Raw genomic sequence first — 114210 nt, forward strand, 5'->3', positions numbered from 1 at the left:
CCCTGCTGATGCGCGACACCGCGCCATGGCAGGCGGCGATCCGCTATCTCTATTACAATCCGGCGAGCGTCACTGCCGGGAAAGGCAATACAGTTTCGCCGTTAGCCAGTACCACGCGGGTTAATTTCAGCAGCTGGCCTGATTTACAGCTGCGCTGCGCCGAGTGCTGGCTGTGGGGGCAGAAGTACGGTCGTATCGATGGCGATTTCACCATTAAGGGCAACACCCTTACCCTGGCGGGCGGACTGATTGATACCGGCTTTGGTCGCCTGACCGCCAACGGCGAGTGGGTGAACGGTGCCGGGGAGCAGCGCACCTCGCTGAAAGGGCAAATCAAAGGCAACAAGCTGGATGCGGCATCAAATTATTTCGGTATCACCACGCCGATTCGAGGTTCGTCGTTTGATCTCGACTACGATCTGCACTGGCGCGACCAGCCGTGGAAGCCTGACGAAGCCACGCTGAACGGCATTCTGAAGACCCGGTTAGGCAAAGGTGAAATAGCGGATCTGAGCACCGGCCATGCGGGGCAGCTGCTGCGTCTGCTCAGCTTCGACGCTCTGCTGCGCAAGCTGCGCTTTGACTTCAGCGATACCTTTAATGAAGGATTCTACTTTGACTCTATCCGCAGCACCGCGTGGATTAAGGATGGGGTTCTGCACACGGATGATACGCTGGTCGACGGGCTGGAGGCGGATATTGCCATGAAAGGCTCCGTCAATCTGGTGCGTCGAGAACTGGATATGGAAGCGGTGGTGGCACCGGAAATCTCCGCCACCGTTGGCGTGGCAGCAGCCTTCGCCGTTAACCCGATTGTCGGCGCGGCGGTGTTTGCCGCCAGTAAAGTGCTGGGGCCGCTGTGGAGCAAAGTCTCTATTCTGCGCTACCACATCACCGGCCCGGTCGATAAACCGCAGATTAATGAAGTGCTGCGTCAGCCACGCAAAGATGCACAGCAATGATTTGACGCGGGCAATTAATTGCCTCACTCTCAATAGATAAGATCTTAGATACGTCCTGTGGACGGCAACGAACGAGTAGCAAAACGATGAGTCTGAACCTGGTAAGTGAACATCTGCTGGCAGCGAACGGCCTGAGCCATCAGGACCTGTTTTCCATTCTTGGTCAACTGACCGAACGCCGTCTCGACTACGGCGATCTCTACTTTCAGTCGAGCTATCACGAATCCTGGGTTTTAGAAGACAGCATCATCAAAGATGGCTCTTATAACATCGACCAGGGCGTTGGTGTCCGCGCCGTTAGCGGTGAGAAAACCGGTTTTGCCTATGCGGACCAGATTAGCCTGACTGCTCTGCAGCAGAGCGCGCAGGCAGCACGTACCATCGTGCGCGACAGCGGTGATGGTCGGGTGAAAACCCTGGGCGAAGTGCAGCACTCTGCGCTCTACACCAGCGTCGATCCGCTGCAAAGCATGAGCCGCGAAGAGAAGCTGGATATTCTGCGTCGGGTAGACAAAGTCGCCCGTGCGGAAGATAAGCGCGTGCAGGAAGTCTCTGCCAGCCTGAGTGGCGTATATGAGTTGATTCTGGTGGCGGCAACCGACGGCACCCTGGCCGCCGACGTGCGTCCGCTGGTCCGTCTCTCCGTCAGCGTGCTGGTGGAAGAGGACGGCAAACGCGAGCGTGGCTCCAGCGGCGGCGGCGGTCGTTTCGGTTACGAGTGGTTCCTGAACCCGGTTGAGGGCGAAGTGCGCGCCGACGCCTGGGCGAAAGAGGCGGTGCGAATGGCGCTGGTCAATCTCTCTGCCGTCGCGGCACCTGCGGGTACTCTGCCGGTGGTTCTGGGCGCAGGCTGGCCTGGCGTGCTGCTGCACGAAGCGGTGGGTCACGGGCTGGAAGGCGACTTCAACCGTCGCGGCACCTCGGTCTTCAGCGGCCATATGGGCGAGCTGGTGGCCTCTGAGCTTTGCACCGTGGTGGATGATGGCACCATGACCGATCGTCGTGGCTCGATCTCCATCGATGATGAAGGAACGCCGGGTCAGTACAACGTCCTGATCGAGAACGGTATCCTGAAGGGCTACATGCAGGACAAACTGAATGCGCGCCTGATGGGTGTGGCGCCAACCGGTAACGGCCGTCGCGAATCTTACGCGCACCTGCCGATGCCGCGTATGACCAACACCTATATGCTGGCGGGTAAATCCACGCCGCAGGAGATCATCGAGTCGGTTGAATATGGCATCTACGCGCCAAACTTCGGTGGCGGCCAGGTGGATATCACCTCCGGTAAATTTGTCTTTTCAACCTCAGAAGCCTATCTGATTGAGAAGGGCAAAGTGACCAAAGCGGTGAAAGGGGCGACCCTGATTGGCTCCGGCATCGAAGCGATGCAGCAGATCTCGATGGTCGGTAACGATCTGAAGCTGGATAACGGCGTCGGCGTCTGCGGTAAAGAGGGCCAGAGCCTGCCGGTGGGCGTCGGTCAGCCGACCCTGAAGGTGGATAACCTCACCGTCGGCGGTACCGCATAATTCCCCTTCCGAAATACCCTCTCCCTGTGGGAGAGGGTTATTCCTTCCTTCCCCGCATCTCCTGAAACAGCGCCGCCACCTGCACGAAATAATCCGTCAGATAGTTAATGCACACCTGCACCTTCAGCGGCAGTTTGTCCTTTTCGGTATAGACCGCATAAACCGGGCGCGGGTCCGACTGATAGCGCGGGAAGAGGATCTCCAGCTCGCCGCTGTTGATCTCGTTGATCACCCACATCAGCGGGACGTAAGCGATCCCGGCCCCGGCCACCAGCCAGCGGGAGATCGTCATCGGATCGTTGGTAACAAAGCGCCCCTGCGGCAGCAGTTTTGTCGAGAGCCCTTCCGGCGCGACCAGCTCAAATTCATTATCCGGGCGCACGCTATACTCCAGCCAGGCGTGATTACTGAGATCCGCCGGCTTCTCCGGGCTCCCCGCTCTGGCGAGATACTTTTTCGCCGCGCATACCACCATCGGCATACTGCCCAGGCGGCGGGAAAAGAGGCTGGAGTCCTGCAACGCCCCGACCCGGATCACCACATCCAGCCCGTCGGCAATCAGATCCGGGGCGGGAATACCAGTGACCAGATTGACCGTCAGCCCCGGGTACTCCTGCAACATGTCAGCGGTCATTCCGGCCAGCACATTTTGTGCCATAGTTGAAGAGCACCCGATACGCAGCGTACCGATGGGAGTGTTGTTGAAGGCGTAAAGTTGCTCATGCACCGATTGGGCCTCATACAACATCCGCCGACAGCCCTGATAATAGATTTTGCCGGCTTCGGTTAGACCAAGGCTGCGGGTGCTGCGGTTGAGGAGTTTCACCTGGAGGTCATCTTCCAGTTTGGCGACGGTCTGACTGATTGACGAGACGCTCATTTGTAGTTGCCTGGCCGCGGCTGTGAAGGAGCCCAGCTCAACGACTTTGGCAAAAACTGACATCCGTTTTAGACGTTCCATTATTCACTCTGGCTTAAAAGTGATTTAGATCACATATGATAGATAACAGCATAACAGTTACGCTAATATATTATTAATACATTATAGCTACGCCACTCTCGCCCGGCTTTTCTTGCCCCTTCTGCGGTGCCGTATGCTGAATAATTCTTTCGCCTGCTCGCTCTAATCAAGGTCAACATGAGTCTGTTTCCCGTTATCGTGGTGTTCGGATTATCGTTCCCCCCGATATTCTTCGAACTTCTTTTATCACTGGCGATTTTTTGGCTGGTGCGAAAGGTGCTGGCTCCTACCGGGATCTATGATTTCGTCTGGCACCCTGCATTGTTCAATTCCGCGCTGTATTGCTGCCTGTTCTATCTGGTATCGCGCCTGTTTGTTTGAGGTAGATGTGAAAACGCTAACAAGAAAAATCTCCCGTACCGCCATTACCCTGGCTCTGGTTATCCTCGCGTTCATCGCTATTTTTCGCGCGTGGGTTTATTACACCGAGTCGCCCTGGACGCGCGATGCGCGCTTTAGCGCCGACATCGTCGCCATTGCTCCGGACGTGGCGGGCCTGATCACTGCCGTCAATGTGCATGACAACCAGCTGGTAAAAAAGGATCTGGTGCTGTTCACCGTCGATCAGCCTCGCTATCAGAAATCGCTGGAAGAAGCGGAGGCGGATGTCGCCTACTACCAGGCGCTGGCTGCGGAGAAACGCCGTGAGGCGGGGCGCCGTAATCAGCTGGGGGTGCAGGCGATGTCCCGCGAGGAGATCGATCAATCCAACAACGTGCTGCAAACCGTGCTGCATCAGCTGGCGAAGGCCGAAGCCACGCGCGATCTGGCGAAGCTCGATCTTGAGCGTACCGTGATCCGCGCGCCGTCCGACGGCTGGGTGACCAACCTCAATGTCTATACCGGGGAATTTATTACCCGCGGCTCCACCGCCGTGGCGCTGGTCAAACAGCACTCCTTCTATGTGCTCGCCTATATGGAAGAGACCAAGCTGGAGAACGTCCGTCCGGGCTATCGGGCGGAAATCACCCCGCTGGGCAGCAACCGTGTCCTGAAAGGGACGGTCGACAGCGTGGCGGCAGGGGTGACCAACTCCAGCGCCACCCGCGACAGCAAAGGGATGGCGACCGTCGACTCCAATCTTGAGTGGGTGCGTCTGGCGCAGCGCGTGCCGGTGCGTATTCGACTGGATGAACAGCAGGGCAACCTGTGGCCTGCGGGCACCACCGCCACGGTGGTGATCACCGGTGAGAAAGATCGGGACGCCAGCCATGACTCGCTGTTCCGCAAAATTGCCCACCGCCTGCGTGAGTTTGGTTAATCGCCATGGGCATCTTCTCCATCGCCAATCAGCACCTGCGCTTTGCGATTAAGCTGGCCTTCGCCATCGTGCTGGCGCTGTTCGTTGGCTTTCACTTTCAGCTGGAAACGCCCCGCTGGGCAGTACTGACCGCGGCGATTGTCGCCGCAGGCCCGGCCTTTGCGGCGGGCGGGGAACCTTACTCCGGCGCAATACGCTATCGCGGGATGCTGCGTATTGTCGGCACCTTTATTGGCTGTATCGCCGCGCTGACCATCGTCATTCTGATGATCCGCACCCCGCTGCTGATGCTGATGGTGTGCTGTATCTGGGCCGGTTTTTGCACCTGGATCTCCTCCCTTGTACGTGTGGAAAACTCTTACGCCTGGGGCCTTTCCGGCTATACCGCGCTGATCATTATCATCACCATTCAGACCAACCCGCTGCTGGCGCCGCAGTTTGCCGTGGAGCGCTGCAGTGAGATCGTGATGGGGATTGTCTGTGCGATCGTGGCGGATCTGCTGTTCTCCCCCCGCTCCATTAAGCAGGAGGTGGATCGCGAGCTGGATGCGCTGATCGTCGCCCAGTATCAGCTGATGCAGCTGTGCATTAAGCATGGCGACAGTGAAGAGGTCGATAACGCCTGGAGTGCGCTGGTGCGACGTACCACCGCGCTGGAAGGGATGCGCAGCAACCTCAATATGGAGTCGTCGCGCTGGTCGCGAGCCAACCGCCGCCTGAAGGCGCTCAATACCGTCTCCTTAACGCTGATCACCCAGGCCTGCGAAACCTATCTGATCCAGAATACCCGCCCCGAAGCGATCACTGATACCTTCCGGGAGCAGTTTGCCACCCCCGTTGCCACCGTGCAGGATGTGCATAAACAGCTCAAAAGGATGCGGCGAGTCATCGCCTGGACCGGCGAGCGTGATACTCCGGTCACCATCTATACCTGGGTTGGGGCGGCGACGCGCTACCTGCTCCTCAAGCGTGGCGTTATCGGCAATACCAAAATCAGCGCCACCGAAGAGGAAGTCCTGCAGGGCGAGGTAGTGGTCAAAGCCGAGTCGGCGGAACGTCACCATGCGATGGTCAACTTCTGGCGCACCACGCTCGCCTGTATGCTCGGGACGCTGTTCTGGCTATGGACCGGCTGGACCTCCGGCAGCGGTGCGATGGTGATGATCGCCGTGGTCACTTCGCTGGCGATGCGTCTTCCCAATCCGCGGATGGTGGCGCTCGATTTTCTCTACGGCACCCTGGCAGCACTGCCGCTTGGGGCCTTCTATTTCCTGGTGGTTCTGCCCTCGACCCAGCAAAGCATGCTATTGCTCTGTATCAGTCTTGCCGTAATGGCCTTCTTTATTGGTATAGAGGTACAGAAGCGACGCCTGGGCTCGCTCGGGGCGCTGGCCAGCACCATCAATATTCTGGTGCTGGATAATCCGATGACGTTCCACTTCAGCCAGTTTCTCGACAGCGCGCTGGGGCAGATTGTCGGCTGTTTCCTCGCGATGATGGTCATTCTGCTGGTGCGTGATAACTCGCAGGCCCGCACCGGACGCGTGCTGCTGAACCAGTTTGTTTCTGCCGCCGTCTCTGCGATGACCACCAACACCGCCCGGCGCAAAGAGAACCATCTGCCCGCGCTCTATCAGCAGCTGTTTTTACTGCTGACCAAATTCCCGGGCGACATCGCCAAATTCCGTCTGGCCCTGACCCTGATCATCGCCCACCAGCGTCTGCGCAATGCGCCGGTGCCGGTTAATGACGATCTCTCGGCGTTCCACCGCCAGCTGCGGCGCACTGCCGATCATGTCATTTCGGCCACCAGTGACGATAAGCGGCGCCGCTATTTTGCTCAGCTGCTTGAGGAGCTGGACATCTACCAGGAAAAACTGCGCATCTGGGAGGCACCGCGACAGGTGACCGAACCGGTGCAGCGGCTGGTGGGGATGCTGCATCGCTACCAGAATGCACTCACCGACAGCTGATCCTCCTGAAAACCGACGCCGTAAGCGTCGGTTTTTTTGTGACTATACTTATTCGGGCAAGTACTTAAACCCGGAATGGGAGGATACATGACTACCCAGGCTCTTCAGGACAGTGCGCTATTTCAGACAGGATATCTGGTTGATGGCGTATGGAAAACGCTCGACACCACATTCGATGTACTTAACCCGGCCACCGGCGAGGCGATCGCTAAAGTGGCAAAAGCGGGCACCAAAGAGACCGAAGAAGCTATCGCCGCCGCAAGCCGTGCTTTTCCGGCCTGGCGGGCCAGAACCGCAAAAGAGCGCTCGACCATTCTCTATCGCTGGTATGAATTAATCATTGAAAACAAGCAGTGGCTTGGACAACTGATGACCACCGAGCAGGGCAAACCGCTGAAAGAGGCGGAAGGCGAGGTTGAGTATGCGGCCAGCTTTATTCAGTGGTTCGCCGAGCAGGCCAAACGCGCCAACGGCGAAATCATTCCCCCGGTTAAACCCGGCTCCCGCATTCTGGCCACCCGCGAACCGGTTGGCGTGGTGGCGGCCATCACGCCGTGGAACTTCCCGATGGCGATGCTGACCCGCAAGCTGGGTCCGGCGCTGGCAGCAGGCTGCACCGGGGTGATCAAACCAGCTAACAATACGCCGCTCAGCGCTTTTGCACTGCTGACCCTTGCCAAAAAAGCGGGCGTCCCGGACGGTGTACTCAATGCGGTGGCGGGCAACACCTCTGAGATAAGCGATGCGATCATGGCCAGCCATGAAGTGCGCAAAATCTCCTTTACCGGCTCGACGGCGGTCGGCAAAACGCTGGTGCGCAATGCCGCCGAGACAATGAAAAAAGTCTCGATGGAGCTGGGCGGGAATGCGCCTTATATCGTCTTCGACGATGCCGATATTGATGCTGCGGTAAAAGGAGCCATCGCCAACAAATTCCGCAATGCGGGCCAGGTCTGCGTCAGCGTTAACCGTTTCTATATTCAGGAGTCAGTGTATGACGCCTTCGTCAGCCAGCTCGCCGCCGCCGTCAACGACTTAAAAGTGGGTAACGGCCTGGAGGAGGGCACCGTTGTCGGTCCGCTGATTGAACCTGCCGCAGTGAAAAAAGTGCGCGAGCATGTCGAGGACGCGGTCGCCAAAGGGGCGACGGTACTGGCAGGGGGCAAGGCGCACGATCTGGGCGGCAATTTCTGGCAGCCGACGGTATTGGGCGATTGCCATGAAGGGATGGCGCTGGCCAGCGAAGAGACCTTTGGGCCCGTGGCGGCCTGCTTCCGTTTCACCTCGGAAGAGGAAGTGATTCAGCGCGCCAATAATACGCCCTTTGGTCTGGCCGCCTATTTCTATACCCAGAATCTGCAGCGGGTGTTCCGCGTTTCGCAGGCCATTGAGAGCGGGATGATCGGGATTAACGAATGCGCGGTCTCCACCGAGCTGGGGCCGTTTGGTGGGGTAAAAGAGTCAGGGCTGGGTCGTGAGGGCTCTGTACTGGGACTGGAGGAGTTCCTTGAAGTGAAAACCCTGCATATCGGGGGATTATAATCGGCAGGGCGGCATCAGCCGCCCGCCTGGACGGGGTGGCGGGAAATGAATATTTATACCTTTGATTTTGATGAAATCGACAGTCAGGAAGACTTTTACCGTGAGTTTTCACGTACCTTTGGCATCGCGCGCGAGAGTGTGACCAACCTGGATTCTTTATGGGAGATCGTCACCGGCAATCAGCTGCCGCTGCCGCTTGAAATCGAGTTTACCCATTTGCCGGAGAAGCTGCGCAGACGCTTCGGCGCGCTGATCCTGCTGTTTGATGAGGCGGAAGAGGAGCTGGAAGGCCAGATCCGCTTTAACGTTCGCCCGTAAAAAGGCAAAAAAAAGCCCCTGCGAAGCAGGGGCAAGTCGTAGTTCAATACGACGAGGGTTTATTTGTACAGCTCAGCGGTTGCATGCCAGTGGTCACCGGTATTCAGCTCGGTAACGCGATAGCTGCTGGCACCCGCTTTTTCAGCTTTTGCTGCCAGGGCCTGACGGATATCCATCGGGGAACCGGCAACTTCGGTAACGCCTACGCTACCCATTGATTGCAGGCCTTGTGCTTGTTCCGCAGTAACCTGATGCACAGCTGCGCTGGCACCGAATGAGAGAACGGAAGCTAAACCAAGGGTGGCGATAATTAATTTAGTGTTCATAGTCTTTACTCCTTACAGGGCACATTCAACGACCAGAAGGGTTGTGCTGCTATTTTTATACCTGGTGTCGTTGAACTGAGATAACGGGTATATCGGATATTGCTCGGTACGGCTTATTTGTACAGCTCAGCAGTAGCATGCCAGTGGTCACCGGTACGCGCTTCGATAACGCGATAGGAGGAGGCACCCTGTTCCTGCGCTTTCTTGTTCAGCATCTGATTCATGTCCATCGGAGAAGTACCGACTGCACCAACAGAAACGGTACCAATTGACTCACGGGACTGAGCCTGATCGGCGTTAATCGCATCGGCGGCAAAAGCACCGAAAGACAGAACAGAGAGAATGCTTAATGTGGCTACGGTAGTTTTGATTTTCATGATTTTCTTCCTCGTCATATTCTTTACTGGGGTCTTCGTTTCGTGACCCTCATCACAAAATCAAGTATACACTAATAACGGCAAAAATTAATACCATGCTAATTGTTTCTCGTGAAATTACGTATTAAGAAGATAGATTTTTATAACTGATAGGAATAAAAAAGGCTTGGTTAAACGCGTGGTATCGATTTATTTCCATTAAAATCATGGGGATGAGGTGATTTGATTATTTGTGCGGTCGCGCAGCGGATCATCCACTGTATGAATGAATTGAACCAGAAAAACGCACTATTTGTTAAATCACAGATAACAGAATGTAAGGGGAAACGAGGCGGGAGCCGAAGATTCCCCGCTGCGCGACCGCAGCAGGGCAGGGGGATCAGAGTTCCTGTTCGAACAACACCAGAATGGCTTCGTAGAGATCTTTCACCGAGAAACCATTGGCCGGGGTAGTGAAGATGGTATCGTCCCCGGCGATAGTGCCGAGAATACCTTCTGCTTTGCCGAGCGAGTCGAGCAGACGTGCAATCAGCTGGGCTGCGCCCGGGCTGGTGTGGATCACCACCACGGCATCGTTATAGTCGATATCCAGCACCAGATTCTTCAGCGGGCTTGAAGTTGTCGGTACGCCCAGCTCAGCAGGCAGACAGTAAACCATCTCCATTTTGGCGTTGCGGGTACGCACCGCGCCAAATTTGGTTAACATGCGGGAGACTTTCGACTGGTTGATATTTTCGAAGCCTTCTTCCTGTAAGGCCTGGACGATCTCACCCTGAGAACTAAACTTTTCTTCTTTAAGCAGCGCTTTAAACGCCTTAACCAATTCTTCTTGTTTAGAAGAGATTCGCATAAATCACCCGAAATATAGCGGTAGAAGCAACATTATTATGCACATGGATGAATTTTTATGCAAACTATCTGCCCAATCTTAGGCTGAAATAATGTTATGAAAGGGAGTGATTTTATCAAATTTCGTTATCAAGGAACATGCCTGCGTCACGCCTCGCAAATAAGGTTAAAAGTAAATTAAATGTTATCAAATTGATGTTGTTTTGGTGGCTGGCGAGGGTGTATTGTAATCCCCTCTTAATTCGTTGCTTAGTTATCGCATAACGCCCGATAGTCTTCCGGCAGAGGCGAAAAGCGCGTGACCGCTAATTCTCACATTATGAAGATTGTAATTATTGATCTGCTGAATTAAGGTCGCCGCGACGGAGTAACAGAAAGTTAGCTCACCATAATAAGGAGTTTAGGATGAAAGTCGCAGTCCTCGGCGCTGCTGGCGGTATCGGCCAGGCGCTTGCCCTACTACTGAAAACTCAGCTGCCTGCAGGCTCAGAACTCTCTCTGTACGACATCGCCCCGGTAACCCCTGGTGTGGCGGTTGACCTGAGCCACATCCCGACGGCTGTCAAAATCAAAGGCTTCTCCGGTGAAGATGCGCGCCCGGCGCTCGAAGGCGCAGACGTTGTGCTGATCTCCGCAGGCGTGGCGCGTAAGCCTGGTATGGATCGTTCCGACCTGTTCAACGTGAATGCGGGTATCGTTAAGAACCTGATTCAGCAGGTAGCAACAACTTGCCCGAAAGCCTGCATCGGTATCATCACTAACCCGGTTAACACCACCGTGGCTATCGCAGCAGAAGTGCTGAAAAAAGCGGGCGTGTATGACAAGAACAAACTGTTTGGCGTGACCACGCTGGACATCATCCGCTCCAACACCTTTGTGGCGGAACTGAAAGGCAAGCAGCCAACCGAGCTCGAAGTGCCGGTTATCGGCGGCCACTCTGGCGTGACCATTCTGCCACTGCTGTCCCAGATCCCAGGCGTCAGCTTCACCGAGCAGGAAGTGGCTGACCTGACCAAACGCATCCAGAACGCTGGCACCGAAGTGGTGGAAGCGAAGGCGGGTGGCGGCTCTGCAACCCTCTCTATGGGTCAGGCTGCAGCACGTTTCGGTCTGTCTCTGGTGCGCGCCCTGCAGGGCGAGCAAGGCGTGGTGGAATGTGCGTACGTTGAAGGCGACGGCGAGCACGCGCGCTTCTTCTCTCAGCCGCTGCTGCTGGGTAAAAACGGTATCGAAGAGCGTAAATCTATCGGCACCCTGAGCGCGTTCGAGCAGCAGGCGATGGCCGGTATGCTGGACACGCTGAAGAACGATATCGTCCTGGGCGAAGAGTTCGTTAACAAGTAAGCGACTCGCTTCCCGTCAGGGCAATAAAAAACCGGAGCCAATGCTCCGGTTTTTTTATGTCTGCTGACTCAGTTGGTGGCCGGGTATTCCTGAATGGTCACCTGCAGCGTCAGTTTCTTATCATCCCGCATCACTTCCACCGGAATGATGGAGCCAGGCCTGATTTCAGCCACCTGATCCATGGTCTCGAGAGCCGATATCGCCGGTTTACCGTTCACCGAGACGATAACGTCGTTGACCTTGATGCCCGCTTCCGCCGCCGGACCGCCAGAGGTGACTTCGTTCACTACAATCCCCTGAATCTGGTCGATGCCGCCACCCTGGGTATGCAGCGGAGCAATCTCACGCCCGCCAATGCCAATGTAGCCACGGATAACCCGTCCATCGCGAATGAGCTTATCCATAATCTTGTTGGCCAGCTGGAACGGGATGGCGAAGCCGATGCCTTCGGGGGTTTCCCCATCGTTGCTCTTATCAAACGAGAGGGTATTGATGCCCATCAGTTCGCCCAGCGAGTTCACCAGCGCGCCGCCGGAGTTACCGTGGTTGATGGAGGCATCCGTCTGCAGGAAGTTCTGCCGCCCGGAGGGGTTCAGGCCAATACGCCCCGTCGCGCTAATAATCCCCTGGGTGATGGTCTGCCCGAGGTTATAGGGGTTACCGATCGCCAGCACCACGTCGCCAATATGCGGGGTACGTTTACGGTTGATGGGGATGACGGGCAGGCCGCCCGTGGCGGTGATTTTGAGGACCGCCAGATCCGTCAGGCTGTCGGAGCCGACCAGCAGGGCTTCAAAGACGCGGCCATCCTGCAGCGCAACGATGATCTGATCGGCATCGTTGATCACATGTTTGTTAGTAATGATGTAGCCGCGTTCATCCATAATTACCCCGGAGCCCAGAGTGCGGATCTCCAGCTGATTATGGCTGGTGCTGTTCAGCCCACGGTTATAGACGTTAACCACCGCAGGGGCGGCGCGGCGTACTGCCTGATTGTAACTGGCAGGCGTTTCATCTGCGCTGTCAAACTGCGGCGCAGCCAGCTGATTAAACTGACGTAAAGAGGGCATCGCGGCCAGTAACAGGCCACCTACAACCAGGCCGATGGCGACCGAACGAATGAGCTTTAAAACCATGATACGGGCGTCGTTAAGGGAAGATCGCAAGCAGCATAGCATGACTTATCCGGACATCACACGGGGTGATGTCCGGACGCGTACAGGCTTAACGCAGCAGAATATAGAGTGTGTCGTTGCCGCGCACGATCTGCAGGGCAATAACGGTAGGTTTACTTTCCAGCACTTTGCGCATTTCGGCGATGGACTGCACGCGAACGCGGTTCACCCCGACGATCACATCATTCTCATGCAGACCGGCCTGCGCGGCAGGGCTGCTTTTCTCGACGCTGTCGAGAGTGATGCCTTTGGTACCGTCTTTTAACTGCCCGTCGCTTAAGGTCGCCCCCTGCAGTGCCGGGGCAATCATCTCTGCGCTGGCCGAAGATGAGGTGCTTTTATCCAGCGTGACCTGTAGATCCAGCGGTTTGCCGTCACGCAAAATGCCGAGCTTAACCGTGGCACCCGGCTCCGTGGTGGCAATACGCGAGCGCAGTTCGGCAAAACTGCTTAACGGTTTATCATTCAGGCTAACGATCACGTCCCCGGATTTGACCCCCGCTTTTGCCGAGCCGGAATTCGGTATCACTTCGCTGACGAAAGCGCCGCGCTGAACGTTCAGGTTGAACGCTTTGGCAATATCTGCGCTCATTTCCGTGCCTTTAATGCCCAGCAGCCCGCGCTTCACTTCACCAAACTCAATCAGCTGCTGTGCCAGGGTGCGGGCCATGTTGCTGGGAATCGCAAAACCAATCCCCACGCTGCCGCCGCCAGGCGCCAGAATGGCGGTGTTAATGCCGATCAGCTCCCCGTTCAGGTTCAGCAGCGCGCCGCCGGAGTTGCCGCGGTTAATGGAGGCGTCGGTCTGGATAAAGTTTTCCAGACCCTCAAGGTTTAGGCCACTGCGGCCCAGCGCAGAGACGATGCCGGAGGTAGCCGTCTGGCCCAGACCGAAAGGATTACCGACCGCGACGGCGAAATCCCCAACGCGCAGCTTATCGGAATCGGCGATGGCGATTTGCGTCAGGCCGGTTGGGTTCTGTAACTGCAGCAGGGCGATATCGCTCTGATCGTCCCCGCCAATCAGTTTGGCGTCAAACTCCCGCCCATCGTTCATCTGGACGCTAATTTTATCGGCATGACTGATAACGTGGTTATTGGTCAGCACGTAGCCTTTCGCGGCATCGATCACCACGCCGGAGCCTAGCCCTTCAAAAGGCTGCGCCTGGTCGGGGGCATCGTCGCCAAAATACTTTTTCAACTCTTCCGGGATGCGCTGGCTTTGCACGGCGGTGCCTTCGACCTGCACGCTGACCACCGCGGGCAGGACTTTTTCCAGCATCGGCGCAAGGCTCGGAAGCGCGGCCTGGCCCGGAACCTGTGAAGGGATGGCTGCCGCCGCTGGATACGATGCCGACAGCGATAATCCGATACTCAATGCTAACGCGCTCAACAGCTGATTTTTTTTGTTCATTTATGCTGGCTCTCGCAACCTGGAATGGAGGAATAACGGCCCTGAAACAGTCTGATGTTATTGAATTTTAAAACGCTGAACAATGAGGTGTTTGACTAAATAATAGCTGGGGTCGGGAAGAAAGGACGGGCGCAATAGCTGCGCCCGTAAAATTTATTTGCGATGTGCGATTAATCGCGCTTTGCGCCACCGCGCAGCAGGCCGGATGCGCCTTCGGAGTAGTCACGTGGCATCTGCACTGGCGCCTGATCGTTACCGGCTTCGGACTCTGCCAGACGGTTGCGGAACGGGTTGTTCTCTGCGCTCATCTCCGGCAGCAGGCTGCTGGAGCTTTTCGCCATGTGCTGGTAAAGCTTGCGGTAATCATGAGCCATGTTGTCCAGCAGCTCGGCGCTCTGGGCAAAGTGGTTTACCAGCTCTTCACGATACTCATCCAGTTCAGCTTTGTTCTTTTCCAGTTCGTACTGCAACGCCTGTTGCTGGCGCAATTTGCGATTTCCAAAACGCATGGCCACGGCACCGATAGCGATGCCGACGACTAAACCAATTAGCGCATATTCCCAGGTCATGAACTTCTCCCGTTGTCTTGTGGTTCCGTAGGGTATTGGCTCGGCTTCATGCCTGTGCCTGATTATGCCACTATAACCGCTATTTCCTTAGAAGTGGAATCCCACCGCATCATCGCGTACTGTAGAACGGCCTTTTTTTCGCCAACTGAACAGGCTGGCGGGTATTAATTGAAGGAATAACAATAAGATTATGCAAAGCCTTTCCCCAACATCGCGTTACCAACAGGCCCTGAACGAGGGCTCCCACCAGCCAGATGATGTACAGCATGAAGCGGTAAGGCGTCTGGACAGCATCTGGCAGGCGCTGACCACCCAGCCGGCCGAAGCCGCGCCTGCTGGGGGACTCAAAGCCGCGTTTGGGCGGTTATTGGGGAAGAAAGCGCCGCAGAGCGTCACGCCGGTACGCGGCTTATATATGTGGGGAGGGGTCGGACGCGGCAAAACCTGGCTGATGGATCTGTTCTATCAGAGCCTGCCGGGAACGCGTAAGCAGCGCCTGCATTTTCACCGCTTTATGCTGCGGGTACATGAAGAGCTGACGGCCCTGCAGGGACAGAGCGATCCGCTGGATATCGTTGCCGAGCGTTTCAAAGCCGAAACCGACGTGCTGTGCTTCGATGAGTTTTTTGTCTCTGACATTACCGACGCCATGCTGCTGGGCGGGCTGATGAAAGCGCTGTTTGCTCGCGGCATTACGCTGGTAGCAACCTCCAACATCCCACCGGATGAGCTGTACCGTAACGGTCTGCAACGCGCCCGCTTCCTGCCCGCGATCGATGCGATAAAAGCGCATTGCGACATTATGAATGTGGATGCCGGCGTCGATTATCGCCTGCGCACCCTGACCCAGGCCCATCTGTGGATTTCACCGTTAAACGATGACACGCAACAGCAGATGAACAAACTGTGGCTGGCGCTGGCCGGGGCCGAGCGTGATAACGCCGCCGTGCTGGAGGTGAACCATCGCCCACTGCAAACCCTGGGCGTTGTCAATCAAACCCTCGCGGTGTCGTTTGCCACCCTGTGTGTCGATGCCCGCAGCCAGCACGACTATATTGCGCTCTCGCGCCTGTTCCATACGGTGATGTTGTTCGATGTGCCAGTGATGACCACGCTGATGGAGAGCGAAGCCCGACGCTTTATCGCGCTGGTTGATGAGTTTTACGAACGCCACGTCAAGCTGGTGGTGAGCGCCGCCGTCCCTTTATATGAGATCTATCAGGGGGAGCGACTAAAGTTTGAGTTCCAGCGCTGCCTGTCGCGCCTGCAGGAGATGCAAAGCGAAGAGTACCTGAAGCGCGAACACATGCCATAAATGCCATCCTCGAAACACCCATTAGCCGGGTAGGACGCAGCCGCCACCCGGCTTTTCGACCTGCCCGGAAAAACCCGCGTCAAATCACAATTAGGGGTCGACCTTTACCCCCGACTTCTCTATAATCTTGCGACCCCACGTTACAAGAAGGTTTTTTTCCCAAAACTTTCTCTGCGCCGGCATAGGCTATTCGAAGGGGTAGGTTTGCTGGACAATGTCGTGTGAACCTCAACTACTAAACGTTTGGGTGTTCACCAACGTGTAACTTATTTATTTGGGTAAGCTTTTAATGAAAACTTTTACAGCTAAACCAGAAACCGTAAAACGCGACTGGTATGTTGTTGACGCGACCGGTAAAACTCTGGGCCGTCTGGCTACCGAACTGGCTCGTCGCCTGCGCGGTAAGCACAAAGCGGAATACACTCCGCACGTAGATACCGGTGATTACATCATCGTTCTGAACGCTGACAAAGTTGCTGTAACCGGCAACAAGCGTACTGACAAAGTGTACTATCACCACACCGGCCACATCGGCGGTATCAAACAAGCGACCTTTGAAGAGATGATTGCCCGCCGTCCTGAGCGTGTGATTGAAATCGCGGTTAAAGGCATGCTGCCAAAAGGCCCGCTGGGTCGTGCTATGTACCGTAAACTGAAAGTTTACGCAGGTAACGAGCACAACCACGCGGCACAGCAACCGCAAGTTCTTGACATCTAATCGGGATTATAGGCAATGGCTGAAAATCAATACTACGGCACTGGTCGCCGCAAAAGCTCCGCCGCTCGCGTGTTCATCAAACCGGGCAGTGGTAAAATCGTTATCAACCAACGTTCTCTGGAACAGTACTTCGGTCGTGAAACTGCCCGCATGGTAGTTCGTCAGCCGCTGGAACTGGTCGACATGGTTGAGAAACTGGATCTGTACATCACTGTTAAAGGTGGTGGTATCTCTGGTCAGGCTGGTGCGATCCGTCACGGTATCACCCGCGCTCTGATGGAGTACGACGAGTCCCTGCGTGGCGAACTGCGTAAAGCTGGCTTCGTTACTCGTGACGCGCGTCAGGTTGAACGTAAGAAAGTCGGCCTGCGTAAAGCACGTCGTCGTCCACAGTTCTCCAAGCGTTAATTGGTTTCTGCTTCGGCAGACAACAATTGGCGAAAAACCCGCTTCGGCGGGTTTTTTTATGGGTAACGTTCAGGTTATCCACATGCAGACATCCTTTGTGACCTCTTTTTCCGCATTTCCAGAATCCCCTCACCACAAAGGCCGCAAAATCTGGTAAACTATCATCCACTTTTCTGTCCAAATAACGGTGAATGCTCGATTTTTGTTCTCTTTTTGAACAAGAGGAGAAATTCTCAGGGATGGACAACAAAACATCTGGCTGGCCTGTGTGGCTGGTAGCAGTAAAAATTCTGAATATACCTGGAGGTTTTCATGGCTGTCGCTGCCAACAAACGTTCGGTAATGACGCTGTTTTCTGGTCCTACTGACATTTATAGCCATCAGGTTCGTATCGTGCTGGCCGAGAAGGGTGTCAGTTTTGAGATCGAGCATGTGGAAAAGGATAACCCGCCTCAGGATCTTATCGATCTCAATCCAAGCCAGAGCGTGCCAACGCTGGTGGATCGTGAGCTGACCCTGTGGGAATCCCGTATCATTATGGAATACCTGGATGAGCGTTTCCCGCATCCGCCGCTGATGCCGGTCTACCCGGTTGCGCGTGGTGAAAGCCGCCTGTACATGCAGCGTATTGAGAAAGACTGGTATACGCTGATGAACGTCATTGTGAATGGCTCCTCCGCAGAAGCTGATGCAGCGCGTAAACAGCTGCGTGAAGAGCTGCTGGCGATTGCACCGGTGTTCGGTCAGCGTCCGTTCTTCCTGAGCGACGAGTTCAGCCTGGTCGATTGCTACCTGGCGCCATTGCTGTGGCGTCTGCCGATTCTGGGCGTCGAGTTTAGCGGCCCGGGTGCGAAAGAGCTTAAAGGCTATATGACCCGTGTCTTCGAACGCGATTCTTTCCTTGCTTCTCTGACTGAAGCTGAACGTGAAATGCGTCTCGGCCGGGGTTAATGATTGTGGAAATGTCACAGCTGTCTCCGCGCCGTCCGTATCTGCTGCGTGCCTTCTATGAATGGCTGCTGGATAACCAGCTCACGCCGCACCTGGTAGTGGATGTGACGTTACCGGGCGTGCAGGTTCCTATGGAATATGCACGTGACGGACAAATCGTACTGAACATCGCGCCGCGTGCGGTGGGTGGTCTTGAGCTGGCGAACGATGAAGTACGCTTCAATGCCCGCTTCGGTGGCGTACCGCGTCAGGTTTCTGTACCGCTGGCTGCCGTACTGGCTATCTACGCCCGTGAGAACGGTGCAGGCACCATGTTTGAGCCTGAAGCGGCTTATGATGAAGATGTTGCCAGCCTGAATGATGAAAATGGCGTGGCCGGGAGCGAAAGCGAAACGGTGATGTCGATCATTGATGGTGATAAGCCGGATCATGATGACGATCCTGACGATACTCCGCCTCCGCGCGGCGGCCGTCCGGCTTTACGTGTCGTAAAATAAAATAAAAGGACCTTAGGGTCCTTTTTTATTATCAATGATTTAATCTCTGAATGTATTATCAAGTAAATATCTTTGATTTTTAAAATGGCATGCATAATTTATAAATATGAAGGGTTCATTTCTTATTTTTTGAGGTTGTATTCATTCAATATATTTCAGACAAATATGTTTTAAGTCAAAGTTGATAAAATATGTAGATATCTTAAATGTCCTTCGTAAGAATGTCCTGTAATCTTGCTGACACTATTTATTACAAATAGTCTATGAATGATGTATTTCATAGTAAACCGTATGCAGTTGTAGAAATGTGGCCAACCGGGAAAGTTGTTGGTTGATAAAATTAAGGAAAGAACAAAATGACTCTATTTAAGAAGAATGCCGCGGTGCTGGCAATGGGTGCTGCGCTGCTGGTGGCAGCTCAGGCGAATGCCGCAGGAGATGTAACGCTGAAAGTATCTGGCAACATCATTCCGGCTGCATGCACCCCAGCATTAAGCAACAGCGGTGAAGTCGCTTTTGGTTCCATTGCTGCCGCATCAATTCGTAATGCTGCTTCTGACAATACTCTGGTGCAACTGGGTTCTAAAGAAGTTACCCTGACCGTCAAATGTGATGCAGCAACGGCCATTGGCTTCAAAATCCTCGATAACCGCTCTGCTTCAGCTGTAGCGCTCTCTTCAACCGCATTTATTAATGCTCCGATCGAAGGCGGCGCGAGCGCAACACAAAGCTATTTCGGCTTTGGTCTGGGTTTAGCTAACAATGAGGCGAAAGTCGGCGCGTATACTGTTGCCGTAGACAGCGCAACCTTAACCGCAGATGGTGCACCGGCAAGCCTGCTTGTTTCTGATGATGAAGGCGAGAACTGGCAGACCGGTGGTGCTGCTTATCAGCTTAATGACAACTCGCGCATTATCACTGCCGGTAACACGGGTTCCACAGAACCGAAGATGTTCAGCGAACTGTCTGCGCCTCTGAAAATTTCAGCAGCCGTGCAGACAAGTTCTGTTTTGGGTTCTGATGAAATTACTCTGGATGGTAATGCCACTCTGAGCCTCGTTTATCTGTAAGCCGTTATAATAATATGTGCGGCGATTTAATAATAAAAACACGCCGCATTGCATTTAACTTTAAATAAATTATTTACTGTAAATATTTTTAATTTCAGGGTTCATAATAAATTCCCTCTGGGAATTAACACTCACTTTCTTTATTAGCATTTGATGGGAATATTATGAAGCATAGCATTATTCTCTCTCTTTTATTTATTTCTGTGCGAATTTACGCTTCCGGTATGGTACCAGAAACATCGGTCTTATTAATTGACGCCGAAAAAGGGGAAGCCAGTATGAACGTGACGAATACGGATTCCAGACCTGCGTTGCTTTATACCAATATTGTGGATTTACCGGAAAGCGATGAATCTGTACGCCTGATTGTTTCTCAGCCTGTTGTCAGAGTGGAGGCGGGAGCGGTGCAACGTATGCGTTTTATATTGCAGACGCAAAAGCCGCTTATGCAGGAAGAGCTCAAGAGAGTGACCTTCGAAGGTATTCCGCCGAAAGAAAAAGGTAAGGAACGTCTCGCGGTCACCATTCGCCAGGATCTACCGGTAATTATTCACCCTGCGGGTCTTGCGCAAGATCTTGCCCCCTGGAAGCATCTTAAATGGCACAAACAGGGAAGCTCTCTGGTTGTCACAAATCCATCGAGCTATGTCGTTCGTATGGCGACAGGGTTTAGGTCATTACCCTCCGGTAAACAAGGGGCGTTGAAAACTACCTATTTATTGCCACAGTCCAGTATGACCCTGGCATTGCCGAATAAAGCGGATACAAAAGTGGAATTTTATCCCGCCAGTCGTTACGGGTACAAAGGTGACAGCTATATAGCGCCATTACAGTAAGTCGTTCAGGGAAAACATGGATGTTTAAAAGAACGCTGCTCATGTGCGCAGTCAGCTTGATCTGTGCGCGACAAGGGAAAGCCGCAGAAATCGAAGCCGGCGCCCTCGAATTTGATAATGAAACGTTAAAATCGCTGGGTATCAACCCCGCGGTTTCGGCATATTTTGCAACGAAATCACGCTTTATGCCCGGGCAGGCGACCGTGACCCTGAAAGTGAACGGACAGGAAAGAGGGCGCATGGTTGCGCGTTTTCAGCCGCAGGGCGAACTCTGTTTCGATAAGTCATTAATGGAATATGCGCATATACGCATCCCCGACGACTATCAGGAAGGGTGTTACGATTATCTGAGTTTTCGCCCGGAAACCGTTGTAACTGCCGATCCCGGGCAAGAGTTGATTGAATTAATTGTATCCCCCGATGAAATCAACCGTCAGGGCATGCCCGTAACGGACTTTGCTATGGAGGGGTCGGGGGGCGTCCTGAACTATTCGGTCATGTCGTCCCGCAGTGAATACAGCGGCGGCAGCTCCACCTGGTCTCAGGCCCAGCTTGATGGTGGGGTGAATGTTGCGGGCTGGCTACTGCGTACCAATCAGCTATTAAGCCAGTCGCAAGGTCAATTTAACAGCGAAAACAGCCAGACCTATATGCAGCGTACCTTCGTCAATTTGCGCACTACTGCAAAAATGGGTGAAGTCACTATGAATAACGCGTTGCTGGAGGGCGCTGGCTTATATGGTGTGTCGTTATCGCCGGAACATGGCCTTGATGCACAGGAGAACATGGTCAGAGTAAGCGGGATCGCCAATACGCCGCAGGCACGAGTGGAGGTACGCCAACAGGGTACATTGGTCTATTCGACGCTGGTTCCCGTGGGGCCTTTTACGCTCACCGATTTTTCTCTGCGCAACTATACCAGTGACCTCAACGTGACGGTGGTCGAGACCGATGGCACGCAGCATAGCTATGTGATCCCCGCCTCCCTTTGATCTTGACCCGCCATCTCCGGACAGCTTTTGTATCTTAAGTTAACGATGTCCGCTGCCGCCGATATTCCCTCGGGGAGTGATATCCCAGCGCGCTGTGCGGGTGGTTTTCATTGTAATGTGTGAACGCTGCTGCAAGGTTTCGCAGGGCTGTTCTCACATCTGGTTTTGCCATGAACGCGATATAGTCTTCCTTCATCGTCTTCACGAACCGTTCGGCCATGCCATTGCTCTGCGGGCTGCTCACCGCTGTTGTACACGGCTCCAGATTCAGCTCTCTGGCGAACCTCCGCGTTTCATGCGCGGTATATGCTGAACCGTTATCCGTCAGCCATTGAACCGGTGTGGTCGGCAGCCCGTCGCCGAAGCGCTTTTCCACCGACCTCAGCATCACATCCTGCACCGTCGAACTGTCGTAGCCTCCTGTGCTCGCTGCCCAGTCTATGGCTTCTCTGTCGCAGCAGTCCAGCGCGAACGTGACCCGCAGCTTCTCACCGTTGTCGCAGCCGAACTCGAAGCCATCTGAACACCAGCGCATATCGCTTTCTGCCACCGCGATTTTGCCCTTATGTTCACGCTTCGACCGCTCTGGTTTGTCATGCAGTAACAGCAGATTATGCTCGCTCATAAGCCGGTAAAGCCGTTTGGCGTTCACGGGGGCAGTCCCTCTGTACGACGTTGCGTACGCAGGATGCCCCACACACGGCGATAGCCGTAACTGGGCATATCGCTGATGATATCGAGGATCTCTGACAGTATTTCAGCGTCTGCTTCGTCATCACGCCGGTTACAGCGCCTGTCCTGCCAGTCGGCAGAACGGTTAATTCGCAGTGACAGCTGCGCACGCGACACGCCCATGGTGCGGCTGACCAGGGCTATTCCCCGTCCTTTGGCAACAAGGGCGCGTGCGCTATCCATTTTCGCGACTGAGCGTACTCCACGGCTTCTTTCAGGATCTCAACTTCCATCGTCTTCTTGCCCAGCAGGCGCTGAAGCTCCCGGACCTGCTTCAGAGCAGCAGTAAGCTCAGAAGCTGGAACAACTTCTTCTCCGGCCGCAACGGCGGTGAGGCTGCCTTCCTGATATTGCTTCTTCCACTTAAACAGCAGGCTGGGCTGGATGCCATGCAGGCGGGCGACATGGGAGACATTCATGCCCGGCTCCATCGTCTGCTGGATAATGGCGATCTTCTCCTGAGGAGTTTTACGTTTACGGACTTCTTGTCCTAACAGGATCCCGGTCATCTCAAAATTGGCGTTAGTGTTAGACATATATTCAAGCCTATCTCTTATCTGGAGATACAGCTACTGTCTGGTGTTTCAGGGGGCTACATCAGATCCCCGCCTCCCTTTATCTTCAGCGTCTGGGGAAACCGGCAGGCCTGTTCCTGGCCTTTGGGCAAGTGAGTGATGATTACAACAAAAAACCGCTGGTGCTGAGCGCGTCGGGCGGCTGGCGGCTTCTGCCCGGCAGTAACATTAACCTGGGGATGATCTTGGCCCAGGATTTCCAGACTGCTGGCGTCAGTATTAACACCGCCCCCTCTGCTTCAACCCTGCTGAGCCTTAAGATCAATCAGTCCTATGATCATGAAAATGCGCGGCAGGAACAAAGCTATCGTATGGAAGCCAGTCTTACATCGGCGCTGGGCGTAAGCGTGACCGCGTCGACGGGCTACTATTCGCCAGGCTATCGGGAGTTCTCGCAGTTTATTGATAGTGGTTTAACAACGGTAAAACAGCATGAATATGCCGTTGGATTGCAATGGCAAACCCGTAAGGCAGGAACGTTCAGTGCCAGCCTCTATGAAACGAAAAACCGCAACCAGTCAGGTAAAACGCGTTATATCAATGCAGGGTGGGGCAGTAACCTGTTTTCGGCCTATGTTTCTGCTAACTGGCAGCATCAGTTAGGTGATGGAAAGGGGAAGAAGGACGATCTGTTCTATTTCAATATCAGCTTCCCGCTGGGCAAAAACAGTATGAACACCTACGCACGCCGTGAGGGCGGTGCGACCCGCTATGGATCCACACTCATGGGGAATCTCTCTGACGATAACGCTTATTCGTTAGGGACCGAGTATGACCATAAAGAGAAGGATAGCAGCATCAGTGCGGGGCTAAGCAGCAATCTGCACTATTCCCAGCTGATGCTAAATGCCAGCGTGGCCAGTGAAAACCGCCGTAGCTATTCTGGCTCTCTGCAGGGGGAGATCGTGGCACATGACGAGGGTGTGACGTTTTCACCCTTGCCAGTACGTGACACCTTCGGTGTTGCCTCGTTGGATCAACCCGTCGCGGGCGTTAAAATCGACACGCCACAAGGACCGGTGTGGACGGATGAACGCGGCTATGCGGTGCTGCCTTCGCTGAATGCGTGGCAAAAATCTCGCGTGGAGGTGAGTACCGAAACCTTGCCTAAGAATATGGATATCGGTAACGGTACACGTTTCCTCAGCCAGGGGCGGGGCTCGGTAGGTAAGGTTCAGTTTGCGGCAGTGACCCAGCGTCGCGTCTTGCTCGAAGTCACTATGAAGGATGGCAAAAAACTGCCAAAAAACAGAGCCATTACGGATACACAGGGTAATTATCTCACCACCTCGGTTGATGATGGCGTGGTATTCCTGAACAACGTCAGCACCCGGCAAGTTCTGGTGGCACAAGACGACTCCGGCAGTTGCCGCATCCCGCTGACCCTGCCAGAAAAAGCGCAGACGGGGGTATTTTATGAAACGGCAAAAGGAGTGTGCCAATGAAACGTTATTTGCTGATGGCGGTAATAGGGTTAGTACCTTGCCAGAGCTGGGCGGCGTGTGAGCTTATCGCCAGCCAGCAAAAGATCGTTTACAGCCGCCTGACGCCAGCAGAACGGCAGCAGGGCAACATGCCATGGATAACGCTACCGGAAAAACAGATTCAGGTACAAGTTAACTGTAGCGAACCGCAGCGTATCCGCCTGTTCCTCGGCAGTGACCTGCCGCGTAATGGTACCTTTTCATTGGGTAGCGAAGGGGAAATGCGCATTACCGCTTCACATGCATATGTTGACGATCGCCCTGTGCGTATCGCACCAGTACACAGAACAGATACCGTGCTCCGTTCCGGTGGCAGCGAAGCGCTACAGGTATCGCTGAATGAGGGTTTGGGGTTCAGCAACGGTAAGGAGGTATACGGGAAAAACGCCTCGGTTTCACTGTTGGTGGCAGCCCGGATAAAACCCGGTCCAGTGACAGAACTCACCACCTGGCGCGGAAACCTGAATATAAACCTGGAGGTGCAATGATGCGTGGTATTTGCCTGCTTCTTGCGGCCTTCATTGCTGTGCCTGTGGTCGCGAAGGACAGCGTTAGTATCGATTTTGAGCTGACCGCGGATGCTGCGGCCTGTATTCCCGTTCTGAGCAATAACGGCGTCGTGGATTTCAACTCCCGCAGCGCCGGGAGCTTATCCCGCAATGCCTTTACGCAACTTGGGACACGCGATCTGGTCTTAAGCCTCACCTGTGAGTCGTCCACGGCGGTCGCTATTACCGCGCGGGATACACGGGCCGCTTCGGTCACCTGGGGCAAAGATGAAAAAGGCCAGCAAGGTCCACGCTTCCAGATTAATGGTGGTCAGTATGTCAATGAGGGATCACGACTGTTTGGCCTGGGCATGACGGCGGAAAACAAGCCTGTCGGCAGCTATGCCGTACAGATTGATGCCACGAACGTAATGGCGGCAGATGGCGATCGCAGCGTGGCGGTAGAGGTGGCCGGCTCGGCAAACCTGCAAGGACCCTGGGTAAAAACCGAATTGCTACCGTTACCTGCGAGACAGGATTATTTCTATACGTTTGTGCAGAAGGGGACGCTGAATCCGCAACCCGTTAGCGCCGCCACGATACCGTTACAGGTAAGTGCTACGGTGGCAAACGCGTTGGGCAGTAGCCAGACAATCAAGCTGGATGGTGAAGCGGTAATCAGCATCGTCTATCTGTAATGGCGGATCGACGAGCCTGGCTCGTCGATCCGGGAGGATCACACTTCGAGGAAGTTCATGATGCCGTCTGCCGCTTTACGACCTTCGGCAATGGCGGTCACTACCAGGTCAGAACCGCGAACGATATCGCCACCGGCGAAAATTTTCGGATTGCTGGTCTGGAACGCGTTATCGCTGCCTTCCGGGGCGATAATGCGGCCCTGAGAGTCCAGCTCGACGCTGTGCTTCGCCAGCCACTCCATGCTGTGAGGACGGAAACCAAACGCCATTACTACCGCATCTGCCGGGATCACATACTCTGAACCGGCAACGATCTCCGCGCGACGACGGCCTTTCGCATCCGGTGCGCCCATTTCAGTGCGCGCCACTTTTACGCCGCTCACTTTGCCGTTGGCATTCACTTCAATACCCAGAGGCTGGATGTTGAACTGGAACTCCACACCCTCTTCACGCGCGTTCTTCACTTCGCGTTTAGAACCCGGCATGTTCTCTTCGTCACGACGATAGGCGCAGATAACGTGCGCTGCATTCTGACGAATGGAGGTACGTACGCAGTCCATCGCGGTATCACCGCCACCGAGAACTACAACGCGCTTACCTTCCATGCTGACGTATGGCTCAGCGGCGGTTTCGCCGTAACCCATCATCTGCTTGGTGTTGGCAATCAGGAACGGCAGGGCATCGAATACGCCTGTGGCATCTTCGTTTTCCAGCCCGCCACGCATCGACTGATAGGTGCCGACGCCCAGGAACACGGCGTCGTAATCCTTCAGCAGATCGTCGAGCTGCACGTCGCGGCCCACTTCCAAGTTCAGTTTGAACTCAATGCCCATGCCGGTGAAGATCTCACGGCGACGGGTCATGACCTCTTTTTCCAGCTTGAAGGCCGGGATACCGAAGGTCAGCAAACCGCCGATTTCCGGGTGACGGTCAAATACCACCGCCTTCACGCCGTTACGGGTCAGCACGTCGGCGCAGGCCAGGCCTGCCGGGCCTGCACCGATGATCGCCACGCGTTTGTCGGTCTGACGTACGCCGGTCATGTCCGGGCGCCAGCCCATCTCGAACGCTTTATCGTTGATATAGCGTTCGATGTTGCCAATGGTCACTGCACCGAACTCGTCATTCAGGGTACAGGAACCTTCACACAGACGATCCTGAGGACACACGCGGCCGCATACTTCCGGCAGGGTGTTGGTCTGGTGAGACAACTCAGCGGCCTCGAAAATACGCCCTTCGTTGGCCAGCTTCAGCCAGTTCGGGATGTAGTTATGGACCGGACACTTCCACTCGCAGTACGGGTTGCCGCAGGACAGGCAGCGGTCTGCCTGTGCTTTGGCCTGGCCTTCGGAAAACGGCTCGTAGATTTCAACAAATTCAATTTTACGGATCTTCAGCGGCTTCTTCGGCGGATCCACACGCTGCAGATCGATAAACTGGTAAACATTCTGGCTCATCTGAATTCCTTACTGCGCCTGCACACGCAGCTCTGCTGCGCTACGACTACGGTGACCCAACAGGGCTTTAACATCGCTGGACTTCGGTTTAACCAGCGCGAATTTCGCAGAGAACGCCGGCCAGTTGGCCAGGATCTCTTCGCCGCGCACGGAACCGGTATGATGTACATGCTCGGTGATCAAACCACGCAGGTGCTCCTCGTGGATCGCCAGGCTTTCAACATCCAGTACTTCCACCAATTCCGGGTTCACGCGTTTGCGGAAGTCACCGCTTTCGTCCAGGACATAGGCGAAACCACCGGTCATACCTGCGCCGAAGTTAACGCCGGTTTTGCCCAGCACGCAGACAATCCCACCGGTCATGTATTCACAGCCGTTATCGCCGATACCTTCCACCACGGTGATGGCGCCGGAGTTACGCACCGCGAAACGTTCACCTGCACGCCCTGCGGCAAACAGACGACCACCGGTGGCACCGTACAGACAGGTGTTGCCGATGATGCTGGCATCACAGCTGCGGAAGGCGGAGCCGACCGGCGGACGCACCGCCAGCAGACCGCCCGCCATGCCTTTACCGACGTAGTCGTTGGCATCGCCGGTCAGATACAGCTCAACGCCACCCGCATTCCACACGCCGAAGCTCTGGCCTGCGGTACCGCTGAAGTGCGCCGTAATCGGGTCGGCAGCCAGGCCTTGGTCGCCGTGCGTCTGTGCAATGTAGCCCGAGAGCGTTGCGCCTACTGAACGGTCGGTGTTGCGAATATCAAACCAGAAGGTTTTGCTCTGCTTGTCATCCACAAACGGCTTCGCCTGCTGCAACAGCTGCGCGTTCAGCACGCCATTGTCGAACGGCGGGTTGTTCTCGGTGCAGTACACCGCTTTGCCCGGATGTGGTTCAGCCGTTTCCAGCAGACGGGACAGCTTCAGGTTCTGCTGCTTAGCCGTGAACCCTTCCAGCTCTTTCAGCAGGTCGGTACGGCCAATCAGATCCACCAGACGCGTTACGCCCAGCTGCGCCATCAGCTCGCGGGTTTCGCGGGCGATGAAGTCAAAGTAGTTGGTCACTTTGAACGGCAGGCCATGGTAGTGGTTCTTACGCAGCTTCTCGTCCTGGGTTGCAACACCGGTTGCGCAGTTGTTCAGGTGACAAATACGCAGGTATTTACAGCCCAGTGCCACCATCGGGCCGGTACCGAAGCCAAAGCTCTCTGCGCCGAGGATTGCCGCTTTGATGATGTCGAGGCCAGTTTTCAGACCGCCATCCACCTGCAGACGGATCTTGTGACGCAGACCGTTAGCCACCAGCGCCTGCTGGGTTTCCACCAGGCCCAGCTCCCACGGACAGCCCGCGTATTTCACGGAGGAGAGCGGGCTCGCGCCGGTACCGCCGTCATAACCGGCGATGGTGATCAGATCCGCATAGGCTTTCGCCACGCCGGTAGCGATAGTGCCCACGCCCGGCTCGGAAACCAGCTTCACGGAGATCATCGCTTTCGGGTTGACCTGTTTCAGGTCGAAAATCAGCTGCGCCAGATCCTCGATAGAGTAGATATCGTGGTGCGGCGGCGGGGAGATCAGCGTCACGCCCGGCACCGAGTAGCGCAGTTTGGCGATGTACGGGGTCACTTTATCACCCGGTAACTGACCGCCTTCGCCCGGTTTCGCACCCTGAGCGACTTTAATCTGAATCACGTCGGCATTAACCAGGTACGCCGGGGTCACACCGAAGCGACCGGAAGCGACCTGCTTGATGCGCGACACTTTGTTGGTGCCGTAACGCGCCGGATCTTCACCGCCTTCGCCGGAGTTGGAGTTCCCGCCGATGCTGTTCATCGCTTCTGCCAGCGCCTCGTGGGCTTCCGGGCTCAGCGCGCCGATAGACATCGCCGCAGTATCAAAGCGTTTGAACAGTTCAGTCGCCGGTTCAACATCATTGATGCTGACGGCGGTATCGCCCGGGTTCACTGCCAGCAGATCGCGCAGCGTGGCCGCCGGACGGTTGTTCACCAGCTCAGCATACTGCTGATAATCGCTGTACTCGCCGCTCTGGACGGCCTGTTGCAGGGTGCGCACTACGTCCGGGTTATAGGCGTGGTATTCGCCGCCATGGACATACTTCAGCTGCCCGCCCTGATCCAGCGGTTTACGTGCCAGCCAGGCGCGTTTGGAGAGGTTCAGCAGATCCTGCTGGAAGTCGCTAAAGCCCGCACCGCCGATACGGCTGATCACGCCCTGGAAGCACAGGTCGGCAACATCGTCATGCAGACCGACAGCTTCGAACAGCTTCGAGCAGCGGTAAGAGGCGATAGTCGAGATGCCCATCTTGGACATGATCTTGTACAGGCCTTTGTTGATGCCGTTACGGTAGTTCAGCATCACGGTACGGTAATCTTTGTCGATGGCCTGGCCGTCGACCAGTTTTGCCAGCGTTTCGTAGGCCAGGTACGGATAAATTGCCGTCGCACCGAAGCCCAGCAGCACCGCGAAGTGGTGCGGGTCACGTGCGCTTGCGGTTTCCACAATGATGTTGGCGTCGCAGCGCAGGCTCTTATCAACCAGACGCGTCTGGATAGCACCGACGGCCATTGGCGCCGGAACCGGCAGACGGTTCTTCGCAATGTTGCGGTCGGACAGCACCAGCAGAACGGTACCGTTACGCACCATCTGTTCCGCTTTATCACACAGCGCCTTCACCGTCTCTTCGAGGGTCGCTTCGGTCGCGTCGAACGTAATATCGAGCGTGTCGGCGCGGTAGTGCTCCTCTTGCATGGTGGTGAGCTGTTTGAAATCGGAGTACAGCAGGATCGGCGATTTAAAGGTCAGACGGTGGGCCTGGCCTTCGGCTTCGCAGAAGACGTTCATCTCACGACCGATGCTGGTGGCCAGAGACATCACGTGGGCTTCACGCAGCGGATCGATTGGCGGGTTAGTTACCTGCGCAAACTGCTGGCGGAAGTAGTCGTAAATGATACGCGGCTGGCTGGAGAGCACGGCAAACGGGGTATCGTCACCCATGGAGCCGACCGCTTCCTGGCCATTTTCACCCAGTACGCGGATAACGGAGTCCAGCTCTTCCGCGCTGTAGTTAAACTGTTTCTGGTAGCTGGCGAGGGTATCATCATCCAGCTCGCGGCTGCCCACGTCCTGATCCGGCAGATCTTCAAACGGCACCAGACGGCGAACGTTTTTCTCCATCCACTCTTTGTACGGATGACGGCTTTTCAGGTCGTTATCGGTTTCCGCGGAGTGGAGAATGCGACCGCCACGGGTGTCGATCACCATCAGTTCGCCAGGCCCTACGCGGCCTTTTTCGACCACTTCGTCAGGCTGGTAATCCCAGATCCCCACTTCAGAGGCGCAGGTAATCAGCTTGTCTTTAGTGATGACGTAGCGCGCCGGGCGCAGGCCGTTACGGTCGAGGTTACAGGCCGCAAAGCGCCCGTCGGACATGACGATACCGGCCGGACCATCCCACGGCTCCATGTGCATGGAGTTGAAGTCGAAGAAGGAACGCAGCTCAGGGTCCATATCCGGGTTGTTCTGCCAGGCTGGCGGAACCAGCAGGCGCATGGCGCGAACGATGTCCATCCCGCCGGCCAGCAGCAGCTCCAGCATGTTATCCATTGAGCTGGAGTCAGAGCCGGTTTCGTTGACGAACGGCGCTGCATCGTGCAGATCCGGGATCAGCGGGGTCTGGAATTTATAGGTACGGGCGCGGGCCCACTGGCGGTTACCGGTGATGGTGTTGATTTCACCGTTGTGCGCCAGATAGCGGAACGGCTGAGCCAGCGGCCAGCGTGGTACGGTGTTGGTGGAGAAGCGCTGGTGGAACAGGCAAATGGCCGATTCCAGACGCAGGTCCGCCAGGTCCAGGTAGAAGCGCGGCAGGTCAGCCGGCATACACAGACCTTTATAGATGTTCACCAGGTTCGAGAGGCTACAGACGTAGAATTCTTTATCTTCCTGGAGACGTTTTTCAATGCGGCGACGGGCGATAAACAGGCGGCGTTCCATATCACGTGGACGCCAGCCCGCAGGCGCGTTGACAAAAATTTGCTCGATACGAGGCAGCGAGGAGAGGGCGATTTCACCGAGTACCCCTTCGTTGGTGGGCACTTCGCGCCAGCCGACAATAGACAGGGTTTCGCGTTGAAGTTCTTCTTCGACGATGCGGCGTGAGATAGCTGCTTTTTCCGCGTCCTGATTCAGGAACAGCATGCCGACAGCGTAGTTTTTGGCTAAACGCCAGCCGCGCTCTTCCGCCACGATGCGAAAGAAACGATCCGGTTTTTGCAGCAGCAGACCGCAACCGTCGCCGGTTTTACCATCCGCAAGGATAGCGCCACGGTGCTGCATACGGGCCAGTGCGTGTATAGCGGTACGCACTACCTTGTGGCTAGGTTCGCCTTCTATGTGGGCGATCAGGCCGAAACCACAGTTATCCTTCTCAAGGGATTTATCGTACAACATATCAGTGAACCTCCCCAGGCTCTTCGGGACTTCTCTCTGGACCGTGGCGCACAGGCACAGCAAGAGCGCGGCGACGGGGTTTGCGTTTCATACGCGTACCTCGCATTCGCCCTCTTAATATCCTTTTCGCACAGGTCAAACAAGTTTGAGGACTTGCTTCAGAGGGAATCTCAACTACTGCATAAATATGATGAGCAGGCTGCTCATCCAGAAAGCTTCCAGCGGATTTCCAACTTATCGGGAATCCGTACACAGGTCAAATGGCAATCTTATTTATACAGAAATGTGCTAAGGGGAGGTTATCAATCTGATTTTGTTAGTTATTTAACGTGTTTCACATCCCTGTAACCTTCCTGTGGGCTTTAAGGTAGTGTGATCTGACTCACTATATGAAAGCGGTATTATCGCTGTAGCATGCTGAATAGTGCGATTTAAGCAGGATATAATCCTACCACAGGGGGAAAGCCCGCATGATGTCACTGTTTTTCAGCGCAGACGATATAAATGAAAAAATCCTGCAGAACATAAGGAAAAGTAATTAGAAAGGCGATGAATGAAATTGCAATTATCCTGGTTAATTATGCAAAGGATAAAAGCACGCCGGGACGATTGATCCAGGTCATCGCCGTCGGAGGTTAAAAATGGCAGGCTTGTCCCCTTTCAACGGGGCGGTCTATCAGATTATGCAGTTACAGAAATTAGTCAATATGTTTGGTGGGGATCTTTCACGCCGGTACGGGCAAAAGGTTCATAAGCTGTCGCTGCACGGGGGTTTTAGCTGCCCGAATCGCGACGGTACTATCGGGCGCGGCGGCTGTACCTTCTGTAATGTGGCCTCGTTTGCCGATGAGGCGCAGCAGCATCAGTCCATTGCGGCGCAGCTTGCCCACCAGTCGGCGCTGGTGAATCGGGCGAAACAGTATCTGGCCTATTTTCAGGCCTATACCAGCACATGGGCAGAAGTACAGGTACTGCGCTCGATGTATCAACAGGCGGTGAGCCAGGCCAATATCGTCGGACTCTGTGTCGGCACCCGGCCTGACTGTGTGCCGGAGGCGGTACTCGATCTGCTCAGCGAATACAAAGAGCAGGGGTATGAGATCTGGCTGGAGCTGGGCTTGCAGACCGCGCACGATAAAACGCTGCATCGTATTAATCGCGGCCACGATTTTGCCTGCTATCAACGTACCACCCGACTGGCGCGTGAACGCGGGCTGAAGGTCTGTACCCATCTGATTGTCGGCCTGCCGGGTGAAGGGCAATCCCACGCCCTGGAAACCCTGCATAAGGTGGTGGAGACCGGCCTTGATGGTATTAAGCTGCACCCGCTGCATATCGTGACGGGAAGCATTATGGCTAAAGCCTGGGAGGCCGGGCGACTGAACGGTATCGAGCTGAACGAGTATGTAGTGACGGCCGGAGAGATGATCCGCCACACGCCGCCGGAAGTGGTGTATCACCGCATCTCCGCCAGCGCCCGCCGCCCAACGCTGCTGGCACCGCTGTGGTGCGAGAACCGCTGGACGGGGATGGTGGAGCTGGACCGCTATCTGAACGCGCAGGGGGTTCAGGGCTCGGCGCTGGGCGCACCCTGGGTGCCCGCGTTATCTTCGGCGTCCGCCTAATAAGCTGCCCAGCACACCGCGTACAATCTGATTCGTCACCCGACGCGCCGCGCTTTTCGCCATGGTTTGCACCACCCCGTCGCGTTTACCACCGCGTGGACCGGTGCTGCCAAACAGGATGTCCTTCAACCCGCCGAGGATCCCGTCATCGACCGCAACGGACTGGCCTTTCGCGGCGGGGGCCTCCTGCTGCGCCGTACTGTTTTGCACCCCTTTTTGCAGCATCTCAAAGGCAGACTCTCTGTCCACCCGATCCTCGTACTTTCCGTAGACAGGCGAATGGTTGATCAGCCCGTTACGCTCATCGTCGCTGACCGGTCCCATCCGGGAGTTGGGGGCGATAACCATCGCGCGCTCCACCACTGACGGGCTGCCTTTGGCATCGAGAAAGGAGATCAGCGCCTCGCCGGTTCCCAGCGCCTGAATAGCCGCTTCGGTATCAAAGGCGGGGTTGGCGCGCATGGTCTGCGCAGCGGCTTTCACCGCCTTCTGGTCTTTGGGCGTAAAGGCGCGCAGGGCATGCTGGACGCGATTGCCCAGCTGGCCCAGCACGTTGTCGGGAATATCAGACGGGTTCTGCGAAACAAAATAAACGCCCACCCCTTTGGAGCGGATCAGGCGGATCACCTGCTCGATCTTATCCAGCAGCACCTGTGGCGCATCGCTGAACAGCAGATGCGCTTCGTCAAAGAAGAAGACCAGCTTCGGTTTTTCCAGGTCGCCGGCTTCCGGCAGTTGCTCAAAGAGATCGGAGAGCATCCACAGCAGGCTGGCCGCGTAGAGCTTCGGCATCTGGTAGAGTTTCTCCGCACTGAGAATATTGATGATGCCTTTGCCGTTGCTGTCGGTACGCATCCAGTCTTTGATATCCAGCATAGGCTCGCCAAAGAAGTGTTCGGCGCCCTGTTGTTCCAGCGTCAGCAAACCGCGCTGGATAGCCCCCACGGAGGCGCTGCTGATATTGCCGTACTGATTCTGAAACGATTTGGCGTTATCCCCGATGTATTGGGTAATGGCCCGCAGATCTTTGAAGTCGAGCAGCAGTAGCCCCTGATCGTCGGCAATGCGGAAGATGATGTTCAGCACGCCGGACTGTACCTCGTTCAGATCGAGCAGACGCGCCAGCAATAGCGGGCCGAGATCGGACACGGTAGCGCGCACCGGATGGCCTTTTTCACCGAAAATATCCCAGGCCACCACCGGATTACTCTCGGGTTGCCAGTCGGTGATGCCGATATTGTTCAACCGTTCAAGAAGCTTCTCTGAGCCGACACCCTCCCGGGCAACACCGCTGAGATCGCCTTTCACGTCAGCCATAAATACCGGCACGCCGATACCTGAAAATGACTCGGCCAGCTTTTGCAGCGTCACCGTTTTACCCGTGCCGGTAGCGCCGGTAATCAGGCCATGACGGTTTGCCATTGCGGGCAGGAGATAGAGTTCGTTATCCAGCGTCCGGGCAATCAGCAGGGGTGTACTCATGATCGGCTTCCTCGTTCAGTCCTGCGTGGAGTATAGGCAACCTGACGGTAAAAAGAGCGGGTCAATTTCTGACTTTGCGGCGCATTACGCAACGCGGACTATGCTTTTACACAGGGTAAACAACATATTGGAAAGCTATGTCCAGATTCTTCTTTAACGACCGCAAACAGCTGGTTAATGACGCCATTGAAGGTATGCTCATTTCCGCCCCGCATGGCAATCTCGTCAAACTGGATAGCGATCCGGCTATCCGCGTCGTGGTGCGCGCCGACTGGGATAAAAGCCGCGTGGCGGTGATTTCCGGGGGCGGATCCGGCCATGAACCGGCGCATGCGGGATTTGTGGGTAAAGGGATGCTGACTGCTGCCGTCTGTGGCGATCTGTTTGCTTCACCGAGCGTAGAGGCGGTGCTGAATGCCATCGTGGCGGTGACGGGCGATCGTGGCTGTCTGCTGATCGTCAAAAACTACACCGGGGATCGCCTCAACTTTGGCCTCGCGGCGGAAAAAGCCAGGTGCCTTGGGCTCAAAGTGGAGATGGTGATTGTGGCCGATGATATCGCCCTCCCGGATAACAAACAGCCGCGCGGCATCGCCGGAACCGCGCTGGTGCATAAGATTGCCGGGTACGCCGCCGAACAGGGGAAATCGTTAAATGAGGTACGGGACATGGCTCGTCAGGCCTGCGACAACCTCTGGAGCCTGGGCGTAGCGATGCAGACCTGCAACCTGCCGGGCAGCGACGATGAAGAGGGGCGTATCAGGAAAGGCCATGTTGAGCTGGGGCTTGGGATCCACGGTGAGCCCGGGGCCTCGGTGGTCGAGACACAAAACAGCAGGGCGATTATCGATACGCTGGTGAAACCCTTGCTGGCGCAGGCAGGTGTTGGGCGGCTGGCCGTGCTGATCAATAACCTCGGCGGCGTCTCGGCGCTGGAGATGGCACTGCTGGCCAAAGAGCTGGCGCATTCGGCCCTGAAGGATCAGATCGCCTGGTTGATTGGCCCGGCGCCGCTGGTGAGTTCGCTGGACATGAAAGGCTTTTCGTTATCCCTGCTGAAGCTGAATCCGGCCTTTGAGCAGGCGATTACCGCGCCGGTGGAGACGCTGGGCTGGCAAAAGCCGGTGGCCTTCGCGCCGCTGCGCACGCTGACGCACACTCCGCTGCATGACAGCGTGGAGTTTACGCCGTCGGCGAACGCAAACGTTGCGCGGTATCTCGCCGCTGCCACGGGCTGCTTAATCGCCCTGGAAAATCGCCTTAATGCCCTGGATGCGAAAGTAGGGGACGGCGATACGGGATCGACCTTTGCGCAAGGCGCGCGGGATATTGCGCAATGGCTTGAAGAGGAACGCCTGCCGCTGAACGATCTGCCGCAATTGTTGCTGGTGGTGGGGGAGCGGCTGGCGACGGTGATGGGGGGATCGAGCGGGGTGTTGATGTCGATCTTCTTTACCGCCGCCGGGCAGGCGCTGCGTGGCGGTAAGTCCTTGCCCGATGCCTTACTGACCGGACTTGCGCAAATGAAACATTATGGCGGGGCCGATCGCGGCGATCGTACCTTGATCGACGCACTCCAGCCCGCGCTGGAAGCGCTGCAGAGCGGGGATCTTGAGGCCGCCGCCAGTGCGGCACAGCAGGGCGCTGATGCCACAGCAAGCATGAGCAAAGCCGGAGCGGGGCGCTCGTCCTATGTGAATAAGGAGAATCTCGATGGGGTAGCCGATCCTGGCGCGGTGGCGGTGGCCGAGGTGTTTGGCGCGTTAGTGCGGTAGTGGTTAAATGCCCGGTACGCGTAGCGCTACCGGGCAACAACAGCTTAAAAGTCTGCTTTCAGCACCACGCGGTAACGGGCTTTGCCGTCACGAACGTGCTGGAGCGCTTCGTTGATTTTCGACATCGGATACATCTCGATGGTCGGAGAGACTTTGGTGCGGCCGGCAAACTTCATCAGCTTACGCAGCTCATAAGGTGTGCCTGTTGCAGAACCCGATACGCTGCGATCGCCGCCAATCAGCGTGAACGCAGGAACCGGCAGTGGCTTCAGGACGGCACCGACGGTATGGAAGTTGCCGCCGTAGGCCAGCGCTTCAAAGTACGGCTGCCAGTCGAGATCGACGTTCACGGTATTGATGATTAAATCAAACTGACCTGCCAGGGCTTTCAACAGCTCAGGATCCCGGCTGTTCACCACCTTATCAGCCCCCATCGCCAGCACTTCTTGCTCTTTTGCCGGGTTGGAACTGAACGCCGTCACTTCGCAGCCCATGGCATGCAGAAGCTTGATGGCAATATGGCCCAGACCGCCGATACCAATGACCCCCACGCGGCTGGTGGCGGTGATATGGTGCATCAGCAGTGGTTTGAAAACCGTGATCCCGCCGCACAGCAGTGGACCGGCGGATTCGATATCGATCTGATCAGGGAGAGGAATGACCCACTGCCAGTCGGCGCGCAGTTTGTCGGCGAAACCGCCGTTATTGAGGATGGTAGGCGTGGCGCCTTCCAGACAGTTAATCTGGTTGCCGCTGATACAGGCGTCACAGTGACCGCAGCTGCGTGCGGTCCAGCCAATGCCCACGCGCTGGCCAACCTTCAGCCCTTTTTCCTGCGCGGCACTGCCCAGGGCCACCACGCGGCCAATGACTTCGTGCCCGGCAATCAGCGGGTATTGCGAGAAGCCCCATTCGTTATCGATCATCGACAGATCGGAATGGCAGATTCCACAGTAATCAACCTGAACTTCAACGTCTTCTGCTTTCAGCTCGCCCGCATCGTATTCGTACAGCTCAAGCTCTGCACCCGCCTGCGGTGCGGCGTAGCTTTTTATCTTCGACATGATATTACCCCCTGATGGTGTGGAACTGAGAGTGTAGAGCATTCAGTTTACAGTCGCTTAACAGAAGGGGGCAGGAAGGGAATTATAACGTTTTTAACATCCGCACTTCGCAATCAACATGTCCGGTACATCCCAGCGGCTGGTCGATATGCTCAAAGCCGAGATGTTCGTACAGTCTGATGGCGTCGGTCAGAAAGGCAGTGGTTTCGAGATAGCAGCGTTTAAAACCCTGCTCGCGGGCATGATCCAGCGCCTGTAACGCCAGTTTTTTTGCTAAGCCTTGTCCACGGACGACGGGCAGGAAGTACATTTTTTGCAGTTCGCAGATGTCCGGCTCGCTGCAGGAGAGCGGCGCAACGCCGCCGCCACCCACAACCTGGCCGTTCTGCTCAACAACCCAATAGGCATGCCCCGGCTGGCTGTACACCGAATACAGTTCGTCGAGATTGGGATCCGCAACGGTATAGCCTTTATCGGCCGTCAGGCCGTATTCGGCTGATACCCGGCGGATAACGCCGGCAATTGCCGGGTTATCCGTGGCGGTGATACGGCGCAGATGCGCCGTTACAGAGGCATTTACATGCATAGCTTCACTCATCACAGCGCGCTAATGACAGCCTGTTGCTCAATCAGTTTCGCTTTCGCATCGGCGAAACCAACCAGACGCTCACGCTCTTTAGCGATAACCGCTTCCGGTGCGCGGGCGACAAAGCCTTCGTTAGACAGTTTGCTTTCGATCTTACCGATTTCGATTTCGACTTTGGCCACTTCTTTCGCCAGACGTGCCAGCTCAGCATCTTTGTCAACCAGGCCAGCCATCGGGATCAGCAGCTCGGCACCGTCGATGATTTTGGTCACGGAGACCGGACCTTTATCATCCGCAGGCAGCACGGTGATGCTCTCCAGACGCGCCATGGTCTGCAGGAAGGTGCTGTTCTCGGTGACGCGACGAACCGCAGCCTCGCTGCAGCCACGCAGCAGCAGCGCCAGCGGTTTACCCGGGGAGATGTTCATCTCTGCACGGATGTTACGCACGGCAACGATCGCCTGCTTCAGCCACTCGGTATCGGCGGCTGCGGCCTCATCAACCTGCGCAGCATCGAATTCCGGGAACGGCTGCAGCATGATGGTGTCGGCACTGATACCGGCAATGACCTTCACACGCTGCCAGATGGTTTCGGTGATGAACGGGATGATCGGGTGCGCCAGGCGCAGCAGACCTTCCAGCACGGTAATCAGGGTATTGCGCGTGCCGCGCAGTTCCGCTTCAGTTCCGCCGTTCATAACCGGTTTGGTCAGCTCCAGGTACCAGTCACAGAACTGGTTCCAGGTGAACTCGTACAGGATGCCTGCTGCGATATCGAAGCGATAGCTATCCAGCGCCTCACGGAACGCTTTAGTGGTCTGGTTGAATTCCGCCAGGATCCAGCGGTCGGCCAGCGACAGGGTCATTTCGCCGCCGTTAAAGCCGCAATCCTGATCTTCGGTGTTCATCAGCACAAAGCGGCTGGCGTTCCACAGCTTGTTACAGAAGTTGCGGTAACCTTCCAGACGCTTCATGTCCCAGTTGATGTCACGACCGGTAGAGGCCAGCGCCGCGAGGGTGAAACGCAGGGCGTCGGTGCCGTGTGGCTCGATGCCGTCCGGGAACTGCTTCTCGGTACGCTTGCGGATCTTCTCAGCCAGCTGCGGCTGCATCATGTTGCCGGTACGTTTCTCCAGCAGGTCTTCCAGCGAGATACCGTCAACCATGTCCAGCGGGTCAATAACGTTACCCTTGGACTTGGACATCTTCTGGCCTTCGTCGTCACGGATCAGACCGGTCATGTAGACGGTATGGAACGGAACCTGCGGCTTGCCGTCTTCATCTTTGATGAAGTGCATGGTCATCATGATCATGCGGGCGATCCAGAAGAAGATAATGTCGAAGCCGGACACCATCACGCTGGTTGGGTGGAACTGACGCAGCGCGTCGGTGTTCTCTGGCCAGCCGAGCGTGGAGAAGGTCCACAGCGCGGAGGAGAACCAGGTGTCCAGCACGTCCTCGTCCTGACGCAGGGCAACGTCAGCGCTCAGGTTGTTTTCCTGACGCACTTCGTCTTCAGTGCGACCAACGTAGACGTTGCCTTCGTTGTCATACCACGCCGGAATGCGGTGACCCCACCACAGCTGACGGGAGATACACCAGTCCTGAATATCGCGCATCCAGGAGAAGTACATGTTTTCGTACTGTTTCGGTACGAACTGGATGCTACCGTTCTCAACCGCTTCAACCGCCGGTTTCGCCAGCACGTCGGCGCGGACGTACCACTGGTCGGTCAGCATCGGTTCGATCACCACGCCGCCACGGTCACCGTAAGGAACGGTGAGGTCGTGCGGTTTGATCTCTTCCAGCAGGCCCAGAGCATCAACAGCGGCAACCACTGCTTTACGCGCGGCAAAACGCTCCAGCTTCTGGAACTCAGCCGGGATGTCGCTGGAATAAACGTCAGACTCTTCGCCTTTGGTGTCATACACTTCCGCGCTTTCACGGATGTCACCATCAAAGGTCAGGATGTTGATCATCGGCAGGGCGTGACGACGACCGACTTCGTAGTCGTTAAAGTCGTGCGCCGGGGTGATCTTCACGCAGCCTGTGCCTTTTTCCATGTCAGCGTGTTCATCGCCCACAATCGGAATGCGGCGGTTTACCAGCGGCAGCACCACGAACTTGCCAATCAGATCTTTATAACGCGGATCTTCCGGGTTCACGGCTACGCCGGTGTCGCCCAGCAGGGTTTCCGGACGCGTGGTGGCGACCACCAGATAATCTTTACCGTCTGCGGTTTTGGCACCGTCGGCCAGCGGATAGCGGATGTGCCACATGGAGCCTTTAGACTCGCGGTTTTCCACTTCCAGGTCAGAGATGGCGGTGCGCAGTTTCGGGTCCCAGTTTACCAGGCGCTTGCCGCGGTAAATCAGGTCTTCTTTATACAGACGGACGAACACTTCTTTTACGGCGTTGGAGAGACCTTCGTCCATGGTGAAGCGCTCGCGCTCCCAGTCCACGGAGTTACCGAGACGGCGCATCTGACGGGTAATGGTGCCGCCGGATTCTGCTTTCCACTGCCAGATTTTGTCGATAAAGGCGTCGCGGCCGTAGTCGTGACGGGTTTTACCTTCTTCAGCGGCAATCTTGCGTTCGACCACCATCTGGGTAGCAATACCCGCGTGGTCAGTACCGGCCTGCCACAGGGTGTTTTTACCCTGCATGCGCTGGTAACGGATCATGGTGTCCATGATGGTCTGCTGGAAGGCATGACCCATATGCAAACTGCCGGTGACGTTCGGCGGCGGGATCATGATGCAGAAGGACTCTTTGCTTTCATCGCCGTTAGGCTTGAAATAGCCCTGCTGTTCCCAGTGCTCGTAAAGCGGCTGTTCGATATCGCGTGGGTTGTATGTCTTTTCCATTATTTCCAGGTTGCCGTATTCAGGTTAAAACCAGCCAGGCGGTACGCTTTATAGCGTTCGCGCGCCAGTTGTTTCAAAGAATCTTCGTGAGGGACAAAGTCTACCACTTCTGTGAAAGCGGTGGCAAAATCTGCAAAGCCGGTACGCAGGCTGATTAAAATATCCCGCGGGCTGCTGTTGCGTTTTTGCGGCCAGGCGATCTCCACCGGCGCGCCACCGCGCGGTCCTTCCCCCGCGAGATTATGCGGAACAAAACTTTCTGACGGTCGTGCCCACAGGGCTTCATCCAGACGGATGGCCTGCTGTTCATCTTCGCAGGCAATGAGCACGCGTTTTCCACCGCGCCAACGTTCTGCGGCAATCTCACACACCAGCTGTTCGACGGCGCTTAAGCCATCCTGTTGCGTGTCATTGTCCAGAAGATAGAACGTTGCGTTTTTCATATATGGGGCTTCTTGTTTTGGATTTAAATGCAAAGCCGGGTGGCGCTACGCTTACCCGGCCTACAAACGGCATTTTCCGTAGGCCCGGTAAGCGTAGCGCCACCGGGCAACAGACGATGAATTACTCTTCGCCGTTAAACCCGGCGCGGTTCAGCAGGAACTGCGACAGCAGAGCAACAGGGCGGCCGGTAGCGCCTTTGGCTTTACCGGAACGCCATGCGGTACCGGCGATGTCCAGGTGGGCCCAGTTGTATTTGCGGGTAAAGCGCGCCAGGAAGCAGGCGGCAGTAATGGCCCCGCCAGGACGCCCACCGATGTTGGCCATATCCGCAAAGTTGGACTCCAGCTGCTCCTGGTACTCATCGGCCATCGGCAGACGCCACGCACGGTCACCCGCCTGTTCAGAGGCGCCAATCAGCTCGTGGGCCAACGGGTTGTGGTTCGACATCAGACCGGTGATGTGATGCCCCAGCGCAATTACACAGGCGCCGGTCAGAGTTGCCACGTCGATCACCGCTTCTGGCTCGAAGCGCTCAACGTAGGTCAGTACGTCGCAAAGCACCAGACGGCCTTCAGCGTCGGTGTTCAGCACTTCCACGGTCTGCCCCGACATGGTGGTGAGCACGTCGCCAGGACGATAGGCGCGACCACCCGGCATGTTTTCACAGCCCGCCAGCACGCCGATCACGTTGATGGGCAGCTGGAGTTCCGCGACCATGCGCATCACGCCGTAGACCGCTGCCGCGCCGCACATGTCGTACTTCATCTCGTCCATGCCTTCGGCAGGCTTGATAGAGATACCGCCGGAGTCGAAGGTCAGGCCTTTACCGACCAGTACAATCGGACGCACATCTTCAGACGGGCTGCCCTTATACTCAATGACCGACATCAGGGATTCATTTTGTGAACCGTTCCCGACGGCCAGGTAGGAGTGCATACCCAGCTCTTTCATCTGCTGCTCGCCAATCACGCGGGTGACAACGTTTTTGCTGTAGGAGTCTGCCAGCTGGCGCGCCTGGGAGGCGAGATAACCCGCGTTACAGATGTTTGGCGGCATATTGCCGAGGTCTTTCGCAGCCTTGATCCCGGCAGCGATGGCCAGACCATGCTGGATGGCGCGCTCGCCGCTGGTCAGCTCACGACGGGTCGGGACGTTAAAGACCATTTTACGCAGCGGACGACGGGGTTCGCTTTTGGTGGTTTTCAGCTGATCAAAGCTGTACAGCGTCTCTTTTGCTGTCTCAACCGCCTGACGCACTTTCCAGTAGGTGTTGCGGCCTTTGACGTGCAGTTCGGTCAGAAAACACACGGCCTCCATTGAGCCAGTATCATTCAGCGTATTAATCGTTTTCTGAATAACCTGTTTGTACTGGCGCTCATCCAGCTCGCGCTCTTTGCCACAGCCAATCAGCAGGATACGCTCGGACAGTACGTTCGGCACATGATGCAGCAGCAGCGTCTGTCCCGGTTTGCCTTCCAGCTCGCCACGGCGCAGCAGGGCGCTGATGTAGCCGTCACTGATTTTATCGAGCTGCTCTGCGATCGGAGAGAGTCTGCGGGGTTCAAACACGCCGACAACGATGCAGGCACTCCGCTGTTTCTCCGGGCTACCGCTTTTTACACTGAACTCCATGAACTACGCTCCTGAATCTTAAAGACAACAGCAGCAGCTACGGATAGAATTGAAACCTTTCGTAACTCATGCCCGCTGTTGCGGTGACTTCGTGTTAATCTTACGTTATTACGGTTTCGACACGTCATAGCAACTGCTGAAGCGCGAATCCGCCGGGTGTTCTAATCTTAGCGATGATTTCGACGACTCAAGAGAATAAATGACGTTTAAGCCATGAAACAAGCGATTTTCCTGCAAAAAGACGGGTTTTTACGGGCGTATTTAATGTGATAATCATAAGATATCTGGTGCGGGAGACGCTAAAAAGCCAGCTGGCGATACTCTTCATCCTGCTTCTGATCTTTTTCTGTCAGAAACTGGTGAGGATCCTCGGCGCGGCTGTCGACGGCGAAATTCCCACAAATCTGGTGCTTTCTCTGCTTGGGTTAGGCGTGCCTGAAATGGCGCAGCTTATCCTGCCATTAAGCCTTTTCCTCGGACTGCTGATGACGCTCGGTAAACTCTATACCGAAAGCGAAATCACCGTCATGCATGCCTGTGGTTTGAGTAAAGCGGTTCTGATTAAGGCCGCCATGGTCCTGGCGCTGTTTACCGGCATCGTCGCCGCGGTGAACGTGATGTGGGCTGGTCCTGTCTCTTCCCGTCATCAGGATGAGGTGCTGGCTGAAGCGAAAGCGAACCCCGGCATGGCCGCACTGGCGCAGGGGCAGTTCCAGCAGGCTACAGATGGTAATTCCGTGCTGTTTATCGAAAGCGTGGATGGCAGCAGCTTTAACGAGGTTTTCCTCGCGCAAATCCGCCCTAAAGGAAATGCTCGTCCGTCGGTGGTGGTAGCCGACTCCGGTCAGCTCGCGCAGGGTAAAGACGGTTCGCAGATCGTGACCCTGAATAAAGGCACCCGCTTTGAGGGCACGGCGCTGCTGCGCGACTTCCGCATCACCGACTTCCAGAACTATCAGGCGATTATTGGTCATCAGGCGGTGGCGCTGGATCCCAGCGATACTGAGCAGATGAGCATGCGTACGCTGATCAATACCGATACCAATCGTGCCCGCGCGGAGCTGCACTGGCGTATTACTCTGGTATTCACCGTCTTTATGATGGCGTTGATGGTGGTGCCGCTCAGCGTGGTCAACCCACGCCAGGGTCGTGTGCTTTCCATGCTGCCCGCGATGCTGCTGTATCTGGTGTTCTTCCTGCTGCAAACCTCGATCAAATCGAATGGCGGTAAAGGAAAAATCGACCCGGTTATCTGGACATGGGTGATTAACGGACTCTATCTGCTGTTGGCCGTCATCCTCAACCTGTGGGATACCGTGCCGATGCGCCGTGTACGAGCCCGGTTTACGCGTAAAGGAGCGGTGTAATGCAGGCGTTTGGCGTTCTTGACCGCTATATCGGTAAAACCATTTTTACCACCATCATGATGACGTTATTCATGCTGGTGTCTCTCTCAGCCATCATCAAGTTTGTCGACCAGCTGAAAAAGGCCGGGCAGGGGAGCTATGATGCGTTGGGGGCGGGTATGTATACCCTGCTCAGCATTCCGAAAGATGTGCAAATCTTCTTCCCGATGGCGGCGCTGTTAGGCGCCCTGCTGGGGCTGGGGATGCTGGCGCAGCGCAGTGAGCTGGTGGTAATGCAGGCGTCGGGCTTTACCCGTATGCAGGTTGCGCTGTCAGTGATGAAAACCGCAATCCCGCTGGTATTGCTGACGATGGCGATGGGCGAGTGGGTTGCACCGCAGGGCGAGCAGATGGCGCGTAACTATCGCGCACAGATGATGTATGGCGGCTCGCTGCTCTCTACCCAGCAGGGGCTGTGGGCGAAAGACGGCAATAACTTTGTCTATATCGAACGTGTTACCGGCGATAACACGCTCGGCGGCGTGAGCATCTACAGCTTTAACGATCAGCGCCGTTTGCAGGCGGTTCGTTATGCCACGTCGGCCACCTTCGATACCGATAAAAAGGTCTGGCGTCTGTCCCAGGTGGATGAGTCAAACCTGCAGGATCCAAAGCAGATCACCGGTTCGCAAACGGTCACTGGCACCTGGAAAACCAATCTGACCCCCGACAAGCTCGGCGTGGTAGCCCTCGATCCGGATGCGCTGTCCATCAGCGGGCTGCACAACTACGTGAAGTACCTGAAGTCGAGCGGCCAGGACGCCGGACGTTACCAGCTCAATATGTGGAGCAAGATCTTCCAGCCGCTCTCCGTGGCGGTGATGATGCTGATGGCGCTGTCGTTTATCTTCGGCCCGCTGCGTAGCGTTCCCATGGGGGTACGCGTCGTCACCGGCATCAGCTTCGGCTTTGTTTTCTACGTTCTCGATCAGATCTTCGGTCCGTTGACGCTGGTTTACGGTATCCCGCCAATTATCGGCGCGCTACTGCCGAGCGCCTCCTTCTTCCTGATCAGTCTCTGGATGCTGTTGAAGCGCTCCTGACCCTTCACACCTCATCTCCTCCTTTGGGAGGTGAGGTGCCTCCTCTGTTTTACCCCTCACTTTTTTGCACAACCTTCAACGTCTTGCCTGGAATTTGAGTATTATTGTGCGATGACGTCGTGAAGAGATCCCCTATGAAGCAAATTCGGTTACTGGCGCAATACTATGTCGATCTGATGATGAAGCTTGGCCTGGTCCGCTTCTCCCTGTTGCTGGCGCTGGCGCTGGTGGTGCTGGCGATTGTGGTGCAGATGGCCATTACTATGGTCCTGCACGGCCAGGTTGAGAGCATTGACCTCATCCGGTCTATTTTCTTCGGCCTGCTGATCACCCCCTGGGCGGTCTATTTCCTCTCGGTGGTGGTTGAACAGCTGGAAGAGTCCCGCCAGCGGCTGACCCGGCTGGTGGAAAAGCTGGAGGAGATGCGCGAGCGCGATTTGAAGCTCAACGTGCAGCTGAAAGATAACATTGCCCAACTGAACCAGGAGATCTCAGACCGCGTAAAAGCGGAGGCCGAGCGCCAGACCACGCTGGAACAGCTGAAAATCGAAATGAAAGAGCGCGAGCAGACGCAGATCCAGCTTGAGCAGCAATCCTCATTCCTGCGCTCGTTCCTTGATGCCTCCCCGGATCTGGTCTTCTACCGTAATGAAGACAAAGAGTTCTCAGGCTGTAACCGGGCGATGGAGCTCCTGACCGGTAAAAGCGAAAAGCAGCTCGTCAGCCTGCGTCCGCAGGACGTCTACTCACCCGAGGCGGCCGCCAAAGTTATCGAAACCGATGAGAAGGTATTCCGTCATAATGTCTCCCTGACCTACGAACAGTGGCTCGACTACCCGGACGGGCGTAAAGCCTGTTTTGAAATCCGTAAAGTGCCTTATTACGACCGCGTCGGGAAACGCCACGGGCTGATGGGCTTCGGGCGAGACATTACCGAGCGTAAGCGCTATCAGGATGCTCTGGAGCGCGCCAGCCGCGATAAGACCACCTTTATCTCCACCATCAGCCATGAGCTGCGTACCCCGCTCAACGGCATCGTTGGCTTAAGCCGCATTCTGCTCGATACCGAACTGACGACCGAGCAGGAGAAATATCTGAAAACAATCCACGTTTCAGCGGTCACGCTCGGTAATATCTTCAACGATATTATCGACATGGATAAGATGGAGCGGCGCAAAGTCCAGCTGGATAACCAGCCGGTGGACTTCACCAGCTTCCTTGCCGATCTGGAAAACCTCTCCGGCCTGCAGGCGCAGCAGAAAGGGCTACGCTTTGTGATGGAGCCAACTCTGCCGCTGCCGCACAAGGTGGTGACTGACGGCACCCGCCTGCGTCAGATCCTGTGGAACTTGATCAGCAACGCGGTCAAGTTTACCCAGAACGGACAGGTTGCGGTTCGCGTGCGTTACGGCGAGGGCGAGATGCTGCACTTCGAGGTGGAGGATTCCGGTATCGGTATTCCGCAGGAGGAGCAGGACAAGATCTTCGCCATGTATTATCAGGTTAAAGACAGCCAGGGCGGCAAGCCAGCCACCGGCACCGGCATTGGCCTGGCGGTATCACGCCGGCTGGCGAAGAGCATGGGGGGCGACATTACCGTAGCCAGTAATCCTGGGCACGGCTCCCTGTTTAAACTCAGCGTTCACGCTCCGGCCGTGGCGGAAGAGGTCGAGGATACCTTTGCTCACGATGATATGCCGCTGCCTGCCCTGCACGTGCTGCTGGTGGAAGACATTGAACTGAACGTGATTGTTGCGCGTTCGGTGCTGGAGAAACTCGGCAGCAGCGTGGACGTCGCCATGACCGGTAAAGCCGCGCTGGAGATGTTCACCCCGGGAGAATACGACCTGGTGCTGCTGGATATTCAGCTCCCGGACATGACCGGGCTGGACATCTCCCGTGAACTGACCAGCCGCTACGCCAGCGACGAGCTGCCGCCGCTGGTGGCACTCACCGCCAACGTGCTGAAAGACAAAAAAGAGTATCTCGATGCCGGTATGGACGACGTACTGAGTAAACCGCTGGCGGTACCGGCCTTAACCGCCATGATTAAGAAGTTCTGGGACACCTGTGACGAAGAGGAGAGCACCATGACGACGGTAGATACGGGAAAAGTGCAGTCTTTGCTGGATATCGAAATGCTGGAGCAGTACATCGAGCTGGTGGGTCCGAAGTTGATCACGGACGGTATAGCCATATTCGAAAAGATGATGCCGGGTTATCTGAACGTGCTGGAGTCTAATCTGACGGCGCGGGATCAGAAAGGCATCGTTGAAGAGGGTCATAAGATCAAAGGTGCCGCCGGATCTATCGGATTGCGCCATCTACAACAGTTAGGTAAGCAGATCCAGTCCCCGGATTTACCGGCGTGGGAAGATAACGTGGGTGAATGGGTTGAAGAGATGAAGCAGGAGTGGCAAAACGATGTGGCCGTTCTGAAAGCCTGGGTGGAGAGCAGAAAAAAATGACCCCGGCTAAACCGGGGTGCGCGAATACTGCGCCAACACCAGGGAAATCTTGGCTGCGCCTTAAGACGTTATTTTAGGATAATGGCGTAGCCGGAAAATTCAGGCCGCAAGCAGTTAAGATAGCAAATCTTAAATACTTTGTTACATGAATCAGTTAAATGTGTGAAGCACACCGTTTTAATCAGAATTTTTAATGTGCATGTAACATTTTTCGAGAGGGATCGCAGGATGAAAAAGGTTGGTGTAGTACTGAGCGGTTGCGGTGTTTACGATGGTTCTGAAATTCATGAAGCGGTTATGACGCTGCTGGCGCTGGCGCGTAACGGCGCAGAAGCGGTCTGTTTTGCCCCCGACAAAGCCCAGTCCGATGTTATTAATCACCTGACCGGCGAACCGCTGGCGGAAAGCCGAAATGTTCTGACTGAAGCGGCGCGGATCGCGCGCGGGCAGATCCGCCCGCTCAGTGAGGCGCGTGCCGCGGAGCTGGATGCGCTAATTGTCCCGGGCGGTTTTGGCGCCGCAAAGAACCTCAGCGATTTTGCCCACCAGGGCAGCGCCTGCCGGGTAGAGAACGATTTAAAAGCTCTGGCGCTGGAGATGCATGAGGCCGGGAAACCGCTGGGCTTTATCTGTATTGCTCCCGCGATGCTGCCGGCTATCTTCGATATCCCGCTGCGTCTGACCATCGGTACCGACATCGATACCGCCGAGGCGATTGAGGATATGGGCGGTGAGCATATCACTTGTCCGGTGGACGACATCGTGGTTGATGAAGAGAACAGGATTGTGACCACCCCTGCGTACATGCTGGCGCAAAATATTGCGGAAGCCGCGACGGGCATTGAGAAGCTCGTCGCTCGCGTACTGGTGCTGGCGGCATGAGATTGAAGCGTCCCCGATCCGGCTGGGTAAGACGGATCGTCATTCGCGTTTTGCTGGTGATGGCGGTCTTCTGGGGGGGCGGCATCGCCCTGTTTAGCTTTGTGCCGGTGCCGTTTTCGGCGGTGATGATTGAACGTCAGCTGGGAAGCTGGCTGAGAGGGGATTTCAGCTATGTTGCCCATTCTGACTGGGTGAGTATGGATGAGATCTCGCCGTGGATGGGACTGGCCGTTATTGCCGCCGAAGATCAGAAATTCCCGGACCACTGGGGGTTTGACGTGGGGGCGATAGAGAAGGCGTTAGCGCATAACGAGCGTAATGAGAGCCGTATTCGCGGCGCATCGACGCTTTCTCAGCAAACGGCGAAAAACCTGTTTTTGTGGGATGGACGCAGCTGGATGAGAAAGGGATTTGAAGCCGGGCTGACGCTGGGGATCGAAACGGTGTGGAGTAAGAAACGCATCCTGACGGTGTACCTGAATATCGCGGAGTTTGGCGAGGGCGTCTTTGGTGTTGAAGCCGCCGCCCAGCGTTATTTCCACAAACCTGCCAGCCGCCTGTCGGCATCTGAAGCCGCGCTGCTGGCCGCCGTGTTACCGAACCCAATCCGCTTTAAGGCCAGCGCACCCTCAGGCTATGTACGCAGCCGTCAGGCGTGGATCCTGCGCCAGATGCGTCAGCTGGGTGGGGAAGGGTTTATGCAGGCAAATAAGCTGCATTAATCCTCATCAAATCCGGCGTTAAACAGCGCAATCACCGCCGCCAGCGCCTCGACTTCCTGCGGGCCGGTGGCTTCGATTTCGATCTGGCGGCCCTTGGCGGAGTCCAGCATCAGCAGCGCAATCACGCTGTTGGCTTCGGCTTCGGTGCCTTCGTCATTACGCAGCAGAACTTCCGCGTCAAACCCCTGCATCAGTTCAAATAACTTCATCGCCGGGCGTGCATGCATGCCCAGCTTATTGGTGATCTCAACGGTCTGCTTTACGGTCATGTTTTACGTTTTTCCAGCGTACGATGACGGGACTGCACGTTTTTGCCGCGCGAGCGGAAATAGTCAGCCAGTTGCTCAGCAATGTAGACCGAACGGTGTTTGCCCCCGGTACAGCCAATCGCCACCGTCAGATAGCTGCGATTGTTTGTCTCCAGCATCGGCAACCAGAGTTCAAGGTAGCTGCGCGTCTGATAGATAAAGTTATGTACTTCCGTATGCCTGTCAAGGAACGCGGCAACCGGCTTATCCAGGCCGGTCATCGGACGCAGCTTGGGATCCCAGTGCGGGTTCGGCAGGAAGCGCACGTCAAACACATAGTCTGCGTCGATAGGGATGCCGTGCTTAAAGCCGAAGGATTCAAAGACCATCGTCAGCTCACGCTCGCGTTTGCCCAGCAGGCGGGTACGCAGCATCTCCGCCAGTTCATGGACGGACATTTCAGAAGTATCGACGATCAGATCGGCGCGGGAGCGCAGCGGCTCCAGCAGATCGCTCTCCTGGTCAATGGCGCTTTCCAGCGACAGATTTTTGCTGGAGAGCGGATGCAGACGGCGGGTATCGCTGTAGCGACGGATCAGCGTATTGCGATCGGCATCAAGGAACAGCAGCTGAGGTGAAAATGCCTCTGGCAAATTGCTCATCGCCTGCTCAAAGATCTCCGGCGATTCAGGCATGTTACGCACGTCGATGCTGACCGCGGCCGAAATCTGCCGATCGGCCAGCGATTTCGCCAGCTCGGGCAGCAGCACCACCGGCAGGTTATCTACGCAGTAAAAGCCCATATCTTCCAGCGCTCGCAGGGCGACCGATTTTCCGGATCCCGAACGACCGCTGACGATCATCAGCACCATGTACCATTTCTCCTCAGGACTACAGATGTCAAAGCCATCACCCGATTACGCATCATCCTGATTGCCTTCCGTTTCCGTAATGATTTGATAGAGCTCCTCATCGCTCTGTGCCGCACGCAAACGGCGACAGATGGTTTTATCCGCCAGACGTTTGGCCACCAGCGAGAGGGTATGCAAATGTGTTTTGGTCTGATCCGCGGGTACCAGCAGGGCAAACAGCAAATCGACAGGCTGGTTATCAATGGCATCAAAGGCGATAGGTGTTTCCAGCTGAACAAACACGCCTACAGCACGCAGAGTATCCTCTTCAAGTTTGCCATGGGGAATGGCAATGCCGTTGCCGATGCCGGTACTGCCCATTTTTTCACGGGTCAGGATCGCTTCAAACACCACCTGGGGCGGCAGGCTCAGCTGCTTTGCGGCCAGTTCACTGATGATCTCCAGCGCACGTTTTTTGCTCTGGCAGTGGACGGCACTGCGGGTACATTCCTGATTAAGGACACTGCTCAGTTGTAGAGTTGAATCGTTATTCATCATAATTTCACCTAAGCGCTAACTGTACAAAGGGCCCGTTGTGTTTCACAACAGGCCAACCTGCACCCGTTAACTGCCCGGACAATTAGTGTTGTTTCAGTTTATCTTTATGTTTGTTTAGCTGTCGTGCCAGCTTGTCAATCAAGCCGTCGATAGCCGCGTACATGTCTTGCCCTTCCGCACTGGCATGGATTTCGCCCCCGTTGACGTGCAGGGTCGCATCCGAGATATGAGTCACTTTTTCCACTTTTAACACAATGTAGACCTGATTGATCCTCTCAAAATACTGCTCAAGCTTAGCGAATTTTGCATTCACAAAATCGCGCAGGGCCTCAGTGATTTCGACGTTGTGTCCAGTGATGTTGAGCTGCATAGTGTCTTCCTTATCGGTAGAGTCAGACCAGTTGTTTACGCTGGTTTGACGGCGGAATGGATAAAGACTCTCGATACTTCGCAACAGTGCGGCGTGCAACCATGATACCTTGATCGGACAGCATGGTGGTTAACTTACTGTCGCTCAGTGGTTTCGCGGGGTTTTCCGCGGCGATCAACTTTTTCACCAGCGCCCGGATGGCCGTCGACGAAGCTTCGCCGCCGCCTTCGGTGTTGACATGGCTGGAGAAAAAATACTTAAGCTCAAAAATACCGCGCGGACTGTGCAGATACTTCTGCGTCGTCACGCGGGAAATCGTCGATTCATGCATCTCGACGGCCTGGGCGATATCGGCCAGCACCATCGGCCTCATAAATTCTTCACCTTGTTCAAAGAACGCCTGCTGTTGTTCCACGATGCAGCGGCTGACGCGCAGCAGCGTATCATTGCGGCTCTCGAGGCTTTTGATCAGCCAGCGCGCTTCCTGAAGATTACTGCGGATATATTGGTTATCCGAGTCGTTGCGCGCGCTGGTGCACATCGAGGCGTACTGCTGATTTATCTGCAGACGAGGGATGCTGTCGGAATTCAACTCCACGGTCCACAGGCCGTTATGCTTGCGCACCAGTACATCGGGAATGACGTACTCGGGCTCGCTGGTCTGGATAGACTGCCCCGGACGCGGATCCAGCGACTGAATCAGATTGACCGCTTCTTTCAGGATCTCTTCCTTCAGCCGCGTCACGCGCATCAGGGAGCGGAAGTCGTGGTTAGCCAGCAGATCCAGATGCTCGCTGACGATCAGGCGAGCCTCTTCCAGCCACGGCGTCTCTTTAACAAACTGCGAAAGCTGAATCAGCAGGCAGTCACGTAAATCGCGTGCCGCGACGCCAACCGGATCAAAACGCTGAACGCGCTTCAGAACCGCTTCGATCTCTTCGAGATCGATCTCATCATCACCGATGCTTTCCAGAATGTCGTCCAGCGACACGGTCAAATAGCCGGTCTCATCGACGGCATCGACAATGGAGGTGGCGATGGCGCGATCGGTATCGGAAAAGGGCGTCAGCTCCACCTGCCACATCAGGTAATCCTGCAGCGACTGGGTAGTTTCGCCCTGATACACCGGCAATTCATCATCCTGGTAGTCTGCGCGCGTGCCGGATGGCGTGCCGGCGGTGTAGATCTCATCCCAGCTGGCATCGAGAGGAAGCTCGTCAGGCATCTCTTTTTGCTCCAGCGCATCAACGCTGTCGAGAGTTTCGTTATCCTGGGTTTGCTGAGTTTCTACCTCATCGTGAAGATCGGTTTGCTCAAGCAGGGGATTACTGTCCAGCGCCTGCTGGAGTTCCTGCTGAAGTTCCAGCGTTGACAGCTGCAACAGACGAATAGCCTGTTGTAACTGCGGCGTCATTGCCAGCTGTTGGCTGAGCCTTAATTGCAAACCTTGCTTCATGTTCAGAGCATTTTTCTCCGTTTACGCGAGACTGAACTTCTACCCTATCAGAGTCTGAAGTCTTCCCCAAGATACACGCGCTTAACATGCTCATCTTCGAGGATCTGTTGCGGTGTACCGTGGGCAATAAGATGGCCCTGGCTGACGATGTAGGCTCGCTCACAGACCGCCAGCGTCTCGCGTACGTTGTGGTCGGTGATAAGCACGCCCAGGCCACTGTCGCGCAGATGCTCAATAATACGTTTGATATCGATAACCGAAATCGGGTCAACACCCGCGAAAGGTTCATCGAGCAGGATAAATTTCGGGTTGGCCGCCAGCGCGCGGGCAATTTCCACACGGCGGCGTTCACCACCGGAGAGCGCCTGGCCCATGCTGTCGCGCAGATGTTCGATATGGAACTCTTCCATCAGTTCGTTGGCGCGATCCTGACGCTGTTCGGAGGTCAAATCGTCACGGATTTGCAGCACCGCCATCAGGTTGTCGAAGACGCTGAGACGGCGAAAAATTGAGGCTTCCTGCGGCAGGTAACCGATGCCGCGGCGCGCACGCGCGTGAAGGGGCAGCAGGCTGATGTCTTCGTCATCAATGATGATGTTGCCCGCGTCGCGCGGCACAATGCCTACCACCATATAAAAGGTGGTGGTTTTACCTGCACCGTTAGGACCCAACAGGCCGACAATTTCGCCGGAGTTGACGGTCAAACTGACATCTTCCACTACGCGACGGCCCTTGTAGGCTTTGGCGAGATTCTTTGCAGTTAATGTTGCCATAACGAATTAGTTACTCTTTTTCTGTGCCGGGGCCTGAGTGTTGTTTTTGTCCTGCAGCTGCGATGGAACCAGAACGGTCGTCACGCGTTTGCCTTTTTCACTGAAGGCCTGCATTTTTTGCTCTTTCACCAGATAGGTAATCTTGTCGCCCTTGATGTTGCTGTCGAGCTGCTCCAGGAACGCATTGCCGGTCAACACCACGAAGTCTTTCGCCAGCTCGTAGTGCATCTGGGAGGCGTGCCCTTTCACCGGCTTGCCGTTGTCCTGCATCTGGTAGAAGGTAGCCGGGTTGCCGTAGCCATCGATAATCTCTTTACCGTCTTCACCGCCAGGACGCGTCACCACCACCTTGTCGGCGTTGATTTTGATGGTGCCCTGAGTCACGACGACATTGCCGGTAAAGGTCACAACGTTACCCTGCATATCGAGCGATTGCGTATCGGATTCGATATGAATCGGCTGTTCGGTATCACCCGTCACAGCAAACGCAGGCAGGCTGACGGCCAGCAGCGCGCTGGCAATAACAAATTTAAGGCTGAGTTTGTTTGCTTGGAATTTCATAGGAGGTTCTAACCTTTTCAATCAGCTCTGCGTTCTTGCTGCGTAAGTTCCCGCGCATTCTCAGACCGCTGGAATTAAATGTTGTGCCGTATAGCGTAACCAGATCCTGCGACGTGACATCCTGCGTCACAAGGTTAATCTGTGCGTTATCGGTTGTGATTTTGCGCAGCTGTGAGTCTGCGGTCAGCGCATTCACCTCAACATGACCATACAGATAAAGCATACGGTCATTCGTCAGTTTTGCCCGGTCTGATTTAATCGACCAGGTCGGAATTTTATTGACATCAAAGGTGGTCATCACCGGTTGGGTAAACCAGGAGACGCCCTGTTCGGAAAAATACTCAACATGCTGAGCGATAAGGCGATAATTCAGCGCCCCTTCCGGACTGTAGACCACGGTATCGCTATGATCGCTTTTATATGTTGGATCGTTAGTATTGACCGTCGGCGCTTGTTCGTCGTCCCGGTCAGCGAGATTCACGCCAATCAGTACCAGTGCTACCAGCGAAAGCAGAATAATAACCCAACGTCTGGTTTTACTCATATCGATTGCCCTTTGGCCTCATCAAGCTTACCTTGCGCCAGCAGCAGCAGGTCGCAGACTTCTCTCACTGCGCCGCGGCCACCGTTAATACGGGTGACATAGTCAGCGCGCGGGATCAAAAGCGGATGCGCATCGGCAACGGCGACGCTGAGTCCCACTTCTGCCATCACTGGCCAGTCAATAAGATCGTCTCCGACATAGGCAACGTTTTCCGGGGCGATGGCAAGTTTACCAAGTAAGTCCCTGAAAGCGACCATCTTATCGGACTGCCCCTGATAGAGATGAGTAATGCCCAGCGTTTCGCAGCGATCTTCTACCAGTTTAGCCTTACGCCCGGTGATAATGGCAACTTCTATGCCAGAAGTGAGCGCACAGCGAATACCGTAGCCATCACGTACGTTGAAGGCTTTCAGCTCTTCGCCATTGTTGCCCATATAAATCAGGCCGTCAGACAGCACGCCATCGACATCCAGGATCAGCAGGCGAATGTTTTCGGCCTGCGACATCATCTGCGCACTGACCGGGCCATAACAGGTTGCAAGGGATGCACCCGCATTAATCATTGTCTTATCCTTCATTACACTACGCCTGCGCGCAGCAGATCATGCATATGTACCACACCCAGCAATTGGTCGCCATCAGCAACCATAACGGAGGTGATATTGCGGGACTGCATCAGGTTTAATACTTCAACAGCAAGCTGGCCGGGACGCACCCGAATCCCCCCTGGGGTCATCACATCGGCGATACCCAGCTTACGAACATCTACCCCCATATCGAATACGCGGCGTAGATCCCCATCGGTGAAAATCCCGTCAATTTTCATCTGCTGGTCGCAGATGACGGTCATGCCAAGATTTTTACGGGTGATCTCCAGCAGCGCATCGCGCAGGGAGGCGTCTTTACTGACGCGCGGAATTTCATCCCCGGTGTGCATGATGTCATTCACCCGCAGCAGCAATTTACGCCCCAGCGCGCCGCCCGGATGGGAGAGGGCGAAATCTTCGGCGGTAAAGCCGCGGGCTTCGAGCAGGGCGACGGCCAACGCATCCCCCATTACCAGCGCAGCGGTGGTGCTGGAAGTCGGAGCCAGCCCCAGCGGGCAGGCCTCTTTCGGCACTTTGACGCACAGATGGATATCCGCAGCGCGCGCCATGCTGCTCTCAGGACGGCTGGTGACACAGATGAGGGGAACGTGAAGTCGCTTCAGCACCGGGATCAGCGCCAGGATTTCATTTGATTCGCCGGAGTTCGATAACGCGATAACGATATCCTGCGCCGAGACCATCCCCAGGTCACCGTGCGCCGCTTCACCGGGGTGAACGAAAAAGGCGGTCGTGCCGGTACTGGCGAACGTGGCTGCCATTTTACGTCCAATGTGCCCGGATTTGCCCATTCCCATCACCACGACTTTGCCTGTGCAGTGGAAAAGTTTTTCACACGCGAGGCTAAAGTCCTGATTAATGTATTGATCTAACTGCGCCAGACCTTCACGTTCTATCTCCAGAACTTCTTTTCCTGCTTTCTGAAAGTCAAAACCCGGCTGCAATTCTATTTGCGACATAATGCGTTTCCGTTTACCCAGAGAGAAGAGGCGAGAGCCAGTACAGCATCGCCATCCATACGATAAATCCCACCGTCAGCAGCGCGCCAGCACCCTGACCAATCTGCCTTTTACGCCGCCAGCAGAGCAGAGCGAAGATGACGCTGACTAACAGCATCACCCCATAATCCCGGCTGAACGCCAGCGGATTAAACGCGCCAGGGGCAATCAGGGCCGGCAGGCCCAGCACGATGGCAATATTGAAAATATTGGAACCGATAATATTACCAATCGCCATGTCGTCTTCGCCTTTACGCGCGCCGGCAATCGCCGTGGCAAGCTCAGGCAGGCTGGTGCCAATGGCAATCACCGTCAGGCCGATGGTCAATTCGCTCATGGCGAAGTAGTTGGCCAGCACCGTAGCGTTATCAACGATCATCTGTGTCGCCATCGGCATGATGATTAACGCTACACCCAGCCAGAGCAGTGCGACGGGTAAATTCCCCTCACGCGGCAGCTCGGCAACCTGCTCGCGGGTCAGGGAGTCATTGCCCTGCTTCTCCGCCGCCCGGGCCAGCTTAACAATGTAAAACAGCCAGATGACCGCCAGTGCCAGCAGGAAAATGCCATCGCTAAGGGTTAACTGTCCGTCATATAACACGTAACCAGCGAGCAGACTGACAATTAACATTAGCGGCAATTCACGCCGCAGAACATCAGAATGCACGCGAAATGGATGCAGCAGCGCAGCAAGCCCCAGGATGAGTAAAATATTGACGATATTGGAGCCAATGGCCGTTCCCACGGCGAGATCAACTTGATCGTGCAGCGAGGCGGCGACAGAGACGATGATCTCCGGCAAGGAGGTGCCAACGCTGACCACCGTCATCCCAATAATTAGGGGGGGTATGCCCAATAAACGACACAGAATTGATGCGGAGAACACCAGACGGTCGGCACTGTAGACCACCAAAAGTAAACCAATTATTAACAGTGCCGTTGCAAGAAGCATCAAAAGTCCTTTCTTCAGGTATACTCGCCGGTCCACTGAGAAAAAAATCTCTGCCGCTGCATACTGTCTGTAGACGTAACGTATTCCTAATTTTGACTTTATGCGTTGTAAAAGTAAAACAAATGCCAGCTTTCGCTTACCTGCAGAGGTAATATTCTGTAAAAATGTTGGGTTTGCGGCGAAATCAGGCATCAAGCCGATCCTGAACCGGCAATAGAAAGGAAATGTACATGAGCCTGAATGGGGCGAATATAGTCGATGTCCGCGGCGTCAGCTTCACGCGCAGCAGCCGGGTCATTTTTGACAACATCTCTCTCACCGTGCCTCGCGGTAAAATCACCGCCATTATGGGGCCCTCCGGCATTGGTAAAACGACATTACTGCGCCTGATTGGCGGGCAGATCCCCCCGAGCCAGGGCGAGATCCTCTTTGATGGCGAAAATATTCCGGCCATGTCCCGCTCGCGCCTCTACACCGTGCGTAAACGCATGAGCATGCTTTTTCAGTCCGGGGCGCTTTTTACTGACATGAATGTCTTCGATAATGTCGCCTATCCGCTGCGTGAGCATACTCACCTGCCGCCGGAACTGTTGAAAAGCACCGTGATGATGAAACTCGAGGCCGTCGGCCTGCGTGGTGCCGCTAAACTGATGCCTTCCGAACTCTCTGGCGGCATGGCCCGTCGTGCGGCCCTGGCGCGCGCGATCGCGCTGGAACCCGATCTGATCATGTTCGATGAGCCGTTCGTCGGCCAGGATCCCATCACCATGGGCGTGCTGGTCAAACTGATCTCTGAACTGAACAGCGCGCTGGGCGTGACCTGTATTGTGGTCACCCACGACGTACCAGAAGTGCTGAGCATTGCCGATTACGCCTATATCGTGGCGGATAAGAAAATTGTGGCGCACGGTAGCGCGCAATCATTACAGAGCAACAGCGATGCGCGTGTCCGTCAGTTCCTCGACGGCATTGCAGATGGCCCCGTGCCGTTCCGTTATCCGGCGGGCGATTATCATAAAGATTTATTGGGAATAGGGAGTTAAGCCACTCATGCTGTTAAATGCGTTGGCCGCTCTCGGACACCGTGGCATAAAAACCATCAGGACGTTCGGGCGTGCCGGGTTGATGTTATTCAATGCGCTGGTCGGGAAACCGGAGTTCCGCAAACATGCCCCTCTGCTGGTACGCCAGCTGTATAATGTCGGCGTGCTGTCGATGCTCATTATCATCGTTTCCGGCGTCTTCATCGGGATGGTGCTGGGGCTGCAGGGGTATCTGGTTCTCACCACCTACAGTGCGGAAACCAGTCTCGGAATGCTGGTGGCGCTCTCCCTGTTGCGTGAACTGGGTCCGGTGGTCGCGGCGCTGTTATTCGCCGGGCGTGCCGGTTCGGCGCTGACGGCGGAAATCGGCCTGATGCGCGCCACCGAGCAGCTCTCCAGTATGGAGATGATGGCCGTGGATCCGCTGCGTCGGGTGATCGCGCCGCGCTTCTGGGCGGGCATGATCTCGTTGCCGTTGCTGACTATTCTCTTTGTTGCGGTCGGGATCTGGGGCGGATCGATGGTTGGCGTGCAGTGGAAAGGGATCGATGCCGGCTTCTTCTGGTCTGCGATGCAAGGTGCGGTTGACTGGCGTCTGGATCTGGTTAACTGCCTGATTAAAAGCGCGGTATTTGCCGTGACGATCGCCTGGATTGCACTGTTCAATGGCTACGATGCAATCCCGACGTCTGCCGGTATCAGCCGGGCAACCACCCGCACCGTTGTTCATTCGTCGCTGGCCATACTGGCTCTGGATTTTGTGCTCACCGCACTGATGTTTGGGAAATGAGTTCATGCAAACGAAAAAAGTAGAAATTTGGGTAGGCGTATTTGTTTTGCTGGCACTGCTGGCCGCACTGTTTTTAAGCTTCAAAGTGGCGGATGTTACGACGATCCGCACCGAGCCCACATATCGCATCTATGCCACCTTCGATAATATCGGCGGCCTGAAAAGCCGTTCTCCGGTGCGCATTGGCGGGGTAGTGGTAGGGCGTGTGGCCGATATCACCCTCGACGAGAAAACCTATCTGCCGCGCGTCGCGCTGGATATTGAAGAGCGCTACAACCACATCCCGGATACCAGCTCCCTGTCTATCCGTACCTCCGGCCTGTTAGGTGAACAATACCTGGCGCTGAACATCGGTTTTGAAGATCCCGAACTGGGAACGACTATCCTTAAGGACGGTGGCGTAATTCAGGATACGAAGTCAGCCATGGTGCTGGAAGATATGATTGGTCAGTTCCTTTACAACAGCAACAGTAAAGGGGGTGACGAGAATCAAGCTGCTCAGACACCTGCGCAGAGTGACATTACGCCGCCTGTTGGCACGACGAATTCATCTCAGGAGAAGTAATTCATGATTAAACGACTGTTAATGGTTGCCATGCTGATGATTGCCCCTTTGACTGCTGCTAACGCAGCCGACCAGAGCAATCCTTATCAACAGATGAATGAGGCGGCTAAGAAAACCTTCGATCGCCTTAAGAATGAGCAGCCGAAAATTCGTTCCAATCCCGACTACCTGCGCGATGTGGTCGATCAGGAGCTGCTGCCGTATGTTCAGGTAAAATATGCCGGGGCTCTGGTGTTGGGTCGTTACTACAAAGACGCCACGCCAGCGCAGCGCGATGCTTATTTTGCTGCGTTCCGTGAGTACCTGAAGCAGGCCTACGGCCAGGCGCTGGCCATGTACCACGGCCAGACGTATCAGATTGCGCCGGAACAGCCGCTGGGCTCTGCCACCATCGTTCCTATCCGCGTGACTATCGTCGATCCAAACGGTCGTCCGCCAGTGCGTCTGGATTTCCAGTGGCGTAAGAACAGCCAGAACGGTAACTGGCAGGCTTACGACATGATTGCCGAAGGCGTCAGCATGATCACCACCAAGCAGAACGAATGGAGCGACCTGCTGCGTACCAAGGGCATTGATGGTCTGACTGCTCAGCTGAACAGCATCTCGCGTCAGAAAATTACCCTGGATGAGAAAAAATAATGACGTCGCAGCTCAGCTGGACCCGAGAGGGTGAGACGTTGTTACTCACTGGCGAGCTGGATCAGGATTATCTGAATCCTCTGTGGGATGCGCGCCATGAAGCCATGCAGGGCGTCTCCTGTATTGACCTTGGCGGCATTTCCCGCGTGGATACGGCGGGCGTCGCGCTGCTGGTTCATCTGGTGGCGGCAGGCAAAGGGCAGGGCAAGCAGGTAGCGCTTGCGGGCGTCAGTGATAACGTCATCACCCTGGCTCAGCTCTATAATCTGCCGGAAGACGTATTGCCCCGCTAATTTTTTCAGTACGTTACTATCAAAAGCCCCGACTGTTTCATCGTCGGGGCTTTTTGCTTGTTTAAGACCGCGCCACTTTGCTCTAAGATGTTGGGCTTGTTTTCACACCAGATGATAGAGATCCCATGGAAAATCATGAAATCCAGACCGTGCTGATGAATGCACTTGCCCTCCAGGAAGCCCACGTCTCCGGCGACGGCAGCCACTTTCAGGTTATTGCTGTGGGAGAGATCTTTGACGGCATGAGCCGCGTGAAAAAGCAGCAGGCTGTATACGCGCCGCTGATGGAATATATCGCGGATAACCGTATTCATGCCCTGTCGATCAAGGCGTTCACCCCGACTGAGTGGGCACGCGATCGCAAACTAAACGGTTTTTGAGCTGAGGGTGATTTGCCCGCAGCACGGTTGAATTCATACAGAGAGTAAATCATGGACAAATTTCGTGTTCAGGGGCCTACGCGTCTCCAGGGCGAAGTCACAATTTCCGGCGCCAAAAACGCCGCGCTGCCGATCCTCTTCGCCGCACTGCTTGCGGAAGAGCCGGTAGAGATTCAGAACGTCCCGAAACTGAAAGACATTGATACCACCATGAAGCTGCTCGGCCAGCTGGGTACTAAGGTGGAGCGTAACGGATCCGTGTGGATCGACGCCAGCAACGTGAATAACTTCTCCGCGCCGTACGACCTGGTGAAAACCATGCGCGCCTCTATCTGGGCGCTGGGTCCGCTGGTGGCCCGTTTTGGTCAGGGTCAGGTCTCTCTGCCTGGCGGCTGCGCTATTGGCGCGCGTCCGGTCGATCTGCATATTTTCGGCCTCGAGAAGCTGGGTGCTGAAATCAAGCTGGAAGAGGGCTACGTCAAAGCCTCCGTCAATGGCCGCCTCAAGGGCGCGCATATCGTGATGGATAAGGTGAGCGTTGGCGCGACCGTCACTATCATGTCTGCGGCTACGCTGGCAGAAGGCACCACCATCATCGAGAACGCCGCGCGCGAACCGGAGATTGTGGACACCGCCAACTTCCTGAACACCCTGGGGGCGAAGATCACCGGTCAGGGTACCGACCGTATCACCATCGAAGGCGTTGCACGTCTGGGTGGCGGTGTGTATCGCGTTCTGCCTGACCGTATCGAAACCGGGACCTTCCTGGTCGCAGCGGCCATCTCCGGTGGGAAGATCGTCTGCCGTAATGCCCAGCCTGATACCCTGGATGCGGTATTGGCTAAACTGCGTGAGGCGGGTGCCGACGTCGAAACCGGTGAAGACTGGATCAGCCTGGATATGCACGGTAAGCGCCCTAAAGCCGTCAACGTGCGGACTTCCCCGCATCCGGCCTTCCCGACCGATATGCAGGCGCAGTTCACGCTGCTGAACCTGGTGGCCGAGGGTACAGGTGTGATCACCGAAACGATCTTTGAAAACCGCTTTATGCACGTACCGGAGCTGATCCGTATGGGCGCGCATGCTGAGATCGAAAGCAACACCGTGATTTGTCATGGCGTGGAAAAACTGTCCGGTGCGCAGGTGATGGCGACGGATCTGCGTGCATCTGCGAGCCTGGTGCTGGCGGGCTGTATTGCTGAAGGTACCACGCTGGTGGACCGTATTTATCACATCGATCGCGGCTATGAACGCATCGAAGATAAACTGCGTGCACTGGGTGCAAATATTGAGCGTGTGAAAGGCGAGTAATCGTTAAGGCAGCCCCCTGCCATCTCGACCGGGGGGTTGCTATTCCCGTTTAAAGGAGCGTCATTGTTGGCGCTCTTTTTCTTGTCTTCTCTGGCGCATCATGCGCGTTCTATCGACAAACTCATGGGTTATCGGGTCATGGTAACGTGATGGCCAAATTACCCAGGGATCGGTACCTAACGCCGTGGCAATGATCAGTTCTCCCTTCGGCCAGGGGCGCGTCAGCGCATTTGCCAGAGTAGATGAACTGAGACCATTACGGCGGGATTCTGCAGCCAGTGATGTTCCCTTCTTGCGCAGCGCGGCAATAATATCGGCCGAGTGCCAGTCGATAAATTTCTTATCCATACAGTAGTCCCTCTGTTCTGGTACGTTCACGTCATTTCAATTAAATGACGTATTTACTATACCTTCTTCGAACAGCGGTTCTAAAAAGTTCGCATTACTGGAAGCAATATTCAGATTTTGCCAGGGCTTTAATCATGCGGCCTGTAAGCGGATTCTTTAACAACGTTATGGCTATTATTTGGAACTTACAGGAACTCTATTTTCATGTAAAAGAGAGTTCCCTTGTCCTTATCGATCGCGCTGAACAGCGATATGCGCGAGACCGATCAGAGCATCTCGCCATGGGCTGTCTGGGATAACCTGAAGTGCGGTGATGGCTTTATCGGCCTCTTCCTCGGCACGCTGACGGGTCCATTCCAGAGAACCACAGGTCGCCATTGCTTCCAGTACGGGTTCCAGAAGGTGTCGGCCGTTTCCTTGCTCAATGGCTTCACGGATCAGGTTTGCCTGCTCGGGAGTGCCGTTACGCATGGCATGCAGCAGCGGTAGCGTCGGTTTGCCCTCGTTGAGGTCGTCACCGACGTTTTTGCCCAGGGTTTCGCCATCGGCGCTGTAATCGAGCAGATCGTCGATCAGCTGGAAGGCGGTGCCAAGGTAGCGTCCGTAGTCCTGCAGGCCACGTTCCTGTTCCTCAGTACAGCCAGCAAGGATACCAGAGCACTGTGCGGCAGCCTCAAACAGACGCGCGGTTTTGCTGTAGATCACCCGCATGTAGTTCTCTTCGGTGATGTCCGGGTCGTTGACGTTCATGAGCTGCAGAACTTCGCCTTCCGCGATCACGTTCACCGCTTTGGACATCACTTCCAGGACCTTCAGCGAACCGAGGCTGGTCATCATCTGGAAGGCGCGGGTATAGATAAAATCACCTACCAGTACGCTGGCAGCATTGCCAAACGCCGCGTTGGCGGTGGCTTTGCCACGACGCATATCGGACTCATCGACAACGTCATCATGCAGCAGCGTGGCGGTATGAATAAATTCGATCAGCGCCGCGATCGTGACGTGCGCATTCCCCTGATAACCTACCGCGCGAGCGGCGAGTACCGCGATCATCGGACGGATGCGTTTACCCCCGCCGCTGACGATGTAGTAACCCAACTGATTGATTAGGGAAACGTCAGAATCGAGCTGTTCCAGGATCGCTGCATTTACACCCGCCATATCTTGCGCGGTTAACTCATTGATTTTTTCTAAATTCATCGCAAAAGCCGGGCTTGTAGTCCTGTTTTCCACATTTCAAATGGGCTAACGTAGGGTTCGGTTTATCAATAGTAGCGCTGATTGTACTGAAAAAACGCCTCAGATAAACGTTACCGTACGTGTTGTGTTTTTTTTCTTCATGTATTGACGGTAGCACTTGTCAAAGGCTCGCGTTTTGCGTAATATTCGCGCCCTATTGTGAATATTTATAGCGCACTCTGAATCACACGAGGATGTGCGCGGAAGCGGAGTTTATATGTACGCGGTTTTCCAAAGTGGTGGTAAACAACACCGAGTAAGCGAAGGTCAGACCGTTCGCCTGGAAAAGCTGGACATCGCAACTGGCGAAGCTGTTGAGTTCGCTGAAGTTCTGATGATCGCAAACGGTGAAGAAGTCAAAATCGGCGTTCCTTTCGTTGATGGCGGCGTTATCAAAGCTGAAGTTGTTGCTCATGGTCGTGGCGAGAAAATTAAGATCGTTAAGTTTCGTCGTCGTAAACACTACCGTAAGCAGCAGGGCCACCGTCAGTGGTTCACTGATGTGAAAATTACTGGCATCAGCGCCTAAGACCTGAGGAGAGATTTAAATGGCACATAAAAAGGCTGGCGGCTCCACACGTAACGGTCGCGATTCAGAAGCTAAACGCCTTGGCGTTAAGCGTTTCGGTGGCGAAACCGTTCTGGCGGGTAGCATCATCGTTCGTCAGCGTGGCACCAAATTCCACGCTGGTAACAACGTAGGTTGCGGTCGTGACCACACTCTGTTTGCTAAAGCAGACGGTAAAGTGAAATTTGAAGTTAAAGGCCCGAACAACCGTAAATACATCAGCATTGTTGCTGAGTAAGGTTTTCTCGGTCCGGTAACGGATTAAAGCCCCGCAACGTGTTGCGGGGCTTTTTACATTGGAAACCCGGTAATTTTTTCTGTAGGGAAAACGGGCATGAAGCAGCAGGCCGGCATTGGTATTCTTTTGGCGCTCACCACCGCAATGTGCTGGGGTGCACTGCCAATTGCAATGAAGCAGGTACTGGAAGTGATGGAGCCGCCTACGGTGGTGTTCTACCGCTTCCTGATGGCCGGTATAGGGTTGGGAATTATCCTTGCGATAAAAGGTAAGCTTCCCCCTCTGCGCATCTTTCGTAAACCGCGTTGGCTGGTGATGCTGGCGATTGCGACAGGTGGCCTGTTTGGCAACTTCATATTGTTCAGTTCTTCCCTGCAATATCTCAGCCCTACGGCATCGCAGGTTATAGGCCAGCTTTCACCGGTCGGTATGATGGTGGCCAGCGTCTTCATCCTTAAAGAGAAGATGCGCGGTACGCAGATTATCGGGGCAATGATGCTGCTTTGCGGTCTGGTGTTGTTCTTCAATACCAGTCTGATAGAGATATTTACTCGCCTGACGGATTACACCTGGGGTGTGATTTTCGGCGTGAGTGCGGCGGCGGTGTGGGTAAGTTATGGCGTCGCGCAAAAGGTGTTATTGCGTCGCCTGGCGTCACAGCAGATCCTGTTTTTGCTGTACACTTTATGTACTATTGCACTGTTGCCGCTGGCGAAGCCGGGAGTGATTACCCAGTTAAGCGACTGGCAGCTGGCGTGTCTGATCTTTTGTGGTCTGAACACGTTAGTCGGTTATGGCGCGCTGGCAGAAGCGATGGCGCGCTGGCAGGCAGCACAGGTGAGCGCACTGATTACGCTGACCCCGCTGTTTACGCTGTTATTTTCAGATTTATTATCAATGGCCTGGCCCGATTTCTTCGTCAAACCGATGTTAAACCTGTTGGCTTATCTCGGTGCGTTTGTCGTGGTTGCGGGCGCGATGTATTCCGCCATTGGTCATCGTCTTTGGGGACGTTGGCGCAAAAATGAAGCGGCTGTAGTGTCCCCCGCTCAGGCGAATGATTTACGGAGAGTAAAATGAAGTTTGTTGATGAAGCAACGATCCTGGTCGTGGCAGGTGATGGCGGTAATGGTTGCGTAAGCTTCCGCCGTGAAAAATATATTCCCCGTGGCGGCCCTGACGGCGGCGACGGCGGTGACGGCGGTGACGTATGGCTTGAAGCCGACGAAAACCTTAACACGCTGATCGATTACCGTTTCGAGAAAGCATTCCGCGCAGAGCGTGGCCAGAACGGCCAGAGCCGTGACTGTACCGGCAAACGCGGGAAAGACGTCAGCGTGAAGGTACCGGTCGGGACACGCGTTATCGATCAGGGTACGGGCGAAACCATGGGTGATATGACCAAACACGGTCAGCGCCTGATGGTCGCAAAAGGCGGCTGGCACGGCCTGGGCAACACCCGGTTCAAATCCTCCGTGAACCGTTCCCCGCGTCAAAAAACGATGGGTACACCGGGCGACAAGCGCGATCTGCAGCTCGAACTGATGCTGCTGGCAGACGTCGGGATGCTGGGGATGCCGAATGCCGGTAAATCTACCTTCATCCGCGCGGTCTCTGCGGCCAAGCCGAAAGTAGCGGACTATCCGTTTACCACCCTGGTGCCAAGCCTCGGCGTGGTGCGTATGGACACCGAGAAGAGCTTCGTGGTAGCCGATATCCCGGGCCTGATCGAAGGCGCCGCGGAAGGTGCTGGTTTAGGGATCCGCTTCCTGAAACACCTTGAGCGCTGTCGCGTTCTGCTGCACCTCATCGATATCGATCCGATCGACGGTTCCGATCCGGTGGAGAACGCCCGTATCATTATTGGCGAGCTGGAAAAATACAGCGATAAGCTGGCTGCTAAGCCGCGCTGGCTGGTCTTCAACAAGATCGACCTGATGGACAAAGCAGAAGCCGAAGCGAAGGCGAAAGCCATTGCTGAAGCGATGGGCTGGGAAGATAAATACTATCTTATCTCCGCTGCAAGCCAGATGGGCGTGAAGGATCTGTGCTGGGACGTGATGACCTTTATCATCGAAAACCCGGTTACTCAGGCAGAAGAAGCGAAACAGCCTGAAAAAGTCGAATTCATGTGGGATGACTACCACCGTCAGCAGCTTGAAGAGCAGACGGAAGAAGAAGACGACGAAGACTGGGATGACGACTGGGACGAAGACGACGAAGAAGGCGTCGAATTCATCTACAAGCGTTAAGACCGTCAATGGCCCCCTTATCAAGGGGGCTTTTTTTTAGTTTAGTTTTGTCGGTAGCCAACAGCCGACCATCAGCCCGCCTTCGGGACGGTTTTCCAGCGTCAGTTTGCCGCGGTGCAGCTGCACGATACGCTGCACGATGCTCAACCCTAGCCCGCTACCGCCATAACGTTGATCGATACGACGAAACGGTTCGGTAATGGACTGGCGATGTGCCTCATCAATGCCTGGCCCCCGATCGCAGACGCTCACCAGCGTGCCATCGTCGACTTCCTGCATTCTGACTTCAATGGTGGTTCCCGCCGGGCTGTAACGCACTGCGTTCTCCAGCAAATTGCGCAGCATCAGTCGTAGCAGGGTTGCGTCCCCCTGAACGCTCTGGGAGCCCGTCTGCGGCCAGATCACTGTGTGATCCCGGGTATCATTCTCCAGTGCCAGCGGTGCAAAAATAGATCCGCTCCAGTTAACCGTATCGTAATGCCCACTGGCCAAAGCCTGGCCCGCGCGAGCCAGCATCAGGAGTTGCTCCACGGTATGCATCAGCTGGTCGATACGGGCAATCAGCGTTGTCGCCTGGGGCGAGCCTGACTGCGCCATCAGCTCCAGGTGCAGGCGGATACCCGCCAGCGGCGTTCGCAGCTCGTGTGCGGCGTCAGCGGTGAAGAGGCGCTCCTGTTGAATGGTTTGATCCAGCCGGGCAAGAAGCTGATTTAGCGAGGTGGTGACGGCGCCAATTTCTTCCATGTCGGAATACATCGGCAGCGGGGAGAGATTATCAGCAGAGCGGTTTGCCAGGCTGGAGCGGAGCTGGTTGAGCGGGCGGGTGATCCAGCTGACCGCCCAGAAGGAGAAGAGCAGCGTAAAACCGACCATCACCAGCGAAGGTACCAGCAACGAGGCGATCGCCTCCCGGATCTCTTTCTCCACATGCTGGTTGCGCGCTTTGGCGGAAAGCGTCTCGTTGACCAGAAAGCCAATTTGCTCCCGGCTTTCATGCCAGAGCCAGATAACGCTGACCAGTTGAAAGAACAGCAGAATGACTGCCAACAGCACCATCAGACGACGGCGCATGCTGTTCATTTTTGGCTCTCCAGACGATAGCCCACGCCGCGCACGGTTTTGATCCGATCTTTACCCAGCTTACGCCGGAGGTTATGAATATGAACCTCCAGCGTGTTCGAGCCGGGATCGTCCTGCCAGGAATAGATGTCCTGCTGTAAGGTTTCACGGTGGACGGTCTGCCCGGTGCGCATGATGAGCCGCGTCAGCAGGGCGAACTCTTTTGGTGTTACCTCTACCGGCTGGGACTGTTGTAACACCTGCTGCGTTTGCAGATTTAGCGTCAGATCGCCGTCACTGAGCAGATTATCGCTGTGCCCCTGATAGCGCCGAATCAAGGCTCTGGCTCGCGCCTGCAGTTCCGCCAGGGCAAAGGGTTTCACCAGATAGTCGTCAGCGCCGGAGTCCAGGCCGTTGATGCGATCTTCTAGGGCATCACGCGCCGTCAGGATCAGCACTGGATTATCCACCCCGCGACGACGCCACTGGCTGAGCAGGGTGGCTCCGTCTTTATCCGGTAACCCAAGATCGAGGATTACAAGGCCATATTCACCGCTCTGGATAAGGCCATCAGCCTCGGCGGCAGTGCCAGCACAATCAAGCGTATAGCCCTCGGCTGAGAGCGCCAGAGCCAGTCCTTCCTGTAGCAGCAGATCGTCTTCGACAATGAGTAATTTCATCGCTAGTTATTCTGATAAATATCCTTGTAAAGCCGGCTCTCAAAGCGCACCAGCGGGATACGGCGATTGCGTTGGTCTGCAGGTTCAACCGCGTAGCCTGAAAGATACTGCACAAATGCCATCCGCTGCCCACTGGCCGTGGTGATAAATCCGGCAAGGTTATATACCCCCTGCAGTGAGCCCGTCTTAGCGGAGACTTTGCCATCCACGCCCGCGGCATGCAGGCCGGCCCGGTACTGCAGGGAGCCGTCATAACCGGCGAGCGGCAGCATCGAGATAAAGTTTAGTTCAGTGTCGTGCTGAGCAATGTACTGAAGGACCTGCATCATGGTGGCAGGCGAGATCAGGTTATGGCGCGAAAGACCGGAGCCATCGACCGCGATGGTATTCCCGAGCTCAATACCGGCCTGCTGACGCAGGATCTGCCGGACCGCATCCGAACCGGCACGCCAGGTGCCTGGTACGCCGAAGCGGGCATGGCCGATCATGCGAAACACGGTATCGGCGATCATGTTGTCTGATTTTTTCAGCATGATCTTCAGCAGATCGTGCAGCGGTGCCGATTGCTTACTGGCAATCACGGTGCCCGGTTCGTTGCTCTGAGTCTGGCGCAACAGCGTGCCGCTGTAGGTGATGTTGGCCTGCTTCAGTTCGTCTTTCAGGATCGCTCCGGCATAGCCTGCGCCATCCTGAATAGCGAAGGCCAGCGGCAGCGGATCGGCGCGTTGCGTCAGACAACCGGTTAGCGTAAAGCGGTTGAGATCGCCCGGGACCACATCCAGCTCGCAGTACTGCGCTTCCGGCGATCCTTTCGCCAGGGTTCGTACCTGGCTGAACATGGTGACCGGATAGTAGGACGCCACCCGGATAAAGGCTAAATCGTTGGGTTTTGGCGCGCTGTACAACGAAATGGAGAAGCAGTTGCGATCGACGATCGCGGCCGCAGGCGGTGCGCTAAAGCACTGGGTCATATCGTTCCACGGCCAGCCCGGGGCCTTATCGTGGCTGGCGAAGATGGAGGTGTCGATAAGCACATTGCCTTCAATGCGCTGCACGCCCGACTTCTTTAGCACGGCGACCATGTTGCGGATATCCTGACGCTTAAATGTCGGATCGCCGCCAAAACGGGCAATAAGATCGCCTTTCAGCACGCTGCTTTCGACGTTGCCTTTGCTCTCGAGCGTGGTGGTGAAGCGAAAATCGGGCCCCAGCTGCAGCAGGGCGGCCAGCGCCGTGATCACCTTTTGCGTACTGGCGGGCAGGGCCATCTGCTGACTGTGATAATCGATCTCAGGCGCCTGGGCGCCGACCTTCTGCACCATCAGGGCAAGGTTGGCGCCATCGGGCAGCTGATTAATATACTCGTCCACGTTCGCTGCCTGGACAGTGAACGCAATCGTGGTGGTCAATCCGATGATAAATCTGGAAAATCGCATAATCTCGCGCTAACAACCCGGAAACAAACCGTCATACTACGGCCCAACGCCCTGTAAAGTAAACGATGACCCATACTGAACTTCGCGGTAAAATACGTATCAAATTGAAAAATTACTGCTGACCTGGAACTTTGCTTCCGGGTCAGTTTTCTTTTGCTTCTGACCTGTGCCAGGCTGTGATGCCTGCGGGGCCAGTCGTCGGGTCGGTTACCCGTACCCAACAGGAATGTCAAAGAGGTATAACAAATGCAAGCTATTCCGATGACCTTACGTGGGGCTGAAAAACTGCGCGAAGAACTGGATTTTCTGAAATCTGTGCGCCGCCCTGAAATCATTGCCGCTATCGCGGATGCGCGTGAGCATGGCGATCTGAAAGAGAACGCTGAGTACCACGCTGCGCGTGAGCAGCAGGGTTTCTGCGAAGGTCGTATTAAAGATATCGAAGCTAAGCTGTCGAATGCGCAGGTGATTGATATCACCAAAATGCCAAATAACGGGCGTGTCATTTTTGGCTGCACCGTTACCGTGATCAATCTGGATAACGATGAAGAGGTTTCTTACCGCATCGTGGGTGATGACGAGGCAGATTTTAAGCAGAATCTGATCTCGGTAAACTCGCCGATTGCCCGCGGTCTGATTGGCAAAGAGCAGGACGATGTGGTCACTATCCGCACCCCGGGTGGGGAAGTGGAGTTCGAAATTATCAAGGTTGATTACCTGTAATTCGCATCTCCCGCCAGATGTTGATACATTGTAAAGATAGGAAAAAGGCCGCTTAGCGGCCTTTTATCAACTCAAGGAGCATGGCATTTTGCTCACCTGCTAAAGAAAAACCCCTCGTTTTACACAGAAAATGTGTTCAATTCAGGATAATCTTAGCGTGGCAGCGAGATTTTACGCTCTTTAGATGGGCGGTAGAGCACCAGCGTTTTACCGATGACCTGTACATTACAGGCGCCGGTTTCGCGCACGATTGCTTCCACGATCAAAGTCTTGGTCTCTCTGTCTTCAGAGGCGATTTTCACTTTGATTAATTCGTGGTGCTCCAGCGCTTGTTCAATCTCGGCCAGTACCCCTTCGGTCAAACCATTGTTGCCAAGCATTACTACAGGCTTGAGCGGATGTGCCAGACCTTTAAGGTGCTGTTTTTGTTTAGTACTCAGATTCATCGTATATTTTTGCTTACGTTGGGATTGAAAACGGTTCATTCTACCGCCATCTCCCTAATATCGCCAAATTGCTGAGTGGAAATTTACACCACAGGCTACGATGAACCAGGACGGAAAGTTAAATGACAGGTAAAAAGCGTTCTGCAAGCTCGAGCCGCTGGCTCCAGGAACACTTTAGCGATAAATATGTTCTACAGGCACAGAAAAAGGGGTTACGTTCCCGTGCCTGGTTTAAACTTGATGAAATACAGCAAAGTGACAAACTCTTTAAGCCGGGGATGACGGTTGTCGACCTCGGTGCAGCGCCCGGCGGATGGTCGCAATATGCGGTGACACAAATCGGCGGAACCGGCCGAATCATCGCCTGCGATCTTTTGCCTATGGATCCCATCGTTGGTGTGGACTTCCTTCAGGGCGATTTTCGTGATGAATTAGTACTGAAAGCGTTACTTGAACGGGTAGGTGACAGTAAAGTTCAGGTTGTCATGTCCGATATGGCGCCAAATATGTGCGGAACACCGGCGGTGGATATCCCTCGCTCCATGTATCTGGTAGAACTGGCGTTAGAAATGAGTCGTGATGTATTAGCGCCGGGTGGTAGTTTTTTAGTGAAGGTGTTCCAGGGCGAAGGTTTCGAGGAGTATCTGAAGGAAATTCGCTCCCTGTTTACGAAGGTCAAAGTTCGTAAGCCGGACTCTTCACGTGCGCGTTCACGTGAAGTGTATATTGTAGCGACCGGGCGAAAATGATAGCCGGTGGATTTCAGGCGAAAGTTTGAAATAAATCGGATACAGAGTATCCTGACGCTGTTTTTAACACAGTTGTAATAAGAGGTTAATCCCTTGAGTGACATGGCGAAAAACCTAATACTCTGGCTGGTCATTGCCGTTGTGCTGATGTCAGTATTCCAGAGCTTTGGGCCCAGCGAGTCTAATGGCCGTAAGGTGGACTACTCTACCTTCCTGCAAGAGGTCAACCAGGATCAGGTTCGCGAAGCGCGTATCAACGGACGTGAGATCAACGTTACCAAGAAAGATAGTAACCGTTACACGACTTACATTCCGGTGAACGATCCTAAGCTGCTTGATAACCTTCTGACTAAAAACGTCAAGGTGGTAGGTGAGCCGCCGGAAGAGCCAAGCCTGCTGGCTTCTATCTTCATTTCCTGGTTCCCGATGCTGCTGCTTATCGGCGTCTGGATCTTCTTTATGCGTCAAATGCAGGGCGGCGGTGGCAAAGGTGCCATGTCGTTCGGTAAGAGCAAGGCGCGTATGTTGACGGAAGACCAGATCAAAACCACTTTTGCTGACGTCGCAGGCTGCGATGAAGCAAAAGAAGAGGTGGGTGAACTGGTTGAATACCTGCGTGAGCCGAGCCGTTTCCAGAAACTGGGCGGTAAGATCCCGAAAGGCGTTCTGATGGTAGGTCCTCCTGGTACCGGTAAAACCCTGCTGGCGAAAGCTATCGCCGGTGAAGCGAAGGTACCGTTCTTTACCATTTCCGGTTCTGACTTCGTGGAAATGTTCGTTGGTGTCGGTGCATCCCGTGTGCGAGATATGTTCGAACAGGCCAAGAAAGCGGCACCGTGCATCATCTTTATCGATGAAATCGACGCCGTAGGCCGCCAGCGTGGCGCAGGCCTGGGCGGTGGTCACGATGAACGTGAGCAGACGCTGAACCAGATGCTGGTTGAGATGGATGGCTTCGAAGGTAACGAAGGCATTATCGTTATCGCGGCAACTAACCGTCCGGACGTTCTTGACCCTGCGCTGCTGCGTCCAGGCCGTTTTGACCGTCAGGTTGTGGTCGGTCTGCCAGACGTTCGTGGTCGTGAGCAGATCCTGAAAGTGCACATGCGTCGCGTACCGCTGTCTCCGGACATCGATGCGGCAATTATTGCGCGCGGTACCCCGGGCTTCTCCGGTGCCGATCTGGCTAACCTGGTGAACGAAGCTGCACTGTTTGCTGCTCGCGGCAATAAGCGTGTGGTCTCGATGGTGGAGTTCGAGAAAGCGAAAGACAAAATCATGATGGGTGCGGAACGTCGCTCCATGGTGATGACGGAAGCGCAGAAAGAGTCCACGGCTTACCACGAAGCAGGTCATGCGATTATCGGTCGTCTGGTGCCGGAACACGATCCGGTGCATAAAGTGACGATTATTCCGCGTGGTCGTGCGCTGGGCGTAACGTTCTTCCTGCCGGAAGGCGATGCCATCAGCGCCAGCCGTCAGAAACTGGAAAGTCAGATTTCAACCCTCTACGGTGGTCGCCTGGCAGAAGAGATTATCTACGGTGTGGAACATGTTTCGACCGGTGCGTCCAACGACATTAAAGTCGCGACCAACCTGGCGCGTAACATGGTGACCCAGTGGGGCTTCTCCGACAAACTCGGTCCGCTGCTGTATGCGGAAGAAGAGGGCGAAGTCTTCCTCGGCCGCAGCGTGGCGAAAGCGAAGCATATGTCCGATGAGACAGCGCGTATCATCGACCAGGAAGTGAAGTCGCTCGTTGAACGTAACTACGGTCGCGCGCGTCAGATCCTGAATGACAATATGGATATCCTGCACGCGATGAAAGATGCGCTCATGAAATATGAGACTATCGATGCACCGCAGATCGACGACCTGATGGCACGCCGCGATGTGCGTCCGCCAGCGGGTTGGGAAGATCCAGGTACGTCCAACAACTCTGACAACAATGGCACGCCACGTGCGCCGCGTCCGGTCGATGAACCGCGTACGCCAAACCCGGGCAACACCATGTCAGAACAGTTGGGCGACAAATAAGTCACCGCTGTAGATGATGTTCTCTTTACCTGAAACCCTGGGGCTTGCCCCGGGGTTTTTCTTGTCTGCTTAACCAAAAACTCAGGGATTTGCCATGAAACTCTTCGCCCAGGATTCTTATCTCGATCTGACTCATCCGCATGTGATGGGGATCCTGAACGTCACGCCAGACTCTTTCTCCGATGGCGGTACGCATAACACGCTGATTGAGGCGGTCAGACATGCGAATCTGATGATCAACGCCGGGGCGACCATCATCGATGTTGGCGGGGAGTCGACGCGACCGGGCGCGGCTGATGTCAGCGTGGACGAAGAGTTGTCCAGGGTGATCCCGGTGGTCGAAGCCCTTGCGCAGCGTTTTGAGGTCTGGATCTCGGTGGATACCTCTAAACCTGAGGTCATTCGCGAATCAGCGAGAGTGGGCGCTCACATTATTAATGATATCCGCTCCCTTACCGAGCCGGGGGCACTTGAGGCCGCCGCAGAGACTGGGTTGCCGGTTTGTCTGATGCATATGCAGGGCCAGCCGAAAACCATGCAGGATGCGCCGAAATATGACGACGTGTTTGCTGATGTGAACCGCTATTTTGTTGAACATATTGCGCGTTGTGAGCGTGCCGGCATCTCAAAAGAGAAATTGCTGCTCGACCCGGGATTCGGTTTCGGTAAAAATCTCTCTCATAACTTCGAGCTTCTTGCGCGCTTATCTGAGTTTCACCATTTTGGCCTGCCGCTATTGGTCGGGATGTCACGAAAATCAATGGTAGGTCAGTTGCTTAACGTTGGGCCTTCAGACCGCCTGAACGGGAGTCTGGCCTGCGCGGTCATTGCAGCGATGCAGGGAGCGCATATAATTCGCGTCCATGACGTAAAAGAGACAGCAGAAGCCATGCGAGTGGTGGAAGCCACACTGGCAGCTAAGGAAAACAACCGCTATGAGTAATCGTAAATTTTTTGGTACCGACGGCATTCGTGGACGCGTGGGCGATGCGCCAATCACACCTGAGTTTGTGCTGAAGTTAGGCTGGGCGGCTGGCAAAGTGCTGGCAAGCCACGGCTCGCGCAAAATCATTATCGGCAAAGATACGCGTATCTCTGGCTATATGCTCGAATCGGCGCTGGAAGCGGGTCTTTCCGCGGCGGGGCTCTCAGCCTCCTTTACCGGTCCAATGCCGACGCCAGCCGTAGCCTATCTCACCCGTGCCTTCCGCGCAGAAGCGGGAATTGTAATCTCTGCATCTCATAACCCGTTCTACGATAACGGCATCAAATTCTTCTCAATCGACGGCACCAAACTGCCGGATGATGTCGAAGAGGCCATCGAAGCGGAAATGGAAAAAGAGCTGACCTGCGTTGACTCCGCTGAACTGGGTAAAGCCAGCCGTATCGTCGATGCTGCGGGCCGCTACATTGAATTCTGTAAAGGCACTTTCCCGAACGAGCTGAGCCTCAGCCATCTGAAAATTGTGGTCGACTGCGCGAACGGTGCAACCTACCACATCGCGCCAAACGTGTTCCGCGAACTGGGTGCGCAGGTTGTGGCCATTGGTTGTGAACCTAACGGGCTGAACATTAACGCTGAAGTGGGGGCTACGGATGTTCGCGCACTGCAGGCGCGCGTCCTGGCAGAGAAGGCCGATCTGGGCATCGCCTATGACGGCGACGGCGACCGTGTGATCATGGTTGACCACGAAGGTAATAAGGTCGACGGGGATCAGATCCTCTATATCATTGCCCGTGAAGGCCTGCGCCAGGGGCAGCTGCGCGGCGGTGCCGTCGGGACGTTGATGAGCAACATGGGCCTGGAGCTGGCGCTCAAACAACTCGGTATTCCGTTTGTGCGCGCGAAAGTGGGCGATCGCTACGTGCTGGAAAAACTGCAGGAGAAAGGCTGGCGCATCGGTGCGGAAAACTCCGGTCACGTGATCCTGCTCGACAAAACCACCACCGGTGACGGCATTGTGGCAAGTCTGCAGGTGGTCGCGGCCATGGTACGTAACCATATGTCCCTGCACGATCTGTGCAGCGGGATGAAAATGTTCCCGCAGATCCTGGTTAACGTCCGCTTCACGGCCGGTAAAGGCGATCCGCTGGAAAACGACAATGTTAAAGCGGTGATGGCTGAGGTCGAAGCGGCCCTGGGCTCCCGTGGCCGCGTCCTGCTGCGTAAGTCTGGCACCGAGCCGCTGATCCGCGTGATGGTGGAAGGGGAGGACGAAGCGCAGGTGACTGAATTTGCGCATCGCATCGCCGATGCCGTAAAAGCAGCATAATTCTCGTTAAGTGTCTAAAAAGGCGGCGCTTGCCGCCTTTGTTTTGCTCAGTGGCTGCGGTTTTGCTGTTTTTTTCCGCACTTGATACAATGAGCTGAAATTGCCCTTGCGAAGGTCATTCGCTTTGGTTAGTATTCACACCCGCTTCAGTGGGAAAGCAAAACTCCTGCTTATTGGTTGAAGCATTGGTATGCGGCAAATCCGCAAGGAACAGGTTGATTATGTACGAAGCTCTTTTGGTAGTTTTCCTTATTGTAGCCATCGCTCTGGTAGCGTTGATTATGCTGCAGCAAGGTAAAGGCGCTGATATGGGGGCCTCTTTTGGAGCAGGCGCTTCTGGTACGCTGTTCGGTTCAAGTGGTTCTGGTAACTTCATGACTCGCGCAACGGCGATTCTGGCAACGCTGTTTTTCATCATCAGTCTGGCGCTTGGCAATATCAACAGCAACAAGACCAGTAAAGGAAGCGAGTGGGAAAATCTGAGCGCACCGGCGAAATCCGAGCAGACTCAGCCAGCTGCACCGGCTAAGCCGACCAGCGATATCCCACAGTAATAGAAGTAACAGTGCTGAGGTGGTGGAATTGGTAGACACGCTACCTTGAGGTGGTAGTGCCCTAACGGGCTTGTGGGTTCGAGTCCCATCCTCAGTACCAATATTCCGAAGAAAAGACGTCGCAAGACGTCTTTTTTTTCGTCTGTAGTTTGTGATTTTGCCCGGCGGTACGATGCTTGCCGGGCCCGGGAAAACACAACAACAAAAAAGGCGCCCTCAGGCGCCTTTTGCATTTTTTGTTCGCGATTACTGCTTATCGCTGTTTTCCAGATTCTCGACCTGCGGCAGACCATTACCTGTTGATACGGAGAGCAGACCGTTCTCGGTATAGGTGAACAGCTTGGCGCGAGTATCGGTGATATCCAGGTTGCGCATGGTCAGCTGACCGATACGATCGTCCGGGGAGAAGACGGACTCGCCTTTTTCCATGGTCAGACGCTCTGCCTGATAGGTCAGGTTGTCAGACACGGTATTCAGAATCGAGTAGTCGTTACCGCGACGCAGTTCCAGGGTCACTTCACCAGTAATCGCGCTTGCCACCCAACGCTGCAGGGCATCACGCAGCATCAGCGCCTGCGGATCGAACCAGCGGCCCTGGTACAGCAGTTTGCCCAACTGACGGCCATGAGAGTGGTACTGCTCAATGGTGTCTTCGTTATGAATACCGGTCAGCAGACGCTCATAAGCGATGTGCAGCAGCGCCATCCCCGGCGCTTCATAGATGCCACGGCTTTTCGCTTCGATGATACGGTTTTCAATCTGATCGCTCATGCCCAGACCATGACGGCCGCCGATGCGGTTTGCTTCCAGCATCAGTTCCACATCGTCAGAGAAGGTCTGGCCGTTCAGGGCAACCGGGTGGCCGCGTTCAAAACGCACGGTCACTTCTTCCGCCTGGATTTTGACGTTTTCGTCCCAGAACTTCACGCCCATGATCGGGTTAACGATCTTCACGCTGGAGTTCAGGAATTCCAGGTCTTTTGCTTCGTGCGTTGCACCCAGCATGTTGGAGTCGGTGGAGTAAGCTTTCTCGACTGACATTTTGTAGTCAAAGCCACAGGCGATCATAAATTCGGACATTTCGTGACGGCCACCGAGTTCGTCGATGAAGTCAGTATCCAGCCATGGCTTGTAGATCTGCAGTTCAGCGTTAGTCAGCAGGCCATAGCGGTAGAAACGCTCAATGTCGTTGCCTTTATAGGTGCTGCCATCACCCCAGATGTTAACGCCATCGTCTTTCATCGCGGCAACCAGCATGGTGCCGGTAACGGCACGGCCCAGCGGGGTGGTATTGAAATAGGTCAGGCCGCCGGTAGTGTTATGGAATGCGCCACACTGAATGGCAGCGATACCTTCGGCAACCAGCTGCTTACGGCAGTCAATCAGGCGTGCGTTCTCTGCACCGTACTCCATGGCACGACGAGGGATCGCATCATAATCGTCCTCATCCGGCTGACCCAGGTTCGCAGTATATGCATAAGGAACCGCTCCCTTCTGGCGCATCCACAGCAGTGCAGCGCTGGTATCCAGGCCGCCTGAAAAAGCGATGCCAATACGTTGTCCTTGCGGAAGATGCTTGAGAATCGTCGTCATAAAATAAAACCCTGCTTGATTGACTGATGAGTGATCGCTTTCACCCTAAATGCATTTTTATGCAGAATAAGTGAGTTTTCATTTAATCATCTTTTGGCAAGTACCGAAAGTGATTCGTGTATTTTTTGTAAAAATTTCCCGCCTGAATCGCTGTGGTTCACAGGGTTGACAGGCGGTGTCCGCTATCAATATACTGTACGCCGATTTTACGTCCCGTCCTCGGTACCAAATCCCAGCATTATTTGCATTTTTTACCCACAGCGAGTAGAATTTGCCACGTTTCAGGCGCGGGGTGGAGCAGCCTGGTAGCTCGTCGGGCTCATAACCCGAAGGTCGTCGGTTCAAATCCGGCCCCCGCAACCACTTTCCTATAAAGTCCTTTTTCAAATATACTGTGAAGACTTAGCGCCTTCGTAGCTGGATTTGAAAAAATTCTTTTTGAAAGTGCTCCAGGCCACTGTTGTGGCTATAGGGTTCAGTTATCTAAAGCCCCGATTTATCGGGGTTTTTTGTTATCTGACTACAGAATAACTGGGCTTTATGCCCTTTTTTTACGTCTTGGGGGTGGGCTTGTCCACATTAGACCAAAAATTAACAGAGATGATTAAAGCACCAGTCGAAGCACTGGGCTACGAACTGGTCGGCATCGAATTCATTCGCAGCCGTACATCCACGCTGCGCATCTATATTGATAGTGAAGATGGCATCAATGTTGATGATTGTGCTGATGTTAGCCACCAGGTGAGTGCGGTTCTTGATGTTGAAGATCCCATTACCGTCGCCTATAACCTGGAAGTTTCCTCGCCTGGTCTGCATCGCCCGCTGTTCACTGCTGAACACTACACTCACTACATTGGTGAAGAGGCGGCTCTCGTTCTGCGTATGGCTGTACAAAACCGCCGTAAATGGCAGGGCGTTATTAAGGCCGTTGATGGTGAGATGATCACAGTAACAGTCGAAGGCAAAGATGAAGTGTTCGCGCTGAGTAATATCCAGAAGGCGAACCTGGTTCCCCACTTTTAACAGTCTGGATGAGGTGAAAAGCCCGCGATGAACAAAGAAATTTTGGCTGTTGTTGAAGCCGTTTCCAACGAAAAATCACTGCCGCGCGAGAAGATTTTCGAAGCGCTGGAAAGTGCACTGGCTACGGCAACCAAGAAAAAATACGAACAAGAGATCGATGTCCGCGTTGAAATCGATCGCAAAAGCGGCGACTTCGATACCTTCCGTCGTTGGGTTATCGTTGAAGAAGTCACCCAGCCAACGAAAGAGATTACCCTGGAAGCGGCACGTTTCGAAGACGAAAGCCTGAACCTCGACGATTACGTTGAAGATCAGATCGAATCCGTAACCTTCGACCGTATCACCACCCAGACTGCTAAACAGGTTATCGTTCAGAAAGTACGTGAAGCTGAACGCGCCATGGTCGTTGACCAGTTCCGCGAGCACGAAGGCGAGATCATTACCGGCGTGGTGAAAAAAGTTAACCGCGACAACATCTCCCTGGATCTGGGTAGCAACGCCGAAGCAGTTATTCTGCGTGAAGATATGCTGCCGCGCGAAAACTTCCGTCCGGGTGACCGCATTCGTGGCGTACTGTACTCCGTGCGTCCAGAAGCACGTGGCGCACAGCTGTTCGTGACCCGTTCTAAACCTGAAATGCTGATCGAACTGTTCCGCATTGAAGTGCCAGAAATTGGCGAAGAAGTGATTGAGATTAAAGCCGCTGCCCGCGATCCGGGTTCCCGTGCGAAAATCGCGGTAAAAACCAACGATAAGCGTATCGATCCGGTAGGTGCTTGTGTCGGTATGCGTGGCGCGCGCGTTCAGGCTGTTTCGACTGAACTCGGCGGCGAGCGTATTGATATCGTTCTGTGGGACGACAACCCGGCGCAGTTCGTGATTAACGCGATGGCACCGGCTGATGTAGCGTCTATCGTAGTAGACGAAGACAAGCACACCATGGATATCGCCGTTGAAGCAGGTAACCTGGCGCAGGCTATCGGCCGTAACGGTCAGAACGTCCGTCTGGCTTCACAGCTGAGCGGTTGGGAACTCAACGTAATGACCGTTGACGACCTGCAGGCTAAGCATCAGGCAGAAGCCCATGCAGCCATTGATACCTTCACTAAGTACCTGGACATTGACGAAGACTTCGCCACCGTTCTGGTTGAAGAAGGTTTCTCAACGCTGGAAGAGTTGGCCTATGTGCCAATGAAAGAACTGCTGGAAATTGACGGTCTGGATGAAGCAACCGTTGAAGCCCTGCGTGACCGCGCTAAAAACGCACTGACCACCCTGGCACTGGCTCAGGAAGAAAGCCTTGGTGATAACAAGCCGGCTGATGACCTGCTGAATCTGGAAGGTCTTGATCGTGCGATTGCGTTCAAGCTGGCTGCCCGTGGTGTTTGTACGCTGGAAGATCTCGCTGAACAAGGCGTTGATGACCTGGCTGATATCGAAGGTTTAACCGACGAGAAAGCCGGCGAGCTCATCATGGCCGCACGTAATATTTGCTGGTTCGGCGACGAAGCGTAATAAACTGTAGCAGGAAGGAACAGCATGACTGATGTAACTGTAAAAACGCTGGCTGCTGAGATTCAGACTTCCGTGGACCGCCTGGTACAGCAATTTGCTGATGCAGGGATCCCGAAGTCCGCTGATGACTCAGTGACCGCGCAAGAGAAACAAACCTTATTATCGCACCTGAACCGTGAACACGGTTCAGCGCCTGATAAACTGACGTTACAGCGTAAAACGCGCAGTACGTTAAATGTTCCAGGTACCGGTGGAAAAAGCAAATCGGTACAAATCGAAGTCCGCAAGACGCGCACCTTTGTAAAACGTGATCCGCAAGAGGCAGAACGCCTTGCCGCGGAAGAGCAGGCACAGCGTGAAGCGGAAGAACAAGCTCAGCGTGAGGCAGAAGCAACTGCCAAGCGTGAGGCAGAATTAAAAGCTGAACGTGAGGCCGCAGAAAAAGCGAAGCGCGATGCCAGTGATAAAGCGAAGCGTGACGCGGCGGAAAAAGACAAAGTGAGCAATCAACAGACTGACGAAATGACCAAAACAGCCCAGACGGAAAAAGCCCGTCGTGAAAATGAAGCTGCTGAACTGAAGCGTAAAGCGGAAGAAGAAGCTCGCCGTAAGCTGGAAGAAGACGCACGTCGTGTTGCTGAAGAAGCGCGCCGTATGGCAGAAGAAAACGAGAAGAATGGTGTTAATCCTGTTGAGCAGACAGAAGACACCAGTGATTACCACGTAACCACTTCTCAGCACGCGCGCCAGGCAGAAGACGAAAACGACCGTGAGGTTGAAGGTGGCCGTGGCCGTACCCGCACCGCATCGAAAACTGCCCGTCCTCAGAAGAAAGGCAACAAGCACGCTGAATCCAAAGCCGATCGCGAAGAAGCGCGTGCAGCGGGTCGCGGCGGTAAAGGCGGCAAGCGTAAAGGTTCCGCGCTGCAGCAAGGCTTCCAGAAGCCAGCTCAGGCCGTTAACCGTGACGTAATCATTGGCGAAACCATCACCGTTGGCGATCTGGCTAACAAGATGGCCGTTAAAGGCTCTCAGGTCATCAAAGCGATGATGAAGCTGGGCGCTATGGCGACCATCAACCAGGTTATCGACCAGGAAACCGCACAGCTGGTTGCCGAAGAGATGGGCCACAAAGTTATCCTGCGTCGTGAAAACGAGCTGGAAGAAGCGGTAATGAGCGACCGTGACACTGGCGCAGCCGCTGAGCCGCGTGCACCGGTTGTGACCATCATGGGTCACGTTGACCACGGTAAAACCTCTCTGCTGGACTACATTCGTTCCACGAAAGTGGCCTCCGGCGAAGCAGGCGGCATTACCCAGCACATCGGTGCCTACCACGTAGAAACCGACAACGGGATGATCACCTTCCTGGATACCCCGGGCCACGCCGCGTTTACCTCTATGCGTGCTCGTGGTGCGCAGGCAACGGATATCGTTGTTCTGGTGGTAGCAGCAGACGATGGCGTGATGCCGCAGACAATCGAAGCTATCCAGCACGCTAAAGCGGCGCAGGTGCCTCTGGTTGTTGCAGTGAACAAAATCGATAAGCCAGAAGCGGACATGGATCGCGTTAAAAACGAACTGTCCCAGTACGGCGTTATGCCGGAAGAGTGGGGCGGCGAGTCTCAGTTCATCCCGGTTTCTGCAAAAGTGGGTACCGGTATTGATGACCTGCTGAACGCTATCCTGCTGCAGGCTGAAGTTCTGGAGCTGAAAGCGGTTCGCAATGGTATGGCAAGCGGCGCGGTGATCGAGTCCTTCCTGGACAAAGGTCGTGGCCCGGTTGCTACCGTTCTGGTACGTGAAGGTACCCTGAACAAAGGCGACATCGTGCTGTGTGGCTTCGAATATGGCCGTGTTCGTGCAATGCGCGACGAACTGGGTCGTGAAGTTCTGGAAGCAGGTCCGTCCATTCCTGTGGAAATCCTGGGCCTGTCCGGTGTTCCGGCTGCCGGTGATGAAGTGACCGTTGTCCGTGACGAGAAGAAAGCGCGTGAAGTTGCGCTGTACCGTCAGGGCAAATTCCGTGAAGTCAAACTGGCTCGCCAGCAGAAATCTAAACTCGAGAACATGTTTGCCAACATGACCGAAGGCGAAGTTCACGAAGTGAACGTCGTTCTGAAGGCGGACGTGCAGGGTTCTGTGGAAGCGATCTCCGACTCTTTACTGAAACTGTCTACCGACGAAGTGAAAGTGAAGATCATCGGTTCTGGCGTAGGTGGTATCACCGAAACCGACGCAACCCTGGCTGCAGCGTCCAACGCAATTCTGGTTGGCTTCAACGTCCGTGCCGATGCTTCGGCGCGTCGCGTGATCGAATCGGAAAGCCTGGATCTGCGTTACTACTCCGTCATCTATCACCTGATCGACGAAGTGAAAGCGGCGATGAGCGGCATGCTGTCTCCGGAACTGAAACAGCAGATCATCGGTCTGGCTGAAGTACGTGATGTGTTCAAATCACCGAAATTCGGTGCGATCGCGGGCTGTATGGTTACCGAAGGTAACATCAAGCGTCACAACCCAATCCGCGTCCTGCGTGACAACGTGGTTATCTATGAAGGCGAGCTGGAATCCCTGCGCCGCTTCAAAGATGACGTTAACGAAGTCCGTAACGGCATGGAATGTGGTATCGGCGTGAAGAACTACAACGACGTTCGCGTTGGCGATATGATCGAAGTGTTCGAGATCATCGAGATCCAACGCAGCATCGACTAATCCCCTGCGGATAAGTCCACATGTAAGCCGGGATAGCCTCGCGCCACCCGGCAAGAATTAATAAAAAGGGGCTAAGAGCCCCTTTTTTGTCTGGAGAATTTATTATGGCGAAAGAATTTGGTCGCCCACAGCGCGTTGCCCAGGAGATGCAAAAAGAGATCGCAATCATCCTGCAGCGCGAAATTAAAGACCCACGCCTGGGCATGATGACGACAGTGTCCGGTGTTGAAGTGTCCCGCGATCTGGCCTATGCCAAAGTGTTCGTGACCTTCCTGAACGATCAGGATGAAGCCGCGGTTAAGCTGGGCATCAAAGCCCTGCAGGATGCCTCCGGTTTTATCCGCTCTCTGCTGGGCAAAGCCATGCGCCTGCGTATCGTGCCGGAACTGACCTTCTTCTACGACAACTCACTGGTTGAAGGGATGCGCATGTCCAACCTGGTCACCAGCGTGGTCAAGCAGGATGATGAGCGTCGTGTGAACCCGGACGATAAAAAGGAGGACTGATGAGTCGTCCTCGTCGTCGCGGTCGCGACGTGCACGGCGTGCTGCTGCTGGATAAGCACCAGGGTGCTTCCAGTAACGACGTGCTGCAAAAAGTAAAACGTCTCTACAATGCTAACCGTGCCGGTCATACCGGTGCGCTGGATCCGCTGGCGACCGGCATGCTGCCGGTTTGCCTGGGTGAAGCGACGAAGTTTTCCCAGTATCTGCTGGATTCTGACAAACGCTACCGGGTTATCGCGAAGTTGGGCCAGCGCACGGATACTTCCGATGCGGATGGTCAGGTCGTAGAAGAGCGTCCGGTAACGTTCAGCGCTGAACAGCTTGAAGCTGCACTGGAGAGTTTCCGCGGCGACACCGAGCAGGTGCCGTCGATGTATTCCGCACTGAAATACCAGGGCAAAAAACTCTACGAGTATGCGCGCCAGGGTATTGAAGTGCCGCGTGAAGCCCGCCCGATTACGGTGTACGAGCTGCTGTTCATTCGCCACGAAGGTGATGAGCTGGAGCTGGAAGTTCACTGCTCAAAAGGCACTTACATTCGTACTATCATTGACGATCTGGGCGAGAAGCTGGGCTGTGGCGCACACGTGATCTATCTGCGTCGTCTGGCGGTCAGTAAGTACCCGGCGGAACGGATGGTGACGCTGGAGCAGCTGCAGGCGCTGGTTGAGCAGGCACAGGAGCAGGGTATCGATGCAGCCGATCTGCTGGACCCACTGCTGATGCCGATGGACAGTCCAGCTTCGGACTATCCGGTGGTCAATTTGCCGTTAACCTCGTCTGTTTACTTTAAAAATGGTAATCCGGTGCGCACCACTGACGTCCCTCATCAGGGGCTGGTACGCGTTACGGAAGGCGATGACAACACCTTTATCGGCATGGGTGAAATCGACGACGAAGGTCGTGTTGCACCGCGCCGTCTGGTGGTCGAATATCCGGCATAAGCTGACGCCTTACCTTGCGATAAGCAGGGGAGGCGGGTAGAATATTGCCGCTTAACGTCTGGTGAATTGTTTAACAATTGGCAAGCGTTATACATGGGATAGCTGAATTAGAGATCGGCATCCTTTCATTCTTTATACTTTGGAGTTTTAAAATGTCTCTAAGCGTTGAAGCTAAAGCTAAAATCGTTTCTGAGTTTGGTCGTGATGCTAACGACAGCGGTTCTACCGAAGTTCAGGTTGCACTGCTGACTGCACAGATTAACCACCTGCAGGGTCACTTTGCAGAGCACAAAAAAGATCACCACAGCCGTCGTGGTCTGCTGCGCATGGTTTCTCAGCGTCGTAAACTGCTCGACTACCTGAAACGTAAAGATGTTGCACGCTACACCGCGCTGATCGAGCGTCTGGGCCTGCGTCGCTAAGTCTTGCGAGTTTCAGAAAAGGGGGCCTTATGGCCCCTTTTTTCAACCAGACCGCAGCAATTCACTGGAAACTAATGTATTGTTGCTATAAATGATCTTCATTGCAGAGGTTCGCGCGGCTAATGAGAGGCTTCACCCATGGGGGTGTCGGTTGTCATTAGTCGCGAGGATGCGAAGAAGGTCCGGTTAAACGTCAGCACGCCTCTGGTGTGCTGTCATTCATTTAAGAAAGGACAGAATCTTGCTGAATCCGATCGTTCGTAAATTCCAGTACGGTCAGCACACCGTCACGCTGGAAACCGGCATGATGGCGCGTCAGGCTACTGCTGCCGTTATGGTAAGCATGGATGACACCGCGGTATTCGTAACCGTGGTTGGCCAGAAAAAAGCAAAACCAGGTCAGGACTTCTTCCCTCTGACCGTTAACTACCAGGAGCGTACCTACGCTGCCGGTAAAATCCCGGGTGGCTTCTTCCGTCGTGAAGGCCGTCCAAGCGAAGGCGAAACCCTGATTGCGCGTCTGATTGACCGCCCGGTTCGCCCGCTGTTCCCGGAAGGCTTCGTTAACGAAGTTCAGGTTATCGCGACCGTTGTTTCCGTTAACCCACAGGTTAACCCGGACATCGTGGCGATGATCGGCGCATCTGCAGCCCTGTCCCTGTCTGGTATTCCATTCAACGGTCCAATCGGTTCTGCTCGCGTGGGTTACATCAACGACCAGTACGTTCTGAACCCGACTCAGGACGAGCTGAAAGAGAGCAAGCTGGACCTGGTTGTTGCGGGTACAGAAGCGGCGGTACTGATGGTTGAATCCGAAGCAGAACTGCTGAGCGAAGACCAGATGCTGGGCGCGGTGGTCTTTGGCCACGAGCAGCAGCAGATCGTTATCCAGAACATCAACGATCTGGTGAAAGAAGCCGGTAAACCACGTTGGGACTGGCAGCCAGAAGCGGTTAACGAAGCGCTGAACGCGCGCGTTGCTGCCCAGGCTGAATCACGTCTGAGCGATGCTTACCGCATCACCGACAAACAAGAGCGTTATGCTCAGGTTGACGTCATCAAATCTGAAACCATCGCTACGCTGGTTGCAGAAGATGAGTCCCTGGACGCGAACGAGCTGAGCGAAATTCTGCACGCTATCGAGAAAAACGTTGTTCGTAGCCGCGTTCTGGCTGGCGAGCCGCGTATCGATGGCCGTGAAAAAGACATGATCCGTGGTCTGGATGTGCGTACTGGCGTTCTGCCACGTACTCACGGTTCCGCACTGTTCACCCGTGGTGAAACTCAGGCGCTGGTTACTGCGACCCTGGGTACTGCCCGTGACGCACAGAACATCGACGAACTGATGGGCGAGCGCACTGACAGCTTCCTGTTCCACTACAACTTCCCTCCGTACTCCGTTGGTGAGACCGGTATGGTAGGTTCGCCGAAGCGTCGTGAAATTGGTCACGGTCGTCTGGCGAAGCGCGGTGTTCTGGCTGTTATGCCAGATGCTGATAAATTCCCGTACACCGTTCGCGTGGTTTCTGAAATCACCGAATCTAACGGTTCTTCTTCCATGGCTTCCGTGTGTGGTGCTTCTCTGGCACTGATGGACGCGGGTGTTCCGGTGAAAGCTGCCGTTGCGGGTATCGCGATGGGTCTGGTGAAAGAAGGCGACAACTACGTTGTTCTGTCTGACATCCTGGGCGACGAAGATCACCTGGGTGATATGGACTTCAAAGTTGCGGGTTCCCGCGAAGGTATCTCTGCCCTGCAGATGGATATCAAAATTGAAGGCATCACCAAAGAGATCATGCATGCTGCGCTGAACCAGGCGAAAGGTGCACGTCTGCACATCCTGAGCGTGATGGAACAGGCGATTAACGCGCCACGTGGCGACATTTCTCAGTTCGCACCACGTATCCACACCATCAAGATCAGCCCGGACAAGATCAAAGACGTTATCGGTAAAGGCGGTTCTGTTATCCGTGCTCTGACCGAAGAGACCGGCACCACCATCGAAATCGAAGATGACGGTACTGTGAAGATCGCAGCGACCGACGGCGAGAAAGCGAAATTTGCTATCCGTCGTATCGAAGAGATCACCGCAGAGATCGAAGTGGGCCGTATCTACAGCGGTAAAGTGACCCGTATCGTTGACTTTGGCGCATTCGTTGCCATCGGTGGCGGTAAAGAAGGTCTGGTTCACATCTCTCAGATCGCTGACAAGCGCGTTGAGAAAGTGACCGATTACCTGCAGATGGGTCAGGAAGTTCCGGTTAAAGTTCTGGAAGTTGACCGTCAGGGCCGTATCCGTCTGAGCATTAAAGAAGCGACTGAGCAGTCATCTGCCGCTGCACCGGAAGCTCCGGCAGCAGAACAGGGCGAGTAAGGTTGCTGTTTGCCCTCCGCGCAAGCGGGGGGCTTGTTATCAGGCAGGACGCCTTGTTGAGCCGCCGGGGGACAGGACGTTCATCCAATAGTTGTCTTCGGGAGTGGGAAATGAAGCCTTTTCTGCGCTGGTGTTTCGTTGCGACAGCTTTGACGCTGGCAGGATGCAGCAACTCTGCCTGGCGTAAAAGTGAAGTCCTCGCAGTGCCACTGCAACCGACTTTGCAGCAGGAAGTGATTCTGGCACGCATGGAACAAATTCTTGCCAGTCGGGCTTTAACCGATGACGAACGCGCACAGCTTTTATATGAGCGCGGAGTGTTGTATGATAGTCTCGGTCTGAGGGCACTGGCGCGAAATGATTTTTCACAAGCGTTGGCGATCCGACCGGATATGCCGGAAGTATTCAACTACTTAGGCATTTATTTAACGCAGGCAGGCAATTTTGATGCTGCCTATGAAGCGTTTGATTCTGTACTTGAGCTTGATCCAACTTACAACTACGCGCACTTGAATCGCGGGATCGCCCTGTATTACGGCGGTCGTGACAAGTTAGCGCAAGATGATCTGCTGGCGTTTTATCAAGACGATCCTAACGACCCTTTCCGTAGCCTGTGGCTTTACCTTGTTGAGCAGAAGCTCGATGCGAAGCAGGCCAAAGACGCGTTAAACCAACGCTTCGAAAAATCGGACAAGGCACAGTGGGGATGGAATATTGTCGAGTTCTACCTGAGCAACATCAGTGAAGCAACGCTGATGGAAAGGCTCAAGGCAGACGCAACGGATAACACCTCGCTCGCTGAGCATCTCAGTGAAACCAACTTCTATTTAGGTAAGTACTACCTAAGTCTGGGGGATATGGACAGCGCCACGGCACTGTTCAAATTAGCGGTTGCTAACAACGTACACAACTATGTTGAGCACCGTTATGCATTGTTGGAATTATCGCTCTTGGGCCAGGAGCATGACGACCTGGCAGAATCGGACCAGCAATAGCTGACGACATAAACATCAGCCCGTAATCATTTTTTGATTGCCATCATCTTAACGGGTGAGGGCGTTGTTGTTCGTCAATACACCTACTTTGAGCCGGTTCACACTTTCAATGAAAATTACCGAAAATTTTCACGATGAGTTATGTAGACTGGCCGCCATTGACATTGAGGCACTCGTACTACATGGCTGAATTCGAAACCACTTTTGCAGATCTGGGCCTGAAGGCTCCTATCCTTGAATCCCTTAACGATCTGGGTTACGAAAAACCATCTCCGATCCAGGCAGAATGTATCCCACATCTGCTCTCTGGTCGTGACGTGCTGGGCATGGCCCAGACTGGTAGCGGTAAAACTGCAGCGTTCTCGCTGCCGCTGCTGAACAACATCGATCCGGACCTGCGTGCACCGCAGATCCTCGTTCTCGCTCCGACCCGTGAACTGGCTGTTCAGGTTGCGGAAGCGATGACTGAATTCTCTAAACATATGCGCGGCGTAAACGTGGTTGCCCTGTACGGCGGCCAGCGTTATGACGTGCAGTTACGCGCCCTGCGTCAGGGCCCACAGATTGTCGTCGGTACGCCGGGTCGTCTGCTGGATCACCTGAAACGCGGTACGCTGGATCTCTCTAAACTGAGCGGTCTGGTGCTGGATGAAGCTGACGAAATGCTCCGCATGGGCTTCATCGAAGACGTAGAAACCATTATGGCGCAGATCCCGGAAGGTCATCAGACCGCTCTGTTCTCTGCAACCATGCCGGAAGCGATCCGTCGCATTACCCGTCGCTTCATGAAGGATCCGCAGGAAGTGCGTATCCAGTCCAGCGTAACCACTCGCCCGGACATCAGCCAGAGCTACTGGTCTGTATACGGCATGCGTAAAAATGAAGCGCTGGTTCGTTTCCTGGAAGCAGAAGATTTTGACGCGGCGATCATCTTCGTTCGTACCAAAAATGCGACCCTGGAAGTGGCTGAAGCCCTGGAGCGTAGCGGCTACAACAGCGCCGCGCTGAACGGCGACATGAACCAGGCCCTGCGTGAGCAGACTCTGGAGCGTCTGAAAGACGGTCGTCTGGATATCCTGATTGCAACCGACGTGGCAGCACGTGGTCTGGACGTTGAGCGTATCAGCCTGGTTGTTAACTATGACATCCCGATGGACTCCGAGTCTTACGTTCACCGTATCGGCCGTACCGGTCGTGCAGGTCGTGCGGGCCGTGCGCTGCTGTTCGTTGAGAACCGCGAGCGTCGTCTGCTGCGTAACATCGAACGCACCATGAAGCTGACCATTCCAGAAGCTGACCTGCCTAACGCAGATCTGCTGGGCAAACGCCGCCTGGAAAAATTCGCCGCGAAAGTACAGCAGCAGCTGGAAAGCAGCGATCTGGATCAGTACCGTGCGCTGCTGGCGCAGATCCAGCCAACCGCTGAAGGCGAAGAGCTGGATATGGAAACGCTGGCTGCCGCTCTGCTGAAGATGGCTCAGGGTGAACGTTCCCTGATCGTGCCACCAGATGCACCGATGCGTCCTAAGCGTGAATTCCGTGACCGTGACGATCGTTTCGAACGTCGTGGCGACCGTAATGACCGCAACGATCGTGGCCCACGTGGCGACCGTCCAGAGCGTGGTGGTGAAGACCGTCCACGTCGCGAACGTCGTGACGCTGGCGAAATGGAACTGTACCGCATTGAAGTGGGCCGTGATGACGGTGTTGAAGTTCGTCACATCGTTGGCGCGATCGCTAACGAAGGCGACATCAGCAGCCGTTACATCGGTAACATCAAGCTGTTTGGTACCCACTCCACCATCGAGCTGCCAAAAGGTATGCCGGGCGAGGTTCTGCAGCACTTTACCCGTACCCGCATCCTGAACAAGCCGATGAACATGCAGCTGCTGGGTGATGCTCAGCCGCGTCCGGACCGTGGTCCGCGTCGTGAGGGCGATCGTCCTGCTGGCCGTGGTTTCGGTGGCGGCGAGCGTCGTGAAGGCGGCCGTGGTCCTCGTCGTGAAGGCGCTGCACCAGGTGCAGGTCGTTTCAGCGGTGAGCGTCGCGAAAGCCGCGGCCCACGTCGTGAAGATGGCGGTGCTCCAGCCCGTCGTCGTGACGCGTAAGCCTTACGCTTCAGTCGTAAAGTACAATATACAGCCCCGATATTGTTATCGGGGCTTTTTTTATTTCCTTTGTACTATTGTACTGGTACAGTGCAGCACATTAATATGCAGGTCCCAAATTATTGACTGGAGAATAGGCTGTATGGCGACACTAACCACCACCCAAACGTCACCCTCACTGCTCGGCGGTGTGGTGATCATCGGCGGTACCATCATTGGCGCAGGGATGTTCTCCCTGCCGGTGGTGATGTCCGGGGCGTGGTTCTTCTGGTCGCTGGCAGCGCTGGTCTTCACCTGGTTCTGTATGCTGCATTCAGGCCTGATGATCCTTGAAGCAAACCTCAACTATCGTATTGGATCGAGCTTCGACACCATCACCCGCGACCTGCTCGGCAAACGCTGGAACATCGTCAACGGCATCTCCATTGCCTTTGTGCTCTATATCCTGACCTACGCCTATATCTCGGCGAGCGGCTCGATTCTGCATCACACCCTCTCGGAGATGTCGCTGGACGTTCCGGCGCGGCTGGCGGGGCTGTGCTTTGCGCTGGGCGTGGCGTTTATTGTCTGGATGAGCACCAGGGCGGTCAGCCGGATGACGGCCATTGTGCTGGGTGCGAAGGTCATCACCTTTTTCCTGACCTTCGGCAGTCTGCTGGGGCACGTCACGCCTGCCACCCTGTTTAACGTGGCGGAGAGCAACACCTCGTACTCGCCGTATCTGCTGATGACTCTGCCGTTCTGTCTGGCGTCGTTTGGCTATCACGGCAACGTGCCGAGCCTGATGAAGTATTACGGCAAAGATCCGCGCACCATCACCCGCTGCCTGGTCTACGGTACGCTGCTGGCGCTGGGGCTGTATGCGATCTGGCTGCTGGGGACGATGGGTAACATCCCACGTCCGGAGTTCATCGGTATTGCGGAGAAGGGCGGTAATATTGATGTGCTGGTGCAGGCGTTGAGCGGGGTGCTGAACAGCCGCAGTCTGGATCTGCTGCTGGTAATCTTCTCCAACTTTGCCGTGGCCAGCTCTTTCCTCGGCGTGACCCTGGGCCTGTTTGACTATCTGGCCGATCTGTGTGGCTTTGATGATTCTGCCCTGGGCCGTCTGAAAACTGCGCTGCTGACCTTCCTGCCTCCGGCGATCGGTTGCCTGCTGTGGCCGAACGGTTTTCTGTACGCCATCGGCTATGCAGGGCTGGCGGCAACCATCTGGGCGGCAATTGTGCCAGCGCTGCTGGCACGCAAATCACGTAAACGCTTTGGCAGCCCAAAATTCCGCGTCTGGGGCGGCAAGCCGATGATTGCGCTGATTCTGGTGTTTGGGATTGGTAACGCGCTGGTGCATGTGCTGTCGAGCTTTAATCTGCTGCCGGTGTATCAGTAAGTTTTGTGCCGGATGGCGGCTACGCCTTATCCGGCCTACGCGATCCCGTAGGCCCGGTAAGCGAAGCGCCACCGGGCAAAAAGGCTACCCCACCAACTCTTCTTTCACCTGCATCGCCAGATCGAACGAATGCAACCGCGCCTGGTGATCGAAAATCTGCCCGTTCACCATGATCTCGTCGGCCTGGGTTTCACGCAGCACCGCCTCCAGCCCGTGGCGCACTTTTGCTTTATCCCCCACCAGCGACATGCTCAGTGCCTGCTGGACGCCATACTGCTCTGAGGCGGACCACAGCTGATGCATATTCTCCACCGGCGGCGGCAGCTGTCCCGTTTCGCCGCGGCGCAGCTTCATAAATGCCTGCTGCATGGAGGTAAACAGGAATTCCGCATCGCGGTTGCTGTCGGCGGCAATGATGTTGATACAGACCATCGCGTACGGTTTTTCCAGCCGCGCAGAAGGTTTGAAGTTCGTGCGATAGAGATGCAGCGCCTGATGCAGCATATCCGGTGCAAAGTGCGACGCGAAGGCAAGCGGCAGTCCCAGTTGGGCGGCCAGCTGGGCGCTGTACAGACTTGAGCCCAGCAGCCAGACCGGGATCTGCTCGCCGTAGCCCGGCACCGGACGTACCTGCGGGTTCGGATCCTGAGCGTCAAACCAGTCCACCAGCTCCGCCACATCGCGCGGGAAGTTATCAATATCACCACTCATATGACGGCGCAGCGCGCGCATGGTCGGCTGATCGCTGCCCGGCGCACGGCCCAGCCCAAGATCGATGCGGCCAGGGTAGAGCGTATTCAGGGTGCCAAACTGTTCGGCAATCACCAGCGGGGAGTGGTTCGGCAACATCACGCCGCCCGAGCCTAAATGCAGGGTAGTGGTATTGGCCGCCAGATAGCCGAGCAGCACCGAGGTGGCTGCGCTGGCGATCCCGACCATATTGTGATGCTCCGCCAGCCAGTAGCGATGATAGCCGCGCTGTTCAGCCAGGCGGGCGAGATCCAGAGAGTGGGTAAAGGCTTCTCTTGCCGAGGAGCCTTCAGGGATCGGCGCCAGGTCCAGCACCGAAAACGGAATGGATTTATCAGTCATAACAGCTCACTTTGTCGACGGTGAATCTTCAATATTGCATTAAAGTTTACCCATCATTGTTAACAAAGTGAGCCTTTTTTAGGCCTGCAGCTCCAGCCCGGCAAGGCGTCGCCAGTAGCCGTTGCACTCGCTGTTCGCGGTAAGCGGCAGCGGGGCAGCGCCATTCTCGTTGGCGCGGAAGGCGTTAATCATTGCGAACACGCTGTTGTCCAGCGGCGACAGACGCACCATATCCACCAGCCCCTGCATTGAGGCCAGCTCGTTGCCGAGATTGTAAACGTAACCGCTCATGGTCTGAATGCCGTTCAGGACAAACACCTGCTGATTCTCCTGCGACAGCATGCTGCGCCCGTTCGGGTATTTAATGCAGCAGGTTTCGCACTCGTCCTTCGGCAGATTCTCGGAGCGCGCGGTAAAGCAGCGGGCGGAGTATGCCAGCGGCAGATGGCCGTAGCTCAGCACCTCCACCTCAAACTGGTTGCGGATCCCCAGCTCGTCGCACTGGGCCAGTATGTTGACCAGCCAGTCACGGGAAAGCTCCACCGGCATACACCAGCGCGTCATGCCTTGTTTAAGCAGCAGACGCAGGGTAACGGCGTTATAGCAGTTCAGGGCATGCCCGGCGACAAAGGGCAGTTTGCGCTCGGCGCACAGGTTCACCACGCCCAGATCGCTGGCTTCCAGCAGAAACTCGCCGTTATCGACGTAGCGTTTCAGCTCGTTCAGTTCCGACGAAGCCTGCACCAGCGCCAGGGTGGAAAGCACCACCTGCTTGCCGCTGTCGGCCAGGCTTTTCGCCATATCCAGCCAGTCGCCCACTTTGGTGGCGCGACGCTTACTGCATACTGTCTCACCCAGATAAATCACATCGGCCTGGCTGGTTGCCGCCTGCTGGTAGAAATCCTCCAGCGTCTCTTTTGACCAGTAGTAGAGCACCGGCCCTAATGAATATTTCATGCGTTATCTCACTGCCATTTACGGTGATACGCGCCCAGCGTGGTCTGGGTACCTTCGGACATCGCGCCCAGGGTCTCCATCCATGCGGGCTGCGGTGCATATTGCTTCGGATCCGCCATGCAGCGATCGATCGCCTGGCGCCACACTTTTGCTACCTGGCTGACGTACGCCGGGCTGCGCTGGCGACCTTCGATTTTCACCGACGCGATATTGGCGGCCAGCAGCTCCGGCAGCAGCTCCAGGGTGTTAAGGCTGGTAGGCTCTTCCAGGGCATGATAGCGTTCGCCATCCACCAGATAGCGGCCTTTACACAGCGTCGGATAGCCGGCGTTCTCATCGTCCTGATAGCGGTCGATTAGCACCTCGTTCAGCCGTGATTCCAGCCCCTGCGGCGTTTGCTGCCAGCGCACAAAGCGAGCCGGAGAGCAGGCGCCCACGGTATTGGGAGATTCCCCGGTTAAGTAGGAGGAGAGGTAACAGCGTCCTTCGGCCATGATGCACAGGCTGCCAAAGGCAAAAACTTCCAGCGGAACTGGCGTGACGCGAGCCAGTTGCTTAACCTGATGAATAGAAAGCACGCGCGGCAGCACCACGCGCGCCACGTCGAAGTGACGATGGTAAAAGCGAATGGCCTCTTCGTTGGTGGCCGATGCCTGAACCGAGACATGGCGCTCAATATGGGGATAGCGTTCGGCGGCATACTCCAGCATGGCGAGGTCGGCAAGGATCAGCGCGTCGGCACCCAGCTGTGCCGCCATATCCACCGCGCGCTGCCAGCGTTGATAGCCGTCGGGGTGAGCAAAGGTATTAATAGCGATATGCAGCTTGCGGCGGTGCTGGTGCACGAAGCTCACCGCTTCCTGCAGCTTTTTCTCGGTAAAATTGAGACCAGCGAAGTGACGGGCATTGGTATCGTCCTTCAGCCCGATATAAACCGCATCGGCGCCGTTTTCGATGGCCGCCTTAAGCGCCGGTAGATTTCCAGCAGGGCAGAGCAGCTCCATAATTTATCCTGACGTTCGCAGCCCCATGGGGATGCAAAATTGTTATCGAACAGCGATTTTAATTAACCATCAGGCGACAATTTTTGATTTAAGGCAGCTAATGGCGTATTGATGGCACCAATAATGGATTACGCCGGACGCCACTTTGTTGATTTACGCCGCTATACCCACGACTGGATATGGCAAAATATCAGGACTATAGATATCAGGGAGTATTGCTCGTGCTGGATAAACTGCGTTCACGTCTCGTACAATTTGGCCCGTCGCTGCTGAGCGTGCCGGTGAAACTGGCGCCCTTCGCGCTAAAGCGCCAGGTGCTGGAGCAGGTGCTAAGCTGGCAATTCCGTCAGGCGCTGGCGGAAGGCGAGCTGGCGTTTCTGGAAGGGCGCTGGTTATGTATCGAGGTGCGGGATATCGGCCTGCGCTGGTACACCTCCGTTGAAAACGAAAAGCTGGTGGTACGCGAATCCGCAGAGGCGGATGTCAGCTTCAGCGCCGACGCCAGCGATCTGCTGATGATCGCGGCGCGTAAACAGGATCCCGACACGCTCTTTTTCCAGCGCCGTCTGGTGATTGAAGGCGATACCGAGTTAGGTCTGTATGTCAAAAACCTGATGGATGCCATCGAGCTGGAGCAGATGCCAAAGCCGCTGCGCGTGGCGCTGCTGCAACTGGCCGATTTTGTCGAGGCGGGTTTGAAAACTCCGCCGGAGAGTAAACACACTTCTGTAGGTGAGCCATGTTGATTCGAGTAGAGATTGGGATCGATGCGCCGGGTATCGATGCCTTATTACGCCGGACCTTCGAAGGGGACGGAGAGGCGCAGCTGGTTCAGGACCTTCGTGAAGATGGCCTGATTACCCTGGGCCTGGTGGCTACCGACGATGAGGGGCAGGTGGTGGGCTACGTCGCCTTTAGCCCGGTCACCGTGCAGGGTGAAGAGCTGCAGTGGGTTGGCATGGCGCCGCTGGCGGTGGATGAAAACTACCGCGGACAAGGCCTGGCGCGTCAGCTGGTCTATGAAGGGCTGGATTCGCTCAATGAGTTTGGCTATGCCGCCGTGGTCACGCTGGGCGATCCGGCGTTCTACAGCCGTTTAGGCTTCGAGAAAGCCGCTCATTACGATCTGCGCTGCCGCTGGCCGGGCACCGAGTCGGCCTTCCAGCTGCACGGTCTGGCTGATGATGCGCTTAACGGTGTCAGCGGCCTGGTCGAATACCACGACCACTTTAATCGCTTTTAATTAGCGGCGTTTGCAGGCTCTCGCGCAGCGCCTCAAACGTTCCATCTCCGCTGACGAGGCGCTCTTTCTGGCGCTTCGTCAGCTGTTTGATCCGGTACTCCAGCCTCAGCGCCAGCGAGCGATCCCCCACGACGGCGGAAAATGCCAGCGTCAGCTCGCCTTTGCCGCGTAACGCCTTCGCCCCTTTTCCGGTTTGATGTTGCAGGAAGCGACGCGGGACATCGGTAGTAATGCCCGTATAGAGCGCATTATCAGCGGTTCGAACAAGATAGAGAAACCAGCACACGGCGAAAGATTCAGTATGTTAAGGTGAACGCACCTTAGCACGAGAGAGAAGCGAAATGGAAACTCTGGCCGCCATCAACCGCTGGCTGGCGAAGCAGCATGTCGTCACCTGGTGTGTTCACCACGAGGATGAGCTGTGGTGCGCAAATGCCTTTTACTATTACGACCCCCAGCGCGTGGCCTTTTACGTTTTAAGCGAAGATAAAACCCGCCATGCGCAGATGAGCGGCAAGCAGGCCAAAGTAGCGGGCACCGTCAACGGGCAGCCGAAAACCGTGGCGTTGATCCGCGGGGTGCAGTTTAAAGGGGAGATCCGTCGTCTGGAGGGGGAGGAAAGCGACGCGATGCGTAAGCACTATCTTCGTCGCTTTCCGGTTGCCGCGGCCATGCCAGCTCCGGTATGGGAGATCCGCCTGGATGAACTCAAGTTCACTGACAACACCTTAGGCTTTGGTAAAAAACATCACTGGCTACGCGCCGAGTAAGCGCAGCGCCTCACGATTAAAGGCGATAAGATCTTCCGGCGTCCGGCTGGTGACCAGCTGATCCTTATCGACCACCACCTCCTGATCGTGAAAATCCGCCCCGGCGTTTTTGAGATCGATGGCAATCGATTTTACGCCCGTCAGTTTGCGGCCGCGCACCACTTCGGCGCTGATCAACAGCTGCGGGCCGTGGCAGATGGCAAATACCGGTTTGCCGGAAGCGACAAAATCACGGGTAAAGGTCACGAAGCGCGAGTCGCTGCGCAGCGAGTCCGGGGAGTGGCCGCCGGGCAGCAGCAGAGCATCAAAGTCTGCGGGCCGTACCTCGTCGATGGCCTTATCAATAGGAACGCTGGCTTCGCCTTTGTGGCCTTTCACCGTTTTCCCCGCCTGTTTTTCGATTGTGATCACCTCATGCCCCGCTTTGCGAAACGCCTCGGCAGGCGAGGTGAACTCTGAATCTTCAAACTCGTCGGTGATCAAGACTGCAATTTTCTTGCTCATGTTTCCTCCGTTGTTTTGGCTTCAGACAGCTTTTTCTTCGCTTGTGGTAGATACTTAGCGATGAGACTACTAAGTGTGGTTGAGGGATGTGAAATCGCATACGGACTAATCTGCAAAGGAGGAGTCATGAGTCAGGTTTTAATTACCGGTGCGACCGGCCTGGTGGGCGGGCACCTGCTGCGGATGCTTATTCAGGAGCGAAAGGTCAACTATATCGCCGCCCCGACGCGTCGCCCGCTGGGCGATATTGAAGGGGTGTTTAATCCGCACGATCCGCAGCTGACCGATGCGCTGGCCCAGGTTCAGGATCCGGTGGACACCGTCTTTTGCTGTCTGGGCACCACGCGGCGTGAGGCGGGCAGCAAAGAGGCCTTTATCCATGCCGACTACACCCTGGTGGTGGATACGGCCCTGACCGGCAAACGGCTCGGAGCGAAGCATCTGCTGGTGGTCAGCGCGATGGGCGCTAACGCGCACTCGCCGTTCTTCTACAACAAGGTGAAAGGCAAGATGGAAGAGGCCCTGATCGCCCAGAAGTGGGAGCGGCTGACCATCGTGCGTCCGTCGATGCTGCTGGGGGAGCGGGAGAAGCATCGCTTCAGCGAATCGCTGTTTGCACCGCTGTTCAGCCTGTTGCCCGGCAATCTGAAGTCAATAGACGCACGGGATGTGGCGCAGGTGATGTTGCAGGAGGCGCTGGGGGCGTCACCGGCTGGCGTCAATATTATTTCGTCAGCGAAGCTCAGGGAGATGGCGCAGGGCGAGGGGTAATGGCCCTCTGCCGATGGCAGAGGGCAGGAGAGAACTACTTCAGGTAGGTAAAGGCGGTGGTAACGTGCTTGACGCCGCTCACCCGGCTGGCGATATCCGCCGCCGCTTTCCCTTCACGATCGGTTACCAGGCCGAGCAGGAACACTTCGCCGTTCTCGGTGGTCACTTTCACGTTAGACGATTTCACCTGATCGCTGCCCAACAGCTGGGAGCGCACTTTGGTGGTGATCCAGGTATCGTTGGATGCATCGCCCAGGCCAATCGGCTGGCCCTGACGCACCTCGTTAAACACCTCGGTTGTGCCCTCTACGCCCATGGCGATCTGCTTCGCGCGTGCAGCAAGTTCGGTATTCGGTGCCTGGCCTGCCAGCAGCACTTTGCCCTGGTAAGCCGTGACGTTGATGCGCGCTTCTTTCTTGATCTGCTGGTCTTTGGACAAGGCGCTGTTCACGCGCAGTTCCAGGGTGCTGTCATCCACCTGTGTGCCCACGGAACGCGGGTCAGTCGCGGCTTTAGTGCCTACTGCGGCAGTACCCACTACCGCTGCAGCCACACATCCCTGAAGCAGCAGCGCAGAAATAAGGACTGCGAGGGGCGAAAATGCCTTCATGTATACTCCTTAATCATCCTGGTGAGGGAAAAGCGTGTTATCGATCAGATCGCATAAACAGTTCACCGTCAGCATGTGCATCTCCTGAATGCGCGCGCTGCGGTGGGAAGGAATACGGATCTCAACATCATGAGGACCTAACAGCCCCGCCAGCTCGCCGCCATCGTAACCGGTCAGGGCGACGATGGTCATATCGCGCGTGACGGCGGCTTCAACGGCCTTGACGATGTCGCGGCTGTTGCCGCGCGTAGAGATCGCCAGCAGCACATCACCGGCATGCCCTAACGCACGCACCTGTTTGGCATAGATCTCATCATGGAGACGATCGTTAGCAATCGCCGTTAAGACCACGTTATCGGTATTAAGTGCAATGGCAGGTAAACTGGGGCGCTCTGTCTCAAAACGATTGATCATACTGGCAGCAAAATGCTGTGCGTTGGCGGCCGAGGTGCCGTTGCCACAACAGAGGATTTTGTTGCCGTTGAGCAGGGATTGTACCAGCGTCATCGCCGCACGGGAGATGGCGTCCGGCAGCGCTTCTGCCGCTGCGATCTGAGTCTGAATGCTTTCGGTGAAGCACACCTTAATTCTTTCGAGCACGATATCCCTTAACGATCTGATTTACGCGTCTGCGCCGAAGGCGTTTTTGAACCATTCGATGGCGTTTCCGGTGAAGGCTACCACATCGAACCGGCAATCCACAGTATCAAAGCTGCCATTATGCCGGACAAGCCACAACTGGGCGGTGAGTAATAATTTTTGTTGCTTGGCCCGGGTCACGCTGGCAGCGGCACCGCCATAGCGGGCTGACTGGCGGTAGCGCACCTCAATGAACACGATGGTCGGGCCGTCCTGCATGATAAGGTCAATTTCACCGCCGCGGACGCGAACGTTGGCGGCGATAAAGCGCAGTCCTTTGCGCTCAAGCCAGCGACGCGCCTGAAGCTCGCGCGCGTCGCCGGTCTGTTTGCGGGTTAACTCGCCGGAACGATCTGTCCCTGCTGGTATTTGAGCCATGATAACTTCCTGTTAATCACGCAGTCCTGAGTGGCGGTGAGATCGCCGGTATTGCCGTTAAGGGTGAAGCCTGGCACCTGGCGCATCTGGGTGAAATGGTTCGCCAGCGCCCATGCGTCCACGCCCATGGCATACAGACGCGCCAGCGAGTAGTCGTTACGTACGCTGCTCAGCGCCTGCTGCATTAGCGCCGGGTTGGCGCCTGCCAGCATTGGAATTTCGCTGTACTGCAGGCCCTCCATCTCAAGACGGAAGTCCGGGCCGGCGGTGCCCTGCGCGCTGCGCGAGCTGGCATACAGCGACACGCCAGCCTGGCTGCCGTTACGCATGGCGATCATCGGTTTGATAAAGGCGATCTCTTCCGGGGTGGCAACGATGTAAGCCGCATCGACATTGCCGCCGCCGCTAATCTGCGCGTCCGTTGGCGGTGCCGGGATGGTCAGGCCACCAATCGTCACGCCCTGCTGCTGCGGCAGGCTGGAGGTGACCGGGCTACCGGTCAGAGCAATACCTGCCCCGCCGTTAACGCCTGCACGCAGTTCAGAGCTTGAGCCAAACTTCTGCTGCAGAACAATGCCGCCGCCCAGCTGCTGCCACTCCTCGGCAAAGGCGGTGGCGACGCGATCACCCAGCTGGCTGCGCGGGATCAACAGCAGAGGAGCCTGCTTACCTTGCTCGTGGATATGGCGCGCGGCATCGCGAGCTTCGTCTTCTGGCGACAGGGCGAAGTAGCAGACGTTAGGGAGATTCTGTACCTGCTCCGGCTGGTTCAGCGCCAGCACGTTCAGCGAGGTATTGCTCTTCATCAGCTCTTCGACGTTGTTTTTCAGCAGCGGGCCTACCACGATGCTGGCGCCATCCTGCTGGACCTGGTTCAGCACCTGGTCGAGCGGCTGGGTGCTGGTGTCATACACCTTCACCTCGGCGGCCGGGTTGGCGAGTGCCGTGGCCTGAGGTGACTGCGCGGCGACAGGAGCCTGCTGCGGATCCTGCACGGTGTTATCCGGCGCGGTGACGGGCTGGGTGGTTTCAGGGGCCTGGACCGGCTCCTGCATCGTACCTTCCTGGGCGATGACAGGTTGGGCCGTGGTCAGATCGTTGGTTTCGGCACTGGACGGACTCACCACATCGCCGGCGTTGGCAGCCTGGGCAACCTGGGCAGGGACGGCGCTACCGGTGACGGCCGCCGTGCCATTTCTCGCTGCGTCAAAACCTTGCTGGATAGTGCGGCCAAAGACGGCGGCCTGGCCATCCAGCGGCAGCAGTAGCGCGATTTTGCTGGTGGAGGCGGGCTTGAAGTTCTGCACATTGACCAGCTGCGTTGGCAGCATGGTCGCCCCCGGGTTGTTCGGGTAGCGGGTCTGCCAGTCTTTGATCCCGGCTTTCAACATATTGGGATCGTTGCGGTTATCGAACCAGACGCGCTGCAGATCCAGCCAGCCCTGCAGGATATTTTCGTCGGCATTGATCACCAGCGCATTGGCCTGATCGGGATTCATGGCGGAGAGCGCCTGCCAGGTGGCATCGATATTTTTCTGTTTTTCGGCGGCGGCGAGCAGCGGCTCCTGGGCAATCAGCGCCCGCAGCAGCGTCAGGGAAGGGCGCCCCTGTTCCGCGGCAATACCGGCCTGCCAGAAACGCGCCTGCTGGTTTTTATCGAGCGTGCTGAGGTCGATATTCCCGAGGATCTTCTTCGCTCCGGCAACGTCGTTCTGCGCAATTTTCAGTTCAGCGGCCAGCAGTGACTGCTCGCGGCGCTGGGTGTCGCTCAAATCCTGCGGCAACTGATTAAACAGATCGGCGGCATGCTGGGTTTTACCCTCTTTCAGCAGTGCACGAATGGCGAGTAATTGCCAGTTGATCCGGGTATCATCGGAGCTCTGCTCCATCTGGTGCAGATAGAAGCCGGAGTCGGCCTGCGCGGCACCCTCCATATGGGCAGCACTTTGATCGGGCGCCTGGGTACCGCAGCCAGCAAAGATCAGGGCTGCCAGCACCAGCGGAAGGCTGCGCGTGACTTTATTATGAAGAAACGTTAAGGGTACCATACTGTATCCAGTGATATTTTTTACGCAATGCTCAATATTAAATCGGCAATACGGATGAAACAATGAAACAACACGAAACGGCAGATAATTCTCAGGGTCAGCTTTATATTGTACCTACTCCTATCGGGAATTTATCTGATATTACCCAACGTGCGCTCACCGTGTTGCAAAGCGTTGATCTTATTGCTGCTGAAGATACCCGGCACACCGGCCTGCTCCTGCAACATTTCGCGATTAACGCCCGCCTGTTTGCCCTGCACGATCATAACGAGCAACAAAAAGCCGAAACGCTGGTGGCTAAGCTGAAAGAGGGGCAGAACATCGCCCTGGTATCCGATGCCGGTACGCCGCTGATCAACGACCCGGGGTATCACCTGGTCCGCACCTGCCGCGAAGCCGGTATTCGCGTAGTACCGCTGCCGGGTCCGTGCGCGGCCATTGCTGCCCTGAGCGCCGCGGGCCTGCCGTCGGATCGTTTCTGCTATGAAGGTTTCCTGCCCGCCAAATCCAAAGGCCGTCGCGACGTCCTGAAGGCGCTGGAAGCTGAACCCCGCACCCTGATCTTCTACGAATCCACCCACCGTCTGCTGGAGAGCCTGGAGGACATGGTGGCGGTCTGGGGCGAAGCCCGTTATGTAGTGCTGGCGCGCGAGCTGACCAAAACCTGGGAGACCATCCACGGCCTGCCGGTGGGCGAGCTGCTGGCCTGGGTGAAAGAGGACGAAAACCGCCGCAAGGGCGAAATGGTGCTGATTGTCGAAGGGCACAAAGCGACAGAAGACGCGCTGCCTGCCGACGCGCTGCGCACGCTTGTGCTGTTGCAGGCCGAGCTGCCGCTGAAAAAAGCGGCCGCGCTGGCGGCGGAGATCCACGGCGTGAAAAAGAACGCGCTGTATAAGTACGCCCTGGAGCAGGGGGAGTAAGACACGAACTTCTGCCGGGTGGCGCTGCGCTTACCCGGTCTACAATACTGGCAAGAACCAAAGGCAAAAAAGCATGGCCGGAGCCATGCTAAAAGAGGTTTACTGCAAACTCAGGTCACAGGTGCCGGGTTAAATACCGCCAGCTGATTGTGTAATCCCCACTGATCGGAGAAGGTTTTCTTGCGGCCGCTGGCCACGTCGAGAATGAAGTGGAACAGCTTCCAGCCCACGTCCTCAATGCTCTCTTCGCCGGTGGCGATGGTGCCCGCGTTGATATCCATCAGATCAAACCAACGGTTAGCCAGTTCGGTACGGGTCGCCATTTTAATGACCGGAACCGCCATCAGGCCGTACGGGGTGCCGCGCCCGGTAGTGAACACCTGCACGGTGATCCCGGAGGCCACCTGTTGGGTGCCGCAGACGAAATCGCTGGCCGGCGTGGCGGCATAGATCAGGCCGCGTTTGGTTGGGCGCTGGCCCGGGGAGAGCACCTCGACAATGGCGCTCTGGCCCGATTTGGCGATAGAGCCCAGGGCTTTTTCCACCACGTTCGCCAGGCCGCCTTTCTTGTTGCCCGGGGAGGGGTTAGCGCTGCGGTCGGTTTTGCCCATGTCGAGATAGTTATCGTACCAGGCCATCTCTTCCAGCAGGCGTTTGCCTACCTCTTCGTTAATGGCGCGTGGGGTGAGCAGGTGGATCGCATCGCGCACTTCGGTGACTTCCGAGAACATCACCGTTGCGCCGCAGCGCACCAGCAGATCCGAGGCATAGCCCACGGCCGGGTTAGCGGTTACGCCGGAGAAGGCGTCGCTGCCGCCGCACTGCATCCCCACCACCAGCTCAGAGGCCGGGCAGGTTTCACGCTTGTGCTGATTCAGTTTTGCCAGATGGCGCTCTGCAACCTGCAGAATATCATCGACCATCGAACGGAAACCGACGTGCTGATCGTCCTGCAAACGCACGATGCTGGCGCTATCCACCGGGATAGCCTGGGTATCCTCGGTGCCCTGCAGCAGTTTTTCAGGCACGAGTTTTTCGCAGCCAAGGCCCACCACCATCACTTCGCCGCCGAAGTTCGGGTTGAGGGCAATATTGTGGATGGTGCGGATCGGCACAATGGCCGCCGGGGCGTTGATCGCTACGCCGCAGCCGTACAGGTGGTTCAGACCGACCACGCCGTCAACGTTCGGGTATTTTGGCAGCAGGTCGCGCTCGATGATCTTCACTACAAAATCGACAACCCCCGCCACGCAGTGCACGCTGGTGCTGATGCCGAGCAGGTTTTTGGTGCCGACGCTGCCGTCTGCATTGCGATAGCCTTCGAAGGTGTAGCCTTCCAGGGCTGGCATTGGCTCCGGCACGCGGGTCGCCAGCGGCAGGGTGTTCAGCGGCGGTGCTTCCGGCAGGGCTACCAGCGACTCGTCAATCCAGCTGCCCTGCGGGATCGCCCGCACGGCATAGCCAATGACTTCGCCATAGCGCACGATTTCGCCCTGCGCCGGGATATCGACCAGCGCCACTTTATGGCCCTGCGGAATATGCTCGATCAGTTCAAGCCCGTCAGGGAAACGCGTTCCGGCTTTTAACCCCTGATCGTTAACAATAATCGCCACGTTATCGGTGTCGTGCACCTTAATATAAAACGCGCCCGGCGACGTTTGTCGAATTTCGATGTCGGCCATTGTCCAGTATTCTCCAGCGAGTGGGGGATAATTAATTCGTAAAAGAGTACGTGTATTTTCTTGTTATCGGAAATAAAGACTCTGCTCAGTGGAATAAAGAATGTCAGGCGCAGGGAATTAAAAACGTGATCGCGATCACTCATTTTTTACCTTGGTCTGTGCATAAGGGGGGCAATAGCGAAATCTGTGCATCAGCGCCCAGGGTGTTGTGCATATGCTCAAAATAATATTCATAAGACCTTATATAATTGAGCGGTTACACAATGCGCGTCCTGGGGTGGTTGATTATACTCATTAACGATTTCATGGTATCGGATTAATTATCCGTATTTGCCTGCCATTACTGAAATAATCAGGAATGCCTCTTTCTTAAAATAATAAAAATAATTTCGCTGATGTGCCAGAGGAAATAAAAATGTTGCTGGATACTACCGTTGAAACAAAAAAGGTTGCCCCAACCCGCTATTTAATATTGCTCATTATATTTATTGTAACCGCGGTCAATTACGCCGACCGCGCCACGCTCTCTATTGCCGGTACGGAAGTCGCCAAAGAGCTCCAGTTGAGCGCCGTGTCGATGGGCTACATCTTCTCCGCCTTCGGCTGGGCCTACCTGCTGATGCAGATCCCCGGCGGCTGGCTGCTGGATAAGTTCGGTTCGAAAAAGGTTTATACGTACAGCCTGTTCTTCTGGTCGCTGTTCACCTTTATGCAGGGCTTTGTCGATTTCTTCCCGCTGGCATGGGCGGGCATCTCGATGTTCTTTATGCGCTTTATGCTCGGCTTCTCCGAGGCGCCGTCCTTCCCGGCCAACGCCCGTATCGTGGCGGCCTGGTTCCCGACCAAAGAGCGCGGTACGGCCTCTGCCATCTTTAACTCTGCACAATATTTCTCGCTGGCGCTGTTCTCCCCTCTGCTCGGCTGGCTGACCTTCGCCTGGGGCTGGGAACATGTCTTTACCGTGATGGGGGTGATTGGTTTTGTCCTGACCGGGATGTGGGTGAAGTTTATCCACAACCCAACCGACCACCCACGCATGACCGCGGAAGAGCTGAAGTTCATTAAGGACGGCGGCGCGGTGGTCGACATGGATCATAAAAAGCCGGGCGACAAAGCGGCCAGCGGTCCGAAGCTGCATTACATCAAACAGTTATTGTCCAACCGCATGATGCTGGGCGTGTTTTTCGGGCAATACTTTATCAACACCATCACCTGGTTCTTCCTCACCTGGTTCCCGATTTACCTGGTGCAGGAGAAGGGGATGTCGATTCTGAAGGTGGGTCTGGTGGCTTCCATTCCGGCGCTGTGCGGTTTTGCCGGTGGCGTGCTGGGCGGGGTGTTCTCGGATCACCTGATTAAGAAAGGCAAGTCGATTACCCTGGCGCGTAAGCTGCCGATTGTGCTGGGCATGCTGCTGGCCTCCTCAATCATTCTGTGCAACTACACCAATAACACCGCGCTGGTGGTAGCCCTGATGGCGCTGGCCTTCTTCGGTAAAGGGTTTGGTGCCCTGGGCTGGCCGGTGATTTCCGATACCGCACCAAAAGAGATTGTTGGGCTGTGTGGTGGTGTGTTTAACGTCTTTGGCAACGTAGCGTCAATTGTCACTCCGCTGGTGATTGGCTATCTGGTCAGTGAACTGCATTCGTTCAACGCGGCACTGGTATTCGTAGGCTGTTCCGCGCTGATGGCGATGTTCTGCTACCTGTTCGTAGTGGGTGACATCAAACGTATGGAATTGCAGAAATAAGCAAAGGTATAAGCGATGAGTAACGATATTTTCCCGAACAAATTTAAAGCGGCCCTCGCGGCACATCAGATTCAGATCGGCTGCTGGTCGGCGCTGGCAAGCCCAATCAGCACCGAAGTGCTGGGGCTGGCAGGTTTTGACTGGCTCGTACTCGACGGTGAACATGCTCCGAACGACGTCACCACCTTTATCCCGCAGCTGATGGCGCTGAAAGGCAGCCACAGTGCGCCGGTGGTACGTGTCCCGACCAATGAGCCGGTGATCATCAAACGCCTGCTGGATATTGGCTTCTACAACTTCCTGATCCCGTTTGTGGAAAACGTCGAAGAGGCTGTGCAGGCGGTGGCGTCCACCCGTTATCCGCCAGAAGGCATTCGCGGCGTGTCTGTCTCCCATCGCGCCAATATGTTTGGCACCGTGCCGGACTACTTCGTCCAGTCGAACAAAAACATCACCATCCTGGTGCAGATTGAGAGCCAGCAGGGCGTGGACAACGTCGATGCGATCGCCGCCACTGACGGCGTCGACGGCATCTTCGTCGGCCCAAGCGACCTGGCGGCCGCCTTTGGTCATCTGGGGAATGCGAATCACCCGGAAGTCCAGCGCGCCATTCAGCATATCTTTGCCCGCGCCAAAGCGCACGGTAAGCCGTGCGGCATCCTGGCGCCGGTCGAGGCCGATGCGCGCCGTTACCTGGAATGGGGCGCGACTTTTGTTGCCGTTGGCAGCGACCTCGGCGTGTTCCGCTCCGCGACTCAGAAGTTAGCGGATTCCTTCAAGAAATAATCACCACCACTGAATAAAGAGAGACGCAATTATGACACTGAAAGTTGGTTTTATTGGCCTGGGTATCATGGGTAAACCAATGAGTAAAAACCTCATCAAAGCAGGTTACTCACTGGTGGTTGCTGACCGTAACCCGGAAGCCATTGCCGAAGTGATTGCCGCAGGCGCAGAGACCGCTACCACGGCAAAGGCGATTGCTGAGCAGTGCGATGTGATCATCACCATGCTGCCAAACTCCCCACACGTGAAAGAGGTGGCGCTGGGCGAAGGCGGCATTATTGAAGGGGCCAAACCGGGCACCGTGCTGATCGACATGAGCTCCATTGCACCGCTGGCCAGCCGTGAAATCAGCGACGCGCTGAAAGCGAAAGGCATCGACATGCTGGATGCGCCGGTGAGCGGCGGCGAGCCAAAAGCCATCGACGGCACCCTCTCTGTAATGGTGGGCGGCGACAAGGCGATTTTCGACAAATATTACGATCTGCTGAAAGCGATGGCCGGCTCCGTGGTGCACACCGGTGAGATTGGCGCAGGTAACGTCACCAAGCTGGCAAACCAGGTGATTGTGGCCCTGAACATTGCGGCGATGTCCGAAGCCCTGACCCTGGCGACCAAAGCGGGCGTTAACCCGGATCTGGTGTATCAGGCGATCCGCGGCGGCCTGGCGGGCAGCACCGTGCTGGATGCTAAAGCACCGATGGTGATGGATCGTAACTTTAAGCCTGGCTTCCGTATCGATCTGCACATCAAGGATCTGGCCAACGCCCTGGACACCTCCCACGGCGTGGGTGCCCAGTTGCCGCTGACCGCGGCGGTGATGGAGATGATGCAGGCCCTGCGTGCCGACGGGCTGGGGACTGCTGACCACAGCGCCATTGCCTGCTATTACGAAAAACTGGCGAAAGTGGAAGTCTCTCGCTAACAAAGACGGGCGCGGGAACGCGCCCGCTATTTTTGCCTTAAGCGGTAACAGGCTATAACTATGAAAATCGTAATCGCCCCTGACTCTTACAAAGAAAGCCTGTCTGCCACCGAGGTAGCGCGGGCGATAGAAAAAGGCTTTCGGGAGATCTTTCCCGATGCAGAGTATGTTTCGGTTCCCGTGGCGGATGGCGGGGAAGGAACGGTTGAAGCGATGATTGCCGCCACCAACGGCACGATGCAGCACGCGGTGGTGACGGGACCACTGGGCGAAAGCGTTAACGCCTGCTGGGGGATCTCCGGCGATGGCGTGACGGCGTTTATTGAGATGGCAGCGGCAAGCGGACTGGCTCTGGTTCCTCCGGCCCAGCGCAACCCGTTGATTACCACCTCCCGCGGCACGGGCGAGCTGATCCTCGCCGCACTCGATAAAGGCGCGCGCAATATTATTATCGGGATTGGCGGCAGTGCCACCAACGACGGCGGCGCCGGAATGGTGCAGGCGCTGGGCGCAAAACTGACTGACGCCAACGGCACCGATATCGGCCACGGCGGCGGCAGCCTGATGGCGCTGAACAATATTGATATTTCGACGCTCGATCCGCGCCTGAAAACCTGCGCGATCCGGGTGGCCTGTGATGTGAGCAATCCGCTGATCGGCGAGCAGGGCGCATCCCGCATCTTTGGCCCGCAGAAAGGGGCCACGGAAGCCACTATCCTGGAGCTCGATAACAATCTTTCCCACTACGCCGATGTGATACATACCGCACTGCGTATTGATGTCAAAAATGTCCCTGGCGCGGGTGCGGCTGGCGGCATGGGCGCTGCGCTGATGGCGTTCCTCGGTGCGGAGCTGAAGAGCGGCATCGAAATCGTCACCCAGGCGTTGAATCTCGAAGAGCATATTCATGACTGCACCTGGGTGGTGACGGGTGAAGGTCGTCTGGACAGTCAAAGCATTCACGGCAAAGTGCCGGTAGGCGTGGCGCGCGTCGCCAGCAAGTATCATAAGCCGGTGATCGGTATTGCCGGCAGCCTGACCAGCGATGTCGGCATTGTGCACCAGTACGGTATCGACGCGGTGTTCAGCGTCCTGACCAGCATCAGCACTCTCGAAGAGGCATTCCGCGGCGCGTTTGACAATATTTATCGCGCTTCGCGCAATATTGCCGCCACCCTGCGGGTCGGGATGCTCACCGAAGGGTGACAGCGGGGCGCAAACCCTCTATACTGCGCGCCGAAGCTGACCAGACAGTCGCCGCTTCGTCGTCGTCCCTTTCGGGGGAGACGGGCGGAGGGGAGGAAAGTCCGGGCTCCATAGGGCAGGGTGCCAGGTAACGCCTGGGGGGGAAACCCACGACCAGTGCAACAGAGAGTAAACCGCCGATGGCCCACGCAAGTGGGATCAGGTAAGGGTGAAAGGGTGCGGTAAGAGCGCACCGCGCGGCTGGTAACAGTCCGTGGCACGGTAAACTCCACCCGGAGCAAGGCCAAATAGGGGTTCACATGGTACGGCCCGTACTGAACCCGGGTAGGCTGCTTGAGCCAGTGAGCGATTGCTGGCCTAGATGAATGACTGTTCAACGACAGAACCCGGCTTATCGGTCAGCTTCACCATTTTCAAACAAAAACCCGCTTCGGCGGGTTTTTGCTTTCTGCATTCTCTGCCGGTTCTTACATACAAAATTGTTTATATACTTCATCACAGATCGACATCCGTAATTGAAAAATACTCCTGGGTTCTTCCCTGACAGATAATTAAGGATTGTGAGATGAAAAAGATTTTCCGCATCGCGCTGATGACGGCAGCCCTGACGGGTGTTATGGGTGTGGCGCAGGCGGCAGAGGTCGCCACCGCGCCCGCGCCGACGCAGGATCCGATCGTACAGCAGCTGAAACTCAGCAGTGAGCAGACCACGAAAATCAAGGCTCTGCACCAGCAGCTGGAAGATAACGTCGCGAAGATCTCAACCGACAACGTGAAAAATGGCACTCTGATTAACGTCATCCAGTCAGGCAAGTGGGATGAAAAAGCGGTCAAAGATCAGCTGGCGGCGTTCAGTCGTATTGAAGAGCAGGCGCGTTACTACCGCGTGAAATATTACTTCGATGTGAGCCAGGTGTTGACCCCTGAACAGCGCGCCGAGGTCCGCTCGCAAATCGCTCAGGCGATGACCCAATAAGCGACTCGCCCCTGACAAGAGAGCATCAACCCGCGCCTGTCGCGGGTTTTTTATTTCTTGAAGTGCATCACAATGAGAAAATAGTCTCTCTTCTCATTTTATAAAAAGTATTTTTTTCTCTGAATCGGCAAAATCCACATTAATGTTGTGACTTTTTTCTCTTCCTCTCCCGGTATGATTTTTCCATTCAAATAACAAACACCTGCACCTCTCTGAATCATTATCGCTGATGAGCAGATACCCATAAAAATAACTGTCTACCCTACAAAATAAGCGAGAGCCTAATGGATACGGCGACAAACAGCAGCGTGATTGTGAACGACTCCCCGGCGGCAAGACGGGCAGGAATGAGTGAAAGTGAATGGCAGGAAGCGATTAAATTCGACAGTACCGATACCGGTTGGGTCATCATGAGTATCGGGATGGCCATTGGCGCGGGCATTGTTTTTCTCCCGGTGCAGGTTGGCCTGATGGGACTGTGGGTTTTTCTGCTGTCCTCGATTATCGGTTATCCGGCCATGTACCTGTTTCAGCGGTTATTTATTAACACCCTGGCGGAATCACCGGAGTGCAAAGACTACCCGAGCGTGATTAGCGGCTATTTAGGCAAAAACTGGGGCATCTTATTAGGAGCGCTCTATTTCGTGATGCTGGTTATCTGGATGTTCGTTTACTCCACGGCGATCACCAATGACAGCGCATCCTATCTGCATACCTTCGGCGTGACCGACGGCCTGCTGTCAGAGAACCCGCTCTATGGTTTGTTTCTGATCTGTATTCTGGTGGCAATCTCCTCGCGCGGCGAAAAGCTCTTGTTTAAAGTTTCCAGCCTGATGGTGCTTACCAAATTGCTGGTGGTGGCTGCGTTAGGATTATCGATGATCGGCATGTGGCATCTGTATAACGTCGGGACGTTACCGCCGGTGGGGCTGTTGATTAAAAACGCCATTATTACACTGCCCTTTACCTTAACCTCCATTCTGTTTATTCAGACGCTCAGCCCGATGGTGATCTCCTACCGCTCACGTTCGAAATCGATTGAAGTGGCGCGGCATAAAGCCCTGCGGGCGATGAATATCGCGTTTGGCATTCTGTTTGTGACCGTCTTTTTCTACGCGGTTTCTTTTACCCTTGCGATGGGGCATGACGAAGCGGTTAAGGCCTATGAGCAAAATATCTCTGCCCTGGCGATTGCCGCGCAGTTTATCAGCGGTGACGGCGCGGGTTGGGTCAAAATCGTCAGCGTGGTGCTGAATATCTTCGCAGTCATGACGGCATTCTTTGGTGTCTATCTCGGCTTTCGTGAAGCCACTCAGGGCATCGTCATGAACATCCTGCGTCGCAAATTGCCAGCGGAAAAAATCAATGAACGTACCGTACAGCGCGGCATTATGCTCTTCGCCATTCTGCTTGCCTGGAGCGCCATCGTATTAAACGCGCCGGTGCTGAGCTTCACCTCTATCTGCAGCCCCATTTTCGGCATGGTGGGCTGCTTAATTCCGGCGTGGCTGGTCTACAAGGTCCCTGCGCTGCACAAATACAAAGGCGTGTCGCTGGTGATCATTATCATTACCGGGCTGCTGCTTTGTGTTTCTCCTTTCCTCGCATTTTCGTGAGGCGCAATGAAGGTCGTAACGATGTCTGAGCAAATGAATCCTTTGTGGAACCTGTTTATTCACGCGGTGCAGGAAGAGGTAAAACCTGCGCTGGGATGTACGGAGCCTGTTTCGCTGGCGCTGGCCTGTGCTATAGCGGCTAAGCAGTTGAGTGGTGAAATTACACAAATAGAAGCGTGGGTTTCACCGAATTTAATGAAAAATGGACTGGGTGTGACGGTGCCAGGCACCGGAATGGTGGGGCTACCGATTGCTGCCGCGCTGGGAGCTATCGGTGGCAATGCCCAGGGCGGGCTGGAGGTGTTAAAAGATGCCTCCGCAGAGGCCGTCGCCCGAGCGAAAGCGTTACTTAAGGCCGGAAAGGTGCAGGTGAAGTTGCAGGATCCCTGCGACGAGATCCTCTATTCCCGTGCACGTGTTTATGCCGGGGATAAATCGGCAAGCGTCACCATTGCAGGCGGTCATACCCGGGTTGTGCAGATTGATTGTCAGGGTAAAACCTGTTTCAGGCTCGATGAGCAACCGCAGGGGTGTACCGGCGATCCGCTGGCGATGCTTTCGCGCGCCACGCTGTCGCAGATCCTTGAGTTTATTGAGCATGTGCCGTTCCCGGCGATCCGTTTTATTCTGCAGGCGGCGCGTCTGAACGATGCGTTATCCCGGGAAGGATTATCCGGCAAATGGGGGTTACATATCGGCGCGACCTTGCATAAACAGCAGGCGACCGGTTTTTTTGCCCGGGATCTTGGCTCGGAAATTGTGATCCGCACCAGTGCCGCGTCGGATGCCCGCATGGGCGGTGCGACGCTGCCCGCCATGAGCAATTCCGGATCGGGTAATCAGGGGATTACTGCCACCATGCCGGTAGTGGTGGTCGCTGAGCATGTTCAGGCTGATGACGAAAAACTGGCGCGGGCGCTGATGCTTTCGCACCTGTCGGCGATTTATATCCACTATCAGCTTCCTCGGCTGTCGGCACTGTGTGCGGCAACCACGGCAGCCATGGGGGCAGCGGCAGGTATGGCATGGCTACTGGATGGCCGTTATAACGCTATCGCGATGGCGATAAGCAGTATGATTGGTGATGTCAGCGGGATGATCTGTGATGGTGCGTCTAACAGCTGTGCGATGAAGGTCTCGACCAGCGTAAGCTGCGCCTGGAAGTCGGTGATGATGGCGCTCGATGACTCTGCTGTTACCGGCAACGAAGGGATTGTGGCGCATGATGTCGAACAGTCTATCGCCAATCTCTGCTCACTGGCATGCCGCTCAATGCAGGCGACCGACCAGCAGATTATCGAAATAATGGCGCAAAAGGTGTCCTGAAATGATGCCCCTCTCTCCTTGCGGAGCGAGGGGCCGTCTTACACCGGCAAATCAATCAGCAGCGCCCGCAGGGGCGTATCGGCCACCAGGGTGATATTCGCCTCGTCGCGGATAAACGCCCCATCCCCGCAGGTCAGCGCTTCCCGCTCTTCGGCTGGCGTTAACGCATGAACCGTGCCATGAATGGACTGCAGATAGGCGCGCGGGCCGTGCAGCTGGAAGCTCAGGCGCTCCCCTTTATTCAACTCGATATGATGCACCCACACCTGCTGGCGTAACTGCAGGCTGCCTGCGCTGCCGTCGGGCGAGGCCAGCAGCTGCTGCTTCCCTTCCAGCAGATCGATCTTCTGGAGCGGCGGGTTTTCACGCTCCGGGCAGGCATCCAGCCACAGCTGCATCCGCGTCAGCGTCTTATCTTTGCTGAGGTTGTGCTCGCTATAGCTAATGCCTGGCTGAGTGGCTATCAGCAATGCTTCACCGGCTTTCGCCTGGACATGGTTGCCCTCGCTGTCGCGATACTCTGCTTCGCCTTCAAG

General features: G+C 55.5%; 109 protein-coding genes, 2 tRNA genes, 1 other RNA gene and 2 pseudogenes (2 of these 114 cut by a window edge). 69 read left to right on the forward strand and 45 right to left on the reverse strand.

Annotated elements, in window-relative coordinates; all coding sequences use genetic code 11:
- On the forward strand, positions 1-962 hold the end of the coding sequence (yhdP, locus tag LRS40_RS09380) for an AsmA2 domain-containing protein YhdP (protein WP_231313585.1). Its footprint begins 2836 nt before the window's first position; 962 of the gene's 3798 nt are visible here — the last part of the coding sequence; the start codon falls outside the window, past its left edge; it ends in the stop codon at positions 960-962.
- A gap of 86 nt (positions 963-1048) precedes the next feature.
- Complete coding sequence (gene tldD, locus LRS40_RS09385; RefSeq protein ID WP_142487289.1) at positions 1049-2494, forward strand: metalloprotease TldD; 1446 nt, start codon at positions 1049-1051, stop codon at positions 2492-2494.
- Positions 2495-2531: 37 nt separating this feature from the next.
- Here the strand turns inward: tldD and aaeR are convergent, their stop codons facing one another.
- Positions 2532-3455: an HTH-type transcriptional activator AaeR gene (gene aaeR / locus LRS40_RS09390; protein ID WP_142487288.1), complete on the reverse strand. Its 924-nt coding sequence runs from the start codon at positions 3453-3455 to the stop codon at positions 2532-2534.
- A 177-nt stretch (positions 3456-3632) separates the two neighbouring features.
- On the opposite strand from aaeR, the gene aaeX reads away from it, so the two are divergent.
- The 5 genes from aaeX (at position 3633) to LRS40_RS09415 (ending at position 8609) form a co-directional block, all read left to right on the forward strand.
- Complete coding sequence (gene aaeX / locus LRS40_RS09395; RefSeq protein WP_032614553.1) at positions 3633-3836, forward strand: p-hydroxybenzoic acid efflux pump operon protein AaeX; 204 nt, start codon at positions 3633-3635, stop codon at positions 3834-3836.
- A 7-nt stretch (positions 3837-3843) separates the two neighbouring features.
- Positions 3844-4776, forward strand: coding sequence for a p-hydroxybenzoic acid efflux pump subunit AaeA (gene aaeA, locus LRS40_RS09400; protein ID WP_231313586.1), 933 nt, complete (start codon positions 3844-3846; stop codon positions 4774-4776).
- Positions 4777-4781: 5 nt separating this feature from the next.
- On the forward strand, positions 4782-6749 hold the full coding sequence (gene aaeB, locus LRS40_RS09405) for a p-hydroxybenzoic acid efflux pump subunit AaeB (RefSeq protein ID WP_142487286.1): 1968 nt from the start codon (positions 4782-4784) through the stop codon (positions 6747-6749).
- Between the two features lie 87 nt (positions 6750-6836).
- Positions 6837-8291, forward strand: a complete 1455-nt coding sequence (locus LRS40_RS09410) for an NAD-dependent succinate-semialdehyde dehydrogenase (RefSeq protein WP_142487285.1) — start codon at positions 6837-6839, stop codon at positions 8289-8291.
- Between the two features lie 45 nt (positions 8292-8336).
- On the forward strand, positions 8337-8609 hold the full coding sequence (locus LRS40_RS09415; RefSeq protein WP_142487284.1) for a barstar family protein: 273 nt from the start codon (positions 8337-8339) through the stop codon (positions 8607-8609).
- Positions 8610-8668: 59 nt separating this feature from the next.
- On the opposite strand, the gene yhcN (LRS40_RS09420) is transcribed toward LRS40_RS09415, so the two are convergent.
- From yhcN (LRS40_RS09420) to argR, 3 genes are all read right to left on the reverse strand, one after another.
- Positions 8669-8935: a peroxide/acid stress response protein YhcN gene (yhcN, locus tag LRS40_RS09420; RefSeq protein WP_142487283.1), complete on the reverse strand. Its 267-nt coding sequence runs from the start codon at positions 8933-8935 to the stop codon at positions 8669-8671.
- Positions 8936-9048: 113 nt separating this feature from the next.
- A complete protein-coding gene (gene yhcN, locus LRS40_RS09425; RefSeq protein ID WP_142487282.1) occupies positions 9049-9312 on the reverse strand; it encodes a peroxide/acid stress response protein YhcN in 264 nt (87 codons plus the stop codon).
- Positions 9313-9691: 379 nt separating this feature from the next.
- Positions 9692-10162 (reverse strand): transcriptional regulator ArgR, encoded by a 471-nt coding sequence (gene argR / locus LRS40_RS09430; protein WP_032614540.1) that lies wholly within the window; start codon positions 10160-10162, stop codon positions 9692-9694.
- A 404-nt stretch (positions 10163-10566) separates the two neighbouring features.
- Between argR and mdh the strand changes: the two genes are divergently transcribed.
- Complete coding sequence (mdh, locus tag LRS40_RS09435) at positions 10567-11505, forward strand: malate dehydrogenase (protein ID WP_032614538.1); 939 nt, start codon at positions 10567-10569, stop codon at positions 11503-11505.
- Between the two features lie 68 nt (positions 11506-11573).
- Here the strand turns inward: mdh and degS are convergent, their stop codons facing one another.
- The 3 genes from degS to zapG all read right to left on the reverse strand — a co-directional run bounded on the left by degS (position 11574) and on the right by zapG (position 14663).
- Positions 11574-12641 carry an outer membrane-stress sensor serine endopeptidase DegS gene (gene degS / locus LRS40_RS09440; protein ID WP_231313587.1) on the reverse strand — a complete coding sequence of 356 codons (1068 nt, stop codon included), beginning with the start codon at positions 12639-12641 and terminating at the stop codon, positions 11574-11576.
- Positions 12642-12729: 88 nt separating this feature from the next.
- The gene (gene degQ / locus LRS40_RS09445; protein WP_156264737.1) at positions 12730-14094 is read right to left on the reverse strand and encodes a serine endoprotease DegQ; all 1365 of its coding nucleotides are present in this window, start codon (positions 14092-14094) and stop codon (positions 12730-12732) included.
- A gap of 170 nt (positions 14095-14264) precedes the next feature.
- Positions 14265-14663, reverse strand: coding sequence for a Z-ring associated protein ZapG (zapG, locus tag LRS40_RS09450; protein WP_142487279.1), 399 nt, complete (start codon positions 14661-14663; stop codon positions 14265-14267).
- A gap of 190 nt (positions 14664-14853) precedes the next feature.
- Between zapG and zapE the strand changes: the two genes are divergently transcribed.
- The 8 genes from zapE (at position 14854) to LRS40_RS09490 (ending at position 21450) form a co-directional block, all read left to right on the forward strand.
- The gene (zapE, locus tag LRS40_RS09455) at positions 14854-15978 is read left to right on the forward strand and encodes a cell division protein ZapE (RefSeq protein WP_142487278.1); all 1125 of its coding nucleotides are present in this window, start codon (positions 14854-14856) and stop codon (positions 15976-15978) included.
- 289 nt (positions 15979-16267) lie between these two features.
- Positions 16268-16696 (forward strand): 50S ribosomal protein L13, encoded by a 429-nt coding sequence (gene rplM, locus LRS40_RS09460; protein WP_024551131.1) that lies wholly within the window; start codon positions 16268-16270, stop codon positions 16694-16696.
- Positions 16697-16711: 15 nt separating this feature from the next.
- A complete protein-coding gene (gene rpsI / locus LRS40_RS09465; protein ID WP_003025138.1) occupies positions 16712-17104 on the forward strand; it encodes a 30S ribosomal protein S9 in 393 nt (130 codons plus the stop codon).
- 312 nt (positions 17105-17416) lie between these two features.
- Complete coding sequence (gene sspA / locus LRS40_RS09470) at positions 17417-18055, forward strand: stringent starvation protein SspA (protein ID WP_156264735.1); 639 nt, start codon at positions 17417-17419, stop codon at positions 18053-18055.
- A 5-nt stretch (positions 18056-18060) separates the two neighbouring features.
- On the forward strand, positions 18061-18552 hold the full coding sequence (gene sspB, locus LRS40_RS09475; RefSeq protein WP_231313588.1) for a ClpXP protease specificity-enhancing factor: 492 nt from the start codon (positions 18061-18063) through the stop codon (positions 18550-18552).
- Between the two features lie 356 nt (positions 18553-18908).
- The gene (locus LRS40_RS09480; protein WP_142487275.1) at positions 18909-19622 is read left to right on the forward strand and encodes a DUF1120 domain-containing protein; all 714 of its coding nucleotides are present in this window, start codon (positions 18909-18911) and stop codon (positions 19620-19622) included.
- Positions 19623-19786: 164 nt separating this feature from the next.
- On the forward strand, positions 19787-20458 hold the full coding sequence (locus tag LRS40_RS09485; RefSeq protein WP_231313589.1) for a fimbria/pilus chaperone family protein: 672 nt from the start codon (positions 19787-19789) through the stop codon (positions 20456-20458).
- Between the two features lie 20 nt (positions 20459-20478).
- Entirely contained in the window at positions 20479-21450 is a 972-nt protein-coding gene (locus tag LRS40_RS09490; protein WP_231313590.1) for a fimbria/pilus outer membrane usher protein, read from the forward strand.
- A gap of 34 nt (positions 21451-21484) precedes the next feature.
- Here LRS40_RS09490 and LRS40_RS09495 read toward each other — a convergent pair.
- Positions 21485-22691 (reverse strand): annotated as a pseudogene (locus LRS40_RS09495) (IS3 family transposase).
- 143 nt (positions 22692-22834) lie between these two features.
- Between LRS40_RS09495 and LRS40_RS09500 the strand changes: the two are divergent.
- From LRS40_RS09500 to LRS40_RS09510, 3 genes are read left to right on the forward strand one after another with little or no spacing between them, the layout of a single operon-like run.
- A complete protein-coding gene (locus LRS40_RS09500; RefSeq protein ID WP_255673659.1) occupies positions 22835-24202 on the forward strand; it encodes a fimbria/pilus outer membrane usher protein in 1368 nt (455 codons plus the stop codon).
- Positions 24199-24729 carry a hypothetical protein gene (locus LRS40_RS09505; RefSeq protein ID WP_231313592.1) on the forward strand — a complete coding sequence of 177 codons (531 nt, stop codon included), beginning with the start codon at positions 24199-24201 and terminating at the stop codon, positions 24727-24729. Before LRS40_RS09500 ends, LRS40_RS09505 begins: the two co-directional genes overlap by 4 nt.
- The gene (locus LRS40_RS09510) at positions 24726-25427 is read left to right on the forward strand and encodes a DUF1120 domain-containing protein (RefSeq protein ID WP_231313593.1); all 702 of its coding nucleotides are present in this window, start codon (positions 24726-24728) and stop codon (positions 25425-25427) included. Before LRS40_RS09505 ends, LRS40_RS09510 begins: the two co-directional genes overlap by 4 nt.
- Positions 25428-25465: 38 nt before the next feature.
- Here the strand turns inward: LRS40_RS09510 and LRS40_RS09515 are convergent, their stop codons facing one another.
- Together LRS40_RS09515 and gltB are read right to left on the reverse strand one after the other, a co-directional pair.
- Positions 25466-26884: a glutamate synthase small subunit gene (locus LRS40_RS09515; RefSeq protein WP_231313594.1), complete on the reverse strand. Its 1419-nt coding sequence runs from the start codon at positions 26882-26884 to the stop codon at positions 25466-25468.
- Between the two features lie 9 nt (positions 26885-26893).
- Positions 26894-31354, reverse strand: coding sequence for a glutamate synthase large subunit (gene gltB / locus LRS40_RS09520; RefSeq protein ID WP_142487271.1), 4461 nt, complete (start codon positions 31352-31354; stop codon positions 26894-26896).
- Between the two features lie 683 nt (positions 31355-32037).
- Between gltB and LRS40_RS09525 the strand changes: the two genes are divergently transcribed.
- Positions 32038-32979, forward strand: coding sequence for a TIGR01212 family radical SAM protein (locus tag LRS40_RS09525; protein WP_142490027.1), 942 nt, complete (start codon positions 32038-32040; stop codon positions 32977-32979).
- On the opposite strand, the gene LRS40_RS09530 is transcribed toward LRS40_RS09525, so the two are convergent.
- Positions 32959-34461: a helicase HerA-like C-terminal domain-containing protein gene (locus tag LRS40_RS09530; protein ID WP_231313595.1), complete on the reverse strand. Its 1503-nt coding sequence runs from the start codon at positions 34459-34461 to the stop codon at positions 32959-32961. The genes LRS40_RS09525 and LRS40_RS09530 overlap by 21 nt on opposite strands.
- A gap of 137 nt (positions 34462-34598) precedes the next feature.
- On the opposite strand from LRS40_RS09530, the gene LRS40_RS09535 reads away from it, so the two are divergent.
- Positions 34599-36236, forward strand: coding sequence for a dihydroxyacetone kinase subunit DhaK (locus LRS40_RS09535; RefSeq protein WP_231313596.1), 1638 nt, complete (start codon positions 34599-34601; stop codon positions 36234-36236).
- A 44-nt stretch (positions 36237-36280) separates the two neighbouring features.
- Here LRS40_RS09535 and LRS40_RS09540 read toward each other — a convergent pair whose 3' ends face one another.
- The 5 genes from LRS40_RS09540 to pepA form a co-directional block, all read right to left on the reverse strand.
- Complete coding sequence (locus tag LRS40_RS09540; protein ID WP_231313597.1) at positions 36281-37300, reverse strand: NAD(P)-dependent alcohol dehydrogenase; 1020 nt, start codon at positions 37298-37300, stop codon at positions 36281-36283.
- An 82-nt stretch (positions 37301-37382) separates the two neighbouring features.
- A complete protein-coding gene (locus LRS40_RS09545) occupies positions 37383-37886 on the reverse strand; it encodes a GNAT family N-acetyltransferase (RefSeq protein ID WP_142487267.1) in 504 nt (167 codons plus the stop codon).
- Between the two features lie 11 nt (positions 37887-37897).
- Complete coding sequence (locus LRS40_RS09550) at positions 37898-40753, reverse strand: valine--tRNA ligase (RefSeq protein WP_142487266.1); 2856 nt, start codon at positions 40751-40753, stop codon at positions 37898-37900.
- The gene (gene holC / locus LRS40_RS09555; RefSeq protein WP_142487265.1) at positions 40753-41196 is read right to left on the reverse strand and encodes a DNA polymerase III subunit chi; all 444 of its coding nucleotides are present in this window, start codon (positions 41194-41196) and stop codon (positions 40753-40755) included. The genes LRS40_RS09550 and holC overlap by 1 nt, the downstream gene beginning before the upstream one ends.
- A gap of 121 nt (positions 41197-41317) precedes the next feature.
- On the reverse strand, positions 41318-42829 hold the full coding sequence (pepA, locus tag LRS40_RS09560) for a leucyl aminopeptidase (protein WP_142487264.1): 1512 nt from the start codon (positions 42827-42829) through the stop codon (positions 41318-41320).
- Between the two features lie 266 nt (positions 42830-43095).
- Between pepA and lptF the strand changes: the two genes are divergently transcribed.
- The 5 genes from lptF to mtgA all read left to right on the forward strand — a co-directional run bounded on the left by lptF (position 43096) and on the right by mtgA (position 49350).
- On the forward strand, positions 43096-44196 hold the full coding sequence (gene lptF / locus LRS40_RS09565) for an LPS export ABC transporter permease LptF (protein WP_231313598.1): 1101 nt from the start codon (positions 43096-43098) through the stop codon (positions 44194-44196).
- Positions 44196-45278 (forward strand): LPS export ABC transporter permease LptG, encoded by a 1083-nt coding sequence (gene lptG, locus LRS40_RS09570; RefSeq protein WP_142487262.1) that lies wholly within the window; start codon positions 44196-44198, stop codon positions 45276-45278. The genes lptF and lptG overlap by 1 nt, the downstream gene beginning before the upstream one ends.
- Positions 45279-45412: 134 nt before the next feature.
- Positions 45413-47746 carry an aerobic respiration two-component sensor histidine kinase ArcB gene (gene arcB, locus LRS40_RS09575; RefSeq protein ID WP_231313599.1) on the forward strand — a complete coding sequence of 778 codons (2334 nt, stop codon included), beginning with the start codon at positions 45413-45415 and terminating at the stop codon, positions 47744-47746.
- Positions 47747-47974: 228 nt separating this feature from the next.
- Positions 47975-48628 (forward strand): isoprenoid biosynthesis glyoxalase ElbB, encoded by a 654-nt coding sequence (gene elbB, locus LRS40_RS09580; protein ID WP_231313600.1) that lies wholly within the window; start codon positions 47975-47977, stop codon positions 48626-48628.
- Positions 48625-49350 (forward strand): monofunctional biosynthetic peptidoglycan transglycosylase, encoded by a 726-nt coding sequence (gene mtgA, locus LRS40_RS09585; protein ID WP_370649949.1) that lies wholly within the window; start codon positions 48625-48627, stop codon positions 49348-49350. Before elbB ends, mtgA begins: the two co-directional genes overlap by 4 nt.
- Here mtgA and npr read toward each other — a convergent pair.
- The 11 genes from npr to LRS40_RS09640 all read right to left on the reverse strand — a co-directional run bounded on the left by npr (position 49347) and on the right by LRS40_RS09640 (position 57266).
- Entirely contained in the window at positions 49347-49619 is a 273-nt protein-coding gene (gene npr, locus LRS40_RS09590) for a PTS phosphocarrier protein NPr (protein WP_032614489.1), read from the reverse strand. The genes mtgA and npr overlap by 4 nt on opposite strands.
- Positions 49616-50470: an RNase adapter RapZ gene (gene rapZ, locus LRS40_RS09595; RefSeq protein WP_142487259.1), complete on the reverse strand. Its 855-nt coding sequence runs from the start codon at positions 50468-50470 to the stop codon at positions 49616-49618. Before rapZ ends, npr begins: the two co-directional genes overlap by 4 nt.
- 45 nt (positions 50471-50515) lie before the next feature.
- The gene (gene ptsN / locus LRS40_RS09600; protein WP_039031625.1) at positions 50516-51007 is read right to left on the reverse strand and encodes a PTS IIA-like nitrogen regulatory protein PtsN; all 492 of its coding nucleotides are present in this window, start codon (positions 51005-51007) and stop codon (positions 50516-50518) included.
- Positions 51008-51089: 82 nt separating this feature from the next.
- Positions 51090-51377, reverse strand: coding sequence for a ribosome hibernation promoting factor (gene hpf / locus LRS40_RS09605; RefSeq protein WP_142487258.1), 288 nt, complete (start codon positions 51375-51377; stop codon positions 51090-51092).
- A 22-nt stretch (positions 51378-51399) separates the two neighbouring features.
- Positions 51400-52833, reverse strand: a complete 1434-nt coding sequence (gene rpoN, locus LRS40_RS09610) for an RNA polymerase factor sigma-54 (RefSeq protein ID WP_142487257.1) — start codon at positions 52831-52833, stop codon at positions 51400-51402.
- Between the two features lie 47 nt (positions 52834-52880).
- Positions 52881-53606 (reverse strand): LPS export ABC transporter ATP-binding protein, encoded by a 726-nt coding sequence (gene lptB, locus LRS40_RS09615; RefSeq protein ID WP_142487256.1) that lies wholly within the window; start codon positions 53604-53606, stop codon positions 52881-52883.
- Positions 53607-53612: 6 nt separating this feature from the next.
- The gene (lptA, locus tag LRS40_RS09620; RefSeq protein ID WP_231313601.1) at positions 53613-54167 is read right to left on the reverse strand and encodes a lipopolysaccharide ABC transporter substrate-binding protein LptA; all 555 of its coding nucleotides are present in this window, start codon (positions 54165-54167) and stop codon (positions 53613-53615) included.
- Entirely contained in the window at positions 54136-54711 is a 576-nt protein-coding gene (gene lptC / locus LRS40_RS09625; RefSeq protein ID WP_142487254.1) for an LPS export ABC transporter periplasmic protein LptC, read from the reverse strand. The genes lptA and lptC overlap by 32 nt, the downstream gene beginning before the upstream one ends.
- The gene (kdsC, locus tag LRS40_RS09630) at positions 54708-55274 is read right to left on the reverse strand and encodes a 3-deoxy-manno-octulosonate-8-phosphatase KdsC (protein ID WP_106994894.1); all 567 of its coding nucleotides are present in this window, start codon (positions 55272-55274) and stop codon (positions 54708-54710) included. Before kdsC ends, lptC begins: the two co-directional genes overlap by 4 nt.
- Positions 55275-55288: 14 nt before the next feature.
- Positions 55289-56275, reverse strand: coding sequence for an arabinose-5-phosphate isomerase KdsD (gene kdsD / locus LRS40_RS09635; RefSeq protein ID WP_231313602.1), 987 nt, complete (start codon positions 56273-56275; stop codon positions 55289-55291).
- Between the two features lie 13 nt (positions 56276-56288).
- Positions 56289-57266, reverse strand: coding sequence for a calcium/sodium antiporter (locus tag LRS40_RS09640; protein ID WP_142487252.1), 978 nt, complete (start codon positions 57264-57266; stop codon positions 56289-56291).
- Positions 57267-57496: 230 nt separating this feature from the next.
- On the opposite strand from LRS40_RS09640, the gene mlaF reads away from it, so the two are divergent.
- From mlaF to murA, 7 genes are all read left to right on the forward strand, one after another.
- On the forward strand, positions 57497-58309 hold the full coding sequence (gene mlaF, locus LRS40_RS09645) for a phospholipid ABC transporter ATP-binding protein MlaF (protein ID WP_032614468.1): 813 nt from the start codon (positions 57497-57499) through the stop codon (positions 58307-58309).
- Between the two features lie 7 nt (positions 58310-58316).
- Positions 58317-59099: a lipid asymmetry maintenance ABC transporter permease subunit MlaE gene (gene mlaE / locus LRS40_RS09650; RefSeq protein WP_142487251.1), complete on the forward strand. Its 783-nt coding sequence runs from the start codon at positions 58317-58319 to the stop codon at positions 59097-59099.
- 4 nt (positions 59100-59103) lie between these two features.
- Positions 59104-59664 carry an outer membrane lipid asymmetry maintenance protein MlaD gene (mlaD, locus tag LRS40_RS09655; RefSeq protein WP_106994830.1) on the forward strand — a complete coding sequence of 187 codons (561 nt, stop codon included), beginning with the start codon at positions 59104-59106 and terminating at the stop codon, positions 59662-59664.
- 3 nt (positions 59665-59667) lie between these two features.
- A complete protein-coding gene (gene mlaC / locus LRS40_RS09660) occupies positions 59668-60303 on the forward strand; it encodes a phospholipid-binding protein MlaC (RefSeq protein ID WP_142487250.1) in 636 nt (211 codons plus the stop codon).
- A complete protein-coding gene (gene mlaB / locus LRS40_RS09665) occupies positions 60303-60596 on the forward strand; it encodes a lipid asymmetry maintenance protein MlaB (RefSeq protein WP_142487249.1) in 294 nt (97 codons plus the stop codon). Before mlaC ends, mlaB begins: the two co-directional genes overlap by 1 nt.
- Before the next feature lie 125 nt (positions 60597-60721).
- Positions 60722-60976, forward strand: coding sequence for a BolA family iron metabolism protein IbaG (gene ibaG, locus LRS40_RS09670; RefSeq protein WP_032614457.1), 255 nt, complete (start codon positions 60722-60724; stop codon positions 60974-60976).
- Positions 60977-61027: 51 nt separating this feature from the next.
- Positions 61028-62287, forward strand: a complete 1260-nt coding sequence (gene murA, locus LRS40_RS09675; RefSeq protein ID WP_039031637.1) for a UDP-N-acetylglucosamine 1-carboxyvinyltransferase — start codon at positions 61028-61030, stop codon at positions 62285-62287.
- 60 nt (positions 62288-62347) lie between these two features.
- Here murA and sfsB read toward each other — a convergent pair whose 3' ends face one another.
- Both sfsB and ispB read right to left on the reverse strand, forming a co-directional pair.
- Entirely contained in the window at positions 62348-62635 is a 288-nt protein-coding gene (gene sfsB / locus LRS40_RS09680) for a DNA-binding transcriptional regulator SfsB (RefSeq protein ID WP_142487248.1), read from the reverse strand.
- A gap of 228 nt (positions 62636-62863) precedes the next feature.
- A complete protein-coding gene (ispB, locus tag LRS40_RS09685; RefSeq protein ID WP_156264722.1) occupies positions 62864-63835 on the reverse strand; it encodes an octaprenyl diphosphate synthase in 972 nt (323 codons plus the stop codon).
- A gap of 256 nt (positions 63836-64091) precedes the next feature.
- On the opposite strand from ispB, the gene rplU reads away from it, so the two are divergent.
- From rplU to cgtA, 4 genes are all read left to right on the forward strand, one after another.
- Complete coding sequence (gene rplU / locus LRS40_RS09690; RefSeq protein ID WP_106994824.1) at positions 64092-64403, forward strand: 50S ribosomal protein L21; 312 nt, start codon at positions 64092-64094, stop codon at positions 64401-64403.
- A gap of 19 nt (positions 64404-64422) precedes the next feature.
- Entirely contained in the window at positions 64423-64680 is a 258-nt protein-coding gene (gene rpmA / locus LRS40_RS09695) for a 50S ribosomal protein L27 (RefSeq protein WP_007673187.1), read from the forward strand.
- Between the two features lie 96 nt (positions 64681-64776).
- Complete coding sequence (locus tag LRS40_RS09700) at positions 64777-65760, forward strand: DMT family transporter (protein WP_142487246.1); 984 nt, start codon at positions 64777-64779, stop codon at positions 65758-65760.
- Positions 65757-66932, forward strand: coding sequence for an Obg family GTPase CgtA (gene cgtA / locus LRS40_RS09705; protein ID WP_106994822.1), 1176 nt, complete (start codon positions 65757-65759; stop codon positions 66930-66932). The genes LRS40_RS09700 and cgtA overlap by 4 nt, the downstream gene beginning before the upstream one ends.
- A gap of 36 nt (positions 66933-66968) precedes the next feature.
- Here cgtA and pmrB read toward each other — a convergent pair whose 3' ends face one another.
- The 3 genes from pmrB to dacB are packed head-to-tail and all read right to left on the reverse strand — an operon-like array spanning position 66969 to position 70107.
- On the reverse strand, positions 66969-68012 hold the full coding sequence (gene pmrB / locus LRS40_RS09710) for a two-component system sensor histidine kinase PmrB (protein WP_231313603.1): 1044 nt from the start codon (positions 68010-68012) through the stop codon (positions 66969-66971).
- The gene (gene pmrA, locus LRS40_RS09715; RefSeq protein ID WP_142487244.1) at positions 68009-68671 is read right to left on the reverse strand and encodes a two-component system response regulator PmrA; all 663 of its coding nucleotides are present in this window, start codon (positions 68669-68671) and stop codon (positions 68009-68011) included. The genes pmrB and pmrA overlap by 4 nt, the downstream gene beginning before the upstream one ends.
- Before the next feature lie 2 nt (positions 68672-68673).
- Positions 68674-70107, reverse strand: coding sequence for a serine-type D-Ala-D-Ala carboxypeptidase (dacB, locus tag LRS40_RS09720; protein WP_231313604.1), 1434 nt, complete (start codon positions 70105-70107; stop codon positions 68674-68676).
- Between the two features lie 246 nt (positions 70108-70353).
- Here dacB and greA point away from each other — a divergent pair, with 246 nt between their 5' ends.
- Positions 70354-70830, forward strand: coding sequence for a transcription elongation factor GreA (greA, locus tag LRS40_RS09725; RefSeq protein WP_142487242.1), 477 nt, complete (start codon positions 70354-70356; stop codon positions 70828-70830).
- Positions 70831-70982: 152 nt separating this feature from the next.
- Here greA and yhbY read toward each other — a convergent pair whose 3' ends face one another.
- A complete protein-coding gene (yhbY, locus tag LRS40_RS09730) occupies positions 70983-71276 on the reverse strand; it encodes a ribosome assembly RNA-binding protein YhbY (RefSeq protein ID WP_095099897.1) in 294 nt (97 codons plus the stop codon).
- Between the two features lie 122 nt (positions 71277-71398).
- On the opposite strand from yhbY, the gene rlmE reads away from it, so the two are divergent.
- The 6 genes from rlmE (at position 71399) to LRS40_RS09760 (ending at position 76989) form a co-directional block, all read left to right on the forward strand.
- Entirely contained in the window at positions 71399-72025 is a 627-nt protein-coding gene (gene rlmE, locus LRS40_RS09735) for a 23S rRNA (uridine(2552)-2'-O)-methyltransferase RlmE (RefSeq protein WP_032614435.1), read from the forward strand.
- 102 nt (positions 72026-72127) lie between these two features.
- Positions 72128-74062, forward strand: a complete 1935-nt coding sequence (gene ftsH / locus LRS40_RS09740) for an ATP-dependent zinc metalloprotease FtsH (protein WP_142487241.1) — start codon at positions 72128-72130, stop codon at positions 74060-74062.
- Positions 74063-74156: 94 nt separating this feature from the next.
- The gene (gene folP / locus LRS40_RS09745) at positions 74157-75005 is read left to right on the forward strand and encodes a dihydropteroate synthase (RefSeq protein ID WP_142487240.1); all 849 of its coding nucleotides are present in this window, start codon (positions 74157-74159) and stop codon (positions 75003-75005) included.
- Complete coding sequence (glmM, locus tag LRS40_RS09750) at positions 74998-76335, forward strand: phosphoglucosamine mutase (RefSeq protein ID WP_156264718.1); 1338 nt, start codon at positions 74998-75000, stop codon at positions 76333-76335. Before folP ends, glmM begins: the two co-directional genes overlap by 8 nt.
- Positions 76336-76556: 221 nt before the next feature.
- Entirely contained in the window at positions 76557-76889 is a 333-nt protein-coding gene (gene secG, locus LRS40_RS09755) for a preprotein translocase subunit SecG (protein WP_032614427.1), read from the forward strand.
- A gap of 13 nt (positions 76890-76902) precedes the next feature.
- Positions 76903-76989 (forward strand) — tRNA-Leu (locus LRS40_RS09760).
- Between the two features lie 146 nt (positions 76990-77135).
- Here the strand turns inward: LRS40_RS09760 and argG are convergent.
- The gene (argG, locus tag LRS40_RS09765; RefSeq protein ID WP_142487238.1) at positions 77136-78482 is read right to left on the reverse strand and encodes an argininosuccinate synthase; all 1347 of its coding nucleotides are present in this window, start codon (positions 78480-78482) and stop codon (positions 77136-77138) included.
- A gap of 286 nt (positions 78483-78768) precedes the next feature.
- Here argG and LRS40_RS09770 point away from each other — a divergent pair.
- The 12 genes from LRS40_RS09770 (at position 78769) to mtr (ending at position 92471) form a co-directional block, all read left to right on the forward strand.
- Positions 78769-78845, forward strand: a tRNA-Met gene (locus LRS40_RS09770).
- Positions 78846-79052: 207 nt separating this feature from the next.
- Positions 79053-79505 (forward strand): ribosome maturation factor RimP, encoded by a 453-nt coding sequence (gene rimP, locus LRS40_RS09775; protein WP_142487237.1) that lies wholly within the window; start codon positions 79053-79055, stop codon positions 79503-79505.
- A gap of 27 nt (positions 79506-79532) precedes the next feature.
- Positions 79533-81020: a transcription termination factor NusA gene (gene nusA / locus LRS40_RS09780; RefSeq protein WP_142487236.1), complete on the forward strand. Its 1488-nt coding sequence runs from the start codon at positions 79533-79535 to the stop codon at positions 81018-81020.
- Between the two features lie 24 nt (positions 81021-81044).
- A complete protein-coding gene (gene infB / locus LRS40_RS09785) occupies positions 81045-83735 on the forward strand; it encodes a translation initiation factor IF-2 (protein WP_142487235.1) in 2691 nt (896 codons plus the stop codon).
- A gap of 104 nt (positions 83736-83839) precedes the next feature.
- A complete protein-coding gene (gene rbfA / locus LRS40_RS09790; RefSeq protein WP_039031654.1) occupies positions 83840-84241 on the forward strand; it encodes a 30S ribosome-binding factor RbfA in 402 nt (133 codons plus the stop codon).
- Positions 84241-85185 carry a tRNA pseudouridine(55) synthase TruB gene (truB, locus tag LRS40_RS09795; protein WP_231313605.1) on the forward strand — a complete coding sequence of 315 codons (945 nt, stop codon included), beginning with the start codon at positions 84241-84243 and terminating at the stop codon, positions 85183-85185. The genes rbfA and truB overlap by 1 nt, the downstream gene beginning before the upstream one ends.
- 152 nt (positions 85186-85337) lie before the next feature.
- Positions 85338-85607: a 30S ribosomal protein S15 gene (gene rpsO / locus LRS40_RS09800; RefSeq protein ID WP_032614416.1), complete on the forward strand. Its 270-nt coding sequence runs from the start codon at positions 85338-85340 to the stop codon at positions 85605-85607.
- Between the two features lie 241 nt (positions 85608-85848).
- On the forward strand, positions 85849-87981 hold the full coding sequence (pnp, locus tag LRS40_RS09805; protein WP_142487233.1) for a polyribonucleotide nucleotidyltransferase: 2133 nt from the start codon (positions 85849-85851) through the stop codon (positions 87979-87981).
- Positions 87982-88091: 110 nt separating this feature from the next.
- Positions 88092-88976 (forward strand): lipoprotein NlpI, encoded by an 885-nt coding sequence (gene nlpI, locus LRS40_RS09810; RefSeq protein WP_231313606.1) that lies wholly within the window; start codon positions 88092-88094, stop codon positions 88974-88976.
- Between the two features lie 109 nt (positions 88977-89085).
- Positions 89086-89166 carry a protein YrbN gene (gene yrbN / locus LRS40_RS24770; protein ID WP_138370335.1) on the forward strand — a complete coding sequence of 27 codons (81 nt, stop codon included), beginning with the start codon at positions 89086-89088 and terminating at the stop codon, positions 89164-89166.
- Positions 89159-91084 (forward strand): DEAD/DEAH family ATP-dependent RNA helicase, encoded by a 1926-nt coding sequence (locus tag LRS40_RS09815; RefSeq protein WP_142487231.1) that lies wholly within the window; start codon positions 89159-89161, stop codon positions 91082-91084. The genes yrbN and LRS40_RS09815 overlap by 8 nt, the downstream gene beginning before the upstream one ends.
- A 142-nt stretch (positions 91085-91226) precedes the next feature.
- The gene (mtr, locus tag LRS40_RS09820; protein WP_231313607.1) at positions 91227-92471 is read left to right on the forward strand and encodes a tryptophan permease; all 1245 of its coding nucleotides are present in this window, start codon (positions 91227-91229) and stop codon (positions 92469-92471) included.
- 84 nt (positions 92472-92555) lie between these two features.
- Here the strand turns inward: mtr and LRS40_RS09825 are convergent, their stop codons facing one another.
- From LRS40_RS09825 to LRS40_RS09835, 3 genes are all read right to left on the reverse strand, one after another.
- Positions 92556-93563: a luciferase-like monooxygenase gene (locus LRS40_RS09825; protein WP_231313608.1), complete on the reverse strand. Its 1008-nt coding sequence runs from the start codon at positions 93561-93563 to the stop codon at positions 92556-92558.
- Between the two features lie 78 nt (positions 93564-93641).
- On the reverse strand, positions 93642-94520 hold the full coding sequence (locus tag LRS40_RS09830) for a U32 family peptidase (protein ID WP_156264715.1): 879 nt from the start codon (positions 94518-94520) through the stop codon (positions 93642-93644).
- Between the two features lie 8 nt (positions 94521-94528).
- Positions 94529-95524, reverse strand: a complete 996-nt coding sequence (locus LRS40_RS09835; protein ID WP_142487227.1) for a peptidase U32 family protein — start codon at positions 95522-95524, stop codon at positions 94529-94531.
- A 221-nt stretch (positions 95525-95745) separates the two neighbouring features.
- On the opposite strand from LRS40_RS09835, the gene LRS40_RS09840 reads away from it, so the two are divergent.
- On the forward strand, positions 95746-96270 hold the full coding sequence (locus tag LRS40_RS09840) for an SCP2 domain-containing protein (protein ID WP_231313609.1): 525 nt from the start codon (positions 95746-95748) through the stop codon (positions 96268-96270).
- A complete protein-coding gene (locus LRS40_RS09845) occupies positions 96264-96767 on the forward strand; it encodes a GNAT family N-acetyltransferase (protein ID WP_142487225.1) in 504 nt (167 codons plus the stop codon). The genes LRS40_RS09840 and LRS40_RS09845 overlap by 7 nt, the downstream gene beginning before the upstream one ends.
- Here LRS40_RS09845 and LRS40_RS09850 read toward each other — a convergent pair.
- Positions 96754-97094: pseudogene (locus tag LRS40_RS09850) on the reverse strand (GIY-YIG nuclease family protein). The gene LRS40_RS09845 and the pseudogene LRS40_RS09850 sit on opposite strands and share 14 nt — an antisense overlap.
- Before the next feature lie 14 nt (positions 97095-97108).
- Here LRS40_RS09850 and LRS40_RS09855 point away from each other — a divergent pair.
- On the forward strand, positions 97109-97537 hold the full coding sequence (locus tag LRS40_RS09855) for a YhbP family protein (protein ID WP_142487223.1): 429 nt from the start codon (positions 97109-97111) through the stop codon (positions 97535-97537).
- On the opposite strand, the gene LRS40_RS09860 is transcribed toward LRS40_RS09855, so the two are convergent.
- Positions 97523-98041 (reverse strand): type 1 glutamine amidotransferase domain-containing protein, encoded by a 519-nt coding sequence (locus LRS40_RS09860; protein WP_142487222.1) that lies wholly within the window; start codon positions 98039-98041, stop codon positions 97523-97525. The two genes, LRS40_RS09855 and LRS40_RS09860, sit on opposite strands and share 15 nt — an antisense overlap.
- 126 nt (positions 98042-98167) lie before the next feature.
- On the opposite strand from LRS40_RS09860, the gene LRS40_RS09865 reads away from it, so the two are divergent.
- Positions 98168-98812 (forward strand): NAD(P)H-binding protein, encoded by a 645-nt coding sequence (locus tag LRS40_RS09865; RefSeq protein ID WP_142487221.1) that lies wholly within the window; start codon positions 98168-98170, stop codon positions 98810-98812.
- Between the two features lie 34 nt (positions 98813-98846).
- Here the strand turns inward: LRS40_RS09865 and dolP are convergent, their stop codons facing one another.
- Genes dolP through LRS40_RS09885 form a run of 4 tightly spaced genes read right to left on the reverse strand, consistent with a single transcriptional unit; the run spans position 98847 to position 102487 of the window.
- Positions 98847-99422 carry a division/outer membrane stress-associated lipid-binding lipoprotein gene (gene dolP, locus LRS40_RS09870; protein ID WP_156264710.1) on the reverse strand — a complete coding sequence of 192 codons (576 nt, stop codon included), beginning with the start codon at positions 99420-99422 and terminating at the stop codon, positions 98847-98849.
- A 9-nt stretch (positions 99423-99431) separates the two neighbouring features.
- On the reverse strand, positions 99432-100022 hold the full coding sequence (diaA, locus tag LRS40_RS09875; protein ID WP_032614385.1) for a DnaA initiator-associating protein DiaA: 591 nt from the start codon (positions 100020-100022) through the stop codon (positions 99432-99434).
- 21 nt (positions 100023-100043) lie between these two features.
- Entirely contained in the window at positions 100044-100439 is a 396-nt protein-coding gene (locus LRS40_RS09880) for a YraN family protein (protein WP_142487219.1), read from the reverse strand.
- The gene (locus tag LRS40_RS09885; protein WP_231313610.1) at positions 100397-102487 is read right to left on the reverse strand and encodes a penicillin-binding protein activator; all 2091 of its coding nucleotides are present in this window, start codon (positions 102485-102487) and stop codon (positions 100397-100399) included. The genes LRS40_RS09880 and LRS40_RS09885 overlap by 43 nt, the downstream gene beginning before the upstream one ends.
- A 62-nt stretch (positions 102488-102549) precedes the next feature.
- On the opposite strand from LRS40_RS09885, the gene rsmI reads away from it, so the two are divergent.
- The gene (gene rsmI / locus LRS40_RS09890) at positions 102550-103410 is read left to right on the forward strand and encodes a 16S rRNA (cytidine(1402)-2'-O)-methyltransferase (RefSeq protein WP_231313611.1); all 861 of its coding nucleotides are present in this window, start codon (positions 102550-102552) and stop codon (positions 103408-103410) included.
- Positions 103411-103520: 110 nt separating this feature from the next.
- On the opposite strand, the gene garD is transcribed toward rsmI, so the two are convergent.
- A complete protein-coding gene (gene garD, locus LRS40_RS09895; RefSeq protein WP_231313612.1) occupies positions 103521-105092 on the reverse strand; it encodes a galactarate dehydratase in 1572 nt (523 codons plus the stop codon).
- A 415-nt stretch (positions 105093-105507) separates the two neighbouring features.
- Between garD and LRS40_RS09900 the strand changes: the two genes are divergently transcribed.
- From LRS40_RS09900 to LRS40_RS09935, 8 genes are all read left to right on the forward strand, one after another.
- Positions 105508-106842, forward strand: a complete 1335-nt coding sequence (locus tag LRS40_RS09900) for an MFS transporter (protein ID WP_231313613.1) — start codon at positions 105508-105510, stop codon at positions 106840-106842.
- A 15-nt stretch (positions 106843-106857) separates the two neighbouring features.
- Entirely contained in the window at positions 106858-107628 is a 771-nt protein-coding gene (garL, locus tag LRS40_RS09905; protein WP_156264705.1) for a 2-dehydro-3-deoxyglucarate aldolase, read from the forward strand.
- A 31-nt stretch (positions 107629-107659) separates the two neighbouring features.
- Positions 107660-108550, forward strand: a complete 891-nt coding sequence (gene garR / locus LRS40_RS09910; protein ID WP_156264704.1) for a 2-hydroxy-3-oxopropionate reductase — start codon at positions 107660-107662, stop codon at positions 108548-108550.
- Between the two features lie 60 nt (positions 108551-108610).
- The gene (garK, locus tag LRS40_RS09915) at positions 108611-109756 is read left to right on the forward strand and encodes a glycerate 2-kinase (protein WP_142487212.1); all 1146 of its coding nucleotides are present in this window, start codon (positions 108611-108613) and stop codon (positions 109754-109756) included.
- Positions 109757-109788: 32 nt separating this feature from the next.
- An RNA gene (rnpB, locus tag LRS40_RS09920) (RNase P RNA component class A) lies at positions 109789-110166 on the forward strand.
- Positions 110167-110321: 155 nt separating this feature from the next.
- Positions 110322-110732: a Spy/CpxP family protein refolding chaperone gene (locus LRS40_RS09925; protein WP_142487211.1), complete on the forward strand. Its 411-nt coding sequence runs from the start codon at positions 110322-110324 to the stop codon at positions 110730-110732.
- 284 nt (positions 110733-111016) lie between these two features.
- Positions 111017-112348 carry an amino acid permease gene (locus LRS40_RS09930; RefSeq protein WP_156264703.1) on the forward strand — a complete coding sequence of 444 codons (1332 nt, stop codon included), beginning with the start codon at positions 111017-111019 and terminating at the stop codon, positions 112346-112348.
- Positions 112349-112369: 21 nt separating this feature from the next.
- The gene (locus tag LRS40_RS09935; protein ID WP_231313614.1) at positions 112370-113674 is read left to right on the forward strand and encodes a serine dehydratase subunit alpha family protein; all 1305 of its coding nucleotides are present in this window, start codon (positions 112370-112372) and stop codon (positions 113672-113674) included.
- 38 nt (positions 113675-113712) lie between these two features.
- On the opposite strand, the gene LRS40_RS09940 is transcribed toward LRS40_RS09935, so the two are convergent.
- On the reverse strand, positions 113713-114210 hold the 3' portion of the coding sequence (locus LRS40_RS09940) for a pirin family protein (RefSeq protein ID WP_142487208.1). The gene runs 204 nt beyond the window's last position; 498 of the gene's 702 nt are visible here — the last part of the coding sequence; its start codon lies off the right edge, out of view; its stop codon occupies positions 113713-113715.

The sequence above is a fragment of the Leclercia sp. G3L genome, from assembly GCF_021117075.1.
Taxonomy (GTDB): Bacteria; Pseudomonadota; Gammaproteobacteria; order Enterobacterales; family Enterobacteriaceae; genus Enterobacter; species Enterobacter adecarboxylatus_C.

Bases quoted from the DNA above. Each gene is read 5' to 3' on its own strand.
- mdh (WP_032614538.1), top strand. From the start codon at position 10,567: ATGAAAGTCGCAGTCCTCGGCGCTGCTGGCGGTATCGGCCAGGCGCTT.
- ptsN (WP_039031625.1), bottom strand. From the start codon at position 51,007: ATGATGAATAACGATTCAACTCTACAACTGAGCAGTGTCCTTAATCAG.
- LRS40_RS09480 (WP_142487275.1), top strand. From the start codon at position 18,909: ATGACTCTATTTAAGAAGAATGCCGCGGTGCTGGCAATGGGTGCTGCG.
- degQ (WP_156264737.1), bottom strand. From the start codon at position 14,094: ATGAACAAAAAAAATCAGCTGTTGAGCGCGTTAGCATTGAGTATCGGA.
- nusA (WP_142487236.1), top strand. From the start codon at position 79,533: ATGAACAAAGAAATTTTGGCTGTTGTTGAAGCCGTTTCCAACGAAAAA.
- LRS40_RS09860 (WP_142487222.1), bottom strand. From the start codon at position 98,041: ATGAGCAAGAAAATTGCAGTCTTGATCACCGACGAGTTTGAAGATTCA.
- truB (WP_231313605.1), top strand. From the start codon at position 84,241: ATGAGTCGTCCTCGTCGTCGCGGTCGCGACGTGCACGGCGTGCTGCTG.
- rplM (WP_024551131.1), top strand. From the start codon at position 16,268: ATGAAAACTTTTACAGCTAAACCAGAAACCGTAAAACGCGACTGGTAT.
- LRS40_RS09825 (WP_231313608.1), bottom strand. From the start codon at position 93,563: ATGACTGATAAATCCATTCCGTTTTCGGTGCTGGACCTGGCGCCGATC.
- pmrB (WP_231313603.1), bottom strand. From the start codon at position 68,012: ATGAACAGCATGCGCCGTCGTCTGATGGTGCTGTTGGCAGTCATTCTG.
- garR (WP_156264704.1), top strand. From the start codon at position 107,660: ATGACACTGAAAGTTGGTTTTATTGGCCTGGGTATCATGGGTAAACCA.
- murA (WP_039031637.1), top strand. From the start codon at position 61,028: ATGGACAAATTTCGTGTTCAGGGGCCTACGCGTCTCCAGGGCGAAGTC.
- yhcN (WP_142487282.1), bottom strand. From the start codon at position 9,312: ATGAAAATCAAAACTACCGTAGCCACATTAAGCATTCTCTCTGTTCTG.
- LRS40_RS09700 (WP_142487246.1), top strand. From the start codon at position 64,777: ATGAAGCAGCAGGCCGGCATTGGTATTCTTTTGGCGCTCACCACCGCA.
- LRS40_RS09510 (WP_231313593.1), top strand. From the start codon at position 24,726: ATGATGCGTGGTATTTGCCTGCTTCTTGCGGCCTTCATTGCTGTGCCT.
- LRS40_RS09505 (WP_231313592.1), top strand. From the start codon at position 24,199: ATGAAACGTTATTTGCTGATGGCGGTAATAGGGTTAGTACCTTGCCAG.
- pmrA (WP_142487244.1), bottom strand. From the start codon at position 68,671: ATGAAATTACTCATTGTCGAAGACGATCTGCTGCTACAGGAAGGACTG.
- nlpI (WP_231313606.1), top strand. From the start codon at position 88,092: ATGAAGCCTTTTCTGCGCTGGTGTTTCGTTGCGACAGCTTTGACGCTG.
- zapG (WP_142487279.1), bottom strand. From the start codon at position 14,663: ATGACCTGGGAATATGCGCTAATTGGTTTAGTCGTCGGCATCGCTATC.
- LRS40_RS09855 (WP_142487223.1), top strand. From the start codon at position 97,109: ATGGAAACTCTGGCCGCCATCAACCGCTGGCTGGCGAAGCAGCATGTC.
- secG (WP_032614427.1), top strand. From the start codon at position 76,557: ATGTACGAAGCTCTTTTGGTAGTTTTCCTTATTGTAGCCATCGCTCTG.
- LRS40_RS09880 (WP_142487219.1), bottom strand. From the start codon at position 100,439: ATGGCTCAAATACCAGCAGGGACAGATCGTTCCGGCGAGTTAACCCGC.
- yhcN (WP_142487283.1), bottom strand. From the start codon at position 8,935: ATGAACACTAAATTAATTATCGCCACCCTTGGTTTAGCTTCCGTTCTC.
- lptA (WP_231313601.1), bottom strand. From the start codon at position 54,167: ATGAAATTCCAAGCAAACAAACTCAGCCTTAAATTTGTTATTGCCAGC.
- lptG (WP_142487262.1), top strand. From the start codon at position 44,196: ATGCAGGCGTTTGGCGTTCTTGACCGCTATATCGGTAAAACCATTTTT.
- pepA (WP_142487264.1), bottom strand. From the start codon at position 42,829: ATGGAGTTCAGTGTAAAAAGCGGTAGCCCGGAGAAACAGCGGAGTGCC.
- ftsH (WP_142487241.1), top strand. From the start codon at position 72,128: ATGGCGAAAAACCTAATACTCTGGCTGGTCATTGCCGTTGTGCTGATG.
- argR (WP_032614540.1), bottom strand. From the start codon at position 10,162: ATGCGAATCTCTTCTAAACAAGAAGAATTGGTTAAGGCGTTTAAAGCG.
- garK (WP_142487212.1), top strand. From the start codon at position 108,611: ATGAAAATCGTAATCGCCCCTGACTCTTACAAAGAAAGCCTGTCTGCC.
- rlmE (WP_032614435.1), top strand. From the start codon at position 71,399: ATGACAGGTAAAAAGCGTTCTGCAAGCTCGAGCCGCTGGCTCCAGGAA.
- LRS40_RS09815 (WP_142487231.1), top strand. From the start codon at position 89,159: ATGGCTGAATTCGAAACCACTTTTGCAGATCTGGGCCTGAAGGCTCCT.
- holC (WP_142487265.1), bottom strand. From the start codon at position 41,196: ATGAAAAACGCAACGTTCTATCTTCTGGACAATGACACGCAACAGGAT.
- LRS40_RS09845 (WP_142487225.1), top strand. From the start codon at position 96,264: ATGTTGATTCGAGTAGAGATTGGGATCGATGCGCCGGGTATCGATGCC.
- gltB (WP_142487271.1), bottom strand. From the start codon at position 31,354: ATGTTGTACGATAAATCCCTTGAGAAGGATAACTGTGGTTTCGGCCTG.
- sfsB (WP_142487248.1), bottom strand. From the start codon at position 62,635: ATGGATAAGAAATTTATCGACTGGCACTCGGCCGATATTATTGCCGCG.
- LRS40_RS09525 (WP_142490027.1), top strand. From the start codon at position 32,038: ATGCAGTTACAGAAATTAGTCAATATGTTTGGTGGGGATCTTTCACGC.
- lptB (WP_142487256.1), bottom strand. From the start codon at position 53,606: ATGGCAACATTAACTGCAAAGAATCTCGCCAAAGCCTACAAGGGCCGT.
- cgtA (WP_106994822.1), top strand. From the start codon at position 65,757: ATGAAGTTTGTTGATGAAGCAACGATCCTGGTCGTGGCAGGTGATGGC.
- hpf (WP_142487258.1), bottom strand. From the start codon at position 51,377: ATGCAGCTCAACATCACTGGACACAACGTCGAAATCACTGAGGCCCTG.
- rpmA (WP_007673187.1), top strand. From the start codon at position 64,423: ATGGCACATAAAAAGGCTGGCGGCTCCACACGTAACGGTCGCGATTCA.
- degS (WP_231313587.1), bottom strand. From the start codon at position 12,641: ATGGTTTTAAAGCTCATTCGTTCGGTCGCCATCGGCCTGGTTGTAGGT.
- LRS40_RS09935 (WP_231313614.1), top strand. From the start codon at position 112,370: ATGTCTGAGCAAATGAATCCTTTGTGGAACCTGTTTATTCACGCGGTG.
- LRS40_RS09865 (WP_142487221.1), top strand. From the start codon at position 98,168: ATGAGTCAGGTTTTAATTACCGGTGCGACCGGCCTGGTGGGCGGGCAC.
- yrbN (WP_138370335.1), top strand. From the start codon at position 89,086: ATGAAAATTACCGAAAATTTTCACGATGAGTTATGTAGACTGGCCGCC.
- elbB (WP_231313600.1), top strand. From the start codon at position 47,975: ATGAAAAAGGTTGGTGTAGTACTGAGCGGTTGCGGTGTTTACGATGGT.
- rapZ (WP_142487259.1), bottom strand. From the start codon at position 50,470: ATGGTGCTGATGATCGTCAGCGGTCGTTCGGGATCCGGAAAATCGGTC.
- glmM (WP_156264718.1), top strand. From the start codon at position 74,998: ATGAGTAATCGTAAATTTTTTGGTACCGACGGCATTCGTGGACGCGTG.
- mlaE (WP_142487251.1), top strand. From the start codon at position 58,317: ATGCTGTTAAATGCGTTGGCCGCTCTCGGACACCGTGGCATAAAAACC.
- mtr (WP_231313607.1), top strand. From the start codon at position 91,227: ATGGCGACACTAACCACCACCCAAACGTCACCCTCACTGCTCGGCGGT.
- npr (WP_032614489.1), bottom strand. From the start codon at position 49,619: ATGACCGTAAAGCAGACCGTTGAGATCACCAATAAGCTGGGCATGCAT.
- folP (WP_142487240.1), top strand. From the start codon at position 74,157: ATGAAACTCTTCGCCCAGGATTCTTATCTCGATCTGACTCATCCGCAT.
- mlaD (WP_106994830.1), top strand. From the start codon at position 59,104: ATGCAAACGAAAAAAGTAGAAATTTGGGTAGGCGTATTTGTTTTGCTG.
- LRS40_RS09900 (WP_231313613.1), top strand. From the start codon at position 105,508: ATGTTGCTGGATACTACCGTTGAAACAAAAAAGGTTGCCCCAACCCGC.
- dolP (WP_156264710.1), bottom strand. From the start codon at position 99,422: ATGAAGGCATTTTCGCCCCTCGCAGTCCTTATTTCTGCGCTGCTGCTT.
- tldD (WP_142487289.1), top strand. From the start codon at position 1,049: ATGAGTCTGAACCTGGTAAGTGAACATCTGCTGGCAGCGAACGGCCTG.
- dacB (WP_231313604.1), bottom strand. From the start codon at position 70,107: ATGCGATTTTCCAGATTTATCATCGGATTGACCACCACGATTGCGTTC.
- yhbY (WP_095099897.1), bottom strand. From the start codon at position 71,276: ATGAATCTGAGTACTAAACAAAAACAGCACCTTAAAGGTCTGGCACAT.
- LRS40_RS09540 (WP_231313597.1), bottom strand. From the start codon at position 37,300: ATGTCGAAGATAAAAAGCTACGCCGCACCGCAGGCGGGTGCAGAGCTT.
- arcB (WP_231313599.1), top strand. From the start codon at position 45,413: ATGAAGCAAATTCGGTTACTGGCGCAATACTATGTCGATCTGATGATG.
- LRS40_RS09545 (WP_142487267.1), bottom strand. From the start codon at position 37,886: ATGCATGTAAATGCCTCTGTAACGGCGCATCTGCGCCGTATCACCGCC.
- LRS40_RS09830 (WP_156264715.1), bottom strand. From the start codon at position 94,520: ATGAAATATTCATTAGGGCCGGTGCTCTACTACTGGTCAAAAGAGACG.
- aaeX (WP_032614553.1), top strand. From the start codon at position 3,633: ATGAGTCTGTTTCCCGTTATCGTGGTGTTCGGATTATCGTTCCCCCCG.
- garL (WP_156264705.1), top strand. From the start codon at position 106,858: ATGAGTAACGATATTTTCCCGAACAAATTTAAAGCGGCCCTCGCGGCA.
- infB (WP_142487235.1), top strand. From the start codon at position 81,045: ATGACTGATGTAACTGTAAAAACGCTGGCTGCTGAGATTCAGACTTCC.
- mtgA (WP_370649949.1), top strand. From the start codon at position 48,625: ATGAGATTGAAGCGTCCCCGATCCGGCTGGGTAAGACGGATCGTCATT.
- garD (WP_231313612.1), bottom strand. From the start codon at position 105,092: ATGGCCGACATCGAAATTCGACAAACGTCGCCGGGCGCGTTTTATATT.
- kdsD (WP_231313602.1), bottom strand. From the start codon at position 56,275: ATGTCGCAAATAGAATTGCAGCCGGGTTTTGACTTTCAGAAAGCAGGA.
- LRS40_RS09530 (WP_231313595.1), bottom strand. From the start codon at position 34,461: ATGAGTACACCCCTGCTGATTGCCCGGACGCTGGATAACGAACTCTAT.
- mlaB (WP_142487249.1), top strand. From the start codon at position 60,303: ATGACGTCGCAGCTCAGCTGGACCCGAGAGGGTGAGACGTTGTTACTC.
- LRS40_RS09490 (WP_231313590.1), top strand. From the start codon at position 20,479: ATGTTTAAAAGAACGCTGCTCATGTGCGCAGTCAGCTTGATCTGTGCG.
- zapE (WP_142487278.1), top strand. From the start codon at position 14,854: ATGCAAAGCCTTTCCCCAACATCGCGTTACCAACAGGCCCTGAACGAG.
- kdsC (WP_106994894.1), bottom strand. From the start codon at position 55,274: ATGATTAATGCGGGTGCATCCCTTGCAACCTGTTATGGCCCGGTCAGT.
- LRS40_RS09415 (WP_142487284.1), top strand. From the start codon at position 8,337: ATGAATATTTATACCTTTGATTTTGATGAAATCGACAGTCAGGAAGAC.
- LRS40_RS09885 (WP_231313610.1), bottom strand. From the start codon at position 102,487: ATGGTACCCTTAACGTTTCTTCATAATAAAGTCACGCGCAGCCTTCCG.
- greA (WP_142487242.1), top strand. From the start codon at position 70,354: ATGCAAGCTATTCCGATGACCTTACGTGGGGCTGAAAAACTGCGCGAA.
- sspA (WP_156264735.1), top strand. From the start codon at position 17,417: ATGGCTGTCGCTGCCAACAAACGTTCGGTAATGACGCTGTTTTCTGGT.
- rplU (WP_106994824.1), top strand. From the start codon at position 64,092: ATGTACGCGGTTTTCCAAAGTGGTGGTAAACAACACCGAGTAAGCGAA.
- LRS40_RS09535 (WP_231313596.1), top strand. From the start codon at position 34,599: ATGTCCAGATTCTTCTTTAACGACCGCAAACAGCTGGTTAATGACGCC.
- rpsI (WP_003025138.1), top strand. From the start codon at position 16,712: ATGGCTGAAAATCAATACTACGGCACTGGTCGCCGCAAAAGCTCCGCC.
- rsmI (WP_231313611.1), top strand. From the start codon at position 102,550: ATGAAACAACACGAAACGGCAGATAATTCTCAGGGTCAGCTTTATATT.
- mlaF (WP_032614468.1), top strand. From the start codon at position 57,497: ATGAGCCTGAATGGGGCGAATATAGTCGATGTCCGCGGCGTCAGCTTC.
- mlaC (WP_142487250.1), top strand. From the start codon at position 59,668: ATGATTAAACGACTGTTAATGGTTGCCATGCTGATGATTGCCCCTTTG.
- rbfA (WP_039031654.1), top strand. From the start codon at position 83,840: ATGGCGAAAGAATTTGGTCGCCCACAGCGCGTTGCCCAGGAGATGCAA.
- rpsO (WP_032614416.1), top strand. From the start codon at position 85,338: ATGTCTCTAAGCGTTGAAGCTAAAGCTAAAATCGTTTCTGAGTTTGGT.
- ibaG (WP_032614457.1), top strand. From the start codon at position 60,722: ATGGAAAATCATGAAATCCAGACCGTGCTGATGAATGCACTTGCCCTC.
- argG (WP_142487238.1), bottom strand. From the start codon at position 78,482: ATGACGACGATTCTCAAGCATCTTCCGCAAGGACAACGTATTGGCATC.
- rpoN (WP_142487257.1), bottom strand. From the start codon at position 52,833: ATGAAGCAAGGTTTGCAATTAAGGCTCAGCCAACAGCTGGCAATGACG.
- LRS40_RS09835 (WP_142487227.1), bottom strand. From the start codon at position 95,524: ATGGAGCTGCTCTGCCCTGCTGGAAATCTACCGGCGCTTAAGGCGGCC.
- LRS40_RS09550 (WP_142487266.1), bottom strand. From the start codon at position 40,753: ATGGAAAAGACATACAACCCACGCGATATCGAACAGCCGCTTTACGAG.
- LRS40_RS09515 (WP_231313594.1), bottom strand. From the start codon at position 26,884: ATGAGCCAGAATGTTTACCAGTTTATCGATCTGCAGCGTGTGGATCCG.
- ispB (WP_156264722.1), bottom strand. From the start codon at position 63,835: ATGAATTTAGAAAAAATCAATGAGTTAACCGCGCAAGATATGGCGGGT.
- LRS40_RS09925 (WP_142487211.1), top strand. From the start codon at position 110,322: ATGAAAAAGATTTTCCGCATCGCGCTGATGACGGCAGCCCTGACGGGT.
- aaeR (WP_142487288.1), bottom strand. From the start codon at position 3,455: ATGGAACGTCTAAAACGGATGTCAGTTTTTGCCAAAGTCGTTGAGCTG.
- LRS40_RS09410 (WP_142487285.1), top strand. From the start codon at position 6,837: ATGACTACCCAGGCTCTTCAGGACAGTGCGCTATTTCAGACAGGATAT.
- LRS40_RS09930 (WP_156264703.1), top strand. From the start codon at position 111,017: ATGGATACGGCGACAAACAGCAGCGTGATTGTGAACGACTCCCCGGCG.
- aaeB (WP_142487286.1), top strand. From the start codon at position 4,782: ATGGGCATCTTCTCCATCGCCAATCAGCACCTGCGCTTTGCGATTAAG.
- LRS40_RS09485 (WP_231313589.1), top strand. From the start codon at position 19,787: ATGAAGCATAGCATTATTCTCTCTCTTTTATTTATTTCTGTGCGAATT.
- lptC (WP_142487254.1), bottom strand. From the start codon at position 54,711: ATGAGTAAAACCAGACGTTGGGTTATTATTCTGCTTTCGCTGGTAGCA.
- LRS40_RS09640 (WP_142487252.1), bottom strand. From the start codon at position 57,266: ATGCTTCTTGCAACGGCACTGTTAATAATTGGTTTACTTTTGGTGGTC.